We start from the raw sequence: 115,343 nt of genomic DNA on the forward strand, positions 1-115,343 counted from the left end.
AGAACCGGAGAGAAATTTTTTTACAAATTTTCTCTCCGGTTCTTGAGTTTTAACAGGGCTTTTGAGACAGCCTCTTTATTATTGTAAGTCTTTCTGTTGTCGACAAGTGTTTTTATTCGTGGCGCTTTTTTCTTCGCAGATCGCGACCAAGGGTCATCAATTATGTACTTTATCTCACAATAATGATAGATTAAGCACTTATGAGTTATTTTTCTTGAATTCTTGGATTAATAATTTGATCAGTTGTAAAATCAAATTAGCCAGCTGAGTTGGAGCAAAAAAACACCATAATAAATCTAGCGTCGGGAAGATCAGTTTTGGGAATAAACTTTTCCTGAGTCCCCGACCAGCCCAGCAGCATGCTATTGTGTGCCTGTGATATGAAGCGAAAAACTTTAGATCGCAGGCGGGCAGGAGTCATTGATCGTTTCTTCTGTCACCGCCAATCCTTTGAGGGACAGCCGAACTGAAAAAGTCGGTCTGCTGGCGGCCATGGACTGATTTTAAAGCCCAAAATAAAAACAGATGTAGAGGGAGTCTGCAGTGTCAATATATGAAAAGATTGATAAAACATACAAAAAAATATGGCTTGGCGAGCAAATAAAGGATGACTGGTTGTTACTGCAGACCATCCTTACTGGAATCTCGAGAAGAAAGTTTGCTGAAGGGCTTTCCATTCAGGATGATAAATTTAAAGTTCTTGATGTAGGCACAGGATTTGGAGCGTTATCTATTGACATTGCTAGTCAATATAGGCTCATTGTAGAAGCGATCGATATCGATGAATCAAAAATTCAAGTTGCCCAAAAAATCTATAATGAAATTAAGAGCGAAGAAGATTTTTTAGGGCAGATCAACTTCAAACAACAAAACGTTGAACATTTAGATTATCCTGATAATAGCTTTGATCTTGCCGTATCACGCTTTGTTTTTCAGCATTTAACTAACCCTGTCCAAGCGGCCAAAGAAATAAAACGTGTTCTTAAACAGGGGGGGACGGTTTGTATCATAGATGTGGATGATAGCTTTACTGTTGAGTATCCGGTCGACGAAAGTCAAGAAATCTTAAAAAAAGCATTAATGGAGTTGCAAGTTATTAATGGCGGTGATCGGCATATTGGGCGCAAGTTAGCTGGCTATCTTAATGAAGCCGGGCTTGAAATTCAATCCGTAAACATTGATACATATGCAGAATTTGTAAGAGATCCTTCGTTATTGTTACTCCAAAAATTATCTTTTGTAAAGAGATTTATGGCGATTGAAGAAGAAATCATAGAACACTCTTTGCTAACGGAAAAAGAATTTAATTATCATTTTGCAAACGCATATGACCATATTCAAAGAGTTAAATTTCTTAATGATTCAAGATTCATCGTTCGGGCCTTGAAACCATAGTCTGAAAACTAGGGTTTCGTTAACACTATTAGAACGCTGAAGTATCCAGATGGACAAAAACATACTAATTTTATTTGATGTACAGAATTAAAAAAATTTTATACAAGTATCTACTCAACTTTTGCGGCATATCTCCACATGGTCGAATGGTTCTAAGATCCACTGCTAAAATCGACAGATGACCTATTTTCTGATCGCATCCTTAGTTTTGAACAGGATTTCATGGCGAAAACTCAGAAGCTAAGTCAACTCAACTGCTGCTAATTATTGATAACGACCCTTGTTAGCAAGGAAATTCTGAAGAATCATAAATCTATTTTCTGCTTGGTAGCTGAAATTCTTATCTACAAACACTTGACTTACTTTCTTTAAAAGGATAATTTGAACAATATAGGGAATTGTTTTACTTTCAATTAGAGAAACGTTATTTTAATAGAATTGGAGATGTTTGTACATGAGCGTATCTGCAGTAAATGCACAAGTCAGTCAAACGAGCAGTTTGGCGAGTTCTCAAAATTCATCAAATGTCCCAACGACTATCACGTCGAGTGATCCTACGGTTTTGGCCAATCAGGAAAAGTTATTGACTAATCAGATGATGCAGTTGCAGAGCAAGAATGGCAGCTCACAACAGGTTCAAAGGATTCAGCAGGCGATACAAATGATCAAGAATAAATTGCAGCAACAGCAGCAATTAACTGGAGGTCAGCCCTCTCAAATTGCCAATAGTCAAAACATTTCACTTGATTTTACTGGAAGAATCGATATTAAAGCTTGACGATGAACAAAATGACCCATTCAGTTTCGTTTTTTGTATCATTTTATGACAGAGTTCCAATAACTAGAGTATTTCAGAAATTTAAGATGAAACACCAGAGTGCAAAATAAAAATCAGCATTGGATGTAGGGTACATCTAATGCTGATTTTTATTGTTTTTACTACGTGAATCGCCCCTAATTAGGATCCGCTGATTAATTTAAGTCTTGTCACACCGATTTTTGGCGCCTTTTTATAGATTCAGTAGATGGGAATTCACAAAGTGCCCTTTTTTTGATGACGTTCATTCAAATAACTCTTGATCATTTTTCGTCCGGCATATCTGGTCGTGCCGGTCATCAGCCGTTTAGGTCATGTAAAGCATCTGCTGGATTCATGCCGGATAAACGATATCACCAGCACTCTTCTAATTTTATTCTTCTCAACTTTCTCATCTTAAGGGCTCTTACTTTGGTTCCTGATTGGAATCTTTATTACGTTTTATCTTGAAAAGGAATTTGATCAGGCCTACACCAAGCAGAATCACGCTGCTTATGCCGGAGCAGCAACTTTAAGGACCCTAGTGCCTTGGTGAAGGGAGATAGTTTTCATTAGAATCTTGCTTTATCGCGTTGCATTGATAAATAATGTTTAAAAAATAAAAGACTAATTGATCTAAATGGGTAGGAACGTTTGTTGTAAAGAGACATGAATTATTTTGACAGCTTTAGATGGTTAGATAGTTCCCAGAGAATACGTGAATGCGGAAGGCGTGCGTCCCCCGTCCCATGGAAAGTACAGAAGGTACGAAGAGCAGGCCCGGCTATCAAGCTGAGCCCTCAGTTAGCGGGAATGCTGTCAGCTGCTTCGAAGATAAAGTCAGTACATGAGCTGTAATTCCGTCTAGCTCAGTGGTTTTTACCTTACAGAGAAGGACGGTGAAGAGACGGAGGGATCGCCCGCCTTTTCAGTTTTCTTTCAGAAAAAGAAGATAAACTGTACTTTGATACTGGGATCATGAAACAGGGTTTAATATTTATTACGGTTTCCGGTAGGATAAAACACGAAGAATGCTCATAAATAGGACAATCGGGGGAGACATAGACATGAATGCTTTATCATGGATCATCAATGTTTTTTTACATATTGACCGGTTGCTTCTGACCATCGTCAATCAATACGGGGGATGGACGTACGGAATTATTTTTGTGATCATATTCATTGAGACGGGCCTGGTGATCTGTCCCTTTCTTCCCGGGGATTCTCTGCTGTTCGCTGCGGGTGCGATTGCCGCGCACAGCAGTTCAGGACTCAATCTTTTGCTGCTGATTCTTTTGATTATTTTCGCCGCCGTGCTTGGCGACACCGTCAATTACTGGATCGGACGCGAACTCGGCCTGACGCTGGAGAAACACCATCTTTTCCGTAAATTGATTAATCAGGACAAAATGGAAAAAGCCGAGCGCTTTTTTAATAAATACGGCGGTTTTGCCGTATTCCTCGGCCGGTTTATTCCGTTCATCCGTACATTCATTCCTTTTATCGCCGGAGGCAGCAGAATGAATTATCCGTTTTTCTTCTTTTATAATGTGCTGGGCGGCGCTGCCTGGACGCTGCTGGGGCTGCTGGCGGGCTTCTTTTTCGGGCAGATCCCGTTTATCAAGGCTCATTTTTCGATCATTGTGCTGCTGATTGTCTTCGTTTCTTTGATCCCCATTATACTGGTCTGGCTTAAAAGTCTTTTCAGCAGAAAGAATGAAGTGTAAGAAAGTGCCGCGATCGAAATGGGGAAAAAGCGAGATTTCTCTTGGAGCATCCTTTATTAAAAGATAAAGATACGAAATTTGAAAGTATCACAGAAGTATAACTGCGGTATCTTTTCTTTAGTACAAAAACATTTTAAGACGTATCATTTTGCTCATCACGAACATGGAAGGCATTTTAAGTTTGGACCAAGCACCAGAAGAGTTGCCAAGCTGTCCTCAAATAAGCCAATACAATATAAGTTCAGAAGTTATTTAGAGGGGAAGATGGAATGAAGAGGATAAGAGTTTCATTCATTCTGGCTTTGGTTGGCATCTTATTTGATATGATATTTGTGGACATGACTTATTGGAAAACTGGGATGCTTTGGTTCTGGGTCGGAGTGTTTCTTTCTTATGCCTGCTCGATAACAGCGATTGTTCTAACTTTTTTAAAGTATAAAGAAAATATTAGCGATTTAGATTTTGCTCTTCAACTGTTAAGTTTTATTTTCTCAACTTTTAACTTGTTTGGGACAACACTTGCAGTCATGGCAGAATTTTGGGGATTTTAAAATCAATAACTCAAAGTTTTAGAGTTGAACTCACAAAACAGAAAAAACATCTTGCTCATAGCTCAAGAAATTTATCTGCAAAATAGCGGCTCTTCCCGGATCGGGGCAGTATAATTCTTCAAATCACTAACGGAAAACGATCGAGAACCCGTTCTGAACTATCACGTTCCACTTATGCCTGGATAAGATGTCCCTTATCGTGCATATTTGATCATACGACTGAAGCAGTCCAAGAATTTTCGTATGTCGTCACTCCAAGGATAGCTTTGTCATAGGCATTCTTTCAGTTGTTTTTGATTAAGACCATGCTAACCATGAAGCATTTGATAAATAGTTAAATCGCTGATCTTCTATCTGCATTATAGCATAATTGCGTCTGCTCAATTGTAAATTTATGTTAAACTATGATTTACATTATGTTCATAAATCTGTTCCAATGCTCTAAGTATTATTGAGTACCAAAAGGGAGATGGAGTATTCAATGAATCCGTTTGATGTCGCTGTATTCCATGCAATTAACAACCTGTCAGGGCATATTTCTTGGGCAGATGCGATCCTATCTTTCGTTGCACAGTATGCGCTCGAAATTTATGGACTCTTTTTCATAGCTTTCTGGTTCTTTTTGCCCCGTTCAAAGATTGAAACACGCCATTCCTTAGTGCTGGCCGTTTTTTCAGGCGTACTTGCTCTTTTAATCAATGTGATTATCTCTCACATATGGGCGCGTCCGAGACCTTTCGTTACGTTGCCGCAAGGCACCTATCATCAGCTTATTCCTCATCCGGCTGATGCTTCTTTCCCAAGCGATCACGGGTCTGGCGGTACGGCGATCGCCTCTGCCACTTGGGGTAAAAGCAAATGGGTAAGTCGTATATTCACAATTTTTACGGCGATTATGCTGTTTTCCAGAATTTATACCGGCGTTCACTGGCCGACGGATATTCTGGCAAGCATCATTGTCGGACTTTTTTCGAGCTGGGTAATCCGCAAGTATTCACGGTTTTTCTATCCTGTTACAAAAACCATTGTTCGGATCTTACACCTTCAGCCCCGGCACAATAGAGAGGATCATGTCGGATCATTTAAACGACTGTGATAAGGCTTCAGAATAAAATCAAATAAAGATGATAATTGAGACTATCTGGAGTTATTGTGAAGGCAACTGTCCATCTTTTATCGCAGATTATGGGTTAATTGGAGTAAGATGAAATCAGATTTAGTCTTTAAACAGGCCACCGTTCCGTGATGGGAATCACCTTGAGGTCATCGCGTCCTGCCTGATTCCTCAAAAAGCGACAGGTGTCAAAACGAACCGCCGTGATGCTGTCCAGCCGGTTGGCTTTTTTCTGCGGCACGCCATTCGGGTCTATAGGATGAGAAGATTGGCTTTATCGGGAATGGCTGTTACGAGGAAGAAAAAACTTGATCTTTGATAAGTGAGTGCTTATAATACTTATATCGAAAGGTATAAAACAGAAAGGATAAGAAATGCGAGATGCGTACCACTAATCCGGCAACACTTGAAGCAATCCATCAGGCAATTTACGACTTGACGATGGAAGAAGGATTAAATGGCGTCGGCATTAATAAAATTGCGAAGCGAGCCAACGTCAGTCCTGCGACTATATATATCCATTATCGGGATAAAGAAGATTTATTAAGCAAAGTTTATCTGGAAGTCAAACAAATACTGAATGCAAATGTTAATAAAGCATTGTCAGCCGTTGTCGATAATTTTGATAAAGTAGCGGCATTGATTCGTTATTTCGCTAATCGGGCGCTACAATATCCAAAGGAAACGATGTTTTTACGGACGATCGAGATGAATTCGAAAGTCATTAGTGACGAAGCAAGACAACAAGGCCGTAAAATTGATGCTGCAATCGATGCACTTTTTAATGTACTAATAAACGATGGACGCGTGATCAAAGTCAATCCCGAAGTCATGTACGCTGTGATAACAACACCCATAGACACACTCATTGTCCAAGATATTGTGGGCTATCGGAAATTAGCAAAAGCTGACATTGAGGATACAGTCCTATTAACGCTTAACGCAATTCGTGCCTGAACATTAATTTTAACTATATTAAGCGAGCGCTCATTAATGCTGAGGCTTACATCCAAAATAAAGATCCGCAGAGCAGCAGATGTCGGTTAGGTTTTTATGAAAATCTTCATATACAAGAGTAAAAAGCAGAGGGGATGCTGCCATTCGAGCTATTTTTTTTAACCGCATTAAAAAACGAGTGCTCATTTATAAAAAGGGGAAAAATGGATAATTTGCATACATGGAAAAATAGTACAAATCAAAATGGATCAAACTGGAGAACGAATTTTTATCGATTGCTGGTTGGACAGGGATTTGCCGGCGTGTTTAGTGCAGTGGTGAGTTATTCACTGTTGTATTACCTTACACTGACCAGTCATTCGCCAATTATTTTATCATTAGCTGACATCCTGGGCTTTTTGCCAATGGCGCTTTTGTCGCCCTTTGCCGGTCCATGGATTGATCGGCTTAATAAAAAGATTTTGATGATTGGCGCTGACGTGATTGTCGGAATAACAGCCGTTGGATTATTTATCCATGGCGGTGGGGGAAAACTTGAATATTGGGCGGTTTTTATTGCCATCTTCATTCGCAGTCTGGCGATGACGGTTCAACAGCCGACGTTACAATCCGTCGTGCCGACAATCGTTCCCGAAAATCAATTATTGAATGCCAACGGGCGCTTCGGTATTTTACAAGCGATGAACATGACTGCACCGCCGGTCATAGGTGCGGCTCTTTATGCGGCGGTTCCGATCTCGGCCATTATGCTGTTGAATGTTGCGGCGGCGCTGATCGGTGCGTTGACAGTCGGGTTCACTCGAATCCCCCGGACAAAACGTTCAGGGCAGCAGACAAGTATTATTGCCGACTTCAAAGAAGGATGGCGGGCTTTGAAGAATAAGACAGGGATTCTGGACTTAACCATTGCTTCGGCGTTCGCCACATTCGCTTTCATGCCGGCAGTATCCATGTTCCCATTGATGACGACGGATTATTTCCACGGATCGCTGATGCAGGTGACTCTTATCGATCTGGTCTGGGGTCTGGGCATGATTTCCGGAGGCATACTTGTTGGCCGCTTCGCAAACAATACGCAACATCGTCTGCTGCCGGTTGCAATTGCTGCCGCGGTGCTGGCATTGGTTTTTCTTGTCAGTGGTTTGCTGCCACGCAATCTGACCGGTTATATCATATTTACGGTCATCAACGCGTTCGGCGGTGTGTTCCTGCCAATAATGAATGCGCCGATCCAAACCTTGCTGCAGAGCAGTTTTGATCAAAGCATTCTTGGCCGCGTGATTGGATTAACAACAACTTTAAATACGCTGCCCGGGCCACTCGGACTGGCATTTGCAGGCCCATTAGCTGAAATGATCGGCGTCAACGGACTGTTCGTGGCTTCGGGTGTCGCCGTTCTGCTTATCATCTTGGCGGCGATGCGGGTTAAAGCGATTCGCCGGATTAATCGAGAAAATTTTGATATTGTTAAAAATGAAAGAGGGTTAGCGGAATGATATTTTCAGACCGGAAGGTACAAAAAATCATTTAAACCGGCAACGAAGAATTTCCGGTTCTTAAGGAAATTAATCTGATCTTCGAACCTGGAGATTTTGTCTCCACTTTTTTGGGAGAGCCAGGCGGCGCAATTCCAAATTATTCGGACAGAGAGGTGCAGCATCAAGGAGAGCGGATTCATGAAGCAGGGGACAGTTTATGATCTGCCCGTTATGATGCGGCCTTAACGGTACCGATCGTTGAATGTTTTATACATTCTCCTTTTTAGTAGAAACGAACGCTTGGTTAATAACGTAAGAAAAAACCGCTTTGCGAGTATACATAACAATTTTTCACTTGCAATCTGTCATATTTTGACTAAAATGAAATTACAACATTTTTGGCAGAGTAGATGACTGCGGGTCACGTGCCCGGGGGACGGGGAGTTGTCCCCGGGACGAAAAGCAACCGCTTGCCGTGCAGTCGTCGCATCCCGCTGCCGCATTCTGGAGCGCATCCTCCTCTATGTGGCAAGAGTGCCAATTGAGGAGGAATGTTCATGTCCATTTTTACAAAGGCTTATTGGCAAAGTGCCGCGGCCGAATTGAAAAAAGTGAACCGGCTGACGTTGGCCGCATTTGTCATTGCGCTTGCGACTGTTGCCGGTACATTCGCTATCCCCGTTTCGCAAAATCTGCATATTGTCTTCACCTTTTTATTTTTCGCTTTCGGCGCCATGATCTACGGCCCGGCCGTCGCTGCGGCTGCCGGGGCGGCGGCAGATATCGTCGGTTTCATCGCCCATCCGAGCGGTGCCTTTTTTCCCGGTTATACGTTGTCGGCAATACTCAGTGGGCTGATTTACGGTTTGTTTCTCTATCGGCAGCGGATCACTGTGCTGCGATTGATACTCGTGAAACTGATTATCAATTACGGCATCAATGTCGGACTCGGATGCCTTTGGAGCGCCATGCTGTTCGGTAAAGCTTACTCTTTCTTTTTCATCGCCAGTTTGCTGAAAAATACGCTGATGCTGCCGATCGAAGTCGCCATGCTTTATATGACACTGCAAATACTGCTGCCGGTTCTCATCCGTGCTCATCTGCTGTCCGGCAGGCACCGGCAGCGGATCCCGCTTTTTTAAGGCCTACTGCCGGACTTTCACGGAAACAGCATAAAAGACATCAGCTGCAAAATCAGCTCCCTTCCGACAGTATTAGTGCTGGTACTGCAGCGATTCATTGAAAAATCCGCCGGATCATCCGGCGGATTTTTCTTGTAAACAGAATGCACTGTCAGCCGATAAAGGCTGCATTATAAGCAATGAGATGGTTACCATGCGTCGGATGCTTGATCTTATAAGTGATCTCAGCGGAGCAAAATGTGTAAAGGTCCGATGTTTTTGTGTCCCAACCTAACTGGCTAAATTGATTCTACAACCGGCCACAAAATTTTTTCCGATAATAAGAAAAAAACACTTTACTTTGAGTCTACTCCAAGTTGTAAGATACTTTGTGAAGTGAATAATCTACTCTTGAAAAAGGGATTTATACAACCGTTGTGCGATGGGTCCTGAAAGGTAAAAAACGGCATTTTTAGCTATACAACGCTTACGAGCATTGCCGCCGAATACGGTAAGACGGCGGTCCGGTTCATGCCGTACCGGTATGTGCGGCGGGGGTACCCCAATGTTCACAAAAACGTGTCCGAGCAATTGCAATACGCCTGCGAGTCATGCCAAAAGGAACAGAGTGAAAATTACAAACACACGCTGAAAAAAAGGGGGCGGAAATAGGAAGTATGGCATCTTGCAATGTGATTTTTATTGTTTCTCCCATCTGGCAGGGCCGATAGCTCCGCCGGTATGACTTTTCTGGAAAAATCATGATACCACCACCGCGCACGAGGGCAGCGGCGTAAAAACTTTGCCCGAAGGCAACTGTCCTGGAGGACGGTCCTGCGAATCGGGACAGCGACGTAAACAGCACGCAGGATAACGCAGAATATATCGCAGCAGATTGGCAAAAAATTGGAGTCAAAAAATAAGAAGGTTCGGGATGGGACTGGCTTCATCGGAGTGTGAACTTTGAAAAAAGCATTACAACCGGATTACGTATCTAAATTTACATGTATCGCTTCAGACTGTGAAGATACCTGCTGTCGCGGATGGAGGATTACCATCGACGACGAAAGCTATGGAAAATATCAGGAACTCAGCCGCAGGGACGATCTGTTTAGCGGAAAAATAACAAGAGACGGTATTATGTCGGTCGAAGGAGACTTTGCGGAAGTCATATTATCAGAGAATACATGTCCCTTTCTGAACGATAAAAAACTATGCCGCATACAGGAGGCATACGGTGAACGCTATTTGTCCGTTACCTGTGGCATTTTTCCCCGTAACTACAACCTCGTGAATGGAAAGTTGGAATTGTCACTGGATCTGTCATGCCCGCATGCTGCCCGTCTTGCCCTGCTTGACCCGCTCCCAATGCAGTTATCTCTTTCAGATATTAAGAAGGACTCAAGGATCAGTAAAATTCCGACTATAAAATCATCGGATACGGATTATCCCAATCAGGTTTATCCGTATTTTGAAGAAGGACGCGCCTTTGTATTAGCGCTTTTGCAGAATCGGAATTATTGCTTTGAAGACCGTTTGGTGATCCTTGGCCGTTTCTGCAATGACCTGAATCTGAAGCATGACCGTCCGAAAGATGAAATGATTCAGCTCATCTATGAATACACCCGTTTGGTCACTAACTTCGGATTTAATCAGTTTATTGACAGCATTCCGAAGCAACCTGCATCAATGCTGAAAACCTTGATGATCCTGTTGGAATATCGCTTAAAAACGGGTGTGCCCGGCCAGCGTTTTTCAGAGTGCATCGATCAATGCAAGCAGGGATTACATTTCACGATGGAAATGTCAGATCATGTTTTGCACGAAACTTTTGCGACAATCAAAACCGGCTGCTATGATCCCTTTATGGCGCAGCATGAATACATTTTTGAAAATTATTTTGTAAATTATTGTTTCAAGACGCTTTTCCCCTTTGGTAAGCAGAAAAGTATTTATAAGAAGGATATTTTCGTTGTTCCGGAAACAATGTTCACGGAATACATGCTGCTGACGTTGCATTATGCACTGATTAAAAACTTATTGGTCGGCATGGCGGGGTATTATCGAGATCAGTTCGGGACACAGCAGGTTCTGACACTGATCCAGTCCTTTGACAAAAACATCGGTCACGATGCTGCCTATCTTCAAAGGCTCCTTCAGTTTTTTGATGAGAACAAGATATTCAATGTTGCCTGCGCCGCAATGCTCATTAAAAATTGAATGCACTGTAAAAACAGAACTTACCCAATTGGCTTGCAATACGTGAGGTATACAAAGCTGGATGTTATTGAGCATTTTGATCGCTTCACTTTCACAGCAGTGATCTGGATGACCGTGCCCGCATGCTGGCATTTTCTGAACCCTCTCGTTTAGGCCTCAACTCCAATTAAAGAATTAAATGAAAGAAGAAAATTGATTTCTTGACTTGGAGCTGACTTCAGGATTTAGAATGAAATCACAGAACGAAGAAAGAAGGAATCAGCATGTCAGAGACAACAAGTAAAGTGATGGTCATTACCGGTGCTTCAAGCGGAATCGGTGAAGCGACGGCCAAGCTATTGGCGAGCCAGGGAAATAAAATTGTTCTCGGTGCCCGTCGTGAAGAACGATTAAACCAAATTGCGGAAGCTATTAAAAAGGCCGGCGGCGAAGCCGCTTATAAGGTCACCGATGTGACTTCTTTAGACGAGGTCAAAGCTTTAGCTCAGACGGCGCTTGATGCATATGGCCGAATCGACGTTTGGATGAACAATGCCGGTTTAATGCCGCACTCGGAATTTATCAAAGGCAGGGTCGATGATTGGAATCGAATGATTGATGTCAACCTGCGCGGGGTCCTGTATGGCATTCATGCCGTGTTACCAATCATGCGTGAACAAAAGAGCGGGCATTTTATCAATATTTCATCGGTAGCCGGCCACGTCGTTACTCCGGCAGCCGGCGTGTATGACGCAACGAAGTTTGGCGTTCGTGCGATTAGCGACGCGCTTCGTCAGGAAGAAGCACTGGCACAAAGCCACGTTCGTGTGACGATTATTTCTCCGGGGGCTATTGCCACTGAATTAACGGAGCATGTAACGGATAAGAAGCAGAAAGCAGCACTGGACACATTCTATAATGAGTTTGCCGTCAGTGCCGATCGGGTGGCCCAGGCCATTGCCTTTGCCGTTAATACCCCTGAGGATACGGGCATGAACGAAATCATTATTCGTCCAACAGCTCAACAATTATAATTTTTGACAAGATAGCCAAGCAGTCCGCACGAATTCGTAAGACAAACGGCAAATGGTCGAAGCCTGCAACGAACCACGGGGTATTCCGCCTATTAAAAATAGTGTGATTGATGACGCGAGTTCATATAAAGGACAAAAATAGATCGGGAAAGCGGGGGAAAACGATATATGTCTACATGGTTAATTACCGGTTGTTCGAGCGGCCTCGGCCGAAATCTCGCTCAGGCTGTGCTGAAACATGGGAATAACGCGGTTGTTACCGCGAGAAAGCTGTCCGCTGTCCAGAAAATTGTGGATGCCTATCCCAGTGCAGCACTGGCTCTCCCATTGGACGTGACCGACCATGCGCAGGTTGTCCAGGCGGTACAGCAGGGGGAGGCACGATTCGGCGGAGTGGATGTTCTCGTCAATAATGCGGGACACGGATATCGCGCCGCTGTGGAAGAGGCGGATGAAGCCGGAGTCGATGAGCTTTTCGCCACCAACTTCTTCGGGCCTGCCGCATTGATAAAGGCCGTACTGCCCGGCATGCGGGCAAGACATAAGGGCACCATCGTGAATATTTCTTCGATCGCCGCACGGATTACCGCGCCGGGATCCGGCTACTATTCGGCGACGAAGTGCGCCCTTGAGGGATTATCCAGGGGGCTCAGTGAGGAAGTCGGCCCCCTCGGCATTAAGGTTATCGTGGTTGAACCTGGGGAATTCAGAACCGATTTTTCCGGGCGCTCATTGCAGCAGTCCAAAACTGCTATTGCTGACTACGCCGAAACCGCCGGGCGTCGCCGAATAGAGAATGACCAAACGGACGGACATCAGATCGGCGACCCTGCGAGAGGGGCGCAGCTGATCATCAAAGCGGTCGAAGCTCCGAATCCGCCGTCATTGCTATTATTGGGAAGCGACGCTGTTCGGGTGGTCAGCGGTGCGCTTGATGCGGATCGTGCTCAAGTGGAAGCATGGAAAAGGGACAGTATAACCACCGATTTCCAGGCTTAAAAGAGATTTCGAATGTAGGAGGCTTTGAAATGAAAAAACGTATGTTAGGCCAATCCGGTCTTGAGGTTTCTGCGATCGGACTCGGCTGTATGGGGATGAGCCACGGCTATGGCGTTCCGGCAGACGAAAAGGAAATGATCTCGCTGCTCCATTCCGCCGTAGAGAAAGGCGTCACCTTTTTTGATACGGCAGAGGTTTATGTTTATGGATCGTATAGCAATGAAGAACTGGTTGGAAAAGCCCTGAAACCTTACAGAGACAAGATTGTCCTTGCGACGAAGTGCGGCATTAAGATGGTGGACGGTAAACAGGTTGTCGATGGCAGGCCGGAAGTCATTCGCCGGTCCATTGACGGATCTCTGAAACGGTTGCAGACAGATTATGTTGACTTGTATTATCTTCATCGAGTGGATCCCAAGGTTCCGATTGAAGAAGTTGCAGAAACAATGAAGGACCTAATGAAACAGGGGAAAATCCGCCACTGGGGCCTTTCTGAAGCCGGCGTTCAGACGATCCGCCGCGCCCATGCGGTCTGCCCTCTGACGGCGGTCCAGAGCGAATATTCCATGTGGTGGAGAGAACCGGAAAAAGAGCTGCTGCCTGCTCTCGAAGAGCTCGGCATCGGCTTTGTACCCTTCAGCCCCTTGGGGAAAGGCTTTCTGACTGGCCGGTTCAATAAAAATACCACTTTCGGCGAAGGAGACCTGCGTTCCCAATATCCCCGTTTTTCACCGGAAGCCATGGAAGCCAATCAGACTGTTGTTGATTTTGTGAAAGATTTTGCCAAGGAGAAAAAAGCTACACCGGCACAAATTGCTCTTGCCTGGATCCTGTCAAGGAAACCGTGGATTGTTCCGATTCCGGGGACCCGGAAACTGGGACGTCTTGAAAAGAACCTCGGGAGCGCGGACATTGAATTGACGTCGGAAGATCTTGTACGCATCGACGAAACACTGAACAAAATTTCGATCACAGGAGCCCGTTATCCGGAAGAATTCGCCAAAAGAGCCGGCTTGTAATTTTTCCTTATATGTCTCTGTAAGGTCGGCATTTTAATCAGTAATGGCTCTTTGATGACCAACGGCAGGTCAAGATCTGTTCTGATTCCTCCTTTATAGTTCAGAGGCAAGTCATTATAACAGGAAAAATATCTCCTTTCATTCAACGATTCTGTACGTGCCGATGCGTTTCATAGAGAACGCTGTCTTAACCTTTTAAGAACATTAAGACAGTGTTTTTTTGCCTTTTTAGATGTGAATTCCGGTACCTGTGCGTCCAGTTAATCCAAAGATTAGGCTTGTTTTCATTTTTGCGGCTATAGCACGATTTCTAAGTTCTTTCATATCCATCCGGGATGCCTATTTAAACAAGGCAAGGTCCATAATTTTTAAAACGAAGGGAGAGCAGATTATGAAGCAGAAATATAGCAAGTTAATGGAACCCCTGACGTTCAAAAGCGGAATAACCGTCAGAAATCGGATCGTCATGGCACCGATGACAACATGGTCGGCGAATGATGATCTGACGGTTTCAGACGAAGAAGTAAAATATTACAAACGCAGAGTAAACGGTGCGGGACTGGTGATTACCGGTACTACATTCGTTGCAGCGAACGGAATCGGCTTTACTAACGAATTTGCCGGATATGATGATAAATTTATCCCCAGTCTGCGGAAACTGGCAGATGCGGCCAAATGCGGCGGCGCTCCCGCTGTATTGCAGATTTTTCATGCCGGCAATAAAGCCGCCGCGGAACTCATCCCGAACGGCGATCTTGTCAGTGCGAGCCCAATAGAAACAGAAGCGACGACTCCGTTTGCCGGGCCAGGCGTCAGGCCGAGAGCGCTTACAGAAAAAGAAATCCTGGATATCATTAAGCAGTTTGGGGAAACCACACGGCGTGCGATCGAAGCCGGTTTTGATGGCGTGGAGGTACATGGCGCTCATGGATTTTTAATTCAAAACTTTTTTTCTCCGCATTTCAATCAACGGAAGGATCAATGGGGCGGAACACTTGAAAACCGTTTGCGCTTCCCGCTTGCCGTTGTTCGGGAAATTAAGAAAACCGTTAAAAAATATGCGAAAAAACCCTTTATCGTGGGCTATCGGTTCTCCCCTGAAGAACGGTCGATAAAGGACGGACTGGCGATGGACGATACCTATGTATTAATCGATCGATTGGCGGAAGAAGGTTTAGATTATATTCATGCTTCATTAGGCAATGTCTTCGAAAAATATAAAAATAATCCAAATGAAAAAACACGGTTGGAATTGATTGTGGAAAGAGCAGACAGAAGAATCCCCTTAATTGCTGCAGGTTCCGTTAGAAAACCGGATGATGCGCTCAAAGCGTTAGAGCTGGGCTTACCCCTGGTTGCTCTAGGCCGGGCCTTGATTATAAATCCGACTTGGGTGGAATGGGTCGCGGACGGACGCGAAGAAGAGATAAAAACAAAGCTGCAAGCTGCAAGCGCAGGTGCTATTGATCTTCCCGAAAAGCTCCGGCACGTGATTCAAACGACACCGGGCTGGTTTTAAATTTGAAGTTAAGTTCAGATCTGAGAATGGTTTTGTACGTTGAATAGCAATGAATCAATCAGATTTTTAGGAGGGGCTTTATTTTATGAAAGTGGTGATTTTAGGTGCAAATGGTGCCATTGCCCGTTTAGTGGAATCAAAGATCTTTAGTAATTCAAAATATGCGGATATTCATTTGACACTTTTTTTGAGAAAGAGCCATCGCATCAATGATCTGGCGGATAATGAACGAGCCAGCGTTATTGAAGGCGATGTGATGGAGCAAAAGATTCTATCGTCCGCTATGCAAAGTCAGGATATTGTTTTCGCTGCTATGGGAGCGACAGGCAGCGTTGGCTTAACGCAAGAGATTATCAATGCAATGAGGGTCAATAACGTTAAACGAGTGATTTCAATTAACGACTTGGGGATTTACGGAGAGGTGCCGGGTGCCTTTGGTGAGTGGAATAAGCAAATGGTCGGCAAAGGCCTGAAAATTGGCCGGCAATCTGCTGATTTGCTTGAAGACTCCGGTCTCGATTACACTATATTGCGTCTGGCCTGGCTAACCAATAAACCCGAAGTGAACTACGAGATCACTCAAAAGGGCGAGCAGTTCAAGGGGACCACTGTTTCAAGAGCAAGCGTTGCGGATGTCGTCTTGAGAATCATTGCCGATCCGGCTTTTGCCAATAAAGCAGGCATTGGAGTAGATAAGCCCGGCACGGATGGTAATCGGCCTGTCTATTGATTTTAAATAATGAAGATATTTGTAAAGATGATCGTTGGAATGGCGAGCGGCAAAAGCTCAAAATAAGCTTGACTTAGAATTCTTATGAAATTTAAACGGTAAATTTTCGATAATATCGCTTGACTTGGAGCCTGCTTCAAGTGCTAAGCTGACAGATGGTAGAATTCACTGATTCTTTGCCCTTAATTGTTCTTGTTGGCTTGATAGAGATTCAGGCGACAGCTGCTATTAAGAATTGCTGGTTGAATTTTTCCGCAGGTCCAGAGTATTGAGAAATTATTTAAGGAGGAGAATTAATGAGTCAGGAAGTGAAAGCATTTCGAGCAACAAGTCCCGATTACTCATCATTTGAAAGATGTACGATTATACGACGTGACCTTCGTCCGGATGATGTAGCCATTGATATTAAATATTGTGGAATTTGCCACTCGGATATTCACCAGGTTGACAATGATTTTGGAAATTCTACTTTCCCGATTATACCCGGTCACGAAATCACCGGCGTAGTTTCAGCCGTTGGTTCCGAGGTTACTGACTTTAAGATCGGCGATCATGTTGGCGTTGGTTGTTTTGTTGATTCTTGTGGTGAATGTGAAAATTGCTTAAACGGACAAGAACAGTTTTGTGAAAAAGGCGTTGTCGTTGTCTTTAATTCCACTGACTATGATGGCCATTTGACTTATGGAGGATATAGTCAAAGCATTGTGGTGAAGGATCATTTTGTGGTAAAAATTCCCGACAATATGGATCTTGCAGTAGCCAGTCCGATGCTGTGTGCCGGAATTACAACGTATTCACCCATGAACAAATGGCATGTCGGACCGGGAAAACGTGTTGGAATTATCGGGCTGGGCGGTCTTGGCCATATTGCCGTTCAATTTGCCCATGCTCTTGGTGCGGAAGTCACGGTATTGGGGCATTCGGCCAGCAAGAAAGATGAAGCCGGACAGTTTGGTGCGGATGCCTACTATGTAACGGGTGACGATCAGACTTTTAAAGGTCTAGCCGGTCAATTTGATTTTATTTTAAATACAACGGCGGTTAGTCTGGATGTCGATCGCTTTCTGGGATTATTAAAAATGGACGGCGTCATGGTTTATGTCGGCTTAGCGTCCGAGCCGCAGTCGTTTCACGTCTTCAGCCTGTTTGCCGGTGAAAAAATCATTACAGCTTCAAACGTTGGCGGACTGCCCATGACGCAGGAAATGATCAACTTTGCAGCCGAACACAATGTTGCTCCGAAGATTGAGATGATTTCCATTGATCAGGTTTCTGAGGCCTATAAGCGAATTCTGAATAGCGATGTCCGTTATCGATTTGTTATTGATATGGCGACTTTGTGATGTTCTCTAAATATGGAGTCATTTGCTTCTTTAATCGCTCTGGCAGAGGAGAGCAGAAAATGCCGTAATCTTTGTCAATACAACATGGATTGTTGAGGATGTTATATTGTCTTGAAGTTACCGGCATGAACAATGGCCTTGGCTGCCGGTTGTCCTGCATCCCCTTAAGGAAAGAATAAGGTGATCGGGACTGTCCGCAACCGGGAGAAAATCAGACATTTATCTGAAAATAATGAAAACAGGTAGGGATAACAATGGCAAAATCTGAAGTATATTTTACGAAAGAGATTACACCTGATAGTCTTATCAAGATTTTCAATGCAATGAATGTGGCTCTCAACGGTAAGGTAGCAGTTAAAATTTCTACCGGAGAACCGGGAGGTCATAACTTTTTGGATCCCGATCTGATTAAAGATTTGGTTGCCAAGCTGAACGGTACCATTGTGGAGTGCAATACGGCTTATCCCGGTAAGAGACATACGCCCGAAGATCATTGGAAGACTTTTGAGGATCATGGGTTCAGGGCGATAGCTCCCTGCGATATTATGGATGAAGAGGGTGAGATGCCGCTTCCGGTCGCAAACGGGAAGCATCTGAAAGAAAATTATGTGGGGGCACATTTGGAAAAATACGATTCGATGCTGATGTTGTCTCATTTTAAGGGACACGCGATGGGTGGCTTTGGCGGTGCGCTGAAAAACATGTCGATCGGAGTGGCCTCGGCCCATGGAAAAATGTGGATACACACTGCGGCAAAGGGCCATTCGTTTGAGGATTCATTTTCAACCGACCAGGATTCGTTTTTGGAATCTATGGCCGAGGCAGATCAGTCGGTGATCAATTATATGGGCAGAAAAAACATGGTGTATATCAACGTGGCGAACAAATTGTCAGTGGACTGCGACTGCGATTCCAATCCTCATGATCCTGAGATGGCCGACATCGGCATATTCGCTTCCACAGATCCGGTGGCAGTGGATCAGGCTAGTGTGGATGCGGTCTATAGCTCTCCGGATGAAGGAAAAGCGGCCCTGATTGAGAGAATGGAATCCCGACACGGTATCCACACCGTAGAAGCTGCTGCAGACTTAGGATTGGGTGAGCGGGAATATGATCTCGTTTCGATTGATTAATGGATCATTAATCGATAAAAATTAATTATGCAAGTATGAAAGAAATAACTGTTCTCTGCCTGTTCCCGCCGGTAGTTTTCGTCATGTCCTATAAAGGCTCATCGCCAGCTAGTTGCTGAAGCGGCCCTGAAAAGGAACGTCAACGTTATCAATGGCTGCCTGTTTTGCGAATGAACAACGTATTCACGCTTCGTCATGCTTGTCCCTTTGTCCAAAACATTCGATTCCCAGGCACCTGTTGCCAATTCGCATGCCGGTCGCGGGTCATCAGACTGTCTTTTCCTTTCTCAAGTAGCCCATGAACATTTTGGGCGATCTTTACCAACATGTGAAAGCGATCCGGCATGGCGTGATTTCGAGACTTTCAACGTCTCTCATGTTGCAGAGTAGATCTCATGAATAGGGCACGTGATTTAAATCCGTAAAAATATGGATCAGGAAGAAATATATTATCTGTGAAGGCTTGCGTTCTTATAAAAAAGCAATCGTATTATCCGTTCGCTTTTCAATCGTTTTTTGATCCCATGGAATATCCTTCATAAGAGAGAAGGAGGAGAAAATGTATATCGCAGAAGTCAGTAAGAAATACAATATATCGGCTGATACGCTTCGATACTATGAAAGAATAAAACTGATACCCGCCGTTCGAAGAAAAAAGAACGGTATTCGGGATTACAGTAAGGAAGACTTAAATTGGGTCGAGTTTATCAAATGTATGAGAAAGGCAGGTCTTCCGATCGAAGTGCTGATTGAATATCTTACACTTTGTAAACAGGGAGACGATACAATTGAAGCAAGGGAAGAGCTGCTGCTGGAACAACGCGATAAGTTGATCATCAAAATAAATGAGATGAAGGAGACGTTAGAAAGACTTGATCATAAAATAGAGGGCTATGGTGGTACCTTATTAAAAAAGGAACATGAATTAATCGAAGAGAAAGAAAAACACATAAAGAATTAGCAATGTCATATTGTCCGGCGATCGATTTTAATGGAATTCATAAAGATTGGAACAGAGAAGAAGAAGGAGAATCTTTGCTTGTTGCAGTTGACTGAAACAAGCCGAAAGCCCTTGTTTTATTTCGCTTTTAGCTTTTTTTATTATCTATAGATTCTGCAGCGGACCAATGATCGATCAATGAGTGTTCTATAAAACTATAAAACTGCAACTGTAAAATCTGCTTGGTTAAAAATCGATGCCGAAAGGGGATTTTAAAATGACGGATGATCGGACTGGCAAATTAAATAAACTCAAAGCGCTTCTGCATCATTACGAAAAAATAGCGGTCGCTTGTTCCGGGGGAGTAGACAGCACTTTTTTGCTGAAAGTTGCCTGTGACGAGCTGGGCGATGGCGCACTTGGGCTGACCGTCCAGTCGCCGACTGTCACAGAGGATGATCTAAAGGATGTTCAGGCATTCTATCGTGCAAGCGGTGTTCCCTTTGCTATCGTCAGACTGAATCAGCTCGATACGCCGTTCTTCCGGCACAATTCGCCGACACGGTGCTATGTCTGCAAAACGATTGAATTCACCAGCATGGCTAAAGAAGCGCAAAAGCGCGGTTTTAAATGGATCGCCGCCGGGATCAATGCGGATGATGCGGGGGATTATCGTCCGGGTTTGCGTGCGCTTGACGAAATCGGCGTCGTCAGCCCGTTGAAAGAAGCCGGTCTGTCAAAATCGGATATCCGCTATTTTTCCAGGCAGTATCACCTGAAGACGTGGAATAAACCGGCAGGCAGCTGCCTGGCTTCGAGGATACAATACGGGGAGCACATTACTCAGGAAAAACTGGATAAAATCAGTGCTGCTGAAAAAGTACTGAAAAGTTATCATCTGAAATATGTGCGGGTGCGTTATCATCATGGCAATATTGCCCGGATTGAGGTCGGCCCTGAAGAACGCCAGTTCTTTTTCAGCACGGAGGTCATGGATGACGTGGCTGAAAAATTTAAAAGAATCGGATTCAGTTATACAACCCTTGATCTGAACGGTTATCGTTCGGGCAGCATGAACGAAGTGCTGAACGAAAAGATTAAGAACAGGGTAAAGATGAGCAGCTATGGCTCAAGATAAACTTCGTTCGCTGCTGCGGCAGGTCCAAAACAGTACGCTTCCTGTCGATGATGCGCTTGAGCATTTAAAAACCCTCCCTTTTGAGGATCTCGGTTACGCGAAGATCGATCATCACCGGAAAATTCGAAATGGGTTTCCGGAAGTGATTTATTGCGAGGGGAAAACGATTGACCAGATCAAAGGCATTACCGGCGCACTGATGAAAACGGATAACAATATTCTCGGGACGCGGGCGACAAAAGAGATGTTTGAAGCGGTGCGCGAGATTGCGCCCAATGCTGTCTATCATAAATCTGCCCGCTGTATCGTCGTCAATCCGAAGAAAGAAGACTTTCATCCGGAGCGTTACATCGCCGTGGTAACAGCGGGGACCTCCGATATTCCGGTCGCCGAAGAAGCTGCGGTTACGGCAGAAACATTTGGAAATCGTGTGGAACGTCTCTATGATGTGGGAGTAGCCGGCCTTCACCGCCTGCTGGCCCGGCTGGACAAGCTGCGCGGGGCTTATGTTGTCATTGTCGTCGCCGGTATGGAGGGTGCACTTGCCAGTGTTGTCGGCGGCCTGGTTGATCGGCCGGTGCTTGCCGTTCCGACAAGTGTCGGGTACGGTGCCAGTTTTCATGGCATCGCTGCTTTGCTGACGATGTTAAACAGCTGCGCGAGCGGTGTCAGTGTCGTCAATATTGATAATGGTTTTGGCGCGGCGTATACGGCCAGTCTGATTATGAAAGATTGAAAAAGCGGCAGGTGAGAGAATTGAAGACGTTATTTTTTGACTGTTTTTCCGGAATCAGCGGGGACATGCTTTTAGGAACCCTGATTGATCTCGGCGTTGACCCCGAAAGACTGAGCGAAGAACTCAGAAAATTGCATGTGGACGGGTATCAATTGAACTTTACCCAAAAAATGACCAGCGGGATCAGCGGTACCGATGCCGATGTTCAGCTGAGCGACGATTCTTCGCCCGATCAGATGCAGCAGCATGCACACGCACATCACGACCATTCCGCCCATTCACGCAATTTGGAAGATTGTCTTGCGATTATTAACGGGAGCAGCCTGTCTGACCGGGTTAAGTCAGGAGCGGCCGGCACCTTTAAAGAAATTGCCTGTGCCGAAGCGCATGTACACAATAAACCGGTTCAGGAGGTTCACTTTCATGAAATCGGCGCCGTCGACAGTATTGTCGATATTGTCGGCACGTTTATCGGCCTGGAGCTTCTGGGCGTAGAAAAAGTTTTTGCTTCCGTCCTGCACGACGGAAACGGATTTATTAACTGTGCGCACGGGGTGATGCCCGTTCCCGTGCCGGCGGTTGCCCAAATGCTGGCTTCCAGTGAAAGGCGTATTCCATACGTTCAGGAGGATATTCCGACAGAACTGATTACACCGACCGGAATGGCGATTATCAAGACCATTGCCGCCGATTTTGGGAAAATGCCTTTGATGGATATCAAGCGGATTGGCTATGGAACAGGGAAACGGCAGACGGGACGAATGAACGCGCTGCGCGGTATCCTTGGCGAGATGAAGGAAAATGTGCCGGAGAACCCGGTCGATGAGATTATGCTTCTGGAAGCCAATATTGATAATCAGAATGGTGAAATGCTGGGCTATACGATGAACCGGTTGTTTGACGAAGGTGCTCTGGATGTATTTTTCACACCCATTTATATGAAGAAGAACCGGCCTGCAGCGGTGCTGTCTGTACTTGCCAAACCCGAAGATGTTAAGAAAATGACGCAGATAATTTTTGAGGAGACAACGACGCTCGGGGTTCGGACTTTTCCCTGTTCCCGTTATACGATGAACCGGGAATTCAGAACCGTCCAAACAAAATTTGGAAAGGTGCGCGTGAAGCATGCTTTCCTAAAAGAAATAGAAAAGGATGCTCCTGAGTATGAGGACTGTGTCCGTCTGGCCAAAGCGTACGCGCTGCCCCTGCATCAAGTATATGATTCCGTTTATGATGCCTTAAATAACATGAGAGCAAAGATGGAGGATAATCCCAATGAGTAGAAAAATAGTGACGCAGTCCGCAAGGCCTAGTGAAGGCATCTCAAAAATTCTGGTAGCCTGTTTTTCACGTTCCGGCCATATACTGAGCTTGCCGTTCAAATCCACGGAGCGGTTGGCGGTTCCGTTTTCAAAATTGTGCCCGCATTTTCATATCCCAGTGATTATGATGAGATCGTAAAACAGGAAAAACAGGAACAGGACTCAGATTACAGACATCCGCTGGTCGCAAAAGTCGACAATTTCGAGTTCTATGCTGTGTTCTTTGTCGGCTCGCCTATTTGGCGGAGTTCAATCGCTTCGCCGATCAAGACATTTTTATCCCAATACGATTGGACAGGGAAAACAGTTGACCCGTTTAGTACGCATGGGGGTATGGTTCGGGGCAAAGCGTTAAAGATTTTACAGAACTCTGTCCACAATCGCCTATTCTCAAAGGTTTTACAACTAAGGCGAAAAAGTGAAAAATTATCAGACTGGTGCTTCTAATTGGCTGCGTGAGATCGGAATGATAAGATAGGCTGCATTCACCCGTTAAAGACTATCACCATCAAAGAATATTAATTTTGCGAAGATGTCTATTAGATGATGCGGAAACGGTTTGACATCAGAAGGAAAAATAAAATTCTCTTGATTTTTGTGCCGGATTTCAGGTGTTTTGCAAGGCAATAAGATGGGCAGATAGGGACGATCTATGACAAATAATCCCCCCTTTTTTTAATGTTCAGCTTGATCTGTAGTTAACTCAAAATGATAACGTTAATTTTAGAAGCAATATTTAGGTAAGCAATTATAACTGATGGGGGCCAAACCGGAAAAAGGTCTATAAAAAGTGAGTAAAAACACGATGAAGAATATATTATTGCCGGCGATCTATTGTCGATAATCCTTACCCAATGGATTTCATAAATCTGTGCTGTTTTTGCGGCTGGATAAACGTTTTCAATTGTGGATTTGCGGATCATAAGATATTCCGCATATGTATAGTATCTGCAAACGAGCCGGGATCAGCCTGTGTACAGTTCGATCTTCGCTGGGATAAATAAATAGTACGTTACTGGAATACTTAATCTTCCCTTATCGCTCAGCATCGAGTTGACAATCCTATTAAGGTTGGGGCAAAGATTTTCGTTATCGGCAGGGCATGTTAACGTCAAAAAGGAAAAATGATAACATTGGTCGGAAAGGAGCAATAGAATGGGTAGAACTGAATTTTCAAATAAATATCGTGAAAGAATGTTTCCGGGATATAAATCAAAATTTTTAGAAACAGATCCCGAGTTTATCGAACGCTTTGACAACTTCGCCTTTGATGAAGTTGTCAACAGTGACGACCTTGATGACCGGACACGAATGACGGCAGTTCTGGCAACACTTATTGGCGCACAATGTGTGAGTGAGTACAAGGCGATGATGACAGCCGCCTTGAACTTCGGAATCACTCCGGTTGAAATCAAAGAGGTCGTCTATCAGGCGGTGGCCTACCTCGGCATCGGCAGAGTGTTTGATTTTCTGCATGCAACCAATGATGTACTGTCGGCTCAGGGAATTAAGCTGCCGCTTGAAGGACAAGCGACGACAACGGCGGAAAACCGTCTGGAAAAGGGCATTCAGACGCAGGTTGATATCTTTGGACAGCGGATGGCGGGATTTTATAAATCCGGACCGGCTGAATCGCGCCATATGCATCGCTGGCTGGCAGACAACTGTTTCGGAGATTATTATACGCGGAAGGGCCTTGATTATAAGATGCGCGAGATGATTACCTTCTGTTTTCTGTCAGCCCAGGGCGGTTGCGAACCGCAGCTTACCAGCCATGCCGCAGCCAATATGCGTATTGGCAATGACAAGGTATTCCTGATAAAAATCATATCTCAGTGCCTGCCCTTCATTGGCTATCCCAGGAGCCTTAATGCGCTTGGCTGCGTCAACGAAGCGGCGAATCAGATGGAGAAAACAAAGTAAAAACGCAAGACGCAAAAAATAATGGAGATGGCGGCGATAAACATGAGTGAATCAACGGATTTAAGCAAGGGTGTCATTTTTCCTATCGGAGACAAATTGCCGGAACCATTCAGCAGCAATTTTATTGGTCAGGCTTATTTGAATATGCTGACGACTGCAGGCGTTCCGATCGGCAATGTGACTTTTGAACCGGGATGCCGGAATAACTGGCATATCCATCACAAAGGCGGGCAGATTTTGCTGGTCACCGGCGGCCGGGGTTATTACCAGGAATGGGGAAAAGAAGCGGTGGAACTGCATCCGGGAGATGTGGTCAATATTCCATCGGAAGTGAAACACTGGCATGGAGCGGCGCCCGACAGCTGGTTCTCACATCTGGCCGTCGAGGTTCCTGCAGAAGGGGCTTCCAACGAATGGCTGGAAGCGGTGACGGATCAAATCTATGGAAAATTGAAATAATCGTAAGCAGAGTATATCGTGTCTGTTAAATCCAAATCGGAAGGAAAGATAAAACAGGGTATTAGGAAGATCAAACGAAAAGGGATCTGCAATTTGGGTGAAGGCAAGCGCGATAAGTTAAGGCGGTAAATTTAAGGAGGAGAAACAAATGGACTATGTGACGTTGAATAATGGAGTCAAGATGCCGATTTTAGGATACGGTGTCTATCAGATCCCGGATCTTGAAGAATGTGAAAGATGCGTTCTCGATGCGATCAGTGTAGGCTACCGTTCGATTGACACGGCACAGGTTTATAGAAATGAAGAGGCTGTAGGACGCGCGATTAAGAAAAGCGGCGTGCCGAGGGAAGAATTGTTCATTACGACCAAGGTCTGGATTTCTAATGCAGGATATGAAAAAGCGAAGGCCTCTATTGAAGAATCACTAAAAAAATTGCAGCTGGACTACCTGGATTTATTATTAATCCATCAGCCGTTTAACGATTATTATGGAAGCTACCGTGCAATGGAAGAATTTTATAAGAAGGGGAAAATAAGAGCCATCGGCGTCAGCAACTTTTATCCGGACAGATATATTGATCTCGTTCAGTTCAGCGATGTGGTTCCGGCTGTGAATCAGGTGGAAACGCACGTCTTCAATCAGCAGGCCGAAGCTCAGAAATATATGAAGAAGGACGGTACGCAGATTGAATCATGGGGCCCTTTTGCGGAAGGCAGAAACGGGCTGTTTACCAATCCAACATTAAAAGAAATCGGCGAGCATCACAGCAAGTCTATCGCGCAGACTGCCCTGCGCTTCCTGATTCAGAGAGGGATTGTTGTTATTCCGAAATCCACGCATAAAAACAGGATGGAGGAAAACTTCAATGTATTTGATTTTGAACTGACAGCAGAGGAAATGGGAAAAATATCCGGTCTGGATACCGGAAAGACTGCGTTTTTCTCTCATTATGATCCTAAAACTGTAGAGCTTTTGACTGGCCATAAACTATAAGGAATACACCATGATAGCAGGCTTTCTTCGATGAGGAGGCTGTAATGCAGGAAGCAAGAACTCCTGCAAAGTACTTAATAGTATCCTTTTAGGTCTGGGCGCAAGGGTATGACGTTCATCTAATTTGTCGTGAATAAAAAGCAATAAATTCTCGGATATTGTCTGAGAACTTATCGCTTTTTTTTATTTTATCTGCTGCTCATAAATGAACGCAAACATGCATGGATAGAGAAACCACACGTTCTTTTTTAAAAATTATTTATAGGCACCAAGCATCTGGCATGTATGCTGCGCCTGTAAAATAATCAGTGTTAACTTTAGCTTTTTACCTATAGGAAATATAAGGGTTATGGTCGAGTCTGCTTCTTCAGCTATTTCTTATCCCTCCGGCATGCGTCATTTCAAATTTCCGATTGTTTTTACCATCTAAAACTTTAATAAAATGAAGGTTTCGGCCAATCTGTATTCGGTTCGCTGACACCAAGACTTGTCCGTGAATATAGCCCGCTTTTGTCTTGAATGATATCTATGACTAGTTGGGCGACCGCCTGTCTTGTGACCTGCGCGCCAATAAACGGTTCTTCTTTTTGAGTCAGTGAGCAGGCTATATTTCCTTCCTGATTGTAGAGCCACGTGAGACGAAGAAGCGTGTAATCAAGTGCCGAGTCTTCTAATACTTTTGCGGCTGCAGCGTATAAAGATGACGAACTTCCCACCATCCGTTCATTCCATCTGCCGAATGCCCCGGCCACTTCGTGATAAATGCCGAGGACTGAAGCGGCAATGATTCGTTTCACTCCGGCCCGGTTCATTGCTGCAACAATAGACTGCGTTGCTCTCTCGGACCGCATATCATTAACGTACACAATGTCAACGCCTTGCATGGTTTGGACCAATTTATCCGTTTCGTTAAAATCACCGTCGACGAAGATTTCCCGTTTTGATTCTGATACTTTCAAACGCCCGGCTGCATTTCTGGCGTACAAGATCACTTTTGCATCCGTTTGTTTCAGCAGCCCGTCTGTTAACAGTCGGGAAATTTGTCCGGCCGCACCTAGAATTAACACGTTTTTCATCCAGATTCCCCCGCGCATTTTATTTTCAAAAGTCAATCTTTCGATCCATAGACTCCTCTTTTCTTTAAAGGACAAATTCATCTTATCATTTGGATCTGACTCTAAGTCAATAATTTTTCTTTTTCCCGATTAGAAAAACGATCAACAGAGATCATACTCTCAATCATGTGAACGCTTCCCAATCTCAGAGGGGTAATTAAAACAAGCAGTTGACTTAAAGCTAACTCCAGGATATAGTTGAAAATGATCAGAATGAGATCCGCTGATTTTAAGAACCTGTTGCTGAATGTCATCGTCGGAAAATCAGACGAGAATGTGCCGCATTAATCGTTTGCTTAAAATGCATGAAACCAGGTGCCGTATGGCAAAGATAGTCTGTCGCGGACAGGAAAAGTTTAAGACAGTTTTTCTAAGAGTAAAAACACAGCACTGTTCAACCATTTTTTTGACAAGTGTCGGAGTGAAATCGTGCCTGTCTGAAGGAATTAGGTGGATGGGGGAAATTAAATGAATATTTCAGAAGTCAGTGAAAAGTATGCCCTTTCTCCGGATACACTCCGTTATTATGAACGAATAGGTCTAATACCCAAGGTTCATCGAACCCCAGGGGGGATACGTGCGTATGAAGAAGGGGATTTAAAATGGGTTGAATTTGTCAAATGCATGCGAAGTGCCGGCCTGTCAATTGAGGTGCTTATTAAATATATAAGACTGTTTGAGCAAGGTGACACGACTTTAAAGAAGCGAAAAGAATTACTTCTTGAACAACGGCACCTGTTAGCAGCTAAAATTCACACGATGCAAGAAACCTTAGCACTGCTGGATCGTAAAATAGAAGGCTATAATGGTGAATTATTAAAAGCCGAACATAAGTTAGCCAAAAAGTAACAGGTTCATTTAAAAATTCAGCGATCTAACAAATGAAGATGAATTAGAAAAATTTTTGAATACCTTCACATTCTCACTAATGTATTTCAGCAGTTCGGGGCTTTTTGCCCCCTCTAAAGAAAGAACATCTTCAAATAAAGTGTATGAAGCACTTACTAATCACAAGATTGACGGCAGCAGGTTTCTTATTTTTTACATTCACGGATTGCCAGTAAGGTTGATTTAAACTTCAGAGACGTAAATCCGAAACTGATAAGCAGAGAGAAAAAGATTGATCCTTTTTTTCTCTGTTTTCTTGTGCGCCCGGCATGGGTAAATAACTAGGCGGTGAAAGTCGCTGCAGGCCTGGCAGTAGGAACTGTGAATCAGAGGCCAGGGTATCCATCGTGAGGTGGAATCTGAAGAAAGCCGGAGACAAATTCCTGAACCCATAAATAAGAATCGGATACTAAGGCTGAACCAGAGTGGATAAGCTTGCAAACAAAAACGAAGTTCGATGCTGCCCGAATTCGGCTCAGTAAATGTTGGCTACTTAGGAAGAAAATTATTGCCCTTATGAGGACACTAAGCGACAAACCCGGATTTGTGCATCACTTATTGAACAGGTCATTAACCCCCGTTTTCTTGAAATTTGGCGATGGAGCTATTCGAAATCTTAAAAATGTTCCACAAGTGCAAAAAACGATCATTGATAAATAACAAAAGGGTCTGAATTGAATCATTCATTAGGGTTTATGAACGGGATTGCCAATAATCGGCCGAATCGAGGGACTCGGAAACGAAGAGTCGCCGCCTGAAATCAATGATTTACTAGGTATTTCGCTTCTGATCAATTTTATTTTTGTCATGTATGATGTAAATATGAATAAAAAAGAGACTGCTGGCAAAATCTACGAGGCTGAAAGGCCGGTTAATCAGTTGACGGAGACACCAACCGCAATTTTTGAGCAGGATCCATGCAGAGCCGTGTGACAAAAGGCCTGTTTCTTGCAAAAAGTGTGCCGTCATTCCAAAAAACAGGAGAACGTGCGATGCATCTTATCAGAGATATTGGCAAGGTATTCAGTGCCAATCTATTAAGTGTTTTAGTCGGGATGGTGACCGGGTTTCTGATTCCGGCCTTCCTGCCGTTAACAGCCTATGCTGAATTGAAAACGTTCACACTTTATGTCAGCTATGTCGGTATCCTGCATTTTGGTTTTATCGACGGCATTTTTGTGAAATATGGCGGCAGACGATACGAAGAAATCGACAAGAATGAGCTGATAAAAGAAAAAACTTTTTTGCTGTTCTTTCAGGTCGGTGTCACCATTCTTTCTTTGCTGATCGGGATTTTATCCCGTGACTGGATTTTTATTGCACTGGCTTTGTCGATTATCCCGATCAATCTGGTGACTTTCTATAAACTGGTTTTTCAAGCCGTCGGCGAATTCACCGCTTATTCCCGGATTATGTATGCTTCTTCCTGGGCGACATTATTTGTTCAACTGGTCATCCTGTTCATTCTCAGGTATCAGACGGCAATGCCCTATGTTGGCGGATGGGTTGTCCTTAATTACATCGTTTATATCGCCTTGGAATGGAGAATGCCGTTAAAAGGAATCAGGCTGGGTTTTGATCTGAAAAAGATCAAAACACTGTTTTCCGTCGGCATTTTCGTCGCACTCGGCAATTTTGCTTTCATCACGTTTTATTCCATCGACCGCTGGTTTGTGAAAGCTTTTTATTCTACTGCAAGCTTTGCATATTACTCATTTGCGATTTCGATCATGCAGACGATTAACATACTGACTACATCATTGACGGCAACTTTTTATCCATATTTGGCTAGATTGAGGGATCATGCACAAATGCAGATATTAAAAACGATGATGCTTATTTTGGGAACACTGCTCTGCGGCAGCTATTTTGTCTTTGAAATCATTGTTAGAGACTTCATTCCGAAGTATATACCGGCTTTAAGCATTGTCTCAATCTTATTTGCCGCCATTCCTGCTATGATCATTTTCAATGTCATCTACGTCAATCTATATCAAATCGAGAGGAAGCAAAAGAAGTATTTTCTGGAAATGGCCGCTGTCCTGGCTATTTCCGCTGTTCTCATGCTGACTGCGAGCCGCTTTGTCCATGATTATCGAATCATTTCGTTTATTACCGCCTTTTCGTTTTATCTGTTATTTCTAATTGCGATGAGAGATTTTCGTTATCTTCCTGTCGGTACAAAAGATATTTTGTTTATTTTGAGCTTTCTTGTGGTGTTTGCTGTATGTGTCATCTCGATTCATCTCTATTTTAATTTGTTCGCTTTTTATTTGGGTGTTTCTATTTTAAGCGCCGCCGGCTATAAAAAAGAATTATTGCATATAAAACAGACCGTTTTAAATAAAAAAAATAAACAGACCGGCGTGATTTGAAAGCCATTGGGGGATCGGATGTTGAACAAAGTTGCTATAATCATCTTAAATTGGAACAACTACAAGGATACGACGGAATGCCTGCAGTCTGTCGATAAGCTTGATTATAAAGATTTCTGTGTTTTCCTGGTCGACAACCATTCACAGGATCATTCTTTTAGAAAGTTAAAAGAAGACTATGAGCACCGTCAATATAATATGGCGATCATGTTTATTCAGAGCACTGAAAATCTAGGATTTGCCGGCGGAAATAATCTTGCGATTAAACAGGCTTACGATCAAGGTTATTCCTATTTTTGGCTGCTGAATAATGATACGGTCGTTTTACCTGATAGTTTGATCTATTTAGTAGAAGAAATGGATACGGATCCGAATACCGGTATGGCAGGATCGAAAATTTATTATTATGGGACACGGACAATATGGTTTGCCGGCGGGAAAATCAATACCTTCACGGGAAGGGCCAGACATCCGGGCATCGGGGAATCCGATTGCGGGCAGTATGATGTGAGAAGAGAAGTCGATTATATTACCGGATGCAGTCTGCTTGTCCGCAGAGAAGTAATTGACTCGGTTGGTTTAATGAAAAAAAAATACTTCTTATATTTTGAAGAGGCCGAATGGAATTTAAGGGCAAGGAATGGCGGATGGAAAATGATTTACAGGCCGGAATCGGTTATTTTTCATAAAGTTTCCATATCTACCGGCGGAGAAAAAAAACAGGCACCGTTTGTCGCGTTCTATGAGATACGAAACGCTTATTGGATGATTAAGGAGACCCAGCAGAACAGAATAAAAATATGTGTTTCTTTTCTTTACAAATACTATCAGGCGCTTAGAAAAATCATGGATATTTATCGATTTAAACAAGATAAAAAGATAATCAGAATTAAATACATTATTAAAGGCCTACTGAATTAGTGATAAAAGTCACGCACTGCTAACTGCCATCCATTTGTGAATGATTGCTTTTTTCTTATCGAAATTGCTTCCCTTTCCTGATGCGAAAAGGTTCCTGTCTTTTATACAGCATTCCATCTTTTTGCCCATTAAGAGAGAAAATGAGACTGATGATTCATATTACGGTTTTATTGCCCAAAAAGGAAAAATATGATTTAGAATAGAGGATGAAAATTTTGGATAGATAAAAAGCTATCCGGAGAGATAGGGGAGATGATGGATATGAAATTTTAGCAGGTCAATGATCCCGGAAAATGAAAACAACGAGGATGCTATCACTGTGGAACATCTGCTTTTAAAAGAAAAAATGGCTAAATGTGTTCTAATACTCTTATTAAGCCTCCTGATAGGGACTTTAAGTGCTTTTTTTCCACTCAGGCTCTTGCTGTTTCTTTTCGCCGTACTCATAATAACGGTGTTTATCAGTTGGGGAAATGATAACAAATTCGTTTATGCGTTAGCCATCATGATCGTTTTTCAAAATTTTATCGCCATCATTTTCTCGGGGATGGGTCAATCGTTTTTTGTCACGGTCGTTATATCGCTGAAGGAATTGTTTGTCTATGGCTGCATCGTCTTTTTTTCCCTTTTTAGAAACGGCGCTGAACTAAAAACATTTCGTTTGGTCAATTGGGCCGCCTATGCTTATATCTTTTTGATTATTGCCTATTTTCTGTTTCTCAACGGCATTCCGTTATTTACGAAAAGCGTTTCGGGACGGCAATTGATCACTCCGGCGGCTCTCTATTTATTCGGCTTCTACGTCAAATCTAAACAGGAAAGAATAATGCCTTATTATCTGCGGATCGCAGCCGTTGTCGTCATTTTTGGTTTAATCGAGACTTTCCTGTTGGGCGATCAGTTCTGGATAAAGCTGGGGATTCAGCGTTATATGGATGATAAGGGAATGACTTTGTGGGCATTCGGCAACAACGGGCTGCCCGGAAATTTTTACTCGTTTGATTTTTCCGGGTTTATTGGAACGGATCTGCGGCGAATGGTGTCGTTCATTGCTGATCCGACGCTTCTCGGCCAGTTTCTCGTCCTGCCGGTTCTGTACAGTGTACTTGCAAAAGACCGGTTTAAGAATAAGAGAAAGCGACTGATGTACAGTCTTCTTTTATCAACAGGGATGCTGCTGACTTTATCTAAAGGGGCGCTGATATCGACGGCGATTGGCGTACTGGTCTATTTGCTTTTGAAAAAAAATCGATTCAGTCAGTTGATCGGTATGGCAATGGGCTATATTGTTATTTTCTTTCTCGTAATTATTCTGGCAAATTATCAAAAATTTTCTTCGCTGCCGGCACATCTGAACGGACTTACCAGCAATTTGTTAACGGTCGTAAAATTTCCGTTTGGACTCGGTTTAGGGAAAAGCGGCAATTTTGCCAGTCTCTATAACACGAATGGCTCCGCGGATACGACGAGTGCCGGAGAGAGTTTTATCGGCGCGATGCTGGGTCAAATCGGCATCGTCGGAACCCTTTTGTTTTTTGTTTTCATTGCAGCCGTTCTTTCGGCACTCGTAAAAAGATACTGTTTGAGCCAAAACAGTGATTTTTTAATCTTGGCGAGTGCTCTGGCGGGAACGGTGGCTGCTTCGTTTCTGAGCGAGTCGGCGATTAGTTTCATTTCCGCAGGACTGATTTTTACCATTTCCGGCATTTACTTATCAAATGAAAGTCATGATCAGGGAAGTGAAACATGAATGAAGATTTTATTTCTGAATAATTTGTTGCCTTACCCATTGGACAACGGCGGAAAGATCAAAACCTATAACACCTTAAAAGCCTTGTCCCGCCATCATCAGGTGGACTTGCTGGCCTTTGTTAACAGCGAAAATGAAAGGGCATACATAAGACATTTAAGTGCTGTTAGCCGTCAAATCGATGTTGTCTGCAAGACGGTGATCAAAGATACATCAAAATTAGCGTTTGTCAAAGACTATCTATTCAGCACGTTCTCTTCCTTGCCTTATGTGGTGAAAAAATTTTATACAAATGAGATGAAGAATAAAATTGTCCGTCTTCAGCGGGAAAATCAATATGATTTGATCTATGTCAATCATTTATCAATGATGGCCTATCATAACTGCTTTGAGACAAAAGTAGTACTCGATCAGCAAAATGTTGAATCCCTGATTTTCGGCAGATTTATCGCGCAAACGAAGAATCCGCTAAAAAAGGGACTCGGTTATATCGAATTTATCAAACTGAAAAAATTTGAAAAGGACATGCTTCGCCGGGCTGACCGTGTTATTGCCCTGAGCGAAGCCGACAAACAGGCTTTCACCCGCATGCTGGGCCGCGATAAAAAAGAGATCGCAGTTATCAGTATTCATATTGATGAAAAAATGTTGCAGTTCAGTCCTCCCGAGCAGAATAAAATCCGTTTGCTGTTCATGGGGACGATGAGCTGGTATCCGAATAAAAACGGAATGCTCTGGTTTCTGGAAAACTGCCTTCCAAGGCTCGATCCAAAAAAATATCATCTTTACATTTGCGGAGCCCATCCGCCGAAAGAATTAACGGCCTACCAAAATAAGCAAAATGTGACGGTCACGGGATATGTGAAAGATATGAATGATTACATCCGAAAATGCGATATCGGCATTGTCCCTTTATTTATCGGCAGCGGCCAGAGAGTGAAGATCATTGAATCATTCGCCAAAGGTCTGCCCGTGATTTCAACTGCTGTCGGCGCAGAGGGGCTGGTGACGGATGAAGACAATATCTTGATCGCGGACAGTGGGGAAGAATTTCTGGATGCGATCAAAACGTTATCCGAACGTCCGGATCTCAGGGAAAAAATAAAAATGAATGCCAGGTTGACGTATGAAAACTATTATTCGAATGCCAGTTTGAGCGAGAAACTGGACAGGGCGCTGCCGGAGCATGCGGCTATGCAGTCTGGTCAAAAGGTCCTATGATCACGGCAAAAACTGACCATTCGGCGGATAAAAGCCGAATTCAGTGCTTTAAGAATCTGACGGGGACGGGTGCCCTCTGCGTTCAGCAAGGAAGTCTGTATGCGAATAAGAGCGGCGAAGCCTTTTACCGATAGAATGCGGTTTTGATTTAAGAAAGTTCAATCTTTGCGGGACAATAAAATCGGGACATGAATATGCAGGCTGTTTCTTTGCTCTTGTAAACAGAATACACGGAAAACAGGCCGGCAGAGTGCCTATATTTTACCAAATTGGTATAATATTTATTCCTGCTCTATAAGGGGTTAATCCAATAGGACCGGGGAATTGACCTTGATTTTCAACTCCCATACGTGAGTCACTGACTATAAATTTGTGAAAAAGGGGTAATGCAGATGAGATCAGCGCTAGTTACCGGCATTACGGGTCAAGACGGCGCTTACCTGGCAAAATTTCTGCTTGAAAAAGGGTATAAGGTCTACGGCCTGATTGCCAGAAGGAGCACAGATACGAAATGGAGATTAAGAGAACTGCAAATACTTGATCAGGTCGATTTGATTGAGGGCGACATGACCGATGTAATGTCACTGATTCGCACATTGAAATTGGCCGCTCCGACTGAAGTATATAATCTGGCCTCGCAGAGTTTTGTCGGCACATCCTGGCAGCAGCCGATTCTGACTGCTCAGGTGACTGGCGTCGGCGTCCTGAATATCCTTGAAGCGATCAGATGGGTTGATCCGTCGATCAGATTCTATCAGGCTTCGACTAGCGAGATGTTCGGGCTTGTTCAAGAATCGAGGCAATCTGAAAAAACACCGTTTCATCCCAGAAGCCCTTATGGTGTGGCCAAGATGTACGGTTATTGGATCACTGTAAATTATAGGGAGAGTTTCGGCATTCATGCGTCCAACGGCATTCTGTTTAATCATGAGTCGCCGCTTCGGGGAATTGAATTTGTCACCCGAAAAGTGACAAACGGCGCCGCAAGAATTAAACTCGGCCTTCAAAATGAACTGAGGCTTGGCAACATTGAAGCAAAGCGGGACTGGGGTTTTGCCGGAGACTATGTTGCGGCAATGTGGCTGATGCTTCAGCAGGATCAGCCGGATGATTTTGTCGTGGCTACGGGAAAAGCAGCTACTGTCAGAGAAATGTGCCGGATCGCTTTTGATAAAGTGGGGTTAAATTATGAGAATTATGTCACAGTTGATCCTAAATTTTATCGGCCGGCGGAAGTTGAAGTGCTATTGGGAAATCCGAAGAAAGCGTGCAAAAAATTAGGCTGGCAAGCGAAAACCTCACTGGAAGAACTTATTGGGATGATGGTGGATGCCGATTTAGAAAGAGTGGCCAAAGGAATGCAGCAAAGCCGTGTTCTGCAATGAAAGTGCTGATAACAGGAGCAAGAGGCTTTGTCGCCCGGCATTTAACAAGAAAATTGGCCCGGGATGGCTATGACGTCTATTTGACGACTCATTCCGGCATAAAAAGCAATAAAGTGAATACTGTTTTCCCGATGGATGTAAAAGATGTGATGAGCGTTCATTACGTGCTGAGTGCGGTCCGTCCCGATGCGATCATTCATTTGGCGGCTCAAAGCAATATATATGATGCCTGGCAGAAACCCACGGAGACAATGGAGATTAATTCCATCGGGACTCTGCATCTCATTCAATCGATTCTTGAGGAGGACCTACGCTGCAAATTGATTATCGTCGGCTCCGGTGAAGAATATGGGGCAGCCGCAAAGACGCATCGCCTGTTGACAGAAGAAAGCCCGTGTTATCCGCAGAATCCTTATGCCGTAAGCAAATTTGCCGCCAGTCAGCTATCGGTTCAGCTTTCACAAAAAAATGATTTAAATGTGGTTTATCTGCGGCCATTCAATCATTTTGGGCCGGGTCAGCGAAAGGGTTTTGTTATCAGTGACTTTTGCTCGCAAGTGGCTTTAATCGAGCAGGGATTAATCAAACCGATCATCAAGGTCGGAGATATTTCGACTTATCGCGACTTTTTGCCGATTGATGATATCGTTGCTGCTTACGAACGGGCGGTCAGCGAAAACATTCCGGCCGGCATCTATAATATCTCATCGGGGAATCCCATATCGATAAACTATCTTTTACATAAAATCCTGGCCTTTTCCGCGATGACCATTCATATTGCCAGAGATGAAAAACGATTCCGGCCGGCAGAAGTCAAGTCATTTGCCGGCGACGGGAGCAAGTTTCAGAAGGCTGCCGGCTGGTTGCCTCGCTATGATATCGACGGCTGTTTATTAACAACTCTCAACTGGTGGAGGAGTAAGGCAAGCCGACGCCCTGCTGATTTGTCTGCGATTTCTTCAAAAACTTCGGGTTCCCGTCAAAGTTAAATGGCTGCAGCAAAGTGAATAGTCAAAGCTCAAAAGAGGTGTCGATGCTTCTTTTGGGCTTTTTTAATGCGAACTTAAGTTTTCGTTATTTAAAAAAGCAAACTGAAGATAGGTGCCTTTCTTCCCTCTTTTTTTGCTTGACAATTTGTCGGCAAATCTTTGGGCTTTACGTATGAAACATTGATAAGCAGGCTTTCCTATCTATGGAATAGGTAAAAGTTTTTAAAAAAATGTACGGCTCTATTCGCATTTTCTGTGATTTTTTTAACATATTATCTATTATTTTTATAAAAATTTCCAAAAGTTAATACCATTCGCCTAAAATGGAAACATTAATTGTAATTAAATTACCAATTGGGACTTAGTGTTTACGACAGTTGAATGTTGAAAGCGCTTTTTTTGAATGATATTCTAAAAACGTAATAGATGTCACACATTGGTAATACATGATTTAGAGAAAAGGAGGCAAGAAAATGTTATTGAGCACATTAGGCGTCGTTCTTTATCAATTGTTGGCAAAGCTTGAATCCCTTCTCTAAAATTGCTGAAAGTTCATTACTTATTTTAAGTTACTTATCTATTTTACATCGGTAAATAAAAAAGAGAAAGAGGTCGGATTCAAATGTTATTGAGCACTCTAGGCGTTATTCTTTACCAAGTATTGGCGAAACTCGAATCTCTTCTGTGATTCGTTTGGTTAAAAGGTTCCTTGTCTGGTTTCATAGATAGAGAAAAATGGGTGTTAGGAGTTTTTCCTTCCTATGGTGACTCTCTCCTGACACTCATTTTTTTTAATTAAGGCACTGTTACTTTAAATCAGAGGGTCTGCAGCGGCGGGCTTCCATCCTGAAATATCATCGGCCACTGTGTGAAGAACGGTATGGCCTTTCATCTTCTAAAAAACGTTTTTGCCGGTCTTAAGGAGGAACAGACATCTTGATTTCAATTAAAAATCTGCAAAAGCATTACACTTTAAACAAAAAAAGTATCCCAATATTAAAAGACATTAATATTACATTAGTTCCCGGAGAGATGACCTGCCTGACCGGCGAATCGGGCTGCGGGAAATCCACACTTTTTAATATTCTTGGCGGGCTTGACGATTACGACGGGGGAGAATATCTCTTTAATGAAAAAGATGTCAAAAGTTTCTCTGAAAAGGATTGGTCGAGCTTCAGAGCGAAAAATATAGGGTTCATCTTTCAAAGTTTCAGCTTGATTCCGCACCTTTCAGCTTTAAAAAATGTTGAAATCAGTATGACCTCAAACAAAATACCTAAAAGCGAGCGGGGAAAAAGAGCGAAAGCGTTATTGGACAGCGTGGGGTTAAAGAACCGATATGATTACATACTCAGTCAATTAAGCGGCGGAAAAAAGCAAAGAGTGGCAATCGCCAGAGCCCTGGCCAACGACCCGGATATTATGCTGGCGGATGAGCCGACCGGAACGCTGGATTCCAAGAGTTCAAAGCAAGTGATGGCGATTCTCAAGTCAATCGCAGAACGAGGCAAAATTGTATTGGTTGTCACCCATTCTTCCGAGCTGTCCCAGTTGGGGGATAAGGTTATTGAAATGAAAGACGGCAAGATTGAATGTGTCCGGCGTGCCGCCGGATAAAAAAAGACAGCGGTCAGGGTGCAGTAACCCGGCTGAAAGACAGCCGACGACATATAAACGGTTCTTAAAAGTAGGAGCAAGAAATGGAGAAATTTTCTTACCTCATGGGCGCGCCGACAGCCATCTTTGAGATTGCGATCATCGCTGCGCCGCATAATAAAGCATCCAGCATGATACAGGATGAATTTTCCGGACGAAAAGCTACTGCACACATATAAGGTTCTGAGTGATGGAGTAAGAAAGCTTTTTAATAAGCTGAAAAATCTATCCGCCATTCAGACAGTCTAGCTGCCCAATTCCGTTCCAATCGGTATAAGGGACATGCAGCGATTGAGACGGAGGATCCTTTTTCCCTCCAAATGAATAAGCACGGCAGCTATTTTATCGAAAACAGTCATGATCCTGTGTAAGGCCGGATGCTGCTGGAATCGGGAGAATCGGAATCTTGAAATCACGCAACGCTTTATAACGATTTTCTGAAAGAGCCATGTCGTCGATCGTCCAGACGCCGATGGGCGCACTGTTTACCGCAGCAGCCGGCATTAGCAATCATAGGGCGGCCGAGGACATTATTGTATTATTTCAACTGAGTTTTCTGCATTATCTGTTTGATCATTATTAAGCGGTTTATTAGAAATGATTGTCTCGCTGGTATCGGCTTCTCCGCCGCTAAGCGGCAAGCCGCTGGGACTTTGAGAAACCCGAAATTTATTTGCGAACGGTTCAGTCCCCGCGGTCAATGACCGAAGCCCGCGGATAAGCCTTTCTGCGTTCACGACGGGACTTTTGACATCGAAGCGGTCAAGAAAAGCCGGTCAAGCGACGGATAACAGCCGATTTTTGTGAAATGAACGGTTTCAAGAATCAAAAATAACTATACGGCTATTTTTAATTAAAGGTGCAAACATGAAAAAAATCGCGATGTTTTCGATTGAAATTGACAATGTCGGCTTAGAAGAGGCTGCAGAATATGTGATTGAAATGGGTACTAATAAAAATTCCTATGATTATGTCGTCACACCCAATGTTGATCATATTATGAGGCTTCAGACTGACGATGAGTTTAAAAAAGTCTATGATCATGCAGCACTTATCCTGGCTGACGGGCAGCCGATAGTTTGGGGGTCTAAATTGCTGGGACAGCCGTTGAAAGAGAGAGTATCCGGTTCCGATCTCTTTCCGCTTGTTTGCAAAGCTTCTGTTTCACGACAGGTAAAGCTGTTCTTTTTAGGAGCGCGCGAGGGTGTTGCCCGAAAGGCGGCCGACAATTTGTCAAAAAAATTCGGCCCGCTGAATATCGTCGGCATTTATTCACCGCCGCTGGGGTTTGAAAGGGATGACAGAGAAACCCGAAAAATTATTAAAATGATCAATGCAGCATCACCGGACATTCTGTTTGTCGGCGTCGGAACCCCGAAACAGGAAAAGTGGATTTTTAATAATCTGCGTCAACTCAAGGTTCCGGTTTCTTTAGGAATCGGTGCTTCTTTTGATTTTGAAGCCGGAATTTTTAAAAGAGCTCCGCACCTTCTGCAGCGGACTGGATTGGAATGGTTCTGGCGGTTTGTTCATGAGCCGCGAAGACTGTTCAGGCGATATTTAATGACTGATACTCGATTTCTTTTTCTGATCCTCGATGAACTGAAAAAAAAGAACTCCCGGCAGAAGCTGAAACGGGCTGGCCGGAAACCGCGTTCCAGGAAGGGTGATCGCGGTCTGGGATCTTAAGAACCGAGAAGCGTCCCGTCATATTTAAGCAGGCGGGAATCGGGGAAAGTGAGCCGCCTTTTTAGAACCTGAGGACCGGGACTGAATGCCGAACGAGTGCGTTCCATTTCGGACAAGGAAGGAGAAAGAGAAAGATCCTCTTCCCCTTTCTTCAGGCCGAATAGCGGAATCGTTTTCATTCTGCCCGGATTAGATAAAATGGAAATCAGCCCGAATCGGAGGATGCAAGTTATGATTCGTTTATCAAAATATCTGCTGCCCTATCGCTGGCCGATTGTTTTTTCACTCGTTTTTGTCTTTTTAGAATCTCTTGCCGATCTGTTTTTGCCGACTATCATGGCGGAAATTGTTGACACGGGTATTGTCAAAAAGGATTTGCCTTACATTTGGAAGTTGGGAATCGTCATGCTGCTTGTGACGCTTTTGGCCGGAGGATTTACTTTGACGGCTAATTATTTGGCTTCAAAGGCGGCGGCCGGTTTTGGCCGCGACGTCCGCAACCGATTATTTGCGCGCGTGGAGGCTTTCCCGCTGCAGGCATTCGATCAAGTCGGTACGGCTTCCCTGATTACGCGGACGACAAATGATGTTGCCCAAGTTGAACAAGTCTGTATGATGATTCTTAAAATGATAGCTACGGCGCCATTGATGTGTATCGGCGGGTTGATCATGGCGGTTTATAAAGATGCCCGGTTATCCCTTGTCCTTGCTGTGGTGCTGCCGCTTATTTTCCTTTCTATCCTGGTCCTTGCCAAAAAGGGGCTGCCGTTATTTAAACAAATTCAGGTGAAAACGGATCGACTGAATCTGATTCTTCGCGAAATATTGACGGGGATCCGCGTTATTCGTTCTTTCAATCAGACGAAACACGAACTTGGCCGCTTCAATCGGGCCAATCGTGAAATAACACAGACCGCGATTCGCGTGAATCAAATCATGGCGGCGGCCGTACCGCTGATCATGCTGATTATGAATCTAGCGCTTATTGCGATTGTCTGGTTCGGAAGCATGCGTATCGACGTTGGCGCCATTCAGGTCGGCGATCTGATGGCCTTTATACAATATGCGATGCTGATCATGGTTTCCATTCTGATGGGCGCGATGCTCTTTATCATGATTCCGAGAGCCCAGATTTCTGCCGCGCGGATCAATGAGGTGCTGGATATCCGAACCGCTGCCGATAATAACGGGGCAAGGGTTCATCTTTCGCCGGCAGACAGTGAACCGGGCATCGTGTTCAAAGATGTAACACACTATTATCCCGGTGCTGAAAAGCCGGCCCTCTCCCATTTGTCATTTGCAGCTCGCCCGGGAGAAACGACGGCAGTTATAGGCGGCACAGGAGCGGGGAAATCAACGTTGCTGAATCTTATCTTGAGATTTTATGAACCTGAAAGCGGAAATATTCTTTTCAACGGCGTCGATATCAGGAAACTCTCTCTGAAAAGATTGCGCGGCATGGTCGGCTACGTACCCCAGAAAACCGGACTGTTCACCGGTACGGTGGCTGAAAATGTCCGGTATGGAGATGAACAAGCGACGGATCAGAAAGTCTGGCAGGCAATCCGCCTGGCCCAGGCTGAAAATTTTGTCAGGAAGATGGCAGGCGGCTGCGATTCGTTGATCAGTCAGGGCGGAAAAAATCTTTCGGGCGGACAGAAACAGCGACTGGCGATCGCCCGTGCACTGCTCAGGAAACCGGCCGTTTATCTGCTGGATGATTGTTTCTCGGCACTGGATTATAAAACAGATATGGAATTGAGAGCAGAATTGAAAAAAATAACAAATTCTGCAATAGTGATCGTCGCTGCTCAGCGGATCAGCACCATCGTCCATGCTGATCAAATTATCGTTTTAAATGAAGGAAAAACAGCGGGCATCGGCACGCATCAGGAACTTATGGCATCCTGCCCGGTCTACCGGGAAATTGTCGCTTCGCAAATGGACAGGGAGGAAACGTTATGAGCGGAAAATATTCTCACAGCAAGGTGCAGAAGCCGAAACCGGCGCCGCCGCAATTGGTGCAAAAACCCAAGAATTTTAAAGGGACGTTTAAAAGACTCCTGACTTATCTGCGGCCGCATAGGAAAGTACTGGCGACTGTTTTTGCCATGGCAGTTATAAGTACGCTTTTCACGGTTATTGCACCGATGCTGATGGGGAATATTACTACAGAACTTTTTAGAAGCATGATGAGACGAATCAGGGGCCTTTCGGGAGCGCATCCCGATTTCCGCTATATCGGCCGGATAGTACTGATATTGCTGGCTTTGTACGTACTCAGTTCATTATTTACTTATATCATGCAATATCTGATGAGCGGCATTTCGCAAAAGATCGTTTATATTCTTCGCCGCCAGGTCGGCGAAAAATTGGATCGGCTTCCGGTGAAATACTTTGACTCTCATCCTTATGGCGACGTCCTCAGCCGGGTGGTCAACGATTCAAAAAACATCAGCAACACGCTGCAGCAAAGCCTCACAGCATCAATCACGGCCATCGTCACTTTTCTTGGCGTGATCACGATGATGTTAATGATCAGCCCGCTGCTGACAGCGGTTCTGCTGTTGACCATTCCGCTGAGCCTTGTCGGCATACTATTGATTGCCAGGCCTTCTCAGCGATATTTTAAGCAGCAGCAGGAGAACATCGGCTGGCTCAACGGATACGTCGAAGAGATGTTTACCGGGCATTTGATTATCAAAGCCTTCGGTCATGAATCCCAATCGATACGGACGTTCAGAGCGATTAACGATCGTTTATACGATTCGGCCTGGAGAGCGCAGTTTCTTTCGGGGATGATGATGCCGCTGATGACGTTTGTCGGCAATATCGGTTATGTGCTGATCGCAATTTTCGGCGGCATTCTTGTCGCCGGCCGTACGATTGCTATTGGCAATATACAGGCGTTTATTCAGTATACGAGCCAGTTCGGCCAGCCTTTAATCCAAATTGCCAATATCTCGAATATTATCCAGTCTACAATCGCTTCTGCCGAGCGCCTTTTCGAGATCCTCGATGAGACCGAAGAAGCAGGCGACCATCGGCGCACGGAAGTCATTACTGATCCCAGGGGCCGTGTCTGCTTCGAACATCTCACTTTCAGATATAAAGCGGATCAGCCGCTGATCGAAGACATAAACCTTGATGTCCGGCCGGGTCAGTCGGTAGCGATTGTCGGTCCGACAGGTGCGGGAAAAACAACAATTGTCAACTTGCTGATGCGGTTTTATGCATGCGACCGGGGAAGGATAACGATCGACGGCGCCGACATCAATGAACTGAAGAGGGAAAACCTGTATCGCCTGTTCGGCATGGTCCTTCAGGATACATGGCTGTTTCAGGGGACCATTCGGGACAACATTGCGTACGGACGAGAAGGGGCGACGGAGCAGGAAATCATCGGTGCAGCCAGAGCTGTTCACGCCGATCATTTCATCCGTACTCTTCCCGCCGGTTATGACACAGTACTGAATGAGGAAAAAACTAATCTTTCGGAAGGGGAAAAACAACTTCTGACTATTGCCCGGGCGGTATTGGCCGATGCCGCGATACTGATTCTTGATGAGGCAACGAGCAGCGTGGACACGCGGACCGAGCTGCATCTTCAAAAAGCGACGAAGGCGTTGATGAAAAATCGGACCAGCTTTATCATTGCCCACCGTTTATCGACGATCCGTGAAGCCGATCTCATTCTTGTTGTCGATCACGGCCGGATCATTGAACGGGGAACGCACAAAACGCTGCTGGAAAAAGGCGGGTTTTATGCCGAACTCTTTAACAGCCAGTTTACCGGGGAGGATGGGGAACAAATGAGTATTCAACCCTCATACTCATAAAAGCTGATTTGGGTTTTTCTTAAATGCCATCCTTGCGACGGGGGTCCTGCCCTGCGAATGAAAGGGATGATTGCTTTCCGTTTTCTTCCGCCCACCACTAAGGTCAGTTCGACAAGGCAGGCGGTCAAAGTCTCATGTACGAAGGCATCGGGCAGTTGAAACAAGCTTTTTATCAAAATGGAGACAAAATTAATGAAGCATTTTTAGATAAAGCGTTGGTCGGGAAAGGACGCGGTCATAAAGGAACGGGCGGAATAAATTTCGTTTCATTTATATACGGATTGTTTGATCATCCAGGTACAGATTTCGGATGCGGCTCGATGGAGGCATGAACACATAGACTGAAAAAAATTCACGAAAAATACGTTTTATTAGATAAAAAAAGATTTACAGATTTATTGTTACCCTGAGTGATATTCTGCGGATTAATTAATTCATGGACAGTTATAAAAAGATTACTATCTGAATGGCCACGGTCTGCATGCTTTTTTAAGAGAAATCGGATCAAGCCGTTTGAAGGAAGAAGCGATAAGGATAGGGTAGGTTACCTATTTAGCGGCGGTGTGAGTTTTCAGAACTTAACCTTTGGAATATCTGATCATCTGCACCAGTGCAGTCATTCATTTTTCTATGGTTATGGTCAGCCCGGTTCTGCTGCTTATCATGTCTCCACGCTGCCGTCCGGCTCCGGCTTATCAGGGCTCTCTATCTAAGATCAGGCAACGGCAGCCTCGAGAATTTGATTTTTCTTATAGAGATTCCATCCTTATTTATTCAGCAGGTAATAGAACCTTGCGATAAACGATTTTGCGATCATGCAGACAGCGAGAACAATCAGAGCTGTCCGCGGATCTCCTACCCATGGCAGCTCCCATTTAAATATCTGCGATAAAACTGCGATTGCGGCGACTGTACCCAATAAATAGCCCAGAATGGACAGCGGGGTGTGCCGGTGCTGCAGATATGAATTTACTGACGCCTAGCATACAGAGCAGCAAGCCGATGATGCCGAGGGTAATCGCGGCAGCCCGCGGGCCTGCAAGAAAAAGATCCTGATTCCGGATAAACCGGACCATACCAGTAACCCGACAATAAGGGTCATGAAAATCAAAATGGACAGATCTCTCATTTTACAGCCGCCCTTATGCGATTCAGATTTTAATCCGATTTATTATTACATGCCCCTTCAGCCATGTCGAGATCACATTTAACTGCAAATACATCACCTCTGAATCCACTTCTGAAGGCGAGTCGATTTCATGGTAAATGGATGAAGCACTGATTCAGTCTCTGGTTTCTCGCGCAGCGACAGAATCTGTACCAGGAGACCATATCCCGTCCAGTTTGACCGCGATGCCTGCTTTGTTCAACATTTTTTTATAGTCCAGAAGATCCTCCCCATGCAGTTGAGCAACATCTTTCAACATATATTCTCGGCCAAGCTGATCATATTTTTTGAGACCGAATTGATGAAAGGGCAGCAATTCAACCTTTTTTATTCCCACCTTATTAAATAGCTCGCCAAAATGAATGGCATCGCCCAATGTATCGTTAAATTGCGGAATGACAGGGATTCTGACCAAAAGATCCTTTCCGGCCTTTACAGCAGTCTGCAGATTCTGAAGAATTAATTCATTATTAACACCTGTTCCCTCATGATGTTTCTGACTGTTCCACTGTTTGACATCAAAAAACATAAAGTTCATGTATTTAATGAATTCTTTAAACAAACTTGGTGCCGTATAACCGGTTGTTTCACAGGCGAGATGAATTCCTTCATCCTTGATCGCCTTAGCAAGTTCAATTGCGAACCTTGCCTGATTGAGGACCTCTCCGCCGGAAAAGGTGACACCGCCTCCGGATTCTTCATAAAAATCACGATCCTGCCTGATCACTTTCATAATTTCCGAGACACTCATATATTCTCCGACCGTTGTAAAACCCCCGTGCGTATCGTCGCGCATTTGTTCAGGCCGGGCTCTCTGAGATTCAGGATTCGAACACCAAGCACATCTCAGCGGGCATCCCTTAAAAAAAACAACGGTACGTATACCCTCTCCATCATTGATACTGAACTTCTGAATATTAAAAATGAGTCCCTTTAAGTCTTTTTTTTCGTTGTGAAATGTGTGATTCAGCTTATTTTCAGAAAACGTTTCCATTCTTAAAACCTCACTTCTGTTAATACACTATTTTTCTTTTATAATTATATCATGGTTATTACGCTTGAAATATGTATAAGTTGTGAAAGAAACTCAATTGAAGAATATTGTCTCTTCAGTATAATAATGCGGTGCGGGAAGGGGGACAATGATTTTGAACCTTGAATGTCACGTGAAAATGATTTGTGAAACATCGTTAATGATCGGACAAAATAGATGGTAAATGCGCCGGCCGAATTGTTGAATGTATCAAAAGTGATCGTCAGGAAAGACTTAGACCGGCTGAAATCGAGGGGCTGCTTCAGAGAAAACACGGCTATGCAATAATGAATCATGCCGACGATATGGCTGCAGATCGGCAAAAATTACGATGTAAAAAAAGAATCGCCTGATCGGCTGCTAAATCGGTCCATGACAATGAAACAATCCAAGTCCTGGACCTTGCCGGCTGAGAAAATCGCCATGGCAAAACAGGTTATAATACCCATTAAAAATTCTTTTTTATCACTCTCTGTATAAAAAAATATAAAGGCATCCATTCAGTTGTTTCCGGAGGAATTTATCAAAATGATTTAAGTGACCGTCGGTCTGGCTGCGAAACAAAATTCATGTGGCTTTTTTGTCGGAACGGACGGTTTTGATAAAAAAACCGGTTTCTTTGAGAATGACATGATGAGTGCCGAAAGGGTGCAGACGATGGCTTTGTCCAGTTAGAAAATAGTGATTCTTACGGATTCAAGCAAGCCTTATGAAAGAAGCCCGGTTGAACCATTTAACCTGGATGAAGTTCAGGAGATCTATACTGACAGCAGGCTGGATTCAGACACAGGCCAGCTTATGACAGATAGCGGCGTGATCGTTTACATTCAGCTGCATAAGCAAATATGCACAAATGACCATTTTCAGGGATATTAGAGAGAATCGGCGGATAAGCATTGATCACGTTTACATTAGATGCTATTATGGTTTCGTAAGAAAGAATAAGTAAATTCAAAAGCAATATAGGGGAGGCTTCATAATGACGGCAGAATCAGCGGCTAAAACAACGGCTTCAGGAAAAAAGTCGCATTTTGGACAATTGACACCGAAAATGAAACGTTATCGGGACACAATTCTTGATGCCAAGCCTTACATTGATGCTGAACGGGCTATTTTGGTTACACAAAGTTATAAAGAACATGCAGATGAACAGCTTGACATGAAACGTGCTTATATGCTGGAAAATATTCTGGAGCATATGTCGATCTACATTGAGAATGATACCCTGCTTGCCGGAAATCAGGCCCGGTCCAATCGCTGGGCGCCGGTCTATCCGGAATACTCCATGAACTGGGTTATTGATGAACTGGACACTTTTGAAAAACGTCCCGGCGATATTTTTTATATCACCGAAGAGACAAAAAAGCAGTTGAGAGAAATCGCTCCTTTCTGGCAGCATAACACGCTTGAAGATCGCGGACTCGCTGCTTTTCCGGCACAGAGCCGAGTTTTTTACGATTTAGGAATTATCGGTGCTGATGGAAATATTACTTCAGGTGACGGGCATATTGCTGTAGATTACAAAAATGTGATTAACTACGGTTTGAAGTCATTTGAAAAACGCGTTATAGACGCAAAGAGCAAATTGGATTTGACCGATATTGAAGATCAAAAGAAGCTCTATTTTTATGAAGCAAGCCTTAGAGTAATGAAGGCGATGAAGGATTTTGCTAAACGTTATGCTGATCTGGCTGCCAAAAGAGCGGAAGAAGAAAAGAATCTGGAAAGAAAAGCTGAATTATTGAAAATGTCCCGCATTCTAAATAAGGTTCCTTACGAACCGGCAGAGACTTTTTATGAGGCCGTTCAGTCTGTCTGGCTGGTTCACTTGGTTCTCCAAATAGAATCTAATGGTCATTCAGTTTCTTACGGGCGAATGGATCAGTATCTGTATCCTTTCTACCAGCGCGATCTTGACAAAGCACGGATCACGCCTGATCAGGCGTGCGAACTGCTGACAAACTTGTGGATGAAGACGCTGACGATCAACAAAGTCCGTTCCTGGGGGCATACAGAATTCAGCGCCGGCAGTCCGCTTTATCAGAACGTAACAGTCGGCGGACAGACAGCAGGAAAAAAGGACGCTGTAAATGACCTTTCTTATCTGATTTTACGGAGCGTTGCTCAGGCGCATCTGCCGCAGCCGAACCTGACTGTTCGTTATCATCGTGGATTAAGCGATGACTTTATGCGCGAATGTGTTGAGGTGATCAAGCTGGGCATGGGTATGCCGGCATTCAACAACGATGAAGTCATTATTCCTTCATTTATTAGACGCGGAATCAAGGAAAAAGATGCGTATAATTACAGTGCAATCGGCTGTGTCGAAACAGCGGTGCCGGGGAAATGGGGCTACCGCTGTACAGGAATGAGCTTCATCAATTTCCCGCGCACACTGTTAATTGTAATGAATAATGGGGTCGATCCGGAATCCGGAAAGAAGCTCCTGGAAGGCAGCGGCCACTTCGTTGATATGGAATCGTATGCTGATCTTGAAAAAGCCTGGGACAAAGCGCTTCGTGAAATAACGCGGCAGAGTGTCATTATTGAAAACACCTGTGATCTGGTCCTGGAACAGGATTGCCCGGACATCCTCTGTTCAGTATTGACTGATGATTGCATCGGCCGCGGCAAGACCCTCAAAGAGGGAGGTGCCGTTTATGATTTTATCAGTGGTCTGCAGGTAGGCATTGCCAATCTTGCTGATTCACTGGCTGCCGTTAAAAAACTGGTTTACGAAGATAAAAAAATTGGCCGTCAGGAATTGTGGGATGCGCTGACGAGTGATTTTGCCGGCGAAAAGGGTGAAGGAATTCGTCAGATGTTGCTGAACGAGGCACCTAAATATGGCAACGACGATGATTATGTGGATGAATTGATTGCGAAAGCCTATCATCCGTATATTGATGAAATCTCGAAATATAAAAATACGCGTTATGGCCGAGGCCCGATCGGCGGTCTCCGCTATGCCGGCACCTCCTCAATTTCGGCTAATGTCGGTCAGGGCCACAGCACACTGGCTACGCCGGATGGCCGTCATGCACGCACCGCCCTGGCTGAGGGATGCTCTCCGGAACATTCGATGGATCAAGATGGACCGACTGCTGTTTTTAAATCGGTATCGAAATTACCGACGGAGGATATCACTGGAGGTGTCCTGTTAAACCAGAAAATGTCGCCGCAGATTCTGCAGAATGATGAAAACTGCATGAAACTGATCGCTTTGTTGAGAACGTTCTTCAATCGTCTTCATGGTTACCATGTTCAGTATAATATCGTTTCGCGGGAGACACTGATTGACGCGCAAAAGCATCCGGAAAATTATCGTGACCTAATTGTGAGAGTGGCCGGGTATTCGGCATTCTTCACTGTCCTTTCTAAGGAAACTCAGGACGATATTATTGCCAGAACAGAACAGACGCTGTAAAAATGTTTGAATTTCAGGCTGCTGATTAATAAAAAGAACTCCAGTCTAAACAATTATCAGGCATGAATCCAATCGGGTTCATGCCTTTTTTAGGCGGTCCGGAGTGACGGACGATAATGATGCGGATCCGCTGAAAGCCGGGCAGCAGGAATGTGAGTCAAAGGTTCCCTGCGAGGGGGAATCTGAAGGGGGCCGGAGGCAAACTGCTGAGATGACGAACAGAAACCGATTAGAAGATTTGTGGCGGCAGATAAGCTTTCAAACGAAACAAAGTTCGATGTTTTCCGAATTTCTGACGGGGTCAGACACCTGCACGGAAGAGATGCGCTGTCTTGAGACAAGCCCATGTCGGTTGATCAACTGTTGGCTTCTCATAGGAGAGTCACCCGTTTGGACCGGGATCTGTCTAAATTAACCGGATTTCCAGTATCGGCATCGCGGATCCGGATGAAAGAGTCGTGAGATAAGTGAGACAGAAGAAAAAAATGGAAAAAAACAGCGGTTCCAGACCGTCCGGCCATCTATGACGTGCGCTGGGACCGGTTCTGAGTGAGTCTTTCGGCAGGGAGTGCGGTGATAGAGCAAGATCACACGGACCGGGTCTGTTCGCTCAATGCCGGTCAAAATCAGCTGGGCTGGCGGCGCGGCGGTTAAGGGGAGACTGAAAAAGTCAGGAAGGCCGGCCTGACTGAACGCCTGGAGATTTCATGGAAAACCGGACCCGGCTCTATCAGAAATATTTCTGATAGAGCCGGGAACAGGCTGTATAAGAGTAACCCCGTACTGTATTTTTTCTAAAGCAGCCCTTATCAAACTAAAGTCAGTCCTCCGTCAACGACAATTGTCTGTCCGGTAATAAAAGAGTTTTCCATGAGGAAAATATAAGTCATTGCCACTTCTGAGATATTCGCTGTTCTTCCCAGAGGAATCATACCCGAAAAAAGTTTTTGAGTTTGATCGACTTCTTCCTCCGGAATATCCCGATATAGTGATGTACGTGTCCATGTTGGTGCGACAGCGTTTATGCGTGCCCGGGGAGCAAGTTCTACCGCCAGGCCCTGGACCATGGTTCTGATCGCATCATTTCCTATAATTGCTCCTGACGCGTTATTGGGTTTTCCGCCGGACCCGGCTGTAAATACCATGCTGCCGTTCGCTTTCAGATGAGACGCAGCAAGACGCGCGATACGAAGATTTATAAAGAGCTTGTCATGGATTGTTTTCAGTATAGTTTCCAGTGCGGCATCTAAAAATCCACCGCCCATAAACCCACCGGCCGTTGATACCAAATGGTCGATTTTTCCTATGCTATCAAAAAATTTTTTCAGGTCTTCCTCTTTTGAAACATCGAGAGTATGTCCCTCTACCTGGTTCCCATATTGTTGAAGTTCCGCTTTGACGCTATCTAATTTTTCCTTGTGCCGGCCGACGATTATAAGATTAGCCCCTTTTTGGGCCGCAAGCATGGCTACATGCTTTCCAAAGCCCGCTGTTCCGCCGATAATTAAGATGACTTTATTCTTTAACATGATACAATTTCCTTCTTTAAAAAATCTTTTTTTATTGATCATTTTTTCCTTGCGAATATACTAATTGTAGCATGTTCGATAAATAAGCGTCCATTAACCGAATTTTCGCGGACCTTCTTTTATCAATAGGGAAAGCCGAAAGCCGTTTAATTTTTGAAATAGTAAGGATCTCTCTTATCCGGCTGCTGTGCTTTTTGTCCCCGATCACCGGAAGAAGGGGAGGGGCCTATGGCTTATTCTCATTTAAAATCAAATAGTCGAAGAGATTCTGAAACTTTAATTGACTTGATAAGCTCATGATTCTCATTATAATTAGGAGTTAGGAGTCTGATACTATGTCGGAAACATTATCCCATACAGTAAATGAAAATGGCGGAGTTGCTTATCGTAATATATTGATCGCTGTCGATGAATCCAAGGAGGCCGCTAAAGCCTTCGGGGTGGCTGTCGATCTGGCGAAGAAATACGATGCACATCTGCTGATCGTCTCTTTTTTAAACACAGGTTCACTGGCAGCATTAAAGACTTTTACCTCGCAAATCCATAACATGCGGGCAGAGGTCGCTGACCGGGTAGAAATTTTTAAAAAGATCGCACAAAACAAAGGAGTAAAAAGTGTCTCGGTTTTTACTGGTGAGGATTCACCGGCGTCAGCGATCATCGAGAAGGTGATTCCGCAGTACCATTGCGATCTGATTGTTTGTGGTGCCACGGGAACCACAAAATTAGATCGTTTCCTGATCGGTATCGGCAGTCAGTCCTCGTATATGGCCCGGTTAGCCCCTTGTTCTGTATTGATTGTCCGCTGATTACTCACGTTGCATAAATTTATCGGCCCCATCTTTTCATATATATCCAGAATGCTATTTTCTCTGGCCTGATCAAAAAAGCCAATGGGCCCCCAAAAAAGTGTTCCATCCCGTTTTACAATATTATTCGGTTTATCCAGGGTAACGGCCTTCAGGGATTCCTGTAGGTTTTTGTCTGAAACTGGAGGTGCCGAAGCCTCTTTTTGGCGGAATCCCCAACCATCCTTTAAACCGCCGGCTGATCTTCAGCTGGGAAACGCGGATCTCCGCTTCCTGTTGGGATCAGGAGGAATACACAGGAGTGGATCGGCGACAAAATCATTTGATTCTGCACCGCGTTCTCACTTTGGTAAAAAAATTTTTCGGACGGACATGCTGCTTCAGTCATTTGAAAATGAGCCCGATGGTCCGGCGTTCCCGGCAGATGGTGCGATTTCCTTGGCCAAGGATCCGGATCGTCCGGCCCTGATCATGCCGGGAGAGGATCAGGCGAAAGAAATTTTCCGCCTGATGAATCGGATCACCTGGGAGAATCATCCGGTCGGACTGGATCCCCCGTCTTCCGCGTCGTAGTCACGAACCGTCTGCATGACCGCGTTTTTCTTCAGACGGGAGGCAAAGAACATTCCGTTGTCCGAGAAACGGTCATTGATTCTGCGGGAGAAAAGTTGACGCATTATTTACAAGTGTAATATAGAACGTGCGATCGTATTATAACTGTAACGCTGTTTCAATCGCTTTGTGATATTCGTCCCCTATAATGTAGGATGTTGAAACGATAGTGAACAGTCATTGCTCATGAGGACGCATGAAAAGCATCATATATTAAGGGGGAAAGGCTTCATGCGATTGAAACGAATGCAGAAAGTGACGGCGGCGCTTCTTGCCGCCGGACTGGCGGTACCTTTGACGGCGGGATCGACTTTAGTTCAAGCCAAACAGCCGCAGCAGAAAAGCGAGTCACACGTGAACTATCAGCAGGAAAACGATAATGATTCGTTAGATCAGGCGATAAATGAAATTCAAAAGGAGAAATTAGCGCGCTGGCAACAATTTTACAGACAAAAGGCACTGAGCGGCGAAAAGCAGCTCCAAAGCAAGGCGGCGAAAAATCGTGGGCAGGAAACAGCGGAGTCGGTAAAACCGAAAGCAACTAAGCCGGCAGCAACATCGCCTGTTGCCGCGCAAGCGAAGAAGCCGTCGGTTGAACAAACGGCGGCCCGGAAAGCACCGACTACTGTTGAAACCAAACCGACTGCCGACCGAAAGGCAACAAGCAACGAGCCGGTCCGGCAACTAACGCAGGCAACAGCTCAGAAAACATCGACCGTGCAGGAAACAGCGCCTGTTCGTCAAGCAGCTAAGCCGGAGATCAGCCAAAATCAATCCGGATCTGCGGCTGCGGCACATCCGGTACAGAAGGCTGTCCAGCCTTCGCAGACAACGGCTTCTGCACAATCCTTTGTCGTAACGGCTTATTCGCTGAGCGGCCGGACGGCGACCGGAGTGAATCTGGGAACCCATTCGAATGCCCGCGTCGTCGCTGTCGATCCATCGTTAATTCCACTTGGCTCGAAAGTAACGATTGAAGGCCTCGGGACCTATACGGCAGCCGATACCGGCGCGGCCATTAAGGGCAATCGAATCGATGTACACATGCCTTCCAACCAGCAGGCGGTGAATTTCGGCCGCCGCACATTGAATGTAACGGTACAACGCTAGTCATAAATCATAGAGTTAGAAAAGCCATTCGAAAGAGTGGCTTTTTTTGTGTGTCCGTCGAAGCCAAACAGAGAATGACTGTATCTAATTGCCACTATCACATGGGCTGCCTGTACCGATGGTTCCGTCCTTCCGCGGCGCTGCCGGTCAATGAGCTAATATTGTATTTGTTGATATTAATATCGAATTTCTGCAAAATTCCTTCAGAAACATATGAAATAGAAGATATTCTCACGATTACATTGCTCCCGCTTATTCGTCTTTTCTCACGAATTCAGCTGTATCTGCTTTCGGTCCAAGCGGTGGCAGCGGTAATGGCAGTCGGCCGATCCGTCCGTTAAAGCCGTACAAGGGCTATGATTGCCTGATCTTTTTGCAGCCGGCTAATTCTTGGTTACCCCATTATTGCGTTCTTATCTGAGACTTCTGAAGGGAGGACTTTCCTAAAAACGTTTAATTCGCAGATACATAACATACGGGCGAAGATAACTGACCGGGTAAAATTATGGGTGGATTATTTTATTATTCGATGCATGTCAATCATTTTGGGATGCGCTGCAGGTAACGGCATCGGCTCTGCTGACACGTAATCCCTGGTTTTTGCCTATCCCTCTATTGGGTTTTTGTGCATGTTTATTTTTTATAATATAATATTCCCTGTTGAATAAGCATTTAAAACAAAAGTATGGTGAAGAATTTCAGGATTAAAAAAAGACGACTCATAAATTGATCCCGTTTATCCACTGATTCCGATTTCCATTGAAAGCCAAGGCTAGTCTCTGAGTCCTGACTGGCTTAAGAAATTACAGGATGGTAAAAGAAAGGGAAGCACCCTAAACAAAGTATCCTTTTTTACGGAATATTGTCTTTTATAGAGATTGCCCTTCATATCATATATTGAACGAACGTTACATAAAAATGGGTCAACGCATCTTTAATTTTGTACAGTCACGATTATTCACGAAAGAAATGTGTTTAGCGAGAGCGGTGAGTTTGACTCTTGAAACAAGCTAAGACAAAGTCAGCATTCGATGCCACACGTTTATTATTTATTCTAAAAGGTTTGGTAGTTGGCATTCTGACGGGATTTGTAGTCAGTCTTTTTCGCATACTCATTGAGGGATCATTGCATCTATGGACAAAGTTGTATCAGTTTATTCCGGGTCATCCGCTGATCGTTTTCGCAGCGATACTGTTGAGTTCATTGTTGGCAATCATCATCGGTCTCATTGTCAGGCCGCAGCCCAATATTATGGGATCCGGTATTCCCCAGGTTGAAGGCCAACTGGCAGGAGATCTTGAAATGGACTGGCGGCAGGTTTTATGGCGCAAGTTTGTCACGGGCGTTCTGGGCATCGGGGCCGGCCTTTTTCTCGGACGGGAAGGCCCGTCCATTCAGTTGGGGGCTGCTGTAGGCCAGGGTATGGCCCAGGGACTTAAAGACAACGGGATATCGCGCCGGGTTTTAATTGCCAGCGGTTCTGCCGCCGGCCTGTCCGCGGCCTTTAACGCGCCGATAGCCGGGACCTTGTTTGTGCTGGAGGAAATCTATCATAATTTTTCTCCGCTCGTCTGGATGGCTTCCCTTGCCGGGGCAATCGGTTCTGATTTTGTTTCATCAAACTTTTTCGGCTTAGTGCCCGTCTTACATATCAGCTACTCGAGGAGTTTTCCTCTCTATCTGTATTGGCATCTCATTTTACTGGGGATTGTCCTCGGCCTGTTCGGTTATTTTTATCAGAGAGTGCTGCTCGTCATGCCGCAATGGTATGCCCGATTCATCAGACTGCCCCGCTGTTTTCACGGCCTTATTCCCTTTCTCCTGGTCATTCCGATCGGCATTTTTTGGCCGCATACGCTGGGCGGAGGGAATGCCACTATTTTGGAAATGGGGCATTTCATTCCCGGATTGATGATCTTATTGGGATTATTTGTACTTCGCTTTATTTTTTCGATGATTTCATACGGCTCCGGACTGCCCGGAGGCATCTTTCTGCCGATTCTGTCTCTTGGAGCCCTGCTGGGGGCTATTTACGGCACGATTATGTCCAGATTGGGATTGCTGCCTGATATCTATATCATGAACCTGATGATTATCTCAATGGCCGGGTATTTTGCCGGAATTGGGAAAGCCCCTTTTACTGCAATTATTTTGATTACTGAGATGGTCGGATCGCTGCAGCACTTAATGCCCCTTGCCGTTGTGTCGCTTGTCGCTTATCTTGTTGTCGATATGCTCGGAGGAGCTCCGATCTATGCGTCGTTCCTGACCCGCCTCAATCTGGGGAAGAAGTTAAATGAATTAAGCGGTAAAAATGATCGGATAGAGATCCCGGTTTTTCTTGAAAGCAGCCTGAATGAACGGCAGGTTCGTGATGTGAGCTGGCCCAGTCACAGTCTTCTTATTGCCATTCGTCGAGGCGATCATGAGCTTATCCCGCACGGAGATACCGTTATCCGCTCCGGAGATACACTTGTCCTGTTAACCAGTTGCAATGAAGTCAGTACGGTTCGCAGGAGAGTCCTGGAAATGAGCGGAGTAAAGCCGGATCTGTAGACAGTTAAAGACGGCATCATGCCGCCGGAAGAAGCGTATCAGGCCAAACGAAATCGAGTAAGAATTCTGATTGCCAGCAGTAGGAGGGACTTATGTCTCTTCGATCGAAGAAAAATCGTCAGGGAAAATTCAGATACAGGCAGAATAGAAAACAATTAGGTTATAGTTAATCCTTAAATTTTTTCTTTCCAATGCTTTTGTCATGTCTATATGGTATGGCCAATGACCGCTTGTTGCTTCACCCAGTTGCCGGTTTCTTCAATTCTTCATATGAGGGCTTACCGTGTATAAATATTTCCTTTGTAAAAAGACATTTTTTATGATCTGATCATTCAATCCAATTTTTTGCTCTGTCGAAATTTTGGCATAGTTGGCAGCGGATCCATGTCATCCAGACCGTCCGGGACAAAAATTAAATTAGGCTCCCGGGCGATTCTTTTTTAAGAAGGTGGCTTGAAATCGGAAAGAGGTGCGCGACGATTCGTATCCAGCCCCCGTCATAAGTACCCTTTTCAGGATAAAGAGTGACTGAAAAAATGGGTAAATGCCTCTTTTTATTCCTGTGCAAAAAACCGCCCAATTTAAGTGGTGCCATTTTTTAGTAAACTTAAATTTATTATTATTTCCTTTATTAGTTGATTTATTGATTATTTAGTAACATAATATGGACTATATTGTATTTGGGAGAGATTGCCTATGGACCCATCGGCTGCGAAAGAATATGTGACGCTGATCTCCAATTTGTTCACTCATTATCAGGGCTTAAATAGGGGATCTATGAAAGTCACTCACCTTCAGGGACATATTCTGGAGTTCATGTACAGCAAACAAAAAGCTCTCAACCTCAAAGAGATCAGCGAGGGCCTGGAAATAGCCAAACAGCAACTGACCCATGTCGTCAGCGGGCTTGAGAAAAAAGGATATCTGATCAAAAGACCTGATGAGCGGGATAAGCGCGCGGTCCTGGTCACACTAACGCCGGCCGGGAAAGCTATGGAGGAGCAGAAATGGAGGGTATTATACCAGAAATTCATAAAAAGCTTCAATCGGCTTACCGAGGAAGAACAGTTTGATTTCTGTTTCGCGCTGCACAAAGTCAACACATTATTACAAAAAATGGGAGGTTGAATTTTCTCATGTCAGGAGAGTTCTCGTTCGGCATCTATCCGCTGAGTGCGGCGGGCACGCCTTTTGGCCTGGCCACGGGTCCCGCGGACGACTATAAAAAGGTAAAGGCTGCGCTTGCCGACCTCAATAATGGAACAGCAAGGCTGGCTCCAAGAGTCTATCTGATTTATACACCCGAATGGGAGAAAAAGATGTTTGCACTGGCGGATCGATACCGCGCTGCCGGCCTGCTTGGCGATCTGACAATAGGCTGCGGAAACTGGACGGAGCTTCAGGAGAATTTTGCTCTGGAACATTGGTACGCTTTCATCCGGAAAATCATAGAACGCTATCATGCATCCCTGTGCTCGCTGCAAATCACCAATGAGCCCAATTTTGTCCTTTATGGAAGGTTCAAAGCCGTATATTCTGCAGGCTCTTACGGAGGGGGTCCTGACTGCCAAACAGGAGTGCCGAAAGCGGGGTTTTTCCATTCCGGTAGGGTTCGGTTCGGTGCCGGACGGCCCGGCAGCGGTACCGGACTTCTGGAATCAGCTGTCGGGGGTCAAAGCGCCATTTCAGGATGCCGTCGATTTTGTCGGGCATAACGTCTACGTGGATGTCTTTGAGGAGAGACCGCTCGACTTGCCGGAAATCTCCGCTGCAGCAGAACGGGCTTTACGGGAACTCAGAAACAATCTGAAAACGGCAGGCTTCACGGATAATGTTCCGATCCGCATCACTGAAAACGGATGGCCGACCGGCAAACACCCGTTTACTAAGCTGGAAAGATCTTATCAGCGTCAGTCGCAGGTGCTGGAGAAAGTGATCCGGACAATTTACAGTCTGCGGATCCAATATCATGTTTCGCAATATACTCTTTTCGGACTCAGAGATGCGGATACCCATAAAGACGACCTTTTCCATCAATACGGGATCCTGAGAGACGATTACTCTCCAAAGCCCGCTTATGCGCTATACAAAAAACTGATTCAAGAATTGATGTAGAACAACTGCTCGAGAAATGAGAAGATCAAACCGGCAAAGGGGATTGTCTGCAGAAAAAAGTGCCCGAATGACTGTTTCATGTGCGAACCGACACAATTTACAGTTGGCCGTTTAATGCCAAAGGTCTTTATTTTATACAGATTCGCGGACTGCCGCTATGGATGCTCAGATTGCGGCAGTGTGCAATGTTACACTCAGAAATTTTATTGATCAGTAGACATTGAAAAGGGACAGTAAAGATTCTGCCCAATGAGGCAGTCTCAAATAGGTTCATAGCATCCCCCCAAAAAAAGTTATGATGAACAAAACCAGCCCGCGATCGCAGAATCGCGGGCTAATTGGAGTAGATCAACCTTCCGTCTCCAAACAGAGCCGTCAAACGAAGAGGGCTGGCATTGATAACAGTATAGATGCCGGATCGGGTAAGCAACTTTCTTTCTATACAACGTCTTTTACAGGCCCATCTGTTTTCTTTGCCTTCTCATATGCATCAAATGGTGAGAAAGCAATATTATCCGAAAAACAGGTCCAGATCTTCCTTTACAGAATGAATTCCCGAGATCCCGAATTTCCTGACCAGCAGATTGGCAACGTTGGGGGACAGAAAAGCGGGTAAAGTCGGCCCCAGATGAATATTCTTAATACCCAGATACAGCAGTGCCAGCAATATGATCACTGCTTTCTGTTCGTACCACGCGATGTTGTAAATAATCGGTAAATCATTAATATCTTCCAGGCCGAACACTTCTTTTAGCTTCAGTGCGATGGCAACAAGGGAGTAGGAATCGTTGCACTGCCCTGCATCCAGTACGCGGGGAATGCCGTTGATATCGCCCAGGTTGAGTTTGTTATATTTATATTTTGCGCAGCCGGCCGTCAGAATTACCGTGTCTTTAGGCAGCGCTTTGGCAAAGTCGGTGTAGTATTTTCGCGATCTTACTCTGCCGTCGCAACCGGCCATCACAACGAACTTCTTAATCGCTCCGGATTTGACTGCATCCGCCACTTTATCGGCCAGCGAAAAGAGTTGATGATGGGCAAATCCGCCGACGATTTCGCCGTTTTCAATTTCTGCAGGCGGCGGGCATTTCTGAGCGGCCTTGATTATTTCAGAAAAGTCTTTTGGCTCCCCGATTTCACCCGGGATATGTTTACATCCGGGAAAACCTGCGGCTCCTGTCGTATATAGCCTGTCTTTATAACTGTCTTCCGGCGGAACAATACAATTTGTCGTCATTAAAATCGGACCATTGAAACTTTCAAATTCCTCTTTTTGCTTCCACCAGGCGTTTCCATAATTGCCTATGAAATTCGAATACTTTTTAAAAGCCGGATAATAGTGTGCAGGCAGCATTTCCGAATGGGTGTATACATCTACGCCCGTCCCCTGCGTCTGTTGGAGAAGCATTTCGATGTCATGCAGGTCATGCCCGGAGATCAGAATGCCGGGCCGATTGCCGACACCGGTTTTCACTTTTGTGATTTCCGGATCACCGTAGGTGTCTGAATTTGCCTGATCCAGCAAGGCTAAGCCTTTCACGCCGTATTTTCCGGTTTCCAGGACGAGAGCGGTTAACGCATCTGCTCCAAGGGAATCATCCAGTGTCTTTGCGAGCGCACGTTGCAGGAAAGCATCCACTTCCTCATCGTCTTTTAATAAAACGTTGGCATGCCTGCTGTATGCGGAAAGCCCTTTCAAACCATAGGTGATCAGCTCGCGCAGGCTGCGGATGTCCTCATCCTTTGTTGAAAGCACTCCGATATGAGTCACTTTGCGGTCGGATCCTCCGCCATTTCCAAAGGTCCAGACAGATGCATCAGGGAGATTTTCTTTGTTCGTCAGCTTGTCAATCAGTTCTTTCCTTTTTTTCAGTGTAGAGACGACACGTGAGCGAATCACACGTTCATCGAAATTTGCATTGGTGATCGTTGTAAATAAATTCTCGGTAATCAAATGATTGGTTTCGCGATCAACTTTTTTCCCTTCGGCGCGCAGCCGGGTCGTGATCGCGGAAATTCCTTTTGTCACATACATCAATAAATCCTGGGCGGCAGCTACCTCCGGTTTTTTGCCGCAGATGCCTATCTGCGTGCATCCGCTGCCTCTTGCGGTTTCCTGACACTGAAAACAAAACATTGCGTTTTCCATCCGTCATCCCTCCGTTTTTAAAGCCTGTTTGATAGACTCAGATATTCACATGTTGAAAGGGTTCTGCAGAAAAGCCTGAAGAATGGGCACATGGCTTACTTCTACATGCTTTGCTGCAGAGAGCAGTGTGACGGTTTGCGCCTGTCCGAGCTGTGCAAGCTGTTCTAGCGCTTTTTTCTTTTCCTGATCATGTTCCAGTTCTTTTTCATAAGCCTCTTTAAATGCAGCGAATTGGTTCCGATGCCGGTGATACCATTGACGCAGGCCGGCACTTGGCGCGACATCTTTCATCCAATGGTCCAGCTGAGCGCGTTCTTTTGAAATGCCTCTGGGCCAGAGTCTGTCGACGAGAATGCGGATGCCGTCTGAAGACAATTTTTCTTGATAAATTCGTTTGATCTTTATCAATGGCTCATCCTCTCTTCATTGTGATAAAAATCAGAACGGAAAAAGTATTTTAGAACAAGGCATCATAGATCATTTATCCCTTTGAACTGGCCGTTTTAAACGGCACGTCCGATACTTGAATGGACTCCGTGGGGCAACCCTCGTAGGCGTCATCCAAGTCCATTAACAATTCTTCGGGAATCGGCCGTATTCCCTGATTGTTATCGATGATTGAAAAAGCAAGTCCTTCGTCATCCGCATCAAAAATATCAGGAGCAGCCATTTGGCAGGCTCCGCAGGAGATGCAAGTGTCCCGGTTGACGATTGTAAATTTAAGAGGCTCTGCACTATTTACACGTTTTGATTCATTCAATTGACTCTTCACCTTCCCCAAAAATGGATCGGATCACAGAAAACCGATCCGGCATGATCATCTGCCTTTGCCGGCAGCCATTTGAAAACAGCGAGGCCGCTGTTCTGCAGATACGGCTTATACTTCGGGCCGAACGACTTTTCCGGACGCTGGAACCCCGGTCATTCCCTGCAGAGGAACCAATTTTTCCTTTGTTCCGGAATGGCGGAGGCCTCTGCACTGCATCGCTCTGCAATTTAGCGATCGGTTTTTTCGGTTTTTAAGGATAAGTGAAAAGTAGTCTGGGTGACTGATCGTGGCAAGTTCTTCCTTTCGCGGACAAGTTTCGAAAAGTAAAGATATCCATGCTTTTGCTCCTCAGTAATTATTTTAACAACAAGAGTCATTTTGATAACTTCCAGCAATTATGATACAGGTGAAATGAACAGAATACCTTGATCCGGATCAAGTTTCATTCACTAATGTAACCGATCGCATAGGTTTCATATTCTTGAATCAGAATGGGGTCGGAATTTGCCTTTTTTGATGGTCGTCAGGGCGGGGGAGGCACGTTGAATCGGAATCTCGGAGGAGGGTCTGATTTTTTATTATTCTAGTGGATTTATTATCTCTGCTTTGATGCTTGACGAATCGGGAGAAAGCAAGGAGTGAGAAAAACAATACTCTAAGTAGATTACCATTAGGCCAGCACAACTCGAAAATATTTGGCTGTTGTCGAAATAGATACAAAACGGTGCCTCTCAGCCCCCTAAGCTTCTGACACTACCACAACCTCTTGCCAGGTTTCCTACTCGTGAGGCAAATGTTTATTTGAGGTAAGCGTTTAACCATCATAAAATCAAAGTATCCGATGGAGATAGGGGGATTCTTATGAAAAACTTAAAAGTTTTATTAGTATGCGGCTCAGGAGCTTCGAGTGGATTCATGGCTACTAACATGAATAAGATCGCAAAGAAAAAAGGAATTTCTTGCAAGGCCTTAGCGAGAAGTGCTAGTGAAGTGGACTCGTACATTGATTCTGTTGATGCCATTATGATAGGACCTCATATGAAACATCTTGAACCTGAAGTTTCTGAAAAGGCTAAAGGAAAGGATGTAAAGGTCATTGTGATGAAGAAATCATACTACGCTATGTTAGACGGAGAAAAAGCTTTAGAACATTTATTATCTTTTTTCAATTAACAGGTAACTGGGGGAAAATGAAAATGCAAAAGTTTATGAAATGGATGACCGATGTTGTAGGTCCTAAAGCAGATGCCATTGCACAAAATCCTTGGGTTGCGGGTATCCAAGATGCCATAAACAGGATTTTACCTATGATCTTAGTCGGTTCATTAATTACAATTTATAATGTTGTCCGCAATTATATAAATAAATTGCCGGACATGTCAGATATTAGGAGTTACACATTTGGGTTAGTTGCTCTCTTTATGGCATTTCTAATTCCATATTTCATTATGGAACATAAGAAGCACGACAATATGAAATATATTGCGGGATTAACCGGTCTTTCATTATTTATGATTACCGTTAACCCTCAGGTATTAAAGACTGGCTATCTTTATCAATTTGATTACTTTGGTGCAGGTGGTATGTTTGTTGCGATTATTGCAGGTTTATTTGTTGCCGTTATTATGAACGTCTTTGCATCGGTTTCTTTCTTCAAGGAAGATTCTGCGATGCCTCAGTTTATTCAACAGTGGTTTGATGCATTAATTCCCATTTTTATTGTTGTTTTTGTTGGCTGGCTTATTGTCATTCAAATTAAATTTGATTTGTATAATTCTATTATTGCCTTGTTTAAACCATTAATTTCTGTGGCTCAAACGTATCCGGGAATGCTACTGCTCTACCTGATTCCGACAATTTTCTTCTCACTCGGTATAAGCGGATGGGTATTTACACCCATCTTAACACCAATTGCCTTAACAGCTATTACTGCAAATGCTGCAATTGCTGCTGCGGGTGGACATGCCGTAAATATCTTTTGTGATGAAGTTACGTTTGCCCTTATTGCTTTGGGCGGACGTGGCTGTACACTGCCGCTTTCAGTAATGATGCTAAGAGCAAAATCTCAAAAGCTAAAGGCTATTGGAAAAACGTGTATTGGGCCAAGTATTTTGAACATTAATGAGCCTCTTGTATTTAGTACGGTAGCTTGGAATCCTATGTTAATGATTCCGATGTGGATCAATGCTGTAGTTTCAGTAACCATTGTTTATTTTACATTGAAAGTTGGCTTGGTGGCTATTCCAACGGCCGTATTCTCTCTGTGGTACACCCCGTCATTCCTTCAAGGATTCTTTGTTTCAGGTTTTGGAGGTGTTGTCTTAACAGCCGTGGTGTTTGCTGTAACATGGTTAATTTGGTACCCATTCTACAAGATTTATGATAACAAATGTTTAGCTGCTGAAGTTGCCGGTGTTGAAGATGATGACTGAGATTACTTACCATAATGGGTCAAGAGGGAATGATTTGTGTGTTTAATAAAAATTTTTTATGGGGCGGAGCAATTGCCTCAAATCAGGCAGATGGACTCTACCCCTATAAAAAAGGGAAATCTATTGCTGATTATCGTACTCTTTCTTCAAATAAAAATGATAGAGCTGAGTTCACTTCTAATAAATTTGGTGAAATTCCGCTTGTAGAACAAGCTAATGAAAACTATCCAAAACGAAGAGGCATTGACTTTTATCACAACTATAAAAGTGATCTTAAATTAATGCAGGATATGGGCTTAAAAGCGTTTAGAACTTCCATTGACTGGTCCTTTATGTTTCCTAAAGGCATTGAAGAAAGTCCTGATTCTGATGCTTTAGAGTATTACGACAGTCTTATCGAGGAAATCAGAAGCGATGGCATGGAGCCTGTCATTACTTTATCGCATTATGAAATGCCCACCTATTTAGTTGAAAACTATAATGGATGGTACAGTAAAAAAGTAATTCACTACTTCTTTGTTTTTGCAAAGGAGTGCATAAAACGTTATCACAACGAGGTTAAGTATTGGATTGTGTTTAATCAAATAAATATGGCAAATTTTGATTCTTTAGGAATCAGATTTCATCAGTTCAATAATCCTTATGAAGCTATCTATCAGGGCTCTCACAATCAGTTCGTCGCATCGGCATTAGTTAAGAAGTATGCAACAGAGATCGATAATAACTTAAAAATCGGTACTATGCTGAGTGATAAAATTGCTTATCCGGCAACCTGTTCCCCAGATGATATGCTATTTAGTATGAGAAAAAATCAGCTGCAATTTTTATATCCTGATGTACAGATCCGGGGGAAGTATCCAAAGCCGGTTTTGCGTTACTTTAAAGAGTCCAATATTAACATAGATATGACAGTAAAAGAATTAGATTTACTTTCGAAGTACACGATGGACTATCTTGCATTCAGTTACTATTATACAAAGATAAATGATAGCAAAACTGATTCATTAGATAACATGTTTGTAAGATCCTCGAACCCCCATCTGGAAACGAGCGAATGGGGTTGGGAGGTTGATCCTATTGGTCTAAGAATTGCCATCAACCGATATAATGATCGCTATCCAGGAATTTCACTCTTTATTACTGAAAATGGTCTTGGCGCCGTGGATAAGGTTGAAAGTGGATGTATTCATGACAATTATCGGATTGATTATATCAGGCAACACTTGATTCAAATCAATGAAGCAATTAAAGATGGCGCCGATATTATGGGGTACTTATTATGGACTCCGATTGATATAGTAAGTTGCTCTTCAAGTCAAATGTCAAAGAGATATGGATGTGTGTATGTCGATTTGGACGATGAAGGAAATGGAAGCGGAAAAAGACTATTAAAGGATAGCTATCAGTGGTATAAAAATGTCATTAAAACAAATGGTAATTTTTTACGCGGGGGAGAGAAGGATAATGAGTGAAGGAGAAGTTAGCCAAATCGTTCAAGCAGCAATGAGTATTATCTTGAATGCAGGTGATGCACGGGAGGCAAACCTTGATGCTATTAAGCATCTTTCAACATTTGATATCCCTGGAGCAAGGAAGTTATTAGCCGAAGCTCATAAAAAAATCACTGCGGCTCATAAGACACAAACAGATCAAATTCAGGATGAAACACGTGGGAAAAATGGCGGGTATTCTTTGCTCTTCACACATGCACAGGATACAATGATGACGATTAACAGTGAAATTTTGCTGACAGAATCATTTTTAAAAGTATTTGGGGCCTATGAGAAACGTATATCTGATCTGGAAGGGAGATTAAATGATCGGAGAAACTATGGAAGCAAAGCGTAAAGAATTACTTCAGATTCTTGTGAATGCTGAGGGTAGAATGACCGCTCAAGAGTTAGCCTGTCATCTAAATGTTTCTTCGAGAACAGTTCGTAATTATATCGGTGTCATCAATAGTGAACATAAAAACTTAGTTAAGTCATCAAATAAGGGATATATTCTTGATAAGGGCCGTGCCAAAAAATTAATTACAGAGAGTACCTTGTCTATCCCCGTAACACAAGATGATCGAGTACTTTTTATATTAAAGCGTTTAGTGCAGACTGGAAGCATAGATATATACGATATCAGTGAAGCGTTGATGGTTAGCCCAGAAACGATAAAAAAAGATCTTTCCTTAGTTAAGGAAGGACTAATTAATAATAATCTCTTCGTAAATCAAAAAAATGGCACCCTAGTTATTGATGGAGCTGAAAGGGATAAAAGATCATTATTAGGAAAATTATTGTCTGGAGAATTTAATAATGGTCTTCTAAATGTTGAAGTATTAGAGGATCTTTTTCCTGCTTTTGATCTTGTCTCTTTAAAGAATACAATCAAAGACATATGTGAGAAACACGGTTATTTCGTAAATGATTATGCTTTATTAAATCTAGTTCTTGAGATCGCTATTGAGTTGGATAGGATTGAACATGATTTCATGCAATCGGAAAGGCATATTTACTTGAGTGATTTTTCAAGTGATGAACTGTCGTTGGTTAATGAACTAGCTACAAGAATCGAATCTGATTATAATGTTTCTTATTCTGATAGTGAACGTAAAGCTTTAGCAAACATAGTCCTTGGCAACCTAACTAAAATTGACTATTCCAGCCTGAGCAGTGAAGGCCTAAAAGATGTTCTGGATAGCAAAACCATTCAATTAATATTAGGGCTAAAAACTGAAATGAGAAAGTGGAATCTCTTTGACGTCGATAACGATACCTTTATTGTAAAATTTTCTCTTCATATCAAAAATTTGTTAGTCAGGCTGGAAGGGGATTATGAACTCAAGAATCCGTTAACGAAACAAATAAAACATTCCTGTCCGTTAATATTTGAACATGCCGTAGAATTGGCCAATGCGATTTCTAAGTTTACTGGCAAGAAAGTCGGAGAGGATGAGTCAACTTTCCTTGCGTTGCATATTGGAAGTATCATGGGCGAAAGTGATTATTTAAACAATCATATAAAATGTGTATTTTATGTTCCTAGTTACTATGATTTTAGTCAAGGACTTATCGGCAAGACAGAAAAGGTATTTGGAAAGGATCTTGTTGTTAATCAAGTTGTTTCTTCTGTCGACGATATAGATACTAAAAATAATGATTTTTTAATTAACGTAGGACCATTACTTTACAATACATCGTTATATGAGGTTCAGATTACCCCTTTTTTTACTAAAAATGATGAACGGACTATTCAGAATGCTATCGAAAAGAATAGAGTTCTTAAGAGACGAATTTATCTCCGTGATCATTTGAATGAATTAACCGAACCGGGTTTATTCTTCAAAGTTATGGATAAATCTAAAAGCGATGTTCTCAGGTTTATGTGTAATAACCTGAGAAAAAAAAGATATGTTCATCAAAACTTCTATAATGACGTATTGGAAAGAGAATCACAATCTGCAACGGCATTTGGCCAGGTAGCAGTGCCCCATTCCTTTAATATGGATGCCGAAAAAACTAGTTTAGAGATTGTATTATCTGAAAAGGGTATCAAATGGGATAAGGATAATACAGTTAATATTGTTTTATTGTTTGCTATCAAGAAAGAAGAACGAGCCATCTTTTTTAATATTTTTGATAGCATTGTAACAGGCTTGATGGACCCAAAACTTATCCGCTCCGTTTCAGAGAGTCATTCACTCGATGAGTTTGTTGAAAAGCTTATATCTCACTTTGTGTCGTCTTAATTGCAGCTCTCTCAGAACTAAAGCAGAATAATGAGCGTAATCAGGAGAAAAATTTCCGCAATAAAAGAATAGCTTCAACAGGAATAAGAAGGGCCATTGCTTCGCTTTTCCAACAAAGATACGTTAAAATATGGAGTAAAGCTGGAGAGCCGGCCGACGATGACATAAAGATGATCGGCATCATGATTCGAAAAAAATCATCGACTACTTTTTGGTGCAGCCGTTGAAAATACGAGCTCGGATCAGACTTCGGGATCAAATGGTAGACAAACGTTATTGAACAGCACGGACATTCTTCCCGCAACGAACGCTTAAACGTCAATGAAAATGGATCACCGCAAACGCAATGGAACAAATGAATCCGTTATTCATGGTGGCGGATTTCCAATTTAGCTGAATCGGAACCGTGTGGTCGGCCGCATCACATGTTCCGGTCTAATGTCCCAAGAAGACCGCATGCTTTGCGTCAATGTTTTGAAAAATATTACGTGAAGAACAAGCAAAAAAGTTGCGGCAGACTGAATGACAGCGGAGAAACGCTGAAGGAGGAATATAGAGATCAAGTAAGCACACGACAAAACGGATGCTGTCTGGTGCCGGGCGCCGAAATAGTTCAGAGACTAATGTATCAAAAGTCGTTTTTCAATGCATTTGGAAGCTGATGATTCGGATTTTTTTCGTAATCTTATAGGGGACACCTCTTCCTTTGGTAGTGTTTTCGCTCAATTCACTCTGCCAAACAGATAGGTGTCTTGTTTGTTAATTAAATGCCTGTTAACAATACAGATTATTGTGACAAATCCATGATACGCACGCATTGGGTTTAATTTTTAGCCTGCGAAAGGTGAAGTAATCGTTCTAATGATCCGGTGGTGAAATATCTAAAACGGCGCATGGAGACAAAAACTGACTCTTCATGATGATGTCGGCAATCTCATCCAGGCTTTCGGGATTTTTCTTGGAAATCCAAAACAGGATAGGGCTCAGTAAACTGTTTAAAATCAGCTCTTTTGCGTAATCTTCCGGCAAAGTAGGAATAAATTTTGCGGATCCTTTTTTTTGTATGAGCGCTTTTTCGATTTCATCCGCTAATAACATTTTGATTTTGTCCAGAAAATGAGGCCCCCCGTCTCCGCTGATTAAAGCATTGAGAATTTTCGCATTTTCGTGTACGTAGTTCAACGCGGATATGACAATTCTGTAAAGCGAATAATTTTCTGCCTCTAAAGCAGCATGATCCATGGCTGCAGGAAGATTGGTTTTCATAATCTGCCGCAATTTATCCAGCAGCTCTTTCTCATATTTCTCCAGAAGGTCAAACTTATCCATATAATGCAGATAGAAGGTGCCGCGGTTGATGCGGGCTGCCCGTGTAATGTCCATCACAGTCAGGTCATGAAATCCTTTCGTACAGACAATCTGAATAAAGGTTTCCTTAATCACTTCCTCGGTATGGGCAAATTTAGCGTTCTGTTTCATTTCTATTCCCCTCTATTTTAAATCAACAGATGATTTGAAATTGTTTATTGTATTTTCCCTTTGTTCTCTCTTATGATAAAAGAAACAATCAATAAAATCAACATGATGTTCATTTTAAAAGGGGAGGATAAACATGACTGTTGCTGATAAGGAAGGGATTGTTTGATGAGCATTAATGAATGGAAGCAGGGGGTTAAAATGGTCAAAGGTTTAGGCAAGGCCAAAAGGAATATGAAAATTGATGTGCATGTCCATTATCTGCCTCCGAGTTATGTCGAAGCACTACGTGAAAACGAGGGCGAAAGGCCGGACGGGTTTAAGACGCCGGATTGGGATCCGAGACAGCATATTGCACTTATGGAACGTCTCGGCATCGAAATTTCGATACTGTCTTTATCCTCTCCCCATGTGTATTTTGGCGATGAGGCAGCCGCAAAAACACTGGCCCGCCGAGTGAATGAATATGGGGCGGAACTTGCCGGGCAGTATCCGGGGAAGTTCCGCCTCTTAGCGTCACTGCCCTTGCCGAACGTTAAAGACAGCATCGAGGAAATACGGTTTGCCCTCGATGAATTGGATGCGGACGGTTTCACCCTGCCGACGAATACACGGGGCATTTATTTGGGAAGAACGGATCTGGACCCGGTTTTTGAAGTGCTGAATGAGCGAAAAACAGTGGTCGTGCTTCATCCGAATAAGCCGGGCCGTGTTCCGGAAAATGTGAATGAAGGTCTGCCCATTCCTGCGATGGAATTTCTGTTTGATACGACGCGGACTGTGATCAACATGATCATTAATGGAACGTTCAGCCGCTATAAAAATATTAAGTTTGTGATTCCGCATGCCGGTGCTTTTTTGTCCCTGCTTGCCGACCGGCTGGATCCGTTCTTTAAGATCATACCGGTAGGAGAGAGGAAGGTTAAAGCCGATGTGTATGCCGTGCTAAAAAGATTGTATTATGATGTCGCCGGTTTCTGCGTGCCAAGGCAGCTGGGAACTCTTTTGCAGCTTGTGGATGCGAGCCATTTGCTGTACGGCAGCGATTATCCGTATACGCCGGCGATCGGCTGCGCCAGTCTGGCCGGTATGCTCAACGATACGGACCTGCTGACGGAGAAGCAGCGTCAGGCCATGTTTTACGAGAATGCGCTCGCTCTGTTTCCGCGATTAGGAGATGTTAAAAAATGAAAGGAAGCGGTCTGCGCTGTCTTTGTTGCGAAAGATAGGTTTCGATCTTTGCTATCCCAGGTGGAGGTAACAAAAGGGCGTACGGGCTTTGCACTGAAGAAAAATAAAAGTATCAGGCACCGGGATATGATCAAAATTCATTTTGAAAGATAAGAATAAGCAGATATAGAAGGTGAACGGATGCGAAAAATCATTTCATTACGCTGGGTCATGTTGGGTATTTGGATCGCGGGGATGATTGCCCTCATTTTAACTTCACCCGATATGAGTGCACTTGTACAGGAGAAGGGCAGCTATGCACTGCCTGACACTTATTCAACGAGTCAGGCAAACAGGCTGGAAAAGCAGTTCAGCGGCAAGGATACAACCATCTATGTTGCGGTCTTCCATTCGAACAAAGCTCTATCAAATAATGACCTGAGCGCGATTAAGCAGACGCTGCAAAGAGTCAAGAATAACAAAAATACTTTAAAGATCAGCAGTGTTACTGACAGCTTTGATCATAAAGAATTGCAGGATCAGTTTCTTTCAAAGAATAAAAAAACACTCATGGCGGCTTTAGACGTTCAAAATGTGAATCAGACGTTTGTACAGGGCGTCCGCGGCAAAATTAATCAGGAAATAAGAACGAACGGTGTCCAGACCTATCTGACCGGTCAGGAATTGATTACGAATGACATGAATAAGGCGGCCGAAGCAGGACTGCACCGGACGGAAGGCCTGACCGTTATCTTCATTCTTGTTATTCTCCTGCTCGTCTTCCGTTCGTTTGTCGCTCCGTTTATTCCGCTGTTCACCATCGGAATCAGCTATACGGTGGCTCAGGTTATTGTCGCTTTTCTCGTCAAGTTTATGAATTTTCCAATCTCCAATTTCACGCAAACCTTTATGGTTGCCGTCATGTTCGGCATCGGAACGGACTATTGCATCTTACTCATGAGCCGGTTTAAAGAAGAACTGGCCAAGGGAACCGACAAATATCAGGCAACGCTGACGACATTTAAAACGGCCGGCGTCACCGTCCTGCATAGCGGAATTCCCGTCTTTATTGCTTTTCTGTCGCTGGCTTTTGTTCAATTCAATCTGTACCGCAGTGCGGTCGCCGTCGGTGTCGGCGTGGTTTTCCTGCTTCTCGCGCTGTTTACGCTGCTCCCGCTTTTTATGGTCACGTTCGGCAAACAGCTTTTCTGGCCGATGCGCGGAAAAATAAAGGAATCGAAAAGCGATCTCTGGGCCGGCGCCGGAAAACTCGCTTTCGCCCGTCCGCTGATCGCTTTGCTCATCGTTGCATTATTTACGATTCCGCCGATCCTCACGTATCATGGCCAGCTTTCGTTTAACTCGCCCCAGGAACTGCCTGATACTTATTCGGCGAAACAGGGCTATAACATCGTTTCCAGCGATTTTGGCGCCGGAAATTTATCGCCGGTAACGATCTATCTGAAAAATGACGATAATATGAGGACGAGCGACTATGTCGCGTTAATCGAACGTATTTCCATCGCCTTAAAGAAGGATCCGAACGTTGATACAGTCATGAGCGTTTCCCGTCCGCTCGGCAATCGGCTGGATGATATTTATGTCACGAAACAGGCTGATACGCTTCACAGCGGTTTGTCCAATGCCTCCGGCGGTTTGAGCAGCCTGCAGGAGAATCTTCAAGGCACAAGTAAAAAAATCGATGGGTCACAGCCCCAGCTGCAAGCGGCGGTAACTAATGTCGGTAAACTTCAGAGCGGGACAAACGATACGGAAAAAGGCGTTCAGCAGATGCAAAGCGTACTCTCGCAGATATCCGTCGGCATTAAATCGGGGGCTTCAGGCACCGCGGAAATGGAAAGAAAAGTCCATACCGCCCGGACTCAGCTGGCACAGCTGCAGTCCGGCCAGACGCAGCTTCAGAGCGGCTATCATAAAGTTGCGCAAAACCTGCGAACCCTGTCCGCGCAGCTGAATCAATTTACTACGGCGTCCGGGAGCCGGCCGGCCATTGACACAAGCGAGCTGGAGCAAACAATGGGGCAAATTCAAACTAATCTGAATGCTTATTTAGCCGTTCATCCCGAGGCGATGCAGGATGCCCATTTCCGCCTGTTCGTTGCGGCCCTGCAGCAACTGCTGGCGGAAATGAAAAATACGCAGGCGGCTGCGCAAGCGGAAATCAGCCGCCAGACGCAAATGGAAAAGGCAAAAATCAATCAGCTGAATACAGGGATCAAAGCTCTGGCCGATGCCGCGGACCAGCTGAACAGCCAGTCGACAAAAATTACAGATGGACTTGGAGCGTTTCAGTCCGGCCTGGCGCAGCTGGATACGGGGCTTGCTCAGCTTGAAAGCGGTCTGAATCAGGCAGGCAGCGGCCAGGATCAGACGGTGAAAAGCTCATCGAAAATCAGCGATGCTTTAAATCAAATTGCCTCCGGCCAGGCGCAGCTGAAAAACGGGTCCGGCCAGATTCAGGATCAAATGAAGAGTTTGTCCGTGGGATTAGCTCAAGGGGCCGACGGTGCGGAGAAAATTAAAAACGGTATCAATTCGGCCAATGATTTTATGAACAACTGGACGAAAGTTCCTTATGAGCAATCGGGTATTTATGTCCCGAGTAAGATCTTTGACAATAAAGATTTTCAATCTGCACTCAATAATTATATGAGCGGCAATGGGAAGATAACCAAGATTCAGGTGAAGATGAAGGATGATCCTTACTCAAATGAAGGCATCGCTCATTTCAAACAATTGAAAGACGAACTTCCCTCTGTTCTGAAAGGGACAAAGTTGGAGAATGCCCGCATCGGCATCAGCGGGACGGCCAGCTTTAACAATGATTTGAGGCAGCTTTCGAGTTCCGACTATCAAAGGGCTGTCACTTATGTCATTATCGGCGTCTTTATTGCCCTTACTATCGTCTTACGTTCGTTCAGCATGCCGATTTACCTGATGGCTTCGCTGCTGCTGACTTATTTTTCATCGATGGGGTTCGCAGAGCTGATTTTTACCAGACTGGGTCACTACGCCGGTTTAACATGGGAGACGCAATTTTTCGGCTTTATTGTCCTTATCTCCTTAGGAATTGACTACTCGATTTTTGTCATGACACGATTCAATGAATATATGAAGATGGAGATTAAAGAACGGATGCTCCTGACCCTCTGGCATATGGGCAGTGTCATTTTTTCGGCGGTTATCATCCTGAGTGGAACTTTCGCTGCCATGATGCCGTCCGGAATGCTATCGCTTGTCGAGATTTCTACTGTTGTCATTATTGGTTTGATTCTCTACGCCGTCATTATCATTCCGCTTTTTGTTCCGGTCATGGTCAAATTCTTCGGCCGTGGGAACTGGTGGCCGTTCCTGCCGAAGAAAACAGGAACAAGTGATGACGGCAAAGGAGTCCTATCCGATCAGTCGCTCTAAGTGGATCCAGCCTGCTCACGTTCAGTAAAAAAAAACACGGCGGCTTCTTTTATTTGAGATGGGAATTATCAAGAGTGCGGATAGAGTATAATTATCAGAAGAAAAGAGAGAAGGCTGTCTCCTCCCTTTTCTTTTCATTGCGTCCGCCATGGCATAGATTTTGAAGGCTTTAATTTCATTTTCGCAGAGTCGCCGAATGATGCGTCCTTTCAAGGATTTTTCTGACCGGCTATCCGGAGGTCAGAGTTAAATTGCCATTTATCATTAAAAACACATAAAAATAATATGATTTAGCATTGACAATCCAAATCGAATTTCCTATGATTAAATCAACAATTGAATGAGTGCTGAGAATTTCTTATCCAGAGCGGCGGAGGGACTTGCCCTATGAAACCCGACAACCAGCACGGACAGTAGTATCCCGTGTATGGTGTTAATTCAAGCAGATTTATCTGTAAAGATGAGAAAACAGGCGTACGAGTCGGAGATGCTTGCTGTTTTCTTTTTACAGAAAACGGCATTTTTATTTATTATTGTAATTATTTGTAAAAAGATGCAGATGTCAAATCGATTAAGGTGGGCGCTATACATAATGAAAGACCATTTTCAGACACGGCAATTGCAAACAGGCAACACAAAAAATATTAAAAGAGGGTAAAGTCATGAGTGAAAGAGATGAGATTGTTGAACGATACAAAAAATATCTGGCCGATTACATCGCATTTCCATCTGTATCGGCTCAAAATACGTCCATTAAGGAAACAGCGGATTTTCTGACCGGATTATTCAGAACGGCCGGCGGGCATTCCGAAACACTCACAGATTATAAATATCCGTTGGTGTATGCCGACTTTCAGTCAAGCGATCCGGAAAAAAACAAGACAACTCTTTTATTTTATAATCACTATGATGTTCAGCCGCCTGAGCCGCTCGATGAATGGAACTCTGATCCGTTTACATTGACTGAGACTGAAGGCAGGCTGATTGGACGCGGTGTTTCAGACTGCAAAGGTGAACTGATCGTGCGGCTCACCGCCTTGAAGATTTATGAGCACGAGCATGGAGACTTTCCCTGCCGGGTTAAGTTTTTTGTGGAAGGCGCAGAAGAAATTGCCAGTCGGAATCTGGAGGATTATTTAAAAAAATATGCCGATCTTTTCCAGGCAGACCTCGTTGTCTGGGAAGGCGGATCGAAGACGGCTGAAGGGAAACTGGAAATTACAGGCGGGAACAAGGGCATCAGCTGCTTTGACCTAGTGGCCAGAACCGGAAAAGACGATATTCATTCATCTTCAGCAGCTTACATTGAAGGACCGGGGTGGCGCCTTGCCCAGGCATTATCGACTCTGCGGGATGTTGAAACAGGAAAAATTCTGGTTGATGGATTTTATGATGACGTTGAGCAGCCGTCGCAGCGAGCCAGAGACCTCATTAACAAGATGAACCTGGATAAGAATGCGATAAAAACATTGCATGGACTGACGCGGCCCTTCTTATTTGAGAATATTAAGGAAGCTTATGCTTTTGAACCGACGATCAATATCGCCGGGCTGACCAGCGGCTATGAGGGTGAAAGCGTTAAAACGGTTCTTCCGCATACAGCCAGGGCAAAGATTGATTGCCGGCTGGTACCGCACCAGGACCCTGCCGATATTCAGGAAAAGGTGCAGAAGTACCTAATTAAACGGGGATTCACTGATGTAAAAGTAGAATACCTGATGGGAGAAAAAAGCTACCGTTCCGATCTGGACGCGCCCATTGTTCAGGATGTACTCAAGGTGGCGGCAGATGTCTATGGCGGAGCAGATCAGTTACAATTGGTGCCGACAAGTTCAGGAACGGGGCCGATGTATCTGTTTCATCATTATCTTCATGCACCCCTGATGTCCTTTGGTGTCAGCGATCCGGGTTCGGGAGCCCATTCACCGAATGAGCATATTCACTTAAGTGATTATGATAAAGGCATTGATTTTGTCACAGCCATTTTTGAAAAACTAGCCCAGAAAACTGAACCGGTTCAGTAACAACAGGAGTGGGTACCATTCACCATTTGAACAGCTTCACTATATAGGTTATACTTCTTCTCTTTTACAAGACTGTCCTTTCGGCAAGTCAGCTTTGAAGATGACAGATAAATTGGCAGAAAATAGATCCCTGTTTATCGAATGACACTCATACATTTTGCCAGATCGGGCATGTGGAAATATCGTTTTTTAATGGAGGATTTTCAGCTTGTAACACTGTTTCGGCAGAAAGCGGCGGACTTTGCTTGGTCACCTGTTCATATGATGAATCTTTCCATACTGTGAGATCGCGGATGAAAAGCAACGGGTTATGTCTATGTCATTTTGCTCGCCCACTGCACTGCATGAGCGGAATAGTAAGCGTGCTGTTTCTGTTTAACCTGGAGAGGAGCCTTTTAAGCGATCCGAAACATGGCATATGATGCGGCGTTTTGCCGGACATAAACGGGAGATTGTTAATCGGGTTAACTCGTGTCAGCGTGCCTTGCTTTGATAAATGCTGATTCGCTATTGTATTGAAAATTATTTATCGCCGATCTGTCGGAATTAATCCAAGAATTCATATGTCAATACTTATTCAACCTTTACACTTATTAACTGCCGCATCGGCATTTGAATAAAAAACCAGATTTTAATGAGAGAGGGAGAGAAAATCCATGGGAACGAATAAGCGGCTTAAGAATCCCTGTTGTTGAAATTCCGTTTTTTTATAAAGCTTCTGCACCGCATAAAAGTGCAGGAAGCATAGCGGATTTTTACACAGGGAGATCTTAAGGCTTTAATTCAAAAAGTATGCGAAAGCTCAATGTTAATTGAGTGAAGGTGCGATAACCGGCGAATATCGGCCGGATTCGCGGATCATACGCGGAAGGGACGTGTGTAGGACCGTAAATTAACAGACAGGTTTAACAGGACCGTTCAGAAAAAAGAGGGGGAAGCACTCATGAAGAAAATAGGTAAAAAAGTAAGCGCGTTTCTTGGAATCATCCTTTTGATCGTCTCATTGACAGCCTGCGGGACGAGTGCAAACAGCAGCAGTTCCTCAACGAAAAAAACGACCGGCAATCTGGCTGACAAGCAAGTGTTAAACTGGGTTGCCCTGACCGAATTGCCGACGGCAGATTCGGTAAAAGAGTATGATACCGCCAGTGCGGAACAAATTGATATTTTCGGTGAAGGTTTGTATAAAATAAATGGGAACAATGATCCCGTGCCGGCGCTTGCCGTTGGAAATCCAGTACCGGCGAATAGTGCGAAAACCTCATACACTATTAATATTAAAAAGGGCCTTAAGTGGTCGAACGGGGATCCGCTGACTGCCAAAGATTTTGTTTTTGCCTGGCGGCGCCTGTTTGATCCTAAAACGGCTGCTCAGAATGCCAGTGTTTTTTTTAACATTAAAAATGCACAGGCAATCAGTGAAGGAAAGAAGAGTACAGATCAACTGGGGGTCAAAGCACTGTCGGATACGAAGCTTCAAGTAGATCTGGAACAGCCGGATTCCTATTTTGAGGAAACGCTCTCGTCAGAAAACCTCTTTCCTCAAGATGAAAAGTTTGTTACCCAGAAAGGGAGCAAATACGGTACAAGCAGTGCCAATACATTAAGCAACGGACCCTTCGTTTTGACGAACTGGGATGGAACGGGCCTGTCATGGACGTACAAGAAAAACCCGAATTACTGGGACAAAAAAAATATTCATCTGAATCAAATTAATGTTCAGGTTGTGAAAGAGACATCCACCGGAATCAATCTCTTCCAGGCAGGAAAGCTGGATGCAGCAAAGTTGTCCGGTGATTTCGTCAAACAATTTCAGAAAGATCCAAGGTATAAAACGGTTTTAGCGCTGCGGTCCACAAACCTGGAATTCGGGACAAGTTCCAACAAATATTTACAGAACGAAAATTTACGCAAGGCCATAAGCCTGTCCATCGATCGCAATCAGCTGGTTAAAAATGTTCTTGCAGACGGCTCGCGTGCGGCAACCGGAGTGGTTCCCAAGGGGCTGGCAAAGAGTCCGGTAAACGGGCAGGATTTTGCCGATGCTGCGGGGAATCTGGTTGTTCATAATACCGCCCAGGCCAAACAATTATGGAATCAGGCGAAAAAAGAACTCGGCGTTAATAAGGTTACTTTTACCTTGCTGACGACTGACGATGCCAGTTCGAAGAGTGTCGGCCAATACTTGCAGAATCAAATTGAAACGGCTTTACCGGGTGTAACCATCAATTTAAGCAATATCCCGGCTAAAGTACGTTTCCAGAAGATGATGTCCTATAAATTCGACTTGGCTTTAGGCGGCTGGACCGGAGATTTTGATCCGGTTAGCTTCCTGGAACAGTTCTATTCTACTTTCGAGCATAATCATGCTAAATTCAATGACCCGAAGTACGACAAGCTTATAGATAAGATTAAAACAACAGATCTGACCAACCTGAAACAGAGATGGAATGATCTTCTGAGCGCCCAGAAATACTTACTCGATAAGCAAGTCGTTGTTCCGCTGGATCAGGGTTCGGAAAACTATTTAGTGAACGCAAAGGTAAAGGGAATTGTAACGCACAACCTCGGTGCTCCGCTTGATATTACTCATGCCTATCTCGTTAAATAAATGGTTATGGAAAGGGGAGGACGATTGACCTGTCTTCCCTTTTTTTGTTTTTTCTTCAGAAAGAGAGGTTACAGAGATTGAAGAGTTTCCTAAAATACATGTTCAAAAGGATTCTGTACATGATTGTTACCATATTACTAATCAGTTCAGTGACCTTTCTATTGATGCAAAAATTGCCCGGCTCGCCTTATGGTAATGAGGAAAAATTAACAAATGTTCAGAAAACGGTCATGAACAAACAATATGGGCTGGATAAACCGGTAGCGGAACAATACCTGCTTTATATGGAAGGAGTTGTGAAAGGCAATTTCGGCATTTCCCTTCAGTTCGGGAACCAGCCTGTCAGTAAGATCATTGCAACACGATTAGGACCTTCCGTTCAGCTTGGCATTCAGGCAATCCTGTTTGGCACAGTAGTGGGCATTTTTTTCGGTATCATTGCCGCGATGTTTCAGAATACGTGGCTGGATACCTCAGCGTCTTTAATTGCAATATTAGGACGATCTGTCCCCAATTTTGTTTTCGCCGTCCTTCTGCAACTCCTTTTTGCCATCAACTTAAAATGGCTGCCTATCGGGCTCTGGGAGAACGGATTTGCTTCGTCGGTTCTCCCATCGCTGGCATTAGCCTTCGCGCCTCTGGCTGATTCCGCCAGGTTTGTCAGGACTGAGATGATTGATGTATTGCACAGCGATTATATCGAATTAGCGCGCTCTACGGGACTCAGCGAATGGGAGATTGCTGTCAGGTACGGATTGCGGAATGCGGTGATTCCGCTTATTACGGTCCTGGGCCCGATGGTCGCCAGTTTGTTAGTCGGGTCCCTGGTTGTCGAGCAGATTTTTGCCGTACCCGGCATTGGGGAACAATTTGTCAAATCGATCCTTTCAAACGATTACTTTACCATTATGGGTCTGACTATCCTCTATTCAACATTTCTCGTTGTCGTGATTTTGATTGTCGATCTTCTTTATGTACTGATTGATCCGCGGATACGCTTAATTGGGGGAAGCGAAAAATGAATGAACAGGCTGTTAAAAGAGTGCCCGATAAATATTTCAAGTTATCTCCTCAGGTTGAAGAGTATAAAAATGAAGAGGATCAGTCAGTCACAACCGGTTTCTATCAAGACAGCTGGAGGCGGATCAGGAAAAATAAAGGCGCTGTGATTTCCTTCATGGTTCTGCTTTTGATTTTATTCGCCGCAGTCGCCTCGATCTGGATTTCGCCGCATAATCCCGATACTCAGCAAGTCCAGTATTCTTTTTTGCCCCCGAAGATCCCCGGTGTACATATTAACGGGTTCAATGGTTATGCGAATCAGGCCGGCGTCTGGGTTGATGTCTACAAGCAGAAAAATGTTCCCACCTCGGTTTACTTTTATTTAGGCACCGACCAGTTCGGCAGAGATTTGCTCTCGAGGTTGCTCTATGGGACAAGAATCTCATTGCTTATCGCATTTGCGGCAGCATTTCTTGATTTAACAATCGGCGTCGCCTACGGGCTGATTTCAGGATGGTCGGGCGGAAAGACGGACACGGTGATGCAGCGGCTGCTTGAAATTATCTCAGGCATTCCAACCCTGGTCGTCGTCGTACTGATGCTGCTTGTTTTTCCGCCGGGCATTGTTTCAATTATTATGGCCCTGGCGTTAATCGGCTGGATCACCATGGCGAGAGTTGTCAGGGGAAAAACACTCCGGCTAAAGGAAGAGGAATTTATCCTGGCAGCAAGAGTTCTAGGAGAGGGACCGGTGAAAATTGCCTTCAGCCATATTCTTCCTAACTTAAGCAGTGTCATCATTATTCAAACGATGTTCACCATTCCCAATGCCATCTTCTTTGAAGCTTTTTTAAGTTTTATAGGCGTGGGGATGAGAGCTCCCAATGCTTCTCTCGGGACGCTGATTAATGACGGATATCAGACTTTCCAGTTTTATCCTCACCTGATGTGGTATCCGGCTCTTGTTATCAGTTTAATTATGATTTCATTTAATATTTTCGCCGATGGGCTCAGAGATGCTTTCGATCCGAAAATGAAGGGATGATCCTGTGTCAGACAAAAATAAAATACTGTCTTTAGAAAATCTGCATGTGTCTTTTGATACACTTTCTGGGAAAGTTCATGCGGTCAGAGGTGTTTCGTTTGGCTTGTTTCATGGAGAGACACTCGCCCTTGTGGGGGAATCCGGCTCAGGCAAATCGGTAACGTGCAGAAGCATTGTCCGCCTGCTTTCAAAAAATGCCTCAATTGATGCCGGCAGCATTCTTTATAAAGGAAGCGAAATACTGACCAAAACGCCCCGTGAATTGAGGAATATTCGCGGGAAAGAAATTTCGATTATTTTTCAGGATCCAATGACATCACTGAATCCGACAATGCCTGTCGGCAAACAGATCGCCAGACCGATGATTCATCATTTACACTTGTCAAAGCATGAGGCTAAAAAAAGAACACTGGAGTTGTTGCGTCTCGTTGGCATACCCAATAGTGAAGTTAGGTATAAAAATTATCCTCATCAGTTTTCAGGGGGCCAAAGACAAAGAATTGTTATCGCAGTTGCATTGGCTTGCAACCCGAATGTCCTGATTGCGGATGAACCGACGACTGCTTTAGATGTAACCATACAGGCACAGATAATCGAGCTGATGCAGGATATTCAGAAAAAGAATGGAACGTCCATTATTTTCATCACCCATGATTTGGGCGTAGTGGCAAAGATAGCAGACCGGGTCGCTGTCATGTACGGAGGAAAAATTGTCGAAATAGGGACCTCGGAAGAAATTTTCTATTATCCTCAGCATCCTTATACCTGGGGATTACTGCAATCCGTTCCTTCAATGGACGAAACGAGCGAAGAATTATACGCGATTCCGGGGACGCCGCCTGATTTGCTGAATCCCCCAAAGGGCGATGTGTTTTATTCAAGAAATCCATATGCGCTTGAAGCGGATCGTTACTTCGAGCCGCCGTTTTTTCAACTGTCGCCGACCCATTTTGCGGCAACCTGGCTGCTCGATGAAAGAGCGCCGAAGATTGATATACCTCTTTCAATACGACGTCGATATGAAATTTTTTATAAGAAACGGGGAGAAGCCGATGAGCAGAAACAGTCTATTGCAAGTGAAGGGATTAAAAAAGTTTTTTGCCCGGGCCGAACGAACGGAGGTCAAGGCGGTTAACGACATCAGTTTTGACATATTTGAGGGTGAGACCCTTGGATTAGTCGGTGAATCCGGTTGCGGTAAGACGACAACCGGGAGATGCATTGTAAAATTATATAGACCGACTGCAGGGAAAATATATTTTGCGGGTAGAGATATATCAACGATTAAATCGAAAAAAGAGCAGCTTGGATTTCGCAGAAATGTTCAGATGATTTTTCAGGATCCATATGCTTCGCTGGACCCCAAAAAGAAGGTCCTGGATATTATCGGAGAAGGGATTGACGTGCATCATCTGTCCGGTTCAAGGGAAGACCGGGATCGTCAGGTCAGGGAGCTGCTGGAAACCGTGGGTTTAAATCCGGAGCATGCCGGACGCTATCCGCACGAATTTTCCGGCGGGCAGCGTCAGCGAATCGGCATTGCACGGGCCCTGGCGGTAAAACCGAAGCTAATCATTTGCGACGAACCGATTTCTGCACTTGACGTGTCCATTCAGGCTCAGATCGTCAATCTTCTGAAAAAGTTGCAAAAAGAGAGGAATCTAACCTATTTATTTATCGCGCATGATCTATCAATGGTTAAGTATATCAGTGACAGAGTGGCTGTCATGTACCGCGGCTCAATCGTAGAGTCCGGAGAGACAGCTGAAGTCTATCGCCGCCCTCTTCATCGCTATACCAGAAGTCTATTATCGGCTATTCCCCATGCCGATCCGTACAAAGAAATCAGTCGTTCGCGGATTATTTACCAGAACCATGAGGGTGACCTGAGCGGGGGACTGCAGGAGATAGAAACGAGCCATTTTGTTTTATGCAAAGAGAATCAAATCGAAACATATAAGGAACAGTTAAAAAATGCGAGAAAAAATCAAGCTGCTGAAACTTATTAAATATTTTGCTCTATCATTGCCCGTCTATCTGATTTTCATTATTTGGGAAGGCGGCCGCTTCAACGTGCTCACACTTTCCAATTCAAGTTTTTTGTTTGCTCTTGTATTGAGCATTGTCATTATGTCTCAATGGCTATGGCACGAACGGGCATTTGTAATTTTCTTTGAAAACTGTAAAAAATTTTTCTTTAAGAACAGCAGCAGTATAAAAAGAAAGGTGGAAAAAAATAACTGCCGAAAGCCCCATTCCCTCCAATGGTACGGAATGGTTATTTCTTTCGTTTATTATCTTTTCAGCATCATGCTAATTCTGTTTTTCTGATTGGACAGCCATTCATGTCAGGGCTCTTTTTTGCGCCGCCCGGGCAGGCAAAGCAAGCGGCATCCGTCCTGAAGATTATTTGGCCGGGTGTCTTTTTAATTGCCAGGCCGTCTTTATTTATTGGATCATTTTTAAAAATTCGTCTTCACCTATAACCTGAATATCGATGCCTTCGGACACTAATTTTTCCGCCTTTTTAATCTTTGTTGACTTGCCGTCCGGGCCGACGACTTTAGGGTCCTCCTTTCCAATGACAAGGACATTGGTTTTTTTGTTCATGCTTTTCTGAGGAATCCCGCCGCAATCAACAATACACTGCATGGCGTCTTTTCGCTGGATCTTTAATAATCTGCCTGTAAACACAACGTTTTTTCCGTAGAAATATCCGCTCTTATCTGCATTGCCGGCCTTGCTGAAATCGAGTGAACGAAAGGTATCCGGGGCAGCCGGCGATTTCCGCCTTTTCCTGAATGGCCGCCAGCTTTCATCCTGATTGACGTGTCCGAAACAGTTGTATCCCCCCGTATGGATCAATTCTTCAATGGTTTCCGCTTTGTGCCTAACGGCCAGCTCATGAATGATAAACGAACAGGCTCTGCAGTCTTCCAGTGCATGGTGGTGTTTAAAAGATCGATAGCCCAGATAGCGGGCAACCTCATCCAACTTATAAGAATGTATCCCTGACTTAATCAATGAACGGGCAAGGGAATAGGAATCGAAGTAATCAAATGAAAAATGGATGCCGTATCGCTGATTGCTGTCTCTTATGATCCCCGTGTCAAAGGGAGCAAAATGAGCGACGACGGGCAGATCCTTAATGAATGCCCGAATATCGCCGGCAATTTTCGGATAGGCCGGCGCCCCGGAAACGTCTTCCTCTGTAATGCCATGGATATAGGTATTGTATGGGTCAAAATAAGTTTCCGGATTGATTAGGCTGTAATATGAATCATCGAGTTTTCCGTTGATCATTTTCAGCATACCAAGCGAACAGGCGGATGCCCGATATCCATTTGCAGTTTCAAAATCGATGACGGCATAATTTAAACGATCCATAAACAACTCCCCCTTTGAGCCCGCAGAACTATCCTAGCATTATTCGGTTCTGCCCTTCAAGCAAAAGACGGCACAGCATCTGCCGTTCCGGCGGATGACTGCGGCAGCCGCTGTTTTAGCTGACTCAGGCCGACGTCAGCCGCGATTATAAGCCGTGGCCGGGGCACAATAGCCGGCATGCAGAAACATTCCGGATAAGCTCAGGGGAATGAGCGGCTCCGGAGAAAAATTTTCATCCGTCCGCTCCTCAGGAAAATAATTTCAGAGTAACTTTTATTTAAAAGAAAATGGCGGGCTTCTTGGATTTAGATAATCTGGATAAAAAAGTTATTTACAGAGACAGCCGTAAAGCGTACAGTTATTTACGTAAAGGAGGAAGCCGGGTGGAGAATAAAAAACTTAAAAGAGGTCTTAGTGCGCGTCATATACAAATGATTGCTTTAGGCGGCACAATTGGCGTGGGCTTATTTATGGGATCCGCCAGCACGATACAATGGACGGGTCCGTCTGTTCTGCTCGCTTACGCAATCAGCGGAATCTTTGTATTTTTTATCATGCGCGCAATGGGAGAAATGCTGTATTTGGAACCCAGTACGGGTTCATTTGCCAAGTTCGGACACAATTACATCCATCCGCTGGCAGGGTATGTGACCGCATGGAGCAACTGGTTTCAGTGGGTTATCGTCGGAATGTCCGAAATTATAGCTGTCGGAGCTTATATGAAGTTCTGGTTTCCGACTCTGCCTGCCTGGATACCGAGCATCGTTGTCATGTTGATTCTCGGTACGGCGAATTTAGTTTCAGTGAAATCGTTTGGAGAATTTGAATTTTGGTTTGCGATGATTAAAGTTGTAACCATCGTATTAATGATAGTCGCCGGAATCGGCCTTATTTTTTTCGGATTCGGTAATGGAGGAAAGGCGATCGGATTATCCAATCTCTGGGCGCACGGCGGATTCTTTACAGGAGGCTGGAAAGGATTTTTCTTTGCATTATCGCTGGTCATTGCGGCCTATCAAGGGGTTGAACTCATCGGGATCACGGCCGGTGAAGCGAAAGACCCGCAGAATACGCTGACCCGGGCGATTCAAAACATTATTTGGCGTATTTTGATCTTTTACATTGGAGCTATTTTCGTGATCGTAACGATTTATCCATGGAATGAGCTTCATGCAATCGGCAGTCCCTTTGTGACGACTTTTGCTAAAATCGGGATTACGGCAGCAGCCGGCGTGATTAACTTTGTCGTCATTACAGCCGCCATGTCCGGATGTAACAGCGGGATTTTCAGTGCCGGACGTATGCTTTATACACTGGGCGTGTTCGGACAGGCACCTAAATGTTTTATGAAAGTTTCCCGGAACGGTGTTCCGTTATACGGTACGATTGCCGTACTCATTGGTTTGGCTATAGGGGTTGTTTTAAACTATATTGCGCCGTCCAAGGTATTTGTGTACGTGTACAGTGCAAGCGTGCTGCCCGGCATGATCCCCTGGTTTACCATCCTAATAAGTCAAATACGATTCAGAAAGGTAAGAAGGGCAGAAATGGGCCAACATCCGTTTAAAATGCCTTTTGCCCCTTTTACAAACTATCTGACAATTGTTTTCTTAGTGACGGTATTGATCGGTATGTGGTTTAATAACGACACACGCTTGTCGCTTATTGCCGGAATTATTTTCTTAGGTATCGTTGTGATGAGTTATTATGCCTTTGGAGTTAATAAACGTGATCATGCTCATCAGTCCGTTCAGACTTCTTATGCGGCGGGTCAGGGTGCGAAGCGGCTTTCCGAAAAATAATCAGCTCCCTGAACGGCACCGTCAGGAAATAAACGGCGGCCAGGGAGTAAAGTTGATCATTTTGTTATGATTTTTAAAAATGCTAAAACAAATGTTCGATCTGTAAGCGTTCAAAAGTTTCCCCCCTTATTTCCGGAGCGGGCTATTGAACGCTTATAATTTTCCGGAGCATCAGGATCCCGGCGTCACCGTTTTCCTGTACGTCTTATGAGATCGCTTTTCGATAGACCCGGGTCGACCAGCAGAGCACGAGGGCCGTCAGGATGATCATAATCAGAAACGCTTCATAGACGCGGGAAGCGAGAAGGGTGCCGTTTGCCAGAACACGTGCCGCTTCTACATCATAAAAAAGCGGATTGAAATGGGCGATAAGCTGAAGCCATTTCGGTCCGAAAGAGAGCGGGAGCAGGACGCCTGCCAGCAAGGTCAGAGGAAGCTGCATGCCTGTCACAATCGCAGCCAGGCTTCCGATGTTTTTCAGAATCATGCCCAGACTGTTGGATGCAGCCGAAATGACGGCAGTCAGAAGAGCGAGAAGAATCAGAAGCAGAAATAAACCGGCCGGATGTATCGGAAAGCCGAAGACAGCGGCAATAGCCAGAATCAACATTGCCGGGACGAGAAACATGACGGTATCCCGAAGAACAGGCCCCATAAGTAATGAAAACCGGCTTACCGGAGTGACTCTGAATCTTTCGGTCACTCCGTTTTGCAGCTCGCCGATAATTTCCCAGCCGGATCCCATGCCGGCTCCGAATGCCATCAGGACCAGAATTCCCGGAACAAAGACATCAAGAACTTCCGATGATGATCCAAACACGGGAGAATGAAGCCCTTTAAGCAGCGGGGCAAAGAGAATAAGATAAAGCAGGGGCGTAGACAATCCGGTAAAGATCCAGACCGGTTCTCTGAGTGTCTCAAGCATTTTGCGCCAGAACAGCAGTCTTGTTTCATGAATAATTTTCATTGAATCTGCTCCCTTCCTGTGTCTCTTAACGAACGTCCGGTATATTTTAAGAACACATCGTCAAGCGAAGGCTGCGATAGCGAAACGGACTCAAGACTAATATGTCTTTTCTCAAGCCATGTAAAAATGCGAGGCAGCGTTTGTGTGCCGTTTTCTACATAGAGATAAATGGAATCTCCGTTTACCTTTGCATGGTTAATCGTATCAGAGCCGGACAGACTTTCTGCCAGTTGTGATCGATCCGCTTGATAATCCTGCGGTTTAATAATAATGATATCCGCTTGGATTTGTCTTTTTAATGATCCCGGCGTTCCCTCGGCGATCATTTTTCCATGATCCATAATGGATAAATGATCGGCCAGTTCATCGGCCTCTTCCAAGTAGTGCGTCGTTAAAAAGACAGTTGTTCCCAGACGCTTTAATTTTCGGATCTGGTCCCAGAGATGGGTGCGGTTCTGAAGATCCAGGCCCGTCGTCGGTTCATCGAGAAACAGAATTTCAGGTCGATGGATCATGGCGAGAGCAATCTCCAAACGGCGTTTCTGACCGCCCGAATAAGTTTTTACTTTTCTTTCCTGCAGCTCGCCGAGATCGAATAATTCAATCAGTTCATCCGCTTTTTTCTCGGCATCGTTTCGGCTGATCCCATAGAGCCGGCCGGCAAGAATCAGATTCTCCCGCCCGGTCGCCGGCAGATCGCTTCCGCCCAGCTGACTGACATAGCCGATTCGGCGCCGCACTTTCCGGGGCTGCCTTTTGACACTGAAACCGGCAACCAGCGCGTCTCCGCGCCCGATCGGCAGGAGGGTCGTCAGCATCCGCATCGTTGTTGTTTTGCCGGCACCGTTCGGTCCGAGAAAGCCGAAAATTTCACCTTGCTTTACATTTAAGCTGATTCCCTGAACCGCCCTGACCGTTTTTCTTCGTCGGGAAAATTCTTTCTGCAAATCTCTGACTTCAATAATATTTTCCATAAGTGCCGTCCCTTTTCTAATTCACAGTATGGTTACGTTTTTAAGATCGGCCCGGTAGCCTTTAAGAAGTGCATAGGTTCCCTTATCCATCGCCGCACCGTCAAAAATGGCCTCGCTTGCTTTGGTTTTAAAGCAGACATTTTTCAGAATAGCGTTCCGAAAAGAAGTTTTTTTAAGGCCGGCATAGGTGAAATTTACATTGTCCAGGGTCATGGCGTCGAAAGATACGCCCGCCAGACTGGATTTGCCGAAGTCCGTCCGCTTCAGAATACAATGATCGAAATTGACTTTTTTAAGATTGCATGCAGTGATTTTGCAATCCGTGAGATTGGCATATGAAAAATTCGAATTTTCCAGATTGCTGGCTTTAAATACGCACTGAGTTAAATTCGCGTACTGAAAATCTGAGCCTTTCAAATCACTGTAGTTAAATTTTCCGCTGCTCAAGTCGGTTGATGCGAAATCGGAGCCTTCCAGTTTACTGAGCGAAAAATCCATTCCGATCAGCTGCTGCAATTCCCGGGTCTTGTCCTTTATTTCTTCAATAAGCTCTTCAATATTGCCGATCGATTCCGTTGCTCTTTTAAAAGCCTCATCTTCGTCATGTCCTTCTTTCTTTAAGTCATTTATTTTTTCCTGAAGGTCATGGGACAGTTCCTCTTTTAATTCTTTAATCTGCGGCAGCTCTTCATAAGGCGAGAAAATTTCATCCAGGTATTTAGATAATTTTGCTGACATTGAGAATCTTCCTTTCTTAAATGAGTTCATCCAGAATATGCTTGGCATATTCCCAGTTCTGTTTATTTGTGTGAAATTGTTCCACACCGTTCGTGTTTATATGGTAATACTTCCTTCTCCCTCCCTGAGACTCGTCGCCCCAATAAGAGCTGATCGCTTTTTCCTTTTCCAGACGTCTCAGGCTGGCATACAGGGTTGCCTCTTTGAGCTCGTATTCTCCTCCCGACTTGACCGTCACTTGTTTTGCCAGTTCGTAGCCATATTTATCGCCCTCCATAAGCAGCTTTAAAATAATGGTGTCTGTATGCCCGCGAAGGAGATCCGCGGAAATTTTTCTATCCGACAATTTCAACACCGCCTTGAATACAATATACGCTTAAATACTGTATCTGTCAAAGTAATTTATTGTTTATAGATATCGCTGAAATGATATTTACCCGGGCACTTTTTAAAGGTTGGATGAAAACAATGTACGGACGATTCGCAGCGCTTTATCCGCGGTTCATCCTAAATGAAGCCGCGGATAGACAGGATGGACGGCAGAAAATAATTCGCATAGACAGACCTATGGTATAATATGGATATTGAGACTGCCGATACTCACCGGTATTGGATTGGGCCTGTACAGAACAAAAGGGGCCGGTGGCATTCAGAGACAGGCAGCTGCCTGAAAGACACGGATGGATTAACCGGAAACAGGACAGGGTCCCGACGGTCTGCAGCGGCAGGAATCAGCAAGGGCGAGTCACAGCCGTAAGCCAAACAAACGCACGGGTAAGGTGCCTGGCCGCCGGGCCGTAATTTATACGCCTGATATAATCAGTAAGCCATTCCGAAGCTGCTGCGGCGCAGACGGTTCCGCATCTTATTTCTGCAGAATATTTACTGAATCCAAATGTGATTTGATAGATAATAAGATTGTCGTTTATTTGAAAAAAATATACGGCAGTCATGCCATTCGCCTTTTGTTAAGACGATGATCGGACGGTCCATAATCTATAGTGTGGTCAGGTGATGGCGGTGATTTATTTAATTGTGGACTTCGAGGCCAATATGGGGCACTTATATCCAAACGGCATTGATGAAATTATCCAATTCAGTTCCGGTTTATATGAAAAAAGCGGGACAAACAGCCGCATAAACTATTTTAATTCTTATATAAAACCACAATTTGGAATACAAAAGCCGATCCGGGAATTAACCGGCATTACGCTGGATCTTGTCAGGGATGCACCGGACTTTCAGGCGTATGTATCCAGACTTCAGAACAATTTCTATGAATCAGTCATTTTTGTCAGTTTTAGTAGTCATGATATTTGTTATTTTCTGGAAAACGCCTTGAAATATAAGGCAAGCACAAGATGGATCAAAGGATATATGGATTTGCAAGAAATAGTGATGTATGACTGTCATTTAGATCAGCAGCCGAGTTTAAAAAAAGCTCTTTCACTGTTCGGGCTTGAATTCGTCGGGAAGCAGCATAACGCTTACTATGATGTTTTGAATACGATCCGATTATTCAGACGGATAGACAATAAATACCCCTCGCTGGATCGATGGGTGTATGACAGAAAAGAATTGCTTCGAAAATTCAATTTGTTAATACGTTATGATAGGGAAGGGCATTTAATCGTAACAAAGAGCGGAAAAAAGATTTTAAAAAAAGTATTTTTTCATTATAAACACAGAGATGTAAATTTTATTCTGAATACCGGCACCATGAAAAAAATATTGGAGCAAAATTTTATTGACCGTCATGATAAGCAGTATATAAAAGTCGTTCGCAATTATTTTGAGAATCTGCTTTTCAAGCAAGAGACCAACCGTTTTCGGGGAAGATTCCGGGTTCATTGATGATTAAATAGGGCGGGCTTTAAGAATCCCTGAGCGAACCGGCCGGCCGAACAGAGCCCGTAACCGGCTTTGAATTTGCAGAACACAATCAAGGGCACCTTAGCCGGGTGCCCTTTCTCAAGGGAGGTCTGATATGGGTGCCTATGGATACGGCATTTGTTTTTAGTAAACGAAAGCAGTGCCTACAATGATCAACAGAATAAATAAAACGACAATCAGGGCAAAACCGCTGACGGGACTGTATCCATCCATGGATGACACCTCCTATCACGTGATAATCCACTATATGTGCGGGCGGGCATTTACGTGAGGGACAAATGGAGGAGTATAAAAGACCATTTTGAGCAGACCATTGCGGCTGTACTCCTGGCGCACCCTTTTCCTTCAATAATCACTTAAGAAGGGCACCGATGCAGCGTGCCCTTAAAGGGATGGAACAAATAAGGTTGTGGGCGGCGATGAAAATGGGCCGTGGCATTGATCAATAAACAAAAGTTGCACCGACAATAATCAACAGAATAAACAGGACAACAATTAAAGCAAAGCCGTTTCCGAATCCGTAACCGCCATAGCCGCCGTATCCACCCGGGCATCCGCAATATCCGCCATAGGGCCGATTATTAAACAAGAGACACACCTCCTTATATTTCATTCATCGGTTAACGCACAGAGATAGTACTTTGTAAAAAGAAAGGACATCCAAACTACAGGGCAGGAGGCCTTTCGCGAAGCCCCGGACAAGGCCGATTAAACGGTGGAACAGAGAACAACAGGCGGCATTCCGCGCCCGGTTCGCCTTTTATCACACCTGCGGCTTCGCTCCCTGCCATGCTTAATGATTGGACGATTTATTCATATGCCGGCCGATCCTTTAAGGAGCCTTTCCTTCAGAAAAATAGGCGTGCGTTTTGACCTGAATGATCCGCCGGCAATGAATCAGCCTCCGCTTCCTGTCCGGACGGCAGTCAAAAAGCACAGCGAGGGATCGGCTGTGCTTTCGAACGGTATTGGAACATCCGGCGCAGGCTATCCTCGTCCGATGAGCATCTGGGCGCACCGCCTGCTTTCGCACTGCTTTTAGTAACAAAAAGCAGTACCGACAATAATCAACAGAATGAACAGAACGACGATCAGAGCAAATCCACTGCCGTATCCACCAGTAGCAGGATAACCCAATGCAGACACCTCCCATTACGTGATAGTACATTATATGAGCGGAAGGGAAGGGGTGCAAAGGGTGCAAACAAGAAACATGAGCCTATTTCTTCATATAAAGAATAAGCTCCGGAACGCAGGAAGCCGGGACGGAACAGCGGGAGAGATAAAAGCACTGACCCATGGTTGTGAAATTATGGTGAAATGCAAAAAGTGAATTTTTTCGGCGGTTTCTAAATGGTTTCGTCAAAATAACCGGTACGAAACCGGCTTGACGGCATTCATAGATTCAGGCCGGCCGGTATCGTTCCCCGATCCTTGATTCAGCGTTCCAATCTGTTTTAGAAAAATTTAAGGAAACTGTGAAATACTAAATAAGACATTTTTGGAAATGGCCGGGACAGACCGCCGTTAATTCAAAACGTGCAAAAAAACAGATGGATGATCAACACTTTTTAATCGCCGTTTCATTCTGATCAAGGCTCTATTAATGACGGGATTTTTGTTTTTTCTCTGTGATAGAATGTAAGTAAATTACCGCTCCGACTGAGAAAGGAGAGAAGTGAAAATGGATGTATCTGAAAGCCGTCTGAGAGTGCCAAAGAAATGCCTCCTCGGCATCTGGTTTCTCTGGGAAGCGCTGTATCACAAGTTGCATCACTTGTCACTGAGAAATGCCAAGGATCTGCTGTACTATAAAATAAAACCCTATCACGGACGTTTTCTGCCGCTTCATGACGGCGAAGGGCTGCATCGGGGTGATTTAATCGTTGAACTTCACTTTAATAATAAAATGCTTCTGAATATTTATTTGAACTCCAAAAGTCACATTCAGATGGCATCCATCCTTATCCGGACGATGAAACGAACGTTTATTAGGCTAAATGCCTATCTGGAACAGGTGAAAAACCGGAAAATCGATGTCAGAGCTCTTTATGGCGTATCGTTACTGCATCAAGGGGCGGAACAATTCGGGTTCGATGTCATCGATCTGCCTGCGGGACAAAGAAAAAAGTGGCTCCGTTTCTTTATGCTGGTTCTTCTGATCATCGTCCATCCGGACGGCGGCAGAAGATTGACGGACCATTCAAAGAAATTATTTCCGATGATTATTGTTTCTTCAACGAAATCATTTCGTGACAATATTGTGAAACTGTCGGCCGCTGAGGAAAAAAAGAAAGAGATCATGGGATGAAATGCGGGGAGCTTTTTACATATTCAAAAATATTTTGATAAGGAGGCTGTGCTATCTGTAAAAACATTTGTCGACGGAATCTTTTTCGGAGATAGACCTCCGACTGGCCCTGTGCTATATTAAAGATCGGAAACGCTTACAAATAAAATCTTTTACATTTTGACTTTGAGGAGACCCCGGCTCTATGAAAAACAATCAGCGCAATAATCGAACTTATCGAATTGTTTTGATGGGAATATTCACCGCAATCATTATTTTGCAAAATTTCGTCCCTTTTTTGGGCTATATACCTGTAGGCCCATTGAGCCTGACTGTGATTCACATTACTGTCATTATCACGGCGATCGTACTGGGACCGGTTGACGGAGCGATTATAGGAGGAATCTGGGGGATGACGACGTTCATCAGAGCCTTTACATTCCCCAGCAGCCCGATCGCCCCAATTGTTTTTACCAATCCCCTGATATCCATCGTTCCGAGAATACTTATCGGGCTGTTTGCCGGTTACGCTTACCGGCTGCTAAGAAGAATAAAACGGTTTGATCTCGCGGCGATGTCGCTGTCGGCCATCCTCGGATCGTTGACGAATACAGTTCTGGTTTTAGGACTGATTTATTTGTTTTACAGAGTTCCTTATGCCAATTACTATCAAATGGACGTGTCCAAACTTCTTCCCGCCCTGTTATTTATCGTTTGTACGAATGGTTTGGCAGAGGCCTTTGCGGCGGCCGTCATCTCGCCGCTTGTTGCCAAACCCCTGCTTAGAATAAGAGGAAGAAAGAATGGCGGCTGATTTTCGGCATCCGCCGTTTATCGATTCTGCCTGCAATGCTTGCAAAATGAATAGATCATAAATAGAGTCCTGCAGAAATACAATGGACGGTAGAAGGGAGCGCGATTGCTATGGAAACCATTCTCGTGCTAGCTACCATTCTTTCACCGATCATTACCGCGTTAGTCGGACTCCTGAAAAAATCGGTTTCATTGCCTAAAAATCTTGTCCCCGTGTATGCCGTTGTCATCGGTATGATCATCGGTTATCTTGCAATACCGTTCACCGATCTGGATGCGGCTTACAGGCTTTGGGCAGGCGGACTCTCGGGGCTGTCTTCTACGGGCTTATTCGAACTGGCCTTCAATCCCCGGCAGGGAAGAACCAAGTAGACAGGGAAAGACAACATAAAGAGGGGCACATTCTCCGCGCTGTTTCGAGAGAGTGTGCCTTAATCTGTTTATCATCGGTGTCATAGATTCCGGTCAGAAAGAGTGAGCAATCAGTTATATAGGTTCGGGCGGCCCGGCGAAAAATAGGAAAGAAGATAGATGAGGAAAAATTTTCTATTAACGGCATAACGGCACGAAAGAATGAATCGGCAATAAAAAATCGAGACATTTTTTCGTCTCGATTTTTTCGGACAGATAAACAGGAAGGGATCCTTTTCAAGCGGCATAAAGGCCGGATTTCACGGCTGCTGCCCGCCTTATGCCCGATCGGATAAATCTTCTGATTTTCCTTTTTCTTGGCAATGGCATGTGCAGCTTATACATGAGATCTTCTGCGCTGGAGGTACTGGGACAGGTGAAAATGGATAAAGCAGCCGATGCAGAAACCAAGGATGGCGATAAAGGCCGCCAGTCCGACGATCGCCGTGAAAATGATGGCCGCTACATGCCAGTTCAAAAGATAGCTGATAAAAGCAAGAGAAAGACAGGATACGGCAATCGTCTGATTAAATTTTTGCTGATCGCGGTCCTCCGGTATATAGGAAGACGCAGGCTTGCGTAAGAAAAGTTTTGCAAGTTTCATAACCGGATTGAATTGAAAGAAGAGTCCTGAGAGCCCGGACAGAAGCGGAATCAGCAGAATCCAGAACTGGCCGGTCAGCCAGGTGGCAGTTACGCTCAGTACAATAATCCACTGGTTCGTTCGGACGAGAGGACGAGGAATGGACGGCGGTTGTTGAGCCATTTAAAACACACCTTTCATATGTGATTACATCAATTTTACGCTTTTTCGACAGAGTTGTGAACTGTTTTGTTTTCCCTTTGAACGAATTTGACAGATTCATAGCTAAATCTCAGGGGCATGATCCGTTCTGTCTAAAACAGTGTATGAATTGTATCCGATTTAAAATCAGATAAAATGAAAGAATGCTGGGCTCAATGCTTGAGCATAAACGATCCGGGTGACGATGATGAGCCGCTTCCGGTAAAATCTGAAGCCGGTCGCCGCCTCTTGTCATAGATAAATCAGAAACGGATGGCTGAGAAGGGAGAATGGCATTGGATCCGTCCCGGTACGGTGGATGAACTGTATGACCGAATAGAAGATGAATGGGAAAAAAGATTCCGAACGCTCAGATCCTGATCCGTTCCGAACTGGAACATGAGCGCCTGAATTGCCAATAAAGACCGCTGCAGAGCGGGAAAAACACTATTTTTTATAATCGGACAATCATTCTGCCGCGTGACCGGCCCTTCAAAAGAAGAGGCAGTGTCCCGGGCAGATCCTGCAGGCCGATTTCTTTTCGAAGCAATGCCAGCACTTTTCCCGGGTTCAGATCGGAGGCCATTCTCTGCCAGATTTTTTTTCGCAGATCCATCGGACAATAAACCGAATCGATGCCTAAAAGGCTGACGCCTCGCAGAATAAACGGATAAACGGTTGTCGGCACGTCTGTTCCGCCGGTCAGGCCGCTGACGGCGACCGCACCTCCGTAGCTTATTTTGCTTAAAACGGCTGCAAGAGTATTCCCGCCGACCGGATCAACCGCCGCAGCCCACAGCTGTTTGTCCAGCTTCCTCATCTTTCCCGGACAGACGTCCTGCCTTGAAATGACTTCTTTTGCGCCGAGCCGATGCAGATAATCCCGCTCGGTTTCCTTGCCGGTACTGGCAACAATCTGATAGCCCGATTTCGCCAGCATGGCAACCGCAAGACTTCCGACACCGCCGGTAGCTCCCGTGACGAGCACTTTCCCGTCTGCGGGGATCAGGCCGCTATCTTCCAGTTTTTGAATTGACAATGCCGCAGTAAAACCGGCGGTGCCGAAGATCATCGCCTCCGCCAATGTCAGTCCGTCAGGCAGAGGAACAAGCCAATCCGCAGGGATTCTGGCATATTCACTGTAGCCGCCGAAATGGGAGACCCCGATTCCGAAACCAGTTGCAATAACCCGATCTCCTTCGCGAAATCGACGGTTTTTTGAAGAGACAACCGTGCCGGCCAGGTCGACGCCGGGAATAAAAGGGTAAGACGAAACAATTTTGCCGTCCGGGATCGATGCGAGGCTGTCTTTATAATTTACGCTGGAATAACGGACTTTAATTAAGACATCACTCTCGGGCAAATCATGCAGTGAAAGTGTTTCAATGCTTACGGAAAAACGGTCATTCTTCTTGTCTACGACCAAAGCTTTGAATCTTTCAGACATAAAGCCCCTCCCTGAATGTGATTGCATTTAATAATACTCTCTCCGGTGAAGCCGGAGAGAGCTGACAGAAACGGTATGAAAAATGGACCGGCAGGCGAGAACCTGCAGTTGGCCGATTGCATCGGAATCGTGAGGCTTAATTGATCTGTGTCGTTGGGCGCACCAGTACTTCATTGACTGCGACGCCGTCCGGCTGGCTGACGGCATAGGCCACTGCATTGGCAATGTCCTCGGCAGAGATGCCGTGAAATTTTTCCCGGTCGATTATATTTTGTTTCAGTTGCGGATCAGTGATCGTGCTCGGGAGCTCGGTTAAAACGGCACCGGGGGAAATGCTGGTGACACGAATCAGGCTGTCGGGCGATTCTTCCTTTCGCAGGCCTTCGGAGATTGCCCGAACAGCAAATTTTGTTGCGCTGTACACGGCACCTCCGGGGCTGACGACGTGGCCAGCAACGGAAGCCGTGTTAATGATCTGGCCCGATTTTTGCTTCCTCATAATCGGCAGAACGGCGGCAATACCGTAAAGAACACCCTTGATATTGACGTCAATCATCCGCTCCCATTCGTCGATTTTAAGATCACGAAGATATGAGAGAGGCATCAGCCCGGCGTTGTTAAACAGGACGTCTACACGATGGTACCTCTCAACGGCCGTATCGACGAGTTCCTGCACTTCCCTTGCAGAAGTAACGTCTGTTTTCTTGCTGACGGCTTCCCCTCCGTTTTGGCGGATCGTGGAAACCAGCTCCTCCAGACGCTCTGTACGTCTTGCACCGAGAACAACCGCCGCGCCTTCTCCGGCCAGCTTTTTGGCGGTGGCTGCTCCGATACCGCTCGAGGCGCCTGTAATAATAATGACTTTCCCTTTGATGTTTTCCATCAGAAGCATCCTCCTTCTATACGCCCGGTTAGTCTATTCACAAAAACTATATGCCAACGGCTGATTAAATTCAAAGGAAGTGACTCGAATAGATTTTACAAGCTTTTGCGGATCTGTTATTTTAGTAATGGAAGTTATTGAAATATATATGAATGATTTTGATGTAAAAAGATTGATTTTGAACGGAATCATGGTAAAATAATGGCATGGAGGAATGGAGTATGTTGGCCGAAGAGAGACAGCAAATTATTTTGAAGAAATTGGAGAATGCCCGTGTCGTCAAATTACAGGATTTAGTTCGTTTTCTTAATTCTTCTGAGTCGACGGTCCGCCGCGACCTGCAGGAGCTGGAAAGCCGCCATTTGCTGCGCCGTATTCACGGAGGGGCTTCCTTGCTGCAGCCGCGCAGTGAAGAGCCCGATATGGAAACGAAGACTTCTAAATATATCCAGCAAAAAAAAATAATTGCTCAACTGGCCGGACACCTGGTGAAAGATAATGAATGCATTTATTTGGATGCGGGAACGACGACTTTGGAAATGATTCCTTATATTAATGCGAAGAATGTAACCGTTGTCACTAACAGCCCTGCTCATGGTGAGGCGCTTGTCGGCAGGCGGATTGTGTCCTACCTGATCGGCGGCATGGTGAAGGGGACAACCAAAGCGCTGGTCGGCAGCATTGCCGCCCAGACTCTGAATCTTTTTCGGTTCGATAAAGCCTTCATCGGCGTCAACGGAATAGACGCTGAGATGGGCTACACGACACCCGATCCTGAAGAAGCGGCACTTAAGAGACGCGCCAGAGAGCTGGCTGCCCAGTCATTTGTCGTGGCGGACGGAAGTAAATTTTCCGAGATATCTTTTTGCAAAATGTTCGATATTGAACAGGCTTCGATTATCACCGATCGACTGCCTGAAACCATCGGCTCTTTGATACTCGAAAAGACGAGAGTCATCTGTGCCGATGATGAACCTGACGTTGAATAATCATTGACTGAAAACTCCTTAATTCTTGGCAGACAGGGTGTTTCTATGTTTCTTTTTGGGGAAACTGAGGCCATACGTGAAATCGTCTCCTCCGAAAGAACGGCCTTCAGATTCTATTTCCTTCATAAGGATGCTGAGAAAAAAGGGGTGGACCAAATGAAGATAACGGATCTCATGATTGAACGCGCCATGGTTATGGACATGAGAGCGACGACAAAAGAAGCGGCCATTGACGAGCTCATCTCGAGTCTGATTAAAAATGGAAGAATAAATGATCCCAAGTTGTTTAAAGAGATGATCCTGAAGCGGGAAGCGGAGTCAAGCACGGGGATCGGTGACGGCATCGCCATGCCTCATGCGAAGACAAAAGCTGTCAATGAGGCGACGGTTGTTTTCGGAAGAAGCAGGAGCGGCGTGAATTACGAAGCCCTGGATGGGAAACCGTCCTATCTGTTTTTTATGATTGCCGCTCCTGAAGGCGCAGCCGATGTCCATCTTCAGACGCTGGCGGCTCTCTCAAGATTGCTCATTGATCAGAAATTTGTCGCACAAGTAAAAGAGGCCGAAACGGCTGGCGAGGTCGTAGAATTATTTAACGATCAGCAGGCGAAAAAAGAGGCTGAAGAGAAGAATGACGAAGCAGACGGCGACAGAAGCGCGTCGAAGGACTCGCAGTTTGTACTTGCCGTGACAGCCTGTCCGACCGGCATTGCCCATACGTACATGGCTGAAGATGCGCTCAAGAAAAAAGCAAAAGAAATGGGCATTCCGATTCGTGTTGAAACGCAAGGCTCAGAAGGCGTTAAACATCGCCTGACGAACGAGGAGATTAACCAGGCGGCGGGCATCATCGTTGCCGCAGATAAGAAAGTGGACATGGCCCGTTTCGACGGCAAACCTGTGCTTCAGACCCCTGTCAGTGACGGAATCCGCAAGCCGCAGGAATTGATCAATAAAATAATAAACGGGCGGGCGCCCGTCTACCATGCCGAGGGCGGTCCGGCTGAAGACGAGCCGACCGGCGGCTCCGTCTGGAGCAGGATTTACAAGGATCTGATGAACGGTATCTCTCACATGCTGCCCTTCGTTGTCGGCGGCGGTATTCTTCTTGCCATTTCGTTTCTGCTTGAAAATACGCTGGGCAAAACGAATCCGATTTATCTGATGCTTGGCGCGATAGCCGGCGGCGATACCGGTGCCTTCCATTTTCTGATCGCCATTCTGGCAGGCTATATAGCTGTCAGCATCGGCGACCGGCCGGCGTTAATGCCGGGGGTGGTTGGCGGTTTCCTGGCGTCTTCATCCAATGCCGGTTTTCTCGGCGGCCTTGCCGCCGGCTTTCTTGCCGGCTGGGTGATTGTCTTGCTGAAGCGGATGTTTAAGAATCTGCCGCAAACCTTGGACGGCCTGAAACCGATTCTGCTCTATCCGGTTTTCGGGCTGCTGATCAGCGGGGCGCTGATGTATTTTATTCTTGATCCGATTTTTAAATGGATCAACAGCGGACTGATCGGGGCGCTGAATAATCTGGGAACAGGGAATGCCGTTATTCTCGGTCTTGTTCTCGGCGGCATGATGGCTGTCGATATGGGCGGCCCGGTCAATAAAGCAGCCTACACGTTTGCCATCGGCGTATTCACAAGCGGCGCTTCGAACGGCGGTCTGATGATGGCGGCCGTGATGGCCGGCGGCATGGTTCCGCCGCTTGCGATCGCACTGGCTACAACGCTTTTTAAAAATAAATTCACCGAAGATGAACGTAAGGCAGGGATCACGAACTATGTTTTGGGTGCATCGTTCATCACGGAAGGCGCCATTCCGTTCGCAGCTTCCGATCCGCTGCGGGTCATCGGTTCGAGTATTATCGGTTCGGCCGTTGCCGGCGGTCTGACTCAGTTCTGGCATGTGAATATTCCCGCTCCTCACGGAGGCATTTTCGTGGTTTTCCTTGGTAATCACGGTGTGCTGTTCCTTCTCTCAATTATTATCGGGGCGGTTATTTCCGGACTGATTCTCGGCTTCTGGAAGAAAACGGTTGAGCAGAAAGGCACTTCCGAAAATATTGCGAAGCAGAAACAGATTGTCTGACAATGGATGTATAAAGCCGGTCCGGGAATCCGCCGTGGATGTCCGGACCGGCTTTTATTCAATTTTTCGAAGACAGAATGTTTGATAATCAAAAATTTTATGTTACAATGAAAGCAGTTTAATAAAGGATTTATCCTTCGGGGTCGGGTGAAATTCCCAACCGGCGGTGATGGCCTAGTGCCTTAGCCCGCGACCCGCCTGCCAATGTTTTGGCCGGCGGTGGATTCAGTCAGAAGCTGAAGCCGACAGTAAAGTCTGGATGGGAGAAGGATTGGAGAAGGGCATTCAAATATGTACTGTTTGAATTGCCTGGATCCTGCGGAACCAATTTGTTTGTTTTTTATTGGGAATGACCAAAGAATAAACTGGCTCTGATGCCGTCAAGCCCCCGGGGAAGTTCATCTCCGGGGGCTTTTTCACATTTAACGGGACATTCATTCGGGGGATGATCTTTTGGAAGAAAAATATATGAAACTGGCAATCGATTTAGCGAAAGCCGCCGCCGGCCAGACCAGCCCGAATCCTGCGGTAGGTGCCGTGGTTGTCAATCATGGGGAAATTGTCGGGATGGGCGCGCATTTGAAGGCAGGAGAAGCCCACGCGGAGGTAAATGCACTGCGCATGGCCGAAGATCGGGCCAAGGGCGGCACGATTTATGTAACACTTGAGCCCTGCTCCCATTTCGGCAGGACGCCGCCATGTGCCGATTTAATTATCAAAAAGCAGTTGAGCAAGGTTGTCATTGCGTCGTCCGATCCGAATCCGCTTGTTGCCGGGCGCGGCATTGAGAAGCTTAGGGATGCAGGTATTGAAGTTGAAACCGGCGTTCTTCAGAAAGAAGCGGATGCGCTGAATCCTGTCTTTTTTCATTATATCCGTCATAAAACGCCCTATGTCACGCTTAAACTTGCGTGCAGTCTGGATGGGAAGACGGCGACATCAGGAAAAGAAAGCAAATGGATCACATGCCGGGCTTCACGGTCCGACGGCTATGCGCAGCGCCGGATCCATGATGCGATTCTGACCGGAATCGGGACGGTCACGGCGGACGATCCGCATCTGACGGCCCATTCGGCATACAAAGCCAATAATCCGATCCGGGTGATTCTGGACACGCATCTGCATATTTGCGAAGATGCCCGGGTTGTGACGGACAGCGCCGCGCCGACATGGATTTTTACAGGAAAAGCGATCGACGGTGCCAAGGCGCGCCGCCTGCAAAACGAATGGGTAAACATTATCCGGCTGCCGTCGGATCGTATCGCGATTGAAGATGTTCTGAACTATCTGGGAGAGAAAGAGGTGACTTCGCTGCTCGTGGAAGGCGGAGCAACCATACACGGAAGTTTCCTGCAGGCCGGAGCATTTAATCAGGTAATTGCCTATATTGCACCCAGGCTGATTGGCGGCAGGGAAGCACTGTCGGCGATCGGCGGTACGGGGATTAAACATCTGGCAGACGTTCCGGATTTGTCGATTGAACACGTTGAGCAGCTGGACCGGGATCTGAAAGTCACATTAATTTTGAAAGAGGGCGATTCTTGATGTTTACGGGACTGATAGAAGAAGTCGGACATGTTGCGTCGATTGAGAAACGGCCTGACGCCATCCGCCTGTCGATTCAGGCCGATCGGGTGCTTGAAGACGCAGCCATCGGCGACAGTATAGCGGTCAACGGGACCTGTGTAACAGTTACGGGGCGGTTAGAGGATGCTTTTAGCGCGGACATTATGCCGGAGACGATACGCGCGACGACTTTGCATTCGCTGCAGGCCGGCGATTCCGTCAATCTGGAACGCGCTGTAAAAGCGGGAGGAAGACTGGGCGGCCATTTCGTGACCGGCCACATTGACGGGACAGGAAAGATTGTCAGGATTGTACCGAAAGGAAATGCCTATTATCTTGATATTCAGGCGTCTCCGGATATTCTGGCCGGTCTGGTGCAGAAAGGATCGGTTGCCGTTGACGGAACGAGTCTGACCGTTTTTCACGCCGGACCGCAATTTTTTACCCTATCGCTGATTCCGCACACGTACGCCCATACGGTTTTGGGATCTAAAAAAGTCGGCGATTCCGTCAATATCGAGGGCGATATACTGCAAAAATATGTACAAAATCAGCTGACTGCGGGCAAGTCCGACGATTCCGGTTCCCTGACCTATGACATGCTTAAAGAAAACGGATTTAACACATCACTAAATAAATAACGGTGTTACATATGCCGGAAGGATCATAAGGAGGTTAAAGCATATGCCTGCTACAATAGAAGAAGCCCTTTCTGATTTGAAAGAAGGAAAAATAATCATTGTCTGTGACGATGAGGGGCGTGAAAATGAAGGCGATCTGCTTGCTCTGGCAGATAAAACGACAGCGGAGACCGTCAATTTTATGATTACGCATGCCAAAGGGCTGCTCTGCATGCCGGTCAGCCGGCCGCTTGCCGAATCGCTAGGGTTCAGACCGATGGTGGCAAACAATACCGACCATCATGAAACAGCATTTACGATCAGTGTCGACGATAAAGATACGAAAACGGGCATTAGCGCATTTGAACGCGCACAGACAATCAGAAAGATTGTTTCTGACGATGCCACCGCATCGGATTTTAATCATCCCGGCCATGTCTTTCCGCTGATCGCGAAAGATGGCGGAGTACTGGAACGCGAGGGCCACACAGAGGCGGCCGTGGATCTTGCAAAGCTGGCCGGTGCCAGACCGGCAGGCATCATCTGCGAGGTTGTTCGCGATGACGGCAGAATGGCACGCTTTCCCGAACTTGAGAAGCTGGCCGAAACATTCGGCCTGAAGATCATTACAGTTAAAGATCTGATCGCGTATCGGCAGAATCACGGGGTCAGGAGAGTCGTGACTGCCGATTTGCCGACAGAGTACGGGCATTTTAAAGCCATCGGCTATACCGGCCCGTTCGATGAAAGCGAAACCATTGCGATTGTCAAAGGGGATGTCGGCGGCAGCGATCCGACACTTGTCCGCCTTCATTCAGAGTGCCTGACAGGCGATGTGTTCGGGTCGAAACGGTGCGACTGCGGTCCGCAGCTTCACGCCGCTCTGCGAATGATCGAAAAACGCGGCGCCGGTGTCGTGATCTATTTACGTCAGGAAGGGCGGGGCATCGGGCTGATTAATAAACTGAAAGCCTACAAGCTTCAGGAGGCCGGAGAGGATACGGTAGAAGCCAACGAACATCTTGGGTTTCCCGCGGATCTGAGAAACTACCGCACTGCGGCTGAGATATTATCCGATCTCGGCGTTACCAATGTGCAATTGCTGACAAATAATCCATTAAAAATTTCCGATCTGAAAGAACACGGCATTTCAAACATTGAACGTGTACCTCTGGAGATGCCGATCGGCAAGGAAAACAAACGATACATGGAAACGAAAGCCGAAAAAATGGGCCATCTGCTTCATTTGTGATCGATAAAAAGCGACAGTGTACAGACTGCTGACAGGAGGACTTAAAATGGGAAAAGTATTTGAGGGCAAATTGATTGGTCAAGGGTTGAAAGTGGGTATTGTCGTCAGCCGTTTTAATGAATTTATTACAAACCGGCTTTTGTCCGGGGCAGAGGACGCTCTGCTGCGCCACGGTGTTGACGAGGAGAATATTGACATTGCCTGGGTTCCGGGAGCCTTTGAGATTCCGTTTGCTGCCGGGAAAATGGCTGCGACCGGACAGTATGATACAATATTGGCGCTTGGAGCGGTCATACGCGGTGCAACGTCGCATTATGACTATGTCTGCAATGAAGTGTCCAAGGGCGTTGCAAAGATCGGCCTTGAGACCGGAGTTCCTGTCATGTTCGGCGTTGTCACCACTGAAAATATTGAACAGGCCGTTGAACGGGCCGGAACGAAGGCAGGCAATAAAGGCTGGGATGCCGCCGTCAGCGGCATCGAAATGGCCCGGCTCAACGAGCTGCTTGAAAAAAAGAAAAAATGAAACCATGAACCGGATGGATTATTATAAAATTCTGCGCAGAGTAAACCTGCATAATGAGCCGCCGGATGGCAGCGACGGCGGCCCATTTACGATCAACCGTCAGAAAACCGGGAGCTTCCGGCTGAAGCGGGCGCTCTATCGGTAAGAAATCAAGGAGCCGGCTGACCGGAACGGTTTTATCAGGTTTAAGAGGCCGGGTCTTGTCGGCATATACAGGCCGGCAGCGGTACACCATTCGATAATACGAGACAGCAGCCATTGGCGGTCACGGCGATGATAAAGAAGACATCCCGGATAAAAGACTAATTGCGAATATCCGGAAAAATTTGTACGGCAGTGTGAAACAAAATGGGCGAAACGTCCATTTTCGATAAAATAATTTTACAATGCTTTAACGCGGGCTTAATCTGTGACTGGTAAACTATTACTTGAACGAAAGCAAGGCCCCCTGATTTCATCAACTCCACACTTCATTTTTTATTACAGACCTTTTGGGTCTTTTTTTTTCGGCATACAAAAAGAGCTTTCAACCAGTATGAACTGATTCAAAGCTCTTTCAATCTTCAATCCATGTTAATCAGAGGAAGCGTCTGACGACGTCCTTCATAGGCGGCATCTTTTCCAGTTTATGATTTTCAATCACTGATTTTGATGCAAATCTCGCATAGCCTTTGGCTTCGTTCATCACAATTTTACCAGGCAGCGGTGCGGCATTTGCGTTTACGGCGACATCGAGAATCACGGGAACTTGTGACTCTTTGGCTGCTTCGAATGCCGGCTGCAGGTCCTCATATTTCTCGACTCTGAATCCTTTTCCGCCGCAGGCTTCGGCAAATTTTGCATAATCGATGTCCTGAAGCCCTATTCCATAATTTAACTGGCCCGCCGACTGCTGTTCATACTTAATAAAGGAAAGCTCCTTATTGTTCAGCACAACAACAAGGATCGGCCACTTATATTTGACGGCGGTAACGAAGTCCTGCATAACCATTGAAAAAGCCCCGTCGCCGCAGATCGCGATAGCCTGGCGATTCGGAAAAGCCTGCTTTGCAGCCATCGCTCCCGGAAGCCCGCAGCCCATCGTGCCGAGCCATGCCGAGATAATGAAATCCTGGTTCGTCACATGCAGATAACGTGTAGACCAAACGGTTGCCGTACCGACATCGGCTGAAAAAATCGCATCGTCTTCGGCAATGGACTGGATAGCCTTCATAACAGCCTGCGGAGCAATCGGGGTCGTCGTATTCGCTTTATCCTCATTCATCCATTTCCACCAAACAGCCATTTTTTCCTGGCATGTGTTCAGAAAAGGACGTTCCGGCACCGGTGTCGTGTGTTCGGTCAGATAAGCCAGAGCCTGAGCGGCGTCGCCCACAATACCGACTGTTACCGAATAACGTTTGCCTATATGCACCGGATCGATATCGATCTGGATACATTTGGCACCTTCGGGAAGATAGGCTATATATGGGTAATCGGTACCGACCATAATCAGCAGATCTGAACTTTTCATGGCTTCATAAGCCGGTTTCGTACCTATTTTGCCAATATTTCCAAGAAAATTCGGATGTTCATCCGGAAGTGCGCCCTTGCCGGGGAGGGTCACCGCAACAGGAGCTGAAATCCGTTCGGCGAATGCCCTCAGTTCCTTTTTAGCGCCTTTCGCTCCGACACCCGCAAGAATAACCGGGTTGCTGGCATTATTGATTAAAGCGACGGCGTCGCTCAGGTCATCTTCAATGAGACCCGGAATCTTTTTTTCAAAAACCGTCGACATTTGCGGTGCGTTCTCGGAAATCACACCGAGCGGGATATCATCCGGAATCGACAGAACGGCAACGCCGCGTTCCTGATAAGCCGTGCGAATGGCTTGATTGACAACGGCCGGAAAACTTTCCGCGCTGGTGATTTCTTTATTATAAACGGCAACATCCTTAAACAGTTCAACGGTATTGACTTCCTGAAAATAATCGGTTCCCGTCAGTCTGGACGGAATGTGCCCGACAAGCACAAGCATAGGAACATGATCCATTTTCGCATCGTACATGCCGTTTAACAAGTGGATGGCGCCCGGTCCGCCGATAGCCAGGCAAACACCGATTTTTCCGGTTAATTTTGCGTAGGCTGCGGCGGCCAGTGAGGCTACCTCTTCATGACGGACCTGATAAAATTTAATTTTACTTTCTTTTTTTCTAAGCGCTTCGACCATTGTGTCGATTGAATCGCCGGGGATCCCGTAAATGTGATCAATCCCCCAGTTTTCAAACAGTTTGACAACTGCTTCACTTGCCTTGATCTTTCCCATATTAAATTCCTCCTCCAGAAGGTTTATAGCTAGCCTGAAACATAGGTTCACCATCGTTCCGGGCTTTTTTTTTATATATATTTGACAATCCAGTGAACCTTATGAGTCTATTCTATGACTTTTTGTTTAAAAAAGAAATGCTTTTGCTCAATCGCGTCGTTTTTTATCAAAATTAATTTACAAAGAAGAATCGTATTTTTGCCTGAAACACAGGGGATCCGTTTCCGCTGTCGCATGAATCTGCCTGTCCCGTTATAATAGAGGATATATCATTTAATTGTTCTGGAAAAAAGGAGAAAATTCATGAGTTTTGTATCGATTATTGCTACCGATAAAATGGCGTCTGCCGTGAGCGACGGCCGCCTGGTCAATTTAAATGAAAATGGACAACCGGCGATGATTCCCGGCGAAAAGCCCGGCATAATCCGCCTTTCCGGTCGACAGATCCTCGCCTGTACGGGGAGTGCGGCGGCGCTGAAAAGCCTTAGGAAAGTTTTTCCTTATCAGGATCGTGCCTGGTCGTTCAATGAATCACAGATCCATGTACTCGAACGGTTTGTAAGGGCGGTGCCGTATGAAAAACAGGATGTGCTGGTCGCATTGGTGGATGCGGGAGGACCGATGACTTGCCGTATGTTCTCCAATGAACCGGGTGAAAAATGGCATGTGCTTCGGCCGGAGAAGGAGCGTCTGGCTACGATGTTCCTGGCCGGACGCGAAATCGATAAGACAAAAATGAGACGGATTTCAGAAGAATTCGGCCGTTTGCTTCATATGTACGGGGAAGACAGTCCGGAGCATATTTTTGCCGCACAACGAGAACTCAATCATTTTGTTTCTGAAATGGATCCTCTCGTCGGGCGACGGATTTTTCATCAGACCGTCACGAAAATATAAAAAAGGCAGGTTGAAAAAGAACAACCTTTTATACGCCATGCCGTCAGTACAACATGCAGTAGCTTTAGAAGCGCCCGGACCTGAAAATTGCGAGCAGGACGAGAAGAAACATCAGAGCGACAATCATGACGGCGATGTCAAGAAGCGGAATGTTTGTAAACAAAGGGTGGGCGCCGAACGTTTCTCCGATAATCATTGCGCCGAGGATAATGCTGAATGCCAGAAGCATGATACTGAAGGAAATGCGATTGGCCACGCGGTCAAGCCTGGAAAGCAGAAGATCCAGGTGGGGCAGTTCCATTTCGACATGCGTTTTTCCTTTGTACAAATGTGTCAATGTTTTCTTTAAAAGAGAGGGGATCTGTGCACTGTTTTCCAGTGCTTCATAAACGCTTTTTAAAGTTTTCTTTGCCACCCGCTCAGGATTGTAGCGGTTCAGCAAAAGCTTCTGCCCATAAGGTTCCGCAAGTTCCAGTATGCTGATTTGATTATCAAGGCGCGTAATAAGGCCTTCAAGGGTGATCAGTGCTTTGCCGAGAAGTGTATAGTCCTTCGGAATGCTGATATGATGTTTTTTGGTGGTTTCGAAAATATCCTGAATGACCTTTCCAATATGGATTTCTTTGAAAGGAAGCTCATAGTATTTGTCGCGCATTAACTCAAGGTCGGCCTTAAAAAGTCTTTCATCCAGGTCTTCAGGCATTGAGGACATCAGGAAGATCGTGCGGAACAGCAGATCTATGTCTCCCCTCATCAGCCCGATAATCAGGCTGGCAAAATTATGTTTCATTTCTTCATTTAATGTGCCGACCTGTCCGAAATCGATATAGCCGATCTTATTCCCCGGAAAGAAAAAAAGGTTGCCGGGATGAGGATCACCATGAAAAACGCCGACAACCAGCGCCTGATCGAGAAATGAGCGCACCAGTCGTTCTGAAATGATTTTTTTATCGATGCCTTCAGGGACTGAAGCAATCAGGTCGGCATATTTTGCACCGTTGATATACTCAAGGGTGAGCAGCTTGTTAGTTGAATAGTCCCAATACACTTTCGGGATGATAATGTTTTCATTGGAAGCGAAATAATTATAGAGCTTTTCAGTATTTCTGCCTTCTCTGAAATAATCCATTTCATTGCGGATGGCAAGGGAAAATTCTTCGACAATATCGCTTATCTGAAATTTTTTTGCCCAGGAATAGCGTTTTTCCACAAGTGCAGCCAGATCCCAGAGAATCTCTATGTCGGTTGAAACCACGGTTTCAATATCGGGACGGCGGACCTTGATCACGACTTCTTCACCCGTCTTCAGAACGGCGCGGTGTGCCTGAGCGATCGATGCCGCCGCCAGGCATTGTTCATCAAAATCAGCAAAGATATCGCCGACCGGCGCACCCAGTTCCTGCCGGATGACAGACTTAATGACTGCCGGATCGATCGGCGTCACGCTGTCCTGCAATTCGCGCAGCTCGTTAGCGATCTGTTCGGGTATGAGATCCGACCTCAGGCTGAGCAGCTGGCCGAGCTTAATGAAGGTCGGCCCGAGTTCTTCGAGCATCAGGCGGATTTTCCGGCCGACCGGTTTTGAATCATTAGTTCCGGAAAAATCGGACACGATCTGTTTCGGGAGCGAGAGCAGATGAAACAGTCCGACATCTTTAACAATATACCCGAATCCGTATTTGACAAGGACGGTTACGATTTCTCGATAACGTTTGATATGGCGTATGCGTTTTCCAAACATTCATTTCACCTGACCGACAACCCGTTATTTTTCCGTGCTCTGTTCATCCGTTCCGTTTTGATCCTTCGATAATCCGGCTTCCAGCGCTTCAACTCTTTCGGCCAGCTTGTTGTACTCCTCAGAGGTAACGAATCCCAAATCGATCAGAGTGTCCTTAATGTCCTGACGGATGTCATTCTGCCATTGTTCTTTTTTAGATTTTCCTTTATCATTCAGAGCGTCGAGAAAAGATTTTGCTTCTTCCGCTGCCGCGCCGCCGCTTTTTGACAGATCATTGAAAAATTTATCTGCTTTTTCCTTACTTGCAACTGTTGCGCCGAGACCGATAAAGAAACCCTTTTTGATCCAATCATTCATGCTGATCCCTCCATTTCTCTTTTCTCTATTTTACCCGACTTTGCAGACTCTGTACATTCATTGGCCGAGGGACAAAAGCGCAGGGACAGCGGACGAAAAAATATATGTATCGTTTTGAAACAAGGGAGGGCTACACGGTGGTACATGTTATTTACCTGGCAATTATTCTAATCCTGATCGGGATCATTTATTTTTTATTCCAGAAGCAGCAAAAAATAAAAAGTCGGGCCGAGGAACAGATCGAGCAAAGCCAAAATGAGACTTCGGCGACGATCAGTGAGACGGAAAACCGGATTAAAGAGGAGTCGGAAACTAAGATTAAGCATATTATGACCGAAAATAGCGCCACGATTGCCGGTATTGAGGAATCTTACGAAAAAAAACTGGGACGCTATGAAGAATTAATTGCTTATTTACGGGGAACACAGAGATCCGAAAAGACATTTGCCGTTTATCAGAATCTAACGGCAATCAGGAAAATTCTTGTCCAATCCAAACGGATTTCGGCCCGGCAAATGGCGTTTGCAGGAAATATCATCGTTCCGGCCCGAGCCGGCGGGAGTGATTTTTCCAGAGCGGATATCATTCTGCTGCTGCCGACAGGGCTGTATTTACTTGATACAAGAAAGTACAAAGGAAAAGTATTCCATGGGATAAGCCCGGAACATGCCCAGGGTTTTGAACGGCTGATCAAGGAAAACATTCCGAGCCTTGCAAATGGTTCTGAAGAAACGCTGGTTATGTCCGGAGACAGGAAACAGAGAGACGGCAATCAGGACTTTCTGAGAATAACGATTGACTGTTATTCCGATCTGGCTGCACCGATCATGCAGGCTGTCCCGGAATTCCGGGCCTATCTTGGCAATCGTCAGGTGAATGCAGAGCGTATCGTTCCCGTCCTCTACTTTATGGACGATTCGGCCGATCACGCAAAAGCAGAGAATTTTTCCGAAAAAGAGTGGCCTTTGATCTGTCTGAACCAGAACGATCTTTATCAGATGATCAGTCAGGAATTAGATCGGGAAGAGTGGATCTTTACGGCAGAAAAACTATTGAAAATCAAGCGGCTCTTCTCTGAATTCAAAGAATGAAAGGCGACCGAAACAAAAATATTTTAAGCCGGAGCAGCCATCAGCATCCATGATGTCCGCCCCGGCTTTTTGCATATTCCGGAGAAAGGAAAAGCGCACGTATCGCTTGCCGCGGCAATCAGTTTATTGTACGGAATACGCCGATTACCTTTCCGAGTATTATACAGTTGTCTAACAGTATGGGTGCCATGGCCGGATTTTCGGGCTGAAGGCGGATGTGGTCTTTTTCTTTGAAAAATCTTTTGACAGTCGCTTCATTTTCATCGGTCATTGCCACGACAATTTCGCCGTTTTCTGCGGTTCTCTGCTGGCGGACAATCACTTTGTCGCCGTCCAGAATACCGGCGTTGATCATGCTTTCTCCCGATACATTGAGTATAAAGACATTTTCCTCGTCAACCATAGATCTGGGTACGGGAAAGTACTCCTCGATATTCTCCACAGCGCTGATCGGCTGACCGGCCGTTACCTTGCCGATCACCGGCACAGCAACCGCTTTTTCACTGAATATATCGCCATCATGATCGAGAATTTCAATGGCACGCGGTTTCGTCGGATCGCGCCGAATCAATCCTTTTTTTTCAAGCCGTTCCAGATGACCGTGAACGGTTGAACTTGAAGCCAATCCGACCGCATCGCAGATTTCACGAACCGACGGAGGATAGCCCTTGGTCGCCACTTCATGCTTAATATAATCGAGTATTGATTGCTGTCGACTTGAGAGTTTCATCTGCCTGCTCCTTTTTCTTCTTCTTAAGCCCATTATATCATGCCATTTTTTGCAATGCAAACATCCGTTCGAATCATTGACGCAAACGGATGTTCGCTATATAATCATTGGTAGCGAACAAACATTCTCGGGAATACATATTCTCAATCATTTATTGGAGGGGCTGCAGATGAATGAGCACTTGAATCGTAAGCTGAAAGGTACATCTTTCGTTATTTTATTTATTGTTCTGACTATCATCCTTTTTTTTACGCTGACAAATCGTGTGGCCGCAGACGGCAATGATTATAAGACAATAGCTGTCGAAAAAGGGGATACGCTTTGGTCTCTGGCTCAACGTTATCACAGCAGCAATTCCGGACTTTCAGAGGAAGCCTTTGTCAATTGGATTGAAAGGGAGAACGGAATTGACCGCAATTTTATCCAGCCGGACCAGAAATTAATCATACCTGTCCGGAAATAATCCGGGTGTTTCTGCGGACGGTTTAGCGTTCTCCGCCGCGCCTTGCCGTTTCGCACCGGTTTTATTAAATTTACGAAGATGCTGTCTTATCGCTTGCAAGATACATTATTTGTGCTATACTGTTATATAACAAGAGGAAATATTAATCATTGTAATGATACAACAACGAGAGATATTCTTCTTAATTTTGTTTAATCGCGAGCTTTCGCATGCCGATCCAAAGCTGTGAAATCCCGATTAAAATATGTTTGTTTCCCTTCGGCGATTTAACCTTGCCTTTTCGCTGACGGGTTAATTTTCATCCTCCTTCAGAAGAAAGCTTCTATTCACTGAATAAAGGAAAAGAGCTTTCTTTTTTTTTGCTTCCATTCATTGATATCCGGCAGAATGCCGATTCCAATTCGCGTTTTCAGGCAGTAAGGCAGCAACAACGGCTAAAATTGACGGTATCATGTTCCGATATAATTTTTATAGTGCGGATTAAAACCGCATCAACTACTTTGATGATGTCTGATCGTTTTTTTCCTCAGGACAGAGGCAGACATACTGCATGAGGAGGAGGGCGAATGCGCAGTTACCACATTTACCTGATTAAAGACAATATCGCAAAACATTATTTCGGTCAGGAAGAAAAGCTGTTTCAATTATTTAAGGATTTCCGTTCTGCACGGGATAAGCATATGAAGGAAGTGTTGTACAGACAGATTCGTTTTGTTTCTCATCAACTGGATGCCGGCAAGTTCAAAACGCTGCTGCAAACGGCTTGCAAACTCATGACGGACTATACATATGAAGATCCGATTCATTATTTGAAAAGCAAAAGACCGTTTAGCGAGGCCACACTGGAACTTCAGGGCCGGGAACTGAAAATGACGTCGCAAGGAACCTCAGACATGGAAGTGACTTTTTTTGAAATTTTGCGGAAGCTGGACGGACATTTTTTGGCGGTGAATTTCCAAGCGAGACAATGCGCCTGGCTCAATCCTATAAAAAATGCAGATTTCCTCCAAAGTAAGGTTGACCTGATTTCACGCGATAGTGTACACTGAGGTATGGATATTTGACACAAGGAGGAAACAGGGCACATGCTGTGGCTATACATACTAGTGGGCGCTGTCTGCCTGGCCGCCGGATTGGTTCTCGGCTTTTTCATTGCCCGGAGATACATGCTGAGCTATTTGAAGAAGAATCCGCCGATCAACGAACAGATGCTTCGCGTGATGATGACCCAAATGGGCCAGCATCCGTCGCAAAAGAAAATCAATCAGATGATGAAAGCGATCAATAACCAAATGAATAATAAATGAGGGACCGCAACACGCGGCGTCTGTTCATCAACCGGCGGATTTTCTTTTTATAGCAGGGAATTTTAAAAACGCTGATTGGGACTGGCTGAATGATTCATCTCGCTTAAACATCTATTGGTTCATTTATTATCAGCGTCCTTTACCACTCCAATTTTCGCATGGATTAGGCGAAAAAATAGGGGTGGTTTTTCATGCGCTACAGTTTGAAGTCTATCAGCAAAGAATATTTAGCAACCTGTCAATCACGCGGCTACACGGAAAAAACGATGACTAACAAAATTTTCTACATCAAAAAGATCATCGCCTATCTGAATACCAAGAGGGGTATTCAGTACGCCGATCAAGTTACAACGGAAGACCTCAACTCTTACATTTACCTCAGAAAAACGGATGGGAAAAACACAGCCCAGTCCATCAAATGTATTTATGTCTGCCTTCATGCCTTTTTCAACTGGATGACCAGCCCCAAAAACAACTATCTGAAAACAAACCCGCTCGATCCGATTGGCTCACCTAAAGTTCCGAAAAAAATCATTTACGCTTTTTCAACGGATGAAGTCCGGAGAATGATTAACGCTTACGGGAAAACAACGTTCACCGGAATGCGCAACCGCTGCATGATCTCGATGATGGCCGACACAGGAATGCGAGCCATTGAAATTCGCCGGATCCGTCTTTCTAATATTCGAAACGACATCATTTTCGTACTAGGCAAAGGCAATAAAGAACGAGTTGTCCCGAACAGTCCCTCACTGAAAAGAACAGTGGTTCAGTATGAGCGAGTCAAGAAAGATTATGTCAAGCATTTAATGTTTCCCACCAAGGATTATTACTTTTTAAATTACCGAGGGGAACAGCTCACGCATACGGGAACCGACTGGATGCGGTCAACGCAACCGCCGGCATCTTCTGGGGACATCTTGAACTTGTAACGGCCGGCGTGCATGAAAAAAGTCAACTGGCCTAACGCTGCTAAAAACTGCATCGTTTTTCACAAGGGGAAAATGAAAATAAATATTAATCAGGCGATTCAATATATCAATAATAAAATTTCAAAGCCTGATGTTTTCGCTATAAATATAGTGAATGAAGTTTTGGTAAAAAATAGAATAAGTTGCAGAAAATCTAGAAAAGCATCGATATTTTATTATTTTTTATGCTCCCGCCTTATCGGAACGTGTAACCGGGAGGGAACTATTGAGTTTTTTCTGTTTTCTAAGCGTTTTTTTATCTATAATTTAGGGGAAGGATCAAATATGGAATCTGCATTTAAAAAGTTGATTAGTCAGCTAGTTGGGAAGTGACTTAAATCTATAGTTTCATGCTTTTATCTTTAATTTACTTTGCTAATTATCTTATTTTATCTTTGATTATTACGGTGTCATTTTATATTTTTAATGAAAAATACCGGAAAAAGTTTCGGGAGATGTCTAGCCAACAGTTTCATGCTGTTGTTATTTATGATCTGCTGTGCGGTTTTTTTATCTCTTCATTCATTGCCGGATTAGTCTATCTTTTTTAAAATTTATGGGTGATGTGGACTGCTGGAACGAAACAAAATTTATAATATAGATTGTTTGCTAGATATGTCAATAATGGTTTTTCTGAGCAGCGCAGCTGCTTCTTATATTATTTCTTATTTCATCACAGGGAATGCGCTTCTGCTTTACGGGCCATTTCAGTCTGGATTTTTAATAGAGTTCCATCGCTCATTTTAAAGCTTTTTCCTATTATCTGTCGGCAATGACTTCATACCACCGAGAAGGCCGTTAATTGATTCCAGGCTGCTGAAAAAATTCTTTTAACTATGTCATATTGATCGTCGTAGCGAGATGAACGGCAGAAAATTGAAGCCATTTAGCATAAATCTATCGAATGTCGTATAAAGTTTAATAGCCGCAGTTTTAATAGCCGGCAGTTCATTTGAGGGAGTGATCATATGATCGTTAATGTTTCAGCATGGAGAAGGCTGACAAAAAAACAGAGATATCTTATGATTGTCGGGCTGTACACCCTGCAGCACGGGGATAAGAAAAGAAAGCAGGATCGACGGCCTTTCAGGTGATTCATTTTATAGACATCTGCAGAATCAATGGTATGGTTTTGTTATTCAGTGATTGCCTGTCTGCTTTGCCGGATGCCTTGCTGACGGCCCGGCGGTGTTTGCTGTTTAAAAGGATACATTATATAATAGATGGAAACAGTGAATGGCTGAGTGAAATAGTTTCCCCCTATTTAAATATATAGGGGGGATTTCATTGCCCGGCTGTTTTTTTCCGAAGCAGAGGAAACGGATTGTTTTTAGCGGAAGGCTGAAAAACAGATGGGAGCGATGATTGTGCTTAAGATTGG

Annotated in this window: 99 protein-coding genes and 3 riboswitches (1 of these 102 running past the window's edge); of the genes, 77 read left to right on the forward strand and 22 right to left on the reverse strand. The window is 44.9% G+C overall.

Annotated elements, in window-relative coordinates:
- Positions 1-543 precede the first annotated feature (543 nt).
- From Q6A92_RS14200 to Q6A92_RS14310, 24 genes are all read left to right on the forward strand, one after another.
- On the forward strand, positions 544-1,395 hold the full coding sequence (locus Q6A92_RS14200) for a methyltransferase domain-containing protein (protein WP_274400907.1): 852 nt from the start codon (positions 544-546) through the stop codon (positions 1,393-1,395).
- A 454-nt stretch (positions 1,396-1,849) separates the two neighbouring features.
- Entirely contained in the window at positions 1,850-2,173 is a 324-nt protein-coding gene (locus Q6A92_RS14205) for a hypothetical protein (RefSeq protein WP_274400905.1), read from the forward strand.
- Positions 2,174-3,258: 1,085 nt separating this feature from the next.
- On the forward strand, positions 3,259-3,918 hold the full coding sequence (locus Q6A92_RS14210; RefSeq protein ID WP_274400904.1) for a VTT domain-containing protein: 660 nt from the start codon (positions 3,259-3,261) through the stop codon (positions 3,916-3,918).
- Positions 3,919-4,187: 269 nt separating this feature from the next.
- Entirely contained in the window at positions 4,188-4,469 is a 282-nt protein-coding gene (locus tag Q6A92_RS14215) for a hypothetical protein (protein WP_274400903.1), read from the forward strand.
- Between the two features lie 481 nt (positions 4,470-4,950).
- Positions 4,951-5,565 carry a phosphatase PAP2 family protein gene (locus Q6A92_RS14220; protein WP_274400901.1) on the forward strand — a complete coding sequence of 205 codons (615 nt, stop codon included), beginning with the start codon at positions 4,951-4,953 and terminating at the stop codon, positions 5,563-5,565.
- 399 nt (positions 5,566-5,964) lie between these two features.
- Positions 5,965-6,540 carry a TetR/AcrR family transcriptional regulator gene (locus tag Q6A92_RS14225; protein WP_274400899.1) on the forward strand — a complete coding sequence of 192 codons (576 nt, stop codon included), beginning with the start codon at positions 5,965-5,967 and terminating at the stop codon, positions 6,538-6,540.
- A 203-nt stretch (positions 6,541-6,743) separates the two neighbouring features.
- The gene (locus Q6A92_RS14230) at positions 6,744-8,036 is read left to right on the forward strand and encodes an MFS transporter (RefSeq protein WP_274400897.1); all 1,293 of its coding nucleotides are present in this window, start codon (positions 6,744-6,746) and stop codon (positions 8,034-8,036) included.
- Between the two features lie 382 nt (positions 8,037-8,418).
- A riboswitch (THF riboswitch) is annotated at positions 8,419-8,517 on the forward strand.
- A 58-nt stretch (positions 8,518-8,575) separates the two neighbouring features.
- Positions 8,576-9,160 carry a folate family ECF transporter S component gene (locus tag Q6A92_RS14235; RefSeq protein ID WP_274400895.1) on the forward strand — a complete coding sequence of 195 codons (585 nt, stop codon included), beginning with the start codon at positions 8,576-8,578 and terminating at the stop codon, positions 9,158-9,160.
- Positions 9,161-10,102: 942 nt separating this feature from the next.
- A complete protein-coding gene (gene fliB / locus Q6A92_RS14240; protein WP_274400893.1) occupies positions 10,103-11,359 on the forward strand; it encodes a flagellin lysine-N-methylase in 1,257 nt (418 codons plus the stop codon).
- A gap of 263 nt (positions 11,360-11,622) precedes the next feature.
- Positions 11,623-12,372 carry an SDR family oxidoreductase gene (locus tag Q6A92_RS14245; protein ID WP_274400892.1) on the forward strand — a complete coding sequence of 250 codons (750 nt, stop codon included), beginning with the start codon at positions 11,623-11,625 and terminating at the stop codon, positions 12,370-12,372.
- 168 nt (positions 12,373-12,540) lie between these two features.
- Positions 12,541-13,371 carry an oxidoreductase gene (locus tag Q6A92_RS14250; protein WP_274400890.1) on the forward strand — a complete coding sequence of 277 codons (831 nt, stop codon included), beginning with the start codon at positions 12,541-12,543 and terminating at the stop codon, positions 13,369-13,371.
- Positions 13,372-13,400: 29 nt separating this feature from the next.
- Positions 13,401-14,390, forward strand: a complete 990-nt coding sequence (locus Q6A92_RS14255) for an aldo/keto reductase (RefSeq protein ID WP_332238498.1) — start codon at positions 13,401-13,403, stop codon at positions 14,388-14,390.
- Positions 14,391-14,781: 391 nt separating this feature from the next.
- Positions 14,782-15,909, forward strand: coding sequence for an NADH-dependent flavin oxidoreductase (locus Q6A92_RS14260; protein ID WP_274400887.1), 1,128 nt, complete (start codon positions 14,782-14,784; stop codon positions 15,907-15,909).
- A gap of 85 nt (positions 15,910-15,994) precedes the next feature.
- Positions 15,995-16,639 (forward strand): NAD(P)H-binding protein, encoded by a 645-nt coding sequence (locus Q6A92_RS14265; protein ID WP_274400885.1) that lies wholly within the window; start codon positions 15,995-15,997, stop codon positions 16,637-16,639.
- A gap of 296 nt (positions 16,640-16,935) precedes the next feature.
- On the forward strand, positions 16,936-17,982 hold the full coding sequence (locus tag Q6A92_RS14270) for an NAD(P)-dependent alcohol dehydrogenase (protein ID WP_274400883.1): 1,047 nt from the start codon (positions 16,936-16,938) through the stop codon (positions 17,980-17,982).
- 254 nt (positions 17,983-18,236) lie between these two features.
- Positions 18,237-19,115, forward strand: a complete 879-nt coding sequence (locus Q6A92_RS14275) for a DUF362 domain-containing protein (RefSeq protein WP_274400881.1) — start codon at positions 18,237-18,239, stop codon at positions 19,113-19,115.
- 559 nt (positions 19,116-19,674) lie between these two features.
- On the forward strand, positions 19,675-20,076 hold the full coding sequence (locus tag Q6A92_RS14280) for a MerR family transcriptional regulator (RefSeq protein WP_274400879.1): 402 nt from the start codon (positions 19,675-19,677) through the stop codon (positions 20,074-20,076).
- A 256-nt stretch (positions 20,077-20,332) separates the two neighbouring features.
- On the forward strand, positions 20,333-21,193 hold the full coding sequence (larE, locus tag Q6A92_RS14285) for an ATP-dependent sacrificial sulfur transferase LarE (RefSeq protein ID WP_332238499.1): 861 nt from the start codon (positions 20,333-20,335) through the stop codon (positions 21,191-21,193).
- Complete coding sequence (gene larB, locus Q6A92_RS14290; protein ID WP_332238500.1) at positions 21,180-21,929, forward strand: nickel pincer cofactor biosynthesis protein LarB; 750 nt, start codon at positions 21,180-21,182, stop codon at positions 21,927-21,929. Before larE ends, larB begins: the two co-directional genes overlap by 14 nt.
- Positions 21,930-21,949: 20 nt before the next feature.
- Positions 21,950-23,212 (forward strand): nickel pincer cofactor biosynthesis protein LarC, encoded by a 1,263-nt coding sequence (gene larC, locus Q6A92_RS14295; protein ID WP_332238501.1) that lies wholly within the window; start codon positions 21,950-21,952, stop codon positions 23,210-23,212.
- A gap of 99 nt (positions 23,213-23,311) precedes the next feature.
- The gene (locus Q6A92_RS20335) at positions 23,312-23,698 is read left to right on the forward strand and encodes a flavodoxin (RefSeq protein WP_443029736.1); all 387 of its coding nucleotides are present in this window, start codon (positions 23,312-23,314) and stop codon (positions 23,696-23,698) included.
- 708 nt (positions 23,699-24,406) lie between these two features.
- Positions 24,407-25,174, forward strand: a complete 768-nt coding sequence (locus tag Q6A92_RS14300) for a carboxymuconolactone decarboxylase family protein (RefSeq protein ID WP_332238502.1) — start codon at positions 24,407-24,409, stop codon at positions 25,172-25,174.
- 42 nt (positions 25,175-25,216) lie between these two features.
- The gene (locus Q6A92_RS14305) at positions 25,217-25,633 is read left to right on the forward strand and encodes a cupin domain-containing protein (protein WP_274400872.1); all 417 of its coding nucleotides are present in this window, start codon (positions 25,217-25,219) and stop codon (positions 25,631-25,633) included.
- A gap of 148 nt (positions 25,634-25,781) precedes the next feature.
- Positions 25,782-26,627, forward strand: coding sequence for an aldo/keto reductase (locus Q6A92_RS14310; protein WP_332238503.1), 846 nt, complete (start codon positions 25,782-25,784; stop codon positions 26,625-26,627).
- Between the two features lie 434 nt (positions 26,628-27,061).
- Here the strand turns inward: Q6A92_RS14310 and Q6A92_RS14315 are convergent, their stop codons facing one another.
- A complete protein-coding gene (locus tag Q6A92_RS14315) occupies positions 27,062-27,703 on the reverse strand; it encodes an NAD(P)H-binding protein (RefSeq protein WP_332238504.1) in 642 nt (213 codons plus the stop codon).
- Positions 27,704-28,210: 507 nt separating this feature from the next.
- On the opposite strand from Q6A92_RS14315, the gene Q6A92_RS14320 reads away from it, so the two are divergent.
- The 13 genes from Q6A92_RS14320 (at position 28,211) to Q6A92_RS14380 (ending at position 44,787) form a co-directional block, all read left to right on the forward strand.
- Complete coding sequence (locus tag Q6A92_RS14320) at positions 28,211-28,591, forward strand: MerR family transcriptional regulator (protein ID WP_274400868.1); 381 nt, start codon at positions 28,211-28,213, stop codon at positions 28,589-28,591.
- Positions 28,592-29,622: 1,031 nt separating this feature from the next.
- Positions 29,623-31,005 carry a lipopolysaccharide biosynthesis protein gene (locus tag Q6A92_RS14325; RefSeq protein WP_332238505.1) on the forward strand — a complete coding sequence of 461 codons (1,383 nt, stop codon included), beginning with the start codon at positions 29,623-29,625 and terminating at the stop codon, positions 31,003-31,005.
- Between the two features lie 21 nt (positions 31,006-31,026).
- Positions 31,027-31,926 (forward strand): glycosyltransferase family 2 protein, encoded by a 900-nt coding sequence (locus Q6A92_RS14330; RefSeq protein WP_332238506.1) that lies wholly within the window; start codon positions 31,027-31,029, stop codon positions 31,924-31,926.
- 319 nt (positions 31,927-32,245) lie between these two features.
- The gene (locus Q6A92_RS14335; RefSeq protein ID WP_332238507.1) at positions 32,246-33,676 is read left to right on the forward strand and encodes a polymerase; all 1,431 of its coding nucleotides are present in this window, start codon (positions 32,246-32,248) and stop codon (positions 33,674-33,676) included.
- On the forward strand, positions 33,677-34,897 hold the full coding sequence (locus Q6A92_RS14340; protein ID WP_332238508.1) for a glycosyltransferase family 4 protein: 1,221 nt from the start codon (positions 33,677-33,679) through the stop codon (positions 34,895-34,897).
- A gap of 392 nt (positions 34,898-35,289) precedes the next feature.
- Positions 35,290-36,282 carry a GDP-mannose 4,6-dehydratase gene (gmd, locus tag Q6A92_RS14345; protein ID WP_274400861.1) on the forward strand — a complete coding sequence of 331 codons (993 nt, stop codon included), beginning with the start codon at positions 35,290-35,292 and terminating at the stop codon, positions 36,280-36,282.
- Complete coding sequence (locus Q6A92_RS14350; protein WP_274400860.1) at positions 36,279-37,271, forward strand: GDP-mannose 4,6-dehydratase; 993 nt, start codon at positions 36,279-36,281, stop codon at positions 37,269-37,271. Before gmd ends, Q6A92_RS14350 begins: the two co-directional genes overlap by 4 nt.
- 936 nt (positions 37,272-38,207) lie before the next feature.
- Positions 38,208-38,888, forward strand: coding sequence for an ABC transporter ATP-binding protein (locus tag Q6A92_RS14355; RefSeq protein WP_274400859.1), 681 nt, complete (start codon positions 38,208-38,210; stop codon positions 38,886-38,888).
- Between the two features lie 83 nt (positions 38,889-38,971).
- Complete coding sequence (locus tag Q6A92_RS14360; RefSeq protein ID WP_274400857.1) at positions 38,972-39,106, forward strand: hypothetical protein; 135 nt, start codon at positions 38,972-38,974, stop codon at positions 39,104-39,106.
- Between the two features lie 688 nt (positions 39,107-39,794).
- Positions 39,795-40,616: a WecB/TagA/CpsF family glycosyltransferase gene (locus Q6A92_RS14365; protein WP_274400856.1), complete on the forward strand. Its 822-nt coding sequence runs from the start codon at positions 39,795-39,797 to the stop codon at positions 40,614-40,616.
- 231 nt (positions 40,617-40,847) lie between these two features.
- Positions 40,848-42,581 (forward strand): ABC transporter ATP-binding protein, encoded by a 1,734-nt coding sequence (locus Q6A92_RS14370; protein WP_274400852.1) that lies wholly within the window; start codon positions 40,848-40,850, stop codon positions 42,579-42,581.
- Positions 42,578-44,455, forward strand: coding sequence for an ABC transporter ATP-binding protein (locus tag Q6A92_RS14375; protein WP_274400851.1), 1,878 nt, complete (start codon positions 42,578-42,580; stop codon positions 44,453-44,455). Before Q6A92_RS14370 ends, Q6A92_RS14375 begins: the two co-directional genes overlap by 4 nt.
- Before the next feature lie 155 nt (positions 44,456-44,610).
- A complete protein-coding gene (locus Q6A92_RS14380) occupies positions 44,611-44,787 on the forward strand; it encodes a hypothetical protein (protein ID WP_332238509.1) in 177 nt (58 codons plus the stop codon).
- Between the two features lie 951 nt (positions 44,788-45,738).
- Here Q6A92_RS14380 and Q6A92_RS14385 read toward each other — a convergent pair.
- Entirely contained in the window at positions 45,739-46,617 is an 879-nt protein-coding gene (locus Q6A92_RS14385) for a glycyl-radical enzyme activating protein (protein WP_332238510.1), read from the reverse strand.
- 1,018 nt (positions 46,618-47,635) lie between these two features.
- Between Q6A92_RS14385 and Q6A92_RS14390 the strand changes: the two genes are divergently transcribed.
- Entirely contained in the window at positions 47,636-50,083 is a 2,448-nt protein-coding gene (locus Q6A92_RS14390; protein ID WP_332238511.1) for a glycyl radical protein, read from the forward strand.
- 809 nt (positions 50,084-50,892) lie between these two features.
- On the opposite strand, the gene Q6A92_RS14395 is transcribed toward Q6A92_RS14390, so the two are convergent.
- The gene (locus tag Q6A92_RS14395) at positions 50,893-51,612 is read right to left on the reverse strand and encodes an SDR family NAD(P)-dependent oxidoreductase (RefSeq protein WP_332238512.1); all 720 of its coding nucleotides are present in this window, start codon (positions 51,610-51,612) and stop codon (positions 50,893-50,895) included.
- A gap of 335 nt (positions 51,613-51,947) precedes the next feature.
- On the opposite strand from Q6A92_RS14395, the gene Q6A92_RS14400 reads away from it, so the two are divergent.
- The 7 genes from Q6A92_RS14400 to Q6A92_RS14430 all read left to right on the forward strand — a co-directional run bounded on the left by Q6A92_RS14400 (position 51,948) and on the right by Q6A92_RS14430 (position 58,815).
- Complete coding sequence (locus Q6A92_RS14400; RefSeq protein ID WP_332238513.1) at positions 51,948-52,421, forward strand: universal stress protein; 474 nt, start codon at positions 51,948-51,950, stop codon at positions 52,419-52,421.
- Between the two features lie 438 nt (positions 52,422-52,859).
- Entirely contained in the window at positions 52,860-52,994 is a 135-nt protein-coding gene (locus Q6A92_RS14405; RefSeq protein ID WP_332238514.1) for a hypothetical protein, read from the forward strand.
- A 270-nt stretch (positions 52,995-53,264) separates the two neighbouring features.
- Positions 53,265-54,143, forward strand: a complete 879-nt coding sequence (locus tag Q6A92_RS14410) for a 3D domain-containing protein (protein WP_332238515.1) — start codon at positions 53,265-53,267, stop codon at positions 54,141-54,143.
- Between the two features lie 1,000 nt (positions 54,144-55,143).
- Positions 55,144-56,700 (forward strand): ClC family H(+)/Cl(-) exchange transporter, encoded by a 1,557-nt coding sequence (locus Q6A92_RS14415; RefSeq protein WP_332238516.1) that lies wholly within the window; start codon positions 55,144-55,146, stop codon positions 56,698-56,700.
- Between the two features lie 696 nt (positions 56,701-57,396).
- Positions 57,397-57,828 carry a MarR family winged helix-turn-helix transcriptional regulator gene (locus tag Q6A92_RS14420; RefSeq protein ID WP_332238517.1) on the forward strand — a complete coding sequence of 144 codons (432 nt, stop codon included), beginning with the start codon at positions 57,397-57,399 and terminating at the stop codon, positions 57,826-57,828.
- 8 nt (positions 57,829-57,836) lie between these two features.
- Positions 57,837-58,415 carry a hypothetical protein gene (locus Q6A92_RS14425; protein WP_332238518.1) on the forward strand — a complete coding sequence of 193 codons (579 nt, stop codon included), beginning with the start codon at positions 57,837-57,839 and terminating at the stop codon, positions 58,413-58,415.
- A gap of 37 nt (positions 58,416-58,452) precedes the next feature.
- Entirely contained in the window at positions 58,453-58,815 is a 363-nt protein-coding gene (locus tag Q6A92_RS14430) for a hypothetical protein (protein WP_332238519.1), read from the forward strand.
- Positions 58,816-59,326: 511 nt separating this feature from the next.
- On the opposite strand, the gene hcp is transcribed toward Q6A92_RS14430, so the two are convergent.
- The 3 genes from hcp to Q6A92_RS14445 all read right to left on the reverse strand — a co-directional run bounded on the left by hcp (position 59,327) and on the right by Q6A92_RS14445 (position 61,724).
- On the reverse strand, positions 59,327-60,964 hold the full coding sequence (gene hcp, locus Q6A92_RS14435; RefSeq protein ID WP_332238520.1) for a hydroxylamine reductase: 1,638 nt from the start codon (positions 60,962-60,964) through the stop codon (positions 59,327-59,329).
- Between the two features lie 45 nt (positions 60,965-61,009).
- Complete coding sequence (locus Q6A92_RS14440; protein ID WP_332238521.1) at positions 61,010-61,372, reverse strand: DUF488 domain-containing protein; 363 nt, start codon at positions 61,370-61,372, stop codon at positions 61,010-61,012.
- A 73-nt stretch (positions 61,373-61,445) separates the two neighbouring features.
- The gene (locus Q6A92_RS14445; RefSeq protein ID WP_332238522.1) at positions 61,446-61,724 is read right to left on the reverse strand and encodes a ferredoxin; all 279 of its coding nucleotides are present in this window, start codon (positions 61,722-61,724) and stop codon (positions 61,446-61,448) included.
- An 870-nt stretch (positions 61,725-62,594) separates the two neighbouring features.
- Between Q6A92_RS14445 and Q6A92_RS14450 the strand changes: the two genes are divergently transcribed.
- The 5 genes from Q6A92_RS14450 to Q6A92_RS14470 are packed head-to-tail and all read left to right on the forward strand — an operon-like array spanning position 62,595 to position 67,907.
- Positions 62,595-62,906 carry a PTS sugar transporter subunit IIB gene (locus Q6A92_RS14450; protein ID WP_332238523.1) on the forward strand — a complete coding sequence of 104 codons (312 nt, stop codon included), beginning with the start codon at positions 62,595-62,597 and terminating at the stop codon, positions 62,904-62,906.
- Positions 62,907-62,929: 23 nt separating this feature from the next.
- Entirely contained in the window at positions 62,930-64,165 is a 1,236-nt protein-coding gene (locus Q6A92_RS14455; protein ID WP_332238524.1) for a PTS sugar transporter subunit IIC, read from the forward strand.
- A 38-nt stretch (positions 64,166-64,203) separates the two neighbouring features.
- Positions 64,204-65,637 carry a glycoside hydrolase family 1 protein gene (locus Q6A92_RS14460; RefSeq protein WP_332238525.1) on the forward strand — a complete coding sequence of 478 codons (1,434 nt, stop codon included), beginning with the start codon at positions 64,204-64,206 and terminating at the stop codon, positions 65,635-65,637.
- Positions 65,630-66,013: a PTS lactose/cellobiose transporter subunit IIA gene (locus Q6A92_RS14465; RefSeq protein ID WP_332238526.1), complete on the forward strand. Its 384-nt coding sequence runs from the start codon at positions 65,630-65,632 to the stop codon at positions 66,011-66,013. Before Q6A92_RS14460 ends, Q6A92_RS14465 begins: the two co-directional genes overlap by 8 nt.
- Positions 65,982-67,907: a BglG family transcription antiterminator gene (locus Q6A92_RS14470; protein ID WP_332238527.1), complete on the forward strand. Its 1,926-nt coding sequence runs from the start codon at positions 65,982-65,984 to the stop codon at positions 67,905-67,907. The genes Q6A92_RS14465 and Q6A92_RS14470 overlap by 32 nt, the downstream gene beginning before the upstream one ends.
- 858 nt (positions 67,908-68,765) lie before the next feature.
- Here the strand turns inward: Q6A92_RS14470 and Q6A92_RS14475 are convergent.
- Complete coding sequence (locus Q6A92_RS14475) at positions 68,766-69,386, reverse strand: TetR/AcrR family transcriptional regulator (protein ID WP_274400783.1); 621 nt, start codon at positions 69,384-69,386, stop codon at positions 68,766-68,768.
- Between the two features lie 165 nt (positions 69,387-69,551).
- Between Q6A92_RS14475 and Q6A92_RS14480 the strand changes: the two genes are divergently transcribed.
- The 8 genes from Q6A92_RS14480 to Q6A92_RS14515 all read left to right on the forward strand — a co-directional run bounded on the left by Q6A92_RS14480 (position 69,552) and on the right by Q6A92_RS14515 (position 82,679).
- Positions 69,552-70,574, forward strand: a complete 1,023-nt coding sequence (locus tag Q6A92_RS14480; protein ID WP_332238528.1) for an amidohydrolase family protein — start codon at positions 69,552-69,554, stop codon at positions 70,572-70,574.
- A gap of 180 nt (positions 70,575-70,754) precedes the next feature.
- On the forward strand, positions 70,755-73,988 hold the full coding sequence (locus Q6A92_RS14485; protein ID WP_332238529.1) for an MMPL family transporter: 3,234 nt from the start codon (positions 70,755-70,757) through the stop codon (positions 73,986-73,988).
- Between the two features lie 355 nt (positions 73,989-74,343).
- A riboswitch (SAM riboswitch) is annotated at positions 74,344-74,455 on the forward strand.
- Positions 74,456-74,650: 195 nt separating this feature from the next.
- Positions 74,651-76,012, forward strand: coding sequence for a M20/M25/M40 family metallo-hydrolase (locus tag Q6A92_RS14490; protein WP_332238530.1), 1,362 nt, complete (start codon positions 74,651-74,653; stop codon positions 76,010-76,012).
- Positions 76,013-76,955: 943 nt separating this feature from the next.
- The gene (locus tag Q6A92_RS14495; RefSeq protein WP_332238531.1) at positions 76,956-78,623 is read left to right on the forward strand and encodes a peptide ABC transporter substrate-binding protein; all 1,668 of its coding nucleotides are present in this window, start codon (positions 76,956-76,958) and stop codon (positions 78,621-78,623) included.
- Positions 78,624-78,721: 98 nt separating this feature from the next.
- The gene (locus tag Q6A92_RS14500) at positions 78,722-79,645 is read left to right on the forward strand and encodes an ABC transporter permease (protein WP_332238585.1); all 924 of its coding nucleotides are present in this window, start codon (positions 78,722-78,724) and stop codon (positions 79,643-79,645) included.
- Positions 79,642-80,670: an ABC transporter permease gene (locus tag Q6A92_RS14505; protein ID WP_332238532.1), complete on the forward strand. Its 1,029-nt coding sequence runs from the start codon at positions 79,642-79,644 to the stop codon at positions 80,668-80,670. Before Q6A92_RS14500 ends, Q6A92_RS14505 begins: the two co-directional genes overlap by 4 nt.
- A 4-nt stretch (positions 80,671-80,674) precedes the next feature.
- On the forward strand, positions 80,675-81,805 hold the full coding sequence (locus Q6A92_RS14510; RefSeq protein WP_332238533.1) for an ABC transporter ATP-binding protein: 1,131 nt from the start codon (positions 80,675-80,677) through the stop codon (positions 81,803-81,805).
- Positions 81,723-82,679 (forward strand): ABC transporter ATP-binding protein, encoded by a 957-nt coding sequence (locus Q6A92_RS14515; protein ID WP_332238534.1) that lies wholly within the window; start codon positions 81,723-81,725, stop codon positions 82,677-82,679. Before Q6A92_RS14510 ends, Q6A92_RS14515 begins: the two co-directional genes overlap by 83 nt.
- A 439-nt stretch (positions 82,680-83,118) precedes the next feature.
- Here Q6A92_RS14515 and Q6A92_RS14520 read toward each other — a convergent pair whose 3' ends face one another.
- Entirely contained in the window at positions 83,119-84,057 is a 939-nt protein-coding gene (locus Q6A92_RS14520) for an exonuclease domain-containing protein (protein ID WP_332238535.1), read from the reverse strand.
- A gap of 383 nt (positions 84,058-84,440) precedes the next feature.
- On the opposite strand from Q6A92_RS14520, the gene Q6A92_RS14525 reads away from it, so the two are divergent.
- Positions 84,441-85,859: an amino acid permease gene (locus tag Q6A92_RS14525; RefSeq protein ID WP_332238536.1), complete on the forward strand. Its 1,419-nt coding sequence runs from the start codon at positions 84,441-84,443 to the stop codon at positions 85,857-85,859.
- Between the two features lie 205 nt (positions 85,860-86,064).
- Here the strand turns inward: Q6A92_RS14525 and Q6A92_RS14530 are convergent, their stop codons facing one another.
- From Q6A92_RS14530 to Q6A92_RS14545, 4 genes are read right to left on the reverse strand one after another with little or no spacing between them, the layout of a single operon-like run.
- Complete coding sequence (locus Q6A92_RS14530; protein WP_332238537.1) at positions 86,065-86,826, reverse strand: ABC transporter permease; 762 nt, start codon at positions 86,824-86,826, stop codon at positions 86,065-86,067.
- On the reverse strand, positions 86,823-87,800 hold the full coding sequence (locus Q6A92_RS14535; protein ID WP_332238538.1) for an ATP-binding cassette domain-containing protein: 978 nt from the start codon (positions 87,798-87,800) through the stop codon (positions 86,823-86,825). Before Q6A92_RS14535 ends, Q6A92_RS14530 begins: the two co-directional genes overlap by 4 nt.
- 21 nt (positions 87,801-87,821) lie before the next feature.
- Positions 87,822-88,538: a pentapeptide repeat-containing protein gene (locus Q6A92_RS14540; RefSeq protein WP_332238539.1), complete on the reverse strand. Its 717-nt coding sequence runs from the start codon at positions 88,536-88,538 to the stop codon at positions 87,822-87,824.
- 16 nt (positions 88,539-88,554) lie between these two features.
- Positions 88,555-88,884: a PadR family transcriptional regulator gene (locus Q6A92_RS14545; protein ID WP_274400765.1), complete on the reverse strand. Its 330-nt coding sequence runs from the start codon at positions 88,882-88,884 to the stop codon at positions 88,555-88,557.
- Between the two features lie 668 nt (positions 88,885-89,552).
- Here Q6A92_RS14545 and Q6A92_RS14550 point away from each other — a divergent pair.
- Positions 89,553-90,392, forward strand: a complete 840-nt coding sequence (locus Q6A92_RS14550; RefSeq protein ID WP_332238540.1) for a 3'-5' exonuclease — start codon at positions 89,553-89,555, stop codon at positions 90,390-90,392.
- A 162-nt stretch (positions 90,393-90,554) separates the two neighbouring features.
- Here Q6A92_RS14550 and Q6A92_RS14555 read toward each other — a convergent pair whose 3' ends face one another.
- From Q6A92_RS14555 to Q6A92_RS14565, 3 genes are all read right to left on the reverse strand, one after another.
- The gene (locus Q6A92_RS14555) at positions 90,555-90,644 is read right to left on the reverse strand and encodes a YjcZ family sporulation protein (RefSeq protein WP_274400763.1); all 90 of its coding nucleotides are present in this window, start codon (positions 90,642-90,644) and stop codon (positions 90,555-90,557) included.
- A gap of 229 nt (positions 90,645-90,873) precedes the next feature.
- Complete coding sequence (locus tag Q6A92_RS14560) at positions 90,874-91,020, reverse strand: YjcZ family sporulation protein (RefSeq protein WP_274400762.1); 147 nt, start codon at positions 91,018-91,020, stop codon at positions 90,874-90,876.
- A gap of 449 nt (positions 91,021-91,469) precedes the next feature.
- On the reverse strand, positions 91,470-91,568 hold the full coding sequence (locus Q6A92_RS14565) for a YjcZ family sporulation protein (RefSeq protein WP_332238541.1): 99 nt from the start codon (positions 91,566-91,568) through the stop codon (positions 91,470-91,472).
- A 547-nt stretch (positions 91,569-92,115) separates the two neighbouring features.
- Here Q6A92_RS14565 and Q6A92_RS14570 point away from each other — a divergent pair.
- The 3 genes from Q6A92_RS14570 (at position 92,116) to Q6A92_RS14580 (ending at position 93,906) form a co-directional block, all read left to right on the forward strand.
- Positions 92,116-92,742 carry a YkoP family protein gene (locus tag Q6A92_RS14570; protein WP_274400761.1) on the forward strand — a complete coding sequence of 209 codons (627 nt, stop codon included), beginning with the start codon at positions 92,116-92,118 and terminating at the stop codon, positions 92,740-92,742.
- A gap of 184 nt (positions 92,743-92,926) precedes the next feature.
- On the forward strand, positions 92,927-93,535 hold the full coding sequence (locus Q6A92_RS14575) for an ECF transporter S component (RefSeq protein WP_274400760.1): 609 nt from the start codon (positions 92,927-92,929) through the stop codon (positions 93,533-93,535).
- A gap of 110 nt (positions 93,536-93,645) precedes the next feature.
- Positions 93,646-93,906, forward strand: coding sequence for a holin (locus Q6A92_RS14580; RefSeq protein ID WP_274400759.1), 261 nt, complete (start codon positions 93,646-93,648; stop codon positions 93,904-93,906).
- Positions 93,907-94,282: 376 nt separating this feature from the next.
- On the opposite strand, the gene Q6A92_RS14585 is transcribed toward Q6A92_RS14580, so the two are convergent.
- The 3 genes from Q6A92_RS14585 to Q6A92_RS14595 all read right to left on the reverse strand — a co-directional run bounded on the left by Q6A92_RS14585 (position 94,283) and on the right by Q6A92_RS14595 (position 97,059).
- The gene (locus Q6A92_RS14585) at positions 94,283-94,711 is read right to left on the reverse strand and encodes a DUF4395 domain-containing protein (protein WP_332238542.1); all 429 of its coding nucleotides are present in this window, start codon (positions 94,709-94,711) and stop codon (positions 94,283-94,285) included.
- A 472-nt stretch (positions 94,712-95,183) separates the two neighbouring features.
- On the reverse strand, positions 95,184-96,176 hold the full coding sequence (locus tag Q6A92_RS14590) for an NADPH:quinone oxidoreductase family protein (protein ID WP_332238543.1): 993 nt from the start codon (positions 96,174-96,176) through the stop codon (positions 95,184-95,186).
- 136 nt (positions 96,177-96,312) lie between these two features.
- A complete protein-coding gene (locus Q6A92_RS14595) occupies positions 96,313-97,059 on the reverse strand; it encodes an SDR family oxidoreductase (protein ID WP_332238544.1) in 747 nt (248 codons plus the stop codon).
- Positions 97,060-97,280: 221 nt separating this feature from the next.
- Between Q6A92_RS14595 and Q6A92_RS14600 the strand changes: the two genes are divergently transcribed.
- From Q6A92_RS14600 to ribH, 6 genes are all read left to right on the forward strand, one after another.
- Positions 97,281-98,048 carry a DeoR/GlpR family DNA-binding transcription regulator gene (locus tag Q6A92_RS14600; RefSeq protein WP_332238545.1) on the forward strand — a complete coding sequence of 256 codons (768 nt, stop codon included), beginning with the start codon at positions 97,281-97,283 and terminating at the stop codon, positions 98,046-98,048.
- 156 nt (positions 98,049-98,204) lie between these two features.
- A complete protein-coding gene (locus tag Q6A92_RS14605) occupies positions 98,205-100,136 on the forward strand; it encodes a PTS fructose transporter subunit IIABC (protein WP_332238546.1) in 1,932 nt (643 codons plus the stop codon).
- A 129-nt stretch (positions 100,137-100,265) separates the two neighbouring features.
- Positions 100,266-100,411: riboswitch (FMN riboswitch) on the forward strand.
- 193 nt (positions 100,412-100,604) lie between these two features.
- Positions 100,605-101,681, forward strand: coding sequence for a bifunctional diaminohydroxyphosphoribosylaminopyrimidine deaminase/5-amino-6-(5-phosphoribosylamino)uracil reductase RibD (ribD, locus tag Q6A92_RS14610; protein WP_332238586.1), 1,077 nt, complete (start codon positions 100,605-100,607; stop codon positions 101,679-101,681).
- A complete protein-coding gene (ribE, locus tag Q6A92_RS14615; RefSeq protein WP_332238547.1) occupies positions 101,681-102,343 on the forward strand; it encodes a riboflavin synthase in 663 nt (220 codons plus the stop codon). Before ribD ends, ribE begins: the two co-directional genes overlap by 1 nt.
- Positions 102,344-102,386: 43 nt before the next feature.
- The gene (locus Q6A92_RS14620; protein ID WP_274400751.1) at positions 102,387-103,574 is read left to right on the forward strand and encodes a bifunctional 3,4-dihydroxy-2-butanone-4-phosphate synthase/GTP cyclohydrolase II; all 1,188 of its coding nucleotides are present in this window, start codon (positions 102,387-102,389) and stop codon (positions 103,572-103,574) included.
- A 46-nt stretch (positions 103,575-103,620) separates the two neighbouring features.
- Complete coding sequence (ribH, locus tag Q6A92_RS14625; protein ID WP_274400750.1) at positions 103,621-104,100, forward strand: 6,7-dimethyl-8-ribityllumazine synthase; 480 nt, start codon at positions 103,621-103,623, stop codon at positions 104,098-104,100.
- Between the two features lie 577 nt (positions 104,101-104,677).
- Here ribH and Q6A92_RS14630 read toward each other — a convergent pair.
- Positions 104,678-106,405 carry a pyruvate oxidase gene (locus Q6A92_RS14630; RefSeq protein ID WP_332238548.1) on the reverse strand — a complete coding sequence of 576 codons (1,728 nt, stop codon included), beginning with the start codon at positions 106,403-106,405 and terminating at the stop codon, positions 104,678-104,680.
- Positions 106,406-106,708: 303 nt separating this feature from the next.
- On the opposite strand from Q6A92_RS14630, the gene Q6A92_RS14635 reads away from it, so the two are divergent.
- Complete coding sequence (locus Q6A92_RS14635; RefSeq protein WP_332238549.1) at positions 106,709-107,302, forward strand: hypothetical protein; 594 nt, start codon at positions 106,709-106,711, stop codon at positions 107,300-107,302.
- Between the two features lie 64 nt (positions 107,303-107,366).
- Here the strand turns inward: Q6A92_RS14635 and Q6A92_RS14640 are convergent, their stop codons facing one another.
- Both Q6A92_RS14640 and Q6A92_RS14645 read right to left on the reverse strand, forming a co-directional pair.
- Positions 107,367-109,043: an ABC1 kinase family protein gene (locus Q6A92_RS14640; protein ID WP_274400744.1), complete on the reverse strand. Its 1,677-nt coding sequence runs from the start codon at positions 109,041-109,043 to the stop codon at positions 107,367-107,369.
- Between the two features lie 24 nt (positions 109,044-109,067).
- The gene (locus tag Q6A92_RS14645; protein WP_274400742.1) at positions 109,068-109,400 is read right to left on the reverse strand and encodes a phasin family protein; all 333 of its coding nucleotides are present in this window, start codon (positions 109,398-109,400) and stop codon (positions 109,068-109,070) included.
- 137 nt (positions 109,401-109,537) lie between these two features.
- Here Q6A92_RS14645 and Q6A92_RS14650 point away from each other — a divergent pair, with 137 nt between their 5' ends.
- Positions 109,538-110,491: a hypothetical protein gene (locus Q6A92_RS14650; protein ID WP_332238550.1), complete on the forward strand. Its 954-nt coding sequence runs from the start codon at positions 109,538-109,540 to the stop codon at positions 110,489-110,491.
- A 118-nt stretch (positions 110,492-110,609) separates the two neighbouring features.
- Here Q6A92_RS14650 and lexA read toward each other — a convergent pair whose 3' ends face one another.
- Complete coding sequence (gene lexA / locus Q6A92_RS14655) at positions 110,610-111,221, reverse strand: transcriptional repressor LexA (protein ID WP_274400740.1); 612 nt, start codon at positions 111,219-111,221, stop codon at positions 110,610-110,612.
- Between the two features lie 169 nt (positions 111,222-111,390).
- On the opposite strand from lexA, the gene yneA reads away from it, so the two are divergent.
- From yneA to Q6A92_RS14685, 6 genes are all read left to right on the forward strand, one after another.
- On the forward strand, positions 111,391-111,684 hold the full coding sequence (gene yneA, locus Q6A92_RS14660; protein ID WP_332238551.1) for a cell division suppressor protein YneA: 294 nt from the start codon (positions 111,391-111,393) through the stop codon (positions 111,682-111,684).
- A 566-nt stretch (positions 111,685-112,250) separates the two neighbouring features.
- Positions 112,251-112,733 carry a sporulation inhibitor of replication protein SirA gene (gene sirA, locus Q6A92_RS14665; RefSeq protein WP_274400737.1) on the forward strand — a complete coding sequence of 161 codons (483 nt, stop codon included), beginning with the start codon at positions 112,251-112,253 and terminating at the stop codon, positions 112,731-112,733.
- A 36-nt stretch (positions 112,734-112,769) separates the two neighbouring features.
- Positions 112,770-112,991, forward strand: coding sequence for a YneF family protein (locus Q6A92_RS14670; RefSeq protein WP_443029733.1), 222 nt, complete (start codon positions 112,770-112,772; stop codon positions 112,989-112,991).
- 191 nt (positions 112,992-113,182) lie between these two features.
- Positions 113,183-113,923, forward strand: coding sequence for a tyrosine-type recombinase/integrase (locus Q6A92_RS14675; RefSeq protein WP_332238552.1), 741 nt, complete (start codon positions 113,183-113,185; stop codon positions 113,921-113,923).
- 12 nt (positions 113,924-113,935) lie between these two features.
- The gene (locus tag Q6A92_RS14680) at positions 113,936-114,295 is read left to right on the forward strand and encodes a hypothetical protein (protein WP_332238553.1); all 360 of its coding nucleotides are present in this window, start codon (positions 113,936-113,938) and stop codon (positions 114,293-114,295) included.
- 1,019 nt (positions 114,296-115,314) lie between these two features.
- Positions 115,315-115,343: the 5' portion of a Gfo/Idh/MocA family protein gene (locus Q6A92_RS14685; RefSeq protein WP_332238554.1), read on the forward strand. The gene runs 913 nt beyond the window's last position; 29 of the gene's 942 nt are visible here — the first part of the coding sequence; its start codon is at positions 115,315-115,317; its stop codon lies off the right edge, out of view.

Source organism: Sporolactobacillus sp. KGMB 08714 (genome assembly GCF_036598985.1).
Taxonomy (GTDB): Bacteria; Bacillota; Bacilli; order Bacillales; family Sporolactobacillaceae; genus Sporolactobacillus.

Excerpts from the sequence above, each read along its gene's own strand:
- Q6A92_RS14225 (WP_274400899.1), top strand. The coding sequence starts at position 5,965 with ATGCGTACCACTAATCCGGCAACACTTGAAGCAATCCATCAGGCAATT.
- Q6A92_RS14250 (WP_274400890.1), top strand. The coding sequence starts at position 12,541 with ATGTCTACATGGTTAATTACCGGTTGTTCGAGCGGCCTCGGCCGAAAT.
- Q6A92_RS14235 (WP_274400895.1), top strand. The coding sequence starts at position 8,576 with ATGTCCATTTTTACAAAGGCTTATTGGCAAAGTGCCGCGGCCGAATTG.
- Q6A92_RS14490 (WP_332238530.1), top strand. The coding sequence starts at position 74,651 with ATGAGTGAAAGAGATGAGATTGTTGAACGATACAAAAAATATCTGGCC.
- gmd (WP_274400861.1), top strand. The coding sequence starts at position 35,290 with ATGAGATCAGCGCTAGTTACCGGCATTACGGGTCAAGACGGCGCTTAC.
- ribD (WP_332238586.1), top strand. The coding sequence starts at position 100,605 with ATGAAACTGGCAATCGATTTAGCGAAAGCCGCCGCCGGCCAGACCAGC.
- Q6A92_RS14300 (WP_332238502.1), top strand. The coding sequence starts at position 24,407 with ATGGGTAGAACTGAATTTTCAAATAAATATCGTGAAAGAATGTTTCCG.
- Q6A92_RS14575 (WP_274400760.1), top strand. The coding sequence starts at position 92,927 with ATGAAAAACAATCAGCGCAATAATCGAACTTATCGAATTGTTTTGATG.
- Q6A92_RS14535 (WP_332238538.1), bottom strand. The coding sequence starts at position 87,800 with ATGGAAAATATTATTGAAGTCAGAGATTTGCAGAAAGAATTTTCCCGA.
- Q6A92_RS14555 (WP_274400763.1), bottom strand. The coding sequence starts at position 90,644 with ATGGATGGATACAGTCCCGTCAGCGGTTTTGCCCTGATTGTCGTTTTA.
- Q6A92_RS14675 (WP_332238552.1), top strand. The coding sequence starts at position 113,183 with ATGCGCTACAGTTTGAAGTCTATCAGCAAAGAATATTTAGCAACCTGT.
- Q6A92_RS14520 (WP_332238535.1), bottom strand. The coding sequence starts at position 84,057 with ATGGATCGTTTAAATTATGCCGTCATCGATTTTGAAACTGCAAATGGA.
- Q6A92_RS14360 (WP_274400857.1), top strand. The coding sequence starts at position 38,972 with ATGGAGAAATTTTCTTACCTCATGGGCGCGCCGACAGCCATCTTTGAG.
- Q6A92_RS14220 (WP_274400901.1), top strand. The coding sequence starts at position 4,951 with ATGAATCCGTTTGATGTCGCTGTATTCCATGCAATTAACAACCTGTCA.
- yneA (WP_332238551.1), top strand. The coding sequence starts at position 111,391 with ATGAATGAGCACTTGAATCGTAAGCTGAAAGGTACATCTTTCGTTATT.
- lexA (WP_274400740.1), bottom strand. The coding sequence starts at position 111,221 with ATGAAACTCTCAAGTCGACAGCAATCAATACTCGATTATATTAAGCAT.
- Q6A92_RS14585 (WP_332238542.1), bottom strand. The coding sequence starts at position 94,711 with ATGGCTCAACAACCGCCGTCCATTCCTCGTCCTCTCGTCCGAACGAAC.
- Q6A92_RS14680 (WP_332238553.1), top strand. The coding sequence starts at position 113,936 with ATGAAAAAAGTCAACTGGCCTAACGCTGCTAAAAACTGCATCGTTTTT.
- Q6A92_RS14385 (WP_332238510.1), bottom strand. The coding sequence starts at position 46,617 with ATGGAAACGTTTTCTGAAAATAAGCTGAATCACACATTTCACAACGAA.
- Q6A92_RS14465 (WP_332238526.1), top strand. The coding sequence starts at position 65,630 with ATGAGTGAAGGAGAAGTTAGCCAAATCGTTCAAGCAGCAATGAGTATT.
- Q6A92_RS14600 (WP_332238545.1), top strand. The coding sequence starts at position 97,281 with ATGTTGGCCGAAGAGAGACAGCAAATTATTTTGAAGAAATTGGAGAAT.
- Q6A92_RS14375 (WP_274400851.1), top strand. The coding sequence starts at position 42,578 with ATGAGCGGAAAATATTCTCACAGCAAGGTGCAGAAGCCGAAACCGGCG.
- Q6A92_RS14280 (WP_274400879.1), top strand. The coding sequence starts at position 19,675 with ATGTATATCGCAGAAGTCAGTAAGAAATACAATATATCGGCTGATACG.
- Q6A92_RS14540 (WP_332238539.1), bottom strand. The coding sequence starts at position 88,538 with ATGTCAGCAAAATTATCTAAATACCTGGATGAAATTTTCTCGCCTTAT.
- Q6A92_RS14475 (WP_274400783.1), bottom strand. The coding sequence starts at position 69,386 with ATGAAACAGAACGCTAAATTTGCCCATACCGAGGAAGTGATTAAGGAA.
- sirA (WP_274400737.1), top strand. The coding sequence starts at position 112,251 with ATGCGCAGTTACCACATTTACCTGATTAAAGACAATATCGCAAAACAT.
- Q6A92_RS14570 (WP_274400761.1), top strand. The coding sequence starts at position 92,116 with ATGGATGTATCTGAAAGCCGTCTGAGAGTGCCAAAGAAATGCCTCCTC.
- Q6A92_RS14530 (WP_332238537.1), bottom strand. The coding sequence starts at position 86,826 with ATGAAAATTATTCATGAAACAAGACTGCTGTTCTGGCGCAAAATGCTT.
- ribH (WP_274400750.1), top strand. The coding sequence starts at position 103,621 with ATGGGAAAAGTATTTGAGGGCAAATTGATTGGTCAAGGGTTGAAAGTG.
- Q6A92_RS14230 (WP_274400897.1), top strand. The coding sequence starts at position 6,744 with ATGGATAATTTGCATACATGGAAAAATAGTACAAATCAAAATGGATCA.
- Q6A92_RS14260 (WP_274400887.1), top strand. The coding sequence starts at position 14,782 with ATGAAGCAGAAATATAGCAAGTTAATGGAACCCCTGACGTTCAAAAGC.
- Q6A92_RS14390 (WP_332238511.1), top strand. The coding sequence starts at position 47,636 with ATGACGGCAGAATCAGCGGCTAAAACAACGGCTTCAGGAAAAAAGTCG.
- Q6A92_RS14310 (WP_332238503.1), top strand. The coding sequence starts at position 25,782 with ATGGACTATGTGACGTTGAATAATGGAGTCAAGATGCCGATTTTAGGA.
- Q6A92_RS14630 (WP_332238548.1), bottom strand. The coding sequence starts at position 106,405 with ATGGGAAAGATCAAGGCAAGTGAAGCAGTTGTCAAACTGTTTGAAAAC.
- Q6A92_RS14595 (WP_332238544.1), bottom strand. The coding sequence starts at position 97,059 with ATGGAAAACATCAAAGGGAAAGTCATTATTATTACAGGCGCCTCGAGC.
- Q6A92_RS14480 (WP_332238528.1), top strand. The coding sequence starts at position 69,552 with ATGAGCATTAATGAATGGAAGCAGGGGGTTAAAATGGTCAAAGGTTTA.
- Q6A92_RS14620 (WP_274400751.1), top strand. The coding sequence starts at position 102,387 with ATGCCTGCTACAATAGAAGAAGCCCTTTCTGATTTGAAAGAAGGAAAA.
- Q6A92_RS14215 (WP_274400903.1), top strand. The coding sequence starts at position 4,188 with ATGAAGAGGATAAGAGTTTCATTCATTCTGGCTTTGGTTGGCATCTTA.
- Q6A92_RS14275 (WP_274400881.1), top strand. The coding sequence starts at position 18,237 with ATGGCAAAATCTGAAGTATATTTTACGAAAGAGATTACACCTGATAGT.
- Q6A92_RS14505 (WP_332238532.1), top strand. The coding sequence starts at position 79,642 with ATGAATGAACAGGCTGTTAAAAGAGTGCCCGATAAATATTTCAAGTTA.
- Q6A92_RS14635 (WP_332238549.1), top strand. The coding sequence starts at position 106,709 with ATGAGTTTTGTATCGATTATTGCTACCGATAAAATGGCGTCTGCCGTG.
- hcp (WP_332238520.1), bottom strand. The coding sequence starts at position 60,964 with ATGGAAAACGCAATGTTTTGTTTTCAGTGTCAGGAAACCGCAAGAGGC.
- Q6A92_RS14590 (WP_332238543.1), bottom strand. The coding sequence starts at position 96,176 with ATGTCTGAAAGATTCAAAGCTTTGGTCGTAGACAAGAAGAATGACCGT.
- Q6A92_RS14645 (WP_274400742.1), bottom strand. The coding sequence starts at position 109,400 with ATGAATGATTGGATCAAAAAGGGTTTCTTTATCGGTCTCGGCGCAACA.
- larB (WP_332238500.1), top strand. The coding sequence starts at position 21,180 with ATGGCTCAAGATAAACTTCGTTCGCTGCTGCGGCAGGTCCAAAACAGT.
- Q6A92_RS14205 (WP_274400905.1), top strand. The coding sequence starts at position 1,850 with ATGAGCGTATCTGCAGTAAATGCACAAGTCAGTCAAACGAGCAGTTTG.
- Q6A92_RS14420 (WP_332238517.1), top strand. The coding sequence starts at position 57,397 with ATGGACCCATCGGCTGCGAAAGAATATGTGACGCTGATCTCCAATTTG.
- Q6A92_RS14370 (WP_274400852.1), top strand. The coding sequence starts at position 40,848 with ATGATTCGTTTATCAAAATATCTGCTGCCCTATCGCTGGCCGATTGTT.
- Q6A92_RS14515 (WP_332238534.1), top strand. The coding sequence starts at position 81,723 with ATGAGCAGAAACAGTCTATTGCAAGTGAAGGGATTAAAAAAGTTTTTT.
- Q6A92_RS14640 (WP_274400744.1), bottom strand. The coding sequence starts at position 109,043 with ATGTTTGGAAAACGCATACGCCATATCAAACGTTATCGAGAAATCGTA.
- Q6A92_RS14245 (WP_274400892.1), top strand. The coding sequence starts at position 11,623 with ATGTCAGAGACAACAAGTAAAGTGATGGTCATTACCGGTGCTTCAAGC.
- Q6A92_RS14255 (WP_332238498.1), top strand. The coding sequence starts at position 13,401 with ATGAAAAAACGTATGTTAGGCCAATCCGGTCTTGAGGTTTCTGCGATC.
- Q6A92_RS14450 (WP_332238523.1), top strand. The coding sequence starts at position 62,595 with ATGAAAAACTTAAAAGTTTTATTAGTATGCGGCTCAGGAGCTTCGAGT.
- Q6A92_RS14365 (WP_274400856.1), top strand. The coding sequence starts at position 39,795 with ATGAAAAAAATCGCGATGTTTTCGATTGAAATTGACAATGTCGGCTTA.
- Q6A92_RS14410 (WP_332238515.1), top strand. The coding sequence starts at position 53,265 with ATGCGATTGAAACGAATGCAGAAAGTGACGGCGGCGCTTCTTGCCGCC.
- Q6A92_RS14350 (WP_274400860.1), top strand. The coding sequence starts at position 36,279 with ATGAAAGTGCTGATAACAGGAGCAAGAGGCTTTGTCGCCCGGCATTTA.
- Q6A92_RS14315 (WP_332238504.1), bottom strand. The coding sequence starts at position 27,703 with ATGAAAAACGTGTTAATTCTAGGTGCGGCCGGACAAATTTCCCGACTG.
- Q6A92_RS14210 (WP_274400904.1), top strand. The coding sequence starts at position 3,259 with ATGAATGCTTTATCATGGATCATCAATGTTTTTTTACATATTGACCGG.
- Q6A92_RS14500 (WP_332238585.1), top strand. The coding sequence starts at position 78,722 with ATGTTCAAAAGGATTCTGTACATGATTGTTACCATATTACTAATCAGT.
- Q6A92_RS14400 (WP_332238513.1), top strand. The coding sequence starts at position 51,948 with ATGTCGGAAACATTATCCCATACAGTAAATGAAAATGGCGGAGTTGCT.
- Q6A92_RS14550 (WP_332238540.1), top strand. The coding sequence starts at position 89,553 with ATGGCGGTGATTTATTTAATTGTGGACTTCGAGGCCAATATGGGGCAC.
- Q6A92_RS14340 (WP_332238508.1), top strand. The coding sequence starts at position 33,677 with ATGAAGATTTTATTTCTGAATAATTTGTTGCCTTACCCATTGGACAAC.
- Q6A92_RS14455 (WP_332238524.1), top strand. The coding sequence starts at position 62,930 with ATGCAAAAGTTTATGAAATGGATGACCGATGTTGTAGGTCCTAAAGCA.
- Q6A92_RS14425 (WP_332238518.1), top strand. The coding sequence starts at position 57,837 with ATGTCAGGAGAGTTCTCGTTCGGCATCTATCCGCTGAGTGCGGCGGGC.
- Q6A92_RS14495 (WP_332238531.1), top strand. The coding sequence starts at position 76,956 with ATGAAGAAAATAGGTAAAAAAGTAAGCGCGTTTCTTGGAATCATCCTT.
- Q6A92_RS14470 (WP_332238527.1), top strand. The coding sequence starts at position 65,982 with ATGATCGGAGAAACTATGGAAGCAAAGCGTAAAGAATTACTTCAGATT.
- Q6A92_RS14395 (WP_332238512.1), bottom strand. The coding sequence starts at position 51,612 with ATGTTAAAGAATAAAGTCATCTTAATTATCGGCGGAACAGCGGGCTTT.
- Q6A92_RS14325 (WP_332238505.1), top strand. The coding sequence starts at position 29,623 with ATGCATCTTATCAGAGATATTGGCAAGGTATTCAGTGCCAATCTATTA.
- Q6A92_RS14320 (WP_274400868.1), top strand. The coding sequence starts at position 28,211 with ATGAATATTTCAGAAGTCAGTGAAAAGTATGCCCTTTCTCCGGATACA.
- Q6A92_RS14605 (WP_332238546.1), top strand. The coding sequence starts at position 98,205 with ATGAAGATAACGGATCTCATGATTGAACGCGCCATGGTTATGGACATG.
- Q6A92_RS14485 (WP_332238529.1), top strand. The coding sequence starts at position 70,755 with ATGCGAAAAATCATTTCATTACGCTGGGTCATGTTGGGTATTTGGATC.
- ribE (WP_332238547.1), top strand. The coding sequence starts at position 101,681 with ATGTTTACGGGACTGATAGAAGAAGTCGGACATGTTGCGTCGATTGAG.
- Q6A92_RS14580 (WP_274400759.1), top strand. The coding sequence starts at position 93,646 with ATGGAAACCATTCTCGTGCTAGCTACCATTCTTTCACCGATCATTACC.
- larE (WP_332238499.1), top strand. The coding sequence starts at position 20,333 with ATGACGGATGATCGGACTGGCAAATTAAATAAACTCAAAGCGCTTCTG.
- Q6A92_RS14265 (WP_274400885.1), top strand. The coding sequence starts at position 15,995 with ATGAAAGTGGTGATTTTAGGTGCAAATGGTGCCATTGCCCGTTTAGTG.
- Q6A92_RS14670 (WP_443029733.1), top strand. The coding sequence starts at position 112,770 with ATGCTGTGGCTATACATACTAGTGGGCGCTGTCTGCCTGGCCGCCGGA.
- Q6A92_RS14305 (WP_274400872.1), top strand. The coding sequence starts at position 25,217 with ATGAGTGAATCAACGGATTTAAGCAAGGGTGTCATTTTTCCTATCGGA.
- Q6A92_RS14270 (WP_274400883.1), top strand. The coding sequence starts at position 16,936 with ATGAGTCAGGAAGTGAAAGCATTTCGAGCAACAAGTCCCGATTACTCA.